The following is a 115343-nucleotide window of genomic DNA, read 5'->3' on the forward strand; positions in this document are numbered from 1 at the left end:
CCAAATCCCGAGTGCCGCATCTTATTGCTTTCTCAACTGTTTCTTTTATGTCTTCACGGTATGACTCCGAAAAAAGATCTGAGTGCATCTTCCAATAACCATCAAAATGATCTTTTAATATACGTTTTATAATTCCGCTGTTAGCCTGACTCATATGACATCTCCATTAATATATATATACGAACATTTTACAGAACAGTTATCCACACGTCTAGAATTTTATAATTTCCTAAACGACGAGAAACCAGATCCCTTTACGTTTGATTTTTAAAAATTCCAGGCTGATTAAAGTCCCCATTTAGGAAGCCTCCTCTGCCGTCATTTCGAGGAATAAATCTTCCAGTGATTTTTTCTCTTCATGAACCCGATAGATGGGTATTCCGTTTTTCACTAAAGCTTCAATAGCATAGGCAACTTTTTCATCCGATACATGATCTAGATAGACATCAGCCCCGTCATGTTCCGCATGGATGCCATTAGCAAGTAAAACCCTTACTCCCATATTGGCTGATCCCACTTTTATTCGTATTTTTCCTCTTGATTGCTGCCGCAGCTTTTCGATGGGTCCCTGATACAAAAGATTACCCTTTGTTATAATGCCTACTTGGGTAGCTACATGGTCAATCTCATTTAATAAGTGACTTGAAATTAAAATACTCATATCTTTTTTCTTCGGAAGACTTTTAATCAGCTCTCTCATTTCCAAGATTCCCGCTGGGTCCAGCCCGTTTGTAGGTTCATCCAAAATCAATAATTTTGGATTACCAAGAAGAGCTGTTGCAATCCCAAGTCTTTGTTTCATTCCAAGCGAGAAATTTTTAACCGGTTTTTTTGCATCTTTCGTCAGTCTGACTAACGCAAGAACTTCCTCAATGTTTGATTTGGGGGCTCCTAAAATTTTTCTCGCACACTCTAGATTTTCATATGCGGTTAAATGGCCGTAATAAGAAGGAGTTTCCACGAGGGAGCCGACATGCTGCAGGATTGAAAGCCGATTCTGATTTAAATCCTGACCAAAAATCGATACCTTTCCGCTAGTCGGTTTCATCAAACCTAAAAGCATTCTTATCGTGGTCGTCTTCCCTGCGCCATTTGGCCCTAAAAAGCCATATACTTCCCCTTTGCCAATTTTTATGTCCACATTATGAACAAGTGTTTTTCCTTTAATCTTTTTTGTAAGACCATACGTTTCTACTATCATTTCCATTATTTTTTCACCTCGTCTACCATTGTAGAAGGGCAAGTTAAAGCTAAAAGAAGGGTCTAGTTTAAGTTTTGTTTAAATTTACCTATTCCTTCCGCTTAACCAACAGGACTCATGATATAGTGATAGTAATGAAGTTAAAAGGATGACAGGTATGATAAAGATTTTATATATAGAAGATGATCAAGAAATTGGAGCTTGGTTACATAGAGAGCTTACAGATGCAAAATTTGAGTTGAAGTGGTTACAGTCTGGGGATCAGGCAATTTCCCACTTAGATGATGTGGATATTGTGATTCTTGATATAATGCTTCCCGGACTGGATGGTTTTACTGTTGGTCAGCGGATTAAGCGTGCTGACCCCGAAATTCCCATTCTTTTATTATCAGCACGTTCGAATGTAGATGATAAGCTGCAAGGCCTGGAATTTGCAGATGATTACGTTACAAAGCCCTTTCACCCTGAAGAAATTATCGCTAGAATCGATGTTTTATTGAGACGCTACAACAAACAATCCGAGAAGAAAATTCAGCTGCAGCATTTAACGATCTATTTGGATCAAAACCAGATTATAAATGAACAGGGTGAAGAGATTATTTTAACCGGAAAACAATTTTATATATTTCAATACCTGCTGCGCCATCCGAATCAGATTTTAACAAAGGAACAAATTTACGAAGCAGTGTGGGGCGAACCCTTTATTGAGGGAGATAAAGCCTTAATGGTCCATATTCGTCACCTGCGCGAAAAAATTGAACAGGATCCTAGTAAGCCTACTATTATTGAAACGATCCGCGGGATTGGCTACCGGGTGAAACTATGAAACGGAAAGTGAAATTTCACCAATCTTTATTGTCTAAATACATTCTAATCATCGGTTTGGGTCTTACGATTTTCCCGCTCTCTTTTCCCTTTGTGTCGTTATTAGTCTTTTTTCCTCTCAACCAAATTGAGTCAAATGAAAATCCTTATGCAAACCATCAAGATTTAGAAAAGATGTGGCATGAAACCGCCCAAAGCTTACATGATGCGACCGATGAAGAAATCAATGATTCCCTGATGAGGATCAAAAAAGAGTATTCTAAAGCTAGTATATTTTGGGTCAACGAAAACAATGAGCTTATGCTTCAATTACCAGAGAATCCGGATTTGCCTCAAACGTGGTCAGCAAATTATAGTATCTCATTTATGAAGCAAAGCTTTGGCGGAGACCCTTTCACGGTTGTAGCTTTTATTGGCGAAACCCAAGATCAGGGCTTTATGGTATTTCAAGTCCCGCGGGAAGTCATGAAAACAAGGCTCGATACGGTCCAGGATCAGTACGACACGCTTATGTCAATTGGAATCCTCATTATCTTTGGAGCTTTTATTATTTTTTCATGGGGGTTCTTTTACAAAATCCGGAAACGATTGGTCCGGCTTGAACGTGCCATGCATGTCAATGAGGAAGCACATGAATTACCGGATCCTGTGGAAATTACGAAACAAGACGAGATTGGCGCCCTCGAACAATCTTTTAATGAAATGATCAGAAAGCTCGAACAAAGCCGGGAAAGAGAACGGAAAGAAGAAGAACTGCGACGGCAACTGATTGCCAATCTTTCTCATGATCTAAAAACTCCCCTAACCGCTATAAGAGGGTATGCCTATTCTATTAAAAAGGAACAGTTAACTGATCAGGGTCATGAAGCTATACAGCTGCTCGATTCAAAAATTTCTTATATGGGAAGGTTAATCGATAATCTTCTCTCCTATTCCTTATTAACTTCGGGAAAATATCCCTATAGGCCGAAGAAACAGGATTTAGTCCGCTCGATTAAAGCATGTCTTGCTTCCTGGTACCCTGCGTTTGAAAAGGAAGGGTTGGTCATTGAAATAAACCTCCCAGATCACAGTATGCTATATGAATTCGATGAACACTGGCTGCAAAGAATGCTAGATAATCTCTTTCAAAATGTCATTCGCCATGCTAAATCAGGAAAGTATATTTCTGTGTCTTTACTTGATGTAAGCCCCGGATTCAGACTGACCATTGCGGATCATGGACCAGGGATGGATTCGATGTCTGCTGAAAAAGGTGTGGGAGTAGGGTTATCCATTGTTTCTATTATGGCTAAAGGACTAGGCTGGAAATGGAATATAGAAACCGGCAAAAATGGCACAAAGATGATGTTTGAAAATTCCACAAAATGATAGAAGGAAAACTTTGTATTCAAAAACAATATTGACTATAATGATGATTGTAATCATTTATAGCTATACAGATTGCTTTGATAAGCTATTGGATAAATGGGGGTATCTTCATGAAAAAGGTATTTACACTTGCCGGTTCAGATACAAGCGGCGGTGCGGGGCTGCAAGCTGACTTAAAAACATTTCAGGAGCTTGGCGTATACGGTATGACAGCTCTTACTGTCATAGCCACAATGGATCCTAAAAATCAATGGAGCCATAATGTGTTTCCGATCGATTTAAAAACGGTTGAAATTCAGCTTGAAACCATCCTCTCTGTTGGTATTGATGCCATGAAAACGGGAATGTTAGGATCAGCTGATATTATCGAGCTAGGGGCAAAAACGATTGCTGAGAATGGAATCGAGAAAGCCGTAATCGACCCGGTATTAGTATGTAAAGGGGAAAATGAAGTCCTTCATCCTGAAACGGCAGTCGCTCTTCGTGACGTATTAGTTCCAAAAGCACTAGTGACGACTCCGAACCTTTTTGAAGCTAGCCAATTAGCCCAAATGGGACCGCTGAAATCAGTTGATGATATGAAAGAGGCGGCTGGACGCATTCATGAGCTTGGAGTTAAATACGTTGTTGTTAAAGGCGGTAAAGGTGTAGATGGTGATACAGCTGTGGATGTGCTGTATGACGGAAAAACCTTCACTTTACTTGAATCGGAAAAGCTAGAAACTACTTATACACACGGAGCTGGATGTACCTTTGCAGCAGCCATTACGGCTGAATTAGCGAAAGGTGCCGAACCTGTTGAAGCCATTAAATTTGCGAAAAAATTTGTTACTGCTGCAATCAAACATGGATTCAAATTAAACCAATGGGTCGGTCCGGTTATGCACGGTGCTTTTAATCGGTTTGGCGAAGAGAAATAATAGATTTTGCATGCGGAAGAGCCTTTTTGAAAGAAAGGGCTCTTTTTTATTGGGGTTTGGGGCGGGGAGAGCGGGTCTTAAGGGTTTCGTCTTCATTATCGTCTGTGTGACAAAGTCTTCATAGATTTTAAGCTAATTTTAACCGAATTCATTATTTTTTACAGAACTAAGACTCTTTTTAGCGAACTCATACCCGTTTTTCCGGCGCTACCCTTTTTCGGGCTCTGAGACTGCCTGTCAGTGACCATTTTTTGCGCGACTATCCATTTTCGGGCTCTGAGACTGCCTGTCAGTGACCATTTTTTGCGCGACTATCCATTTTCGGACACTGAGACTGTCTGTCAGCACCCGTTTTTCCCACTCTACATCCCTATTATTCATTGCGAACCAACTTTTCCTCCACTCCAAAAACTATTATTTCGCATTTCCCCTCATTTTTTAGTAATATGAGGAATAGAAATGGCAGTTTAGGATGGAGGGATTGTGTGTGAAACCAATCGTAGTAGCAGAAGTTCAGGGGCTGCTTGAAAAATTCAAACAACAAGATGTATATATTCATTTAGAAACCACTAACGGTGCGTATGCTTCCCATCAAAATGAAAAGTTCTTCTCGGCAGGTGCCTATATTCGCAACGCAAAGATTCAATATGAATATGGAAAAATCACCGGAGATGGCCCGTATCGCATCGGCTTAAAGCTTCCATTTGGATGGGTATATGCAGAAGGACTCACCGATTTTGAAGTAGATGAAAAAGACCGGCTTTTAATAGCTGGCCATGATTTTGAAGGAAAGCTTGCGGTTGCTCTGGAAATTAGCAGAACACCATTTGAATAATGGCTGGAAAGGGGTAAGAAGAGCCATGGAAAAAGAACGCCATGTTTTAGTTGTATTTCCGCATCCGGACGATGAAGCTTTTGGAGTGTCTGGAACGATTCATAAGCACGTTCTTAATGGAACTGGGGTTACATATGCATGTTTGACATTAGGGGAAATGGGTCGAAATATGGGGACTCCGCCGTTTGCAACAAGAGAATCTCTCCCATTCATCCGTAAAGAGGAATTAAAGGCTGCTGCCAAGGTAATGGGGATTCAGGATTTACGCATGCTGGGATACCGGGATAAAACGGTTGAGTTCGAGGATGATGAACTGATAGCCAAGCGGATTTATAGTATCATTGAAGAAGTAAAGCCATCACTTATTATTACTTTCTATCCGGGCTACTCCGTTCATCCGGATCATGATGCAACAGGACGCGCTGTCGTCAAGGCTGTGTCTCTGATTCCTGAAAATGAGCGTCCGAAACTGCATTGTATTGCCTTCTCCAAAGACTGTTATGAAAAATTAGGCGAACCGGATATTCATCATGATGTAAAAGATGTGTTAGATGTAAAAATAGCCACTCTCAAATCCCATAAGTCACAGATTCAATTAGTGGCTAAAGAATGGGAGGAGCGGATTAAAAATAATGATCCCGAGGTTATAAAAAGGTTCGGTGAGGAACATTTTTGGACCTTCCAATGGTAAAGAAAACTCGCCTATGGCCAGCATTAATTCGAAGAAAGGCGTAGTTGCACTTATCACACTCGAAACACCACGTCCTAATGTATCGCTTGACTCATGTCTCTTGCCCGTCGTACTTTGGACCTAAAAATTTTGACTACGTCGATTCTACTTCATCGCTAAAATTTTATACTGTCCAAAAGTACAAAACCATGCCCCCGCTCAATGAACGGGGGCTACATTTTTATTAAGATTTCTTGCGCTTAATTTGAATTGAAATTTTGTAGCGGTCACCGCGATACACGGTCCTTACATATTCAAAAGGGGGCCCTTTCGTGGTAAAGGTCTTTCTTTTAATCACGAGAACGGGGTCCTTTTCTTTAATCTCAAGATATTTCGCTTCTTTTTTGGTCGCTGATGACGATTCAATCGTTTGGAAGGCATCATCTATACCGATTCCTGCTTGAGATTCCACATATTCATAAAGCGACCGGTTCATGATTTCCTCTGTTAAACTTTTCATCATGTTCGCTGGGATATAGGTTGTTTCAAACGCCATCGGCAGCCCATCTGCTAAACGTATCCGTTCAATCTTATAAACGGGATCATACTGCTTTAATTGAAGATGGCCTGCGATCTTTTCATCTGAGGGGATAATTTGAAAGCTGATTGGCTTATTACTTGGGGTTAGCCCCCTCGCTCTCATTTCCTCCGAGAAGCTTGTGACTCCGTGCAGCGTTTGTTCTACCTTCCGCTCAGTCACATATGTACCGCTCCCTCTTTTCCTTATAAGGAATCCATCATCAACTAGACCATTAATCGCCTGCCTCACCGTCATTCGGCTTACTTGAAACTGTTCCGACAGCTCCCGCTCGGATGGAATCACATCTCCCGGCTGCCACTCTTCTTCTATTTTCCTTTTTAAAGATTGCTGGATTCGATAATACAAAGGGAATTGCTGATCCTCTCTCTCCATTAGAAACTCCTTTTATCACGAATAGACTTTGGAATAATCTTATCGGATGGAGAAAAAGTTGTCTAGACCAAAAAAATAAATTGACTGAACCTGAAATGAGGCCCCCCTTCGCAGAAGGAACAGCCTCATTGGTTTGATTAGCATCCGTGCCTAAATCGTGTATTTCTTTTGGCCTTACCTAATATTCGCTGTATAGACCGGTGCTTTTCTCATAACTGCCCAGTTCACAACCAAGATTAGGAGGGAGATCACAATTAACCAAATATAATGCATAACTGCCTCCACTGAAGCAAAACCAAAAATAAAATCGAGTACCTGAGTGCTAACACCAGGGATAAAGAAGAAGAGTACTATGATACCGATAACACTATAGCCTCCTATTAACCCAAAGCGGTAGAACATAATCCCTACAAAAAATAATAGATTCAGCAAGAAAAAAGCAATCACACTATCTATAAAAAATCGTAATATCCAAGTATCCTCTAACCCCGTTATCATTGAAAAATGAAATGTGAAGATCTGAAGATTTAGGACATCGAGAAACTTTTCATAAGCTGTTAAAAACACATTGTGTATGAGTGACATCAAAAGGGATAAAAGAGTAAAAAACAGGCACATAGAGACAAAGTAATTTTTTCTTGTTCCTCCCATTTTAATAGAGAATGGAAAGGACTCCTTTACGGTCTGGAAGCCTGTGATTGCGCAGAAAATATACATCGCAATTCCACTCCCTGCAAAACTTAGAGAGTTATTGAACGACATAGTGATTCCTACACCTAAGAGCATAAAGCCTATCAAGATTGCCCAAAACACTTGTACCGCATAGCGAACATCCAGGATTGAAAAAGTTACAATTGCTTTTATTTGACGACTCATACCGCTTTTCCCCCTTTTTGAGAAGAAGTTAAATGAATCATGAGTTCTTGGACAGGCAGAGTCTCTATCTTTAATCCAAGGGTTTCAGCCGTTTTTCTGCCCCCAGTTTTGCTGAATATAACGGCTGTTTCCTGGCCGGCAAATGACTTACGGTGAATGACATTATGGTCTTTTGCCAACAGATCAATTGAATCCGGGCTCCCTTGTACGACAAACCCGTAATCCCTTAGTTTTTCTGCGTCTTCTTTCAGAACAAGCTTACCCCTTTGAAAAATGAGGACTTCCTCAAATAATCTGCTTACCTCATCCACTAGGTGTGTTGATAAAATGATAGTTCTTGGGTGATTTTCATATTCTTCGAGCAATAATTCATAGAATCTTTTTCTATGGGCAGCATCTAAACCAATATACGGTTCGTCAAAGATTGTAATTGGTGCTTTTGCGGCAAGCCCTACAATAATCCCGAGGGCAGACTCCATTCCCTTTGAAAGGGCTTTGACTTTCAGATTTTCTTCAAGGCTGAATTCTTCAAGAAGTCTTTCAGCCACTTTCCAGTCCCAGTTAGGATAAAACAAAGAACAAACCTTAAGCGTCTCTTTTACTTTAAGTCCTTTTTTAAAATTTCCGCTTTCGTTAATCAGACAAATCGATTCTGTTATGAATTGGTTTTCAAATGGCCTCTGATTGTCTATGAAAACATCTCCGCTCGTAGACATGATATGTCCGGCTATGGTTTGCATTAATGTTGTTTTTCCTGCTCCATTCCTGCCTAAGAGCCCATAAATTTTCCCTTGTTCCAATACAAAGCTGACTTGATCGAGTGCTTTTTTCTTCCCATAAGACTTCGTGACATTTTTCACTTCAATCTTCATGTACATCCCTCTCCCTATCGATCATTGCCTTTAATTCCTGAATACTAATATTTAATTTTTCTGCTTCGGATTTTAGGGGAATTATAAAGCTTTGATAAAATTGATTCCGCCGCTGCTGAATTAATTGATGTTTTGCTCCCTCAGCTACAAACATGCCAATTCCTCTTTTCTTATATAAAATTCCTTGTTCCACCAATTGATTGATCCCCTTAGCTGCTGTTGCTGGATTGATCTGAAAATGGGCTGCAAATTCATTGGTGGATGGAACGCGTTCACCTTCCTGGATAGAGCCATTTATGATACTGTCTTCTATTTGTTCAGCTATCTGCTGAAAAATGGGCCGATTCGTATCTAATGAGGAACTCATAAAGGCCTCCTTCCTTTTTCATCCTAAACTGGTTATTAGGTTCATTAGTTATGTAATTAACCATAAAACCATATAACTAAATTGTCAATAGCTGGTATGGAAAAAAATAAAAAAGCAAAATAGACCTCCCATATCCACAATGTAGGGAGAGGTCTATTTTTTGTAGGGTGCTTTGAAAATACCCAGTCAAAATGACCGTGTCAGACCCAAAAATTTATACTTGTCTTTTAAAAAAGGGCTTAACCCATTTCAATGATCCCTTTTCTTTTAGGTATCAGTCTAAATTGGGTTAAACCCTTCGATTGATGTATTTATCTAGGTAACGGAATAGCAACGAGTTTATCATCTGCTAAATCTGGATTACCTCTTCCATCCGTGTTATTCGTAACAAAATAAAGTGTGGCGTCGTCAATCCAAACATCACGAATCCGGCCATATCCTTGCACTACTTTATCTACTTGGTTAGAATCAATATTATACCGATATACTCCTTCTCCTCTTAAAGCTGCAAAGTAAATCGTACGATCCGCAATATCCATTCCAGACGGTGCCCAGGTTGTATTCCCTGAGTGGATTAGAGGCGGCTCCATCCCGCTTTGCTGCTGATTTCCAGAAATCACTGGCCATCCGTAATTTTTCCCTGCTTGTATCCGATTGATTTCGTCAAGTGCTGTTTGTCCATGGTCAGTACTATACATAAATCCTTGTGAATCCCAAGCAATTCCCTGGGGATTACGGAGTCCGTAACTATAGACATAAGAATTTTGAAACGGATTATCTGGGGGTATGCTTCCATCTAAATCCATTCTCAAAATTTTTCCATTAATTGAGTTAATATCTTGCGGGGCATCCGGGTTAAGCCCGTCACCTACTGTTACATACAGTTTCTGATCAGGCCCAATTTTAATGCGGCCGCCATGGTGAAAAGTATCAGCCGGAATTTGGTCCAGGAGAGGCGTTTGTTCCTGCCATTGGTTATCTACTTGTTTAATAACAGTTAAGCGGTTAAATAACCTGTCTCCTTCTTGGTATGTATAGTATGCAAAGGCTTCTCTTGAATCCTCAAAGTTTGGCTTCAGATAAAACCCTAACAGCCCTGCTTCTGGTGTTTGGGCTAGCTGCTTTTGCAGCTGCACACTCTGTCTGTTCCCACTTTCCCCGTCATAAACATAAATATATCCAGTCCGTTCTGAGATGTAAAAAGTATCCCGATGCTTTTGGATTGACCAAGGGGTTTGAAGGTTCTGAATTAATATCGTTCCTTCTCTCCCGTTTGTTACGATGGCCTTATCATCATCCTTTTCGCTTTGGCTGCTCTCTTCATTTTTACAGGCTGTTAAAGCCACCATTGAGCAAAGCATGATGAGCAGTATACTTTTTACGTATTTCACTCCATCCACTCCTACATCAGATTCATATACTTTGTGATCGCAAGGGCCACTCCATTCTCATTATTAGTTGCGGTAATATAATGAGCAATCTGTTTAATCTCTTCTGCAGCATTTCCCATAGCAACAGCCGTTCCCACAATTTCAAGCATGGAAAGATCATTTAATTGATCACCAATTGCTAAAGTTTCCGCTAGTGAGATTCCTCTTTCTTGAACAAAAGCTTCCAATGCCACACCTTTTTGAGCAGTCTTGTAGTTAATTTCAATGTTGCCAAAGGCGGATGAAGTGATTGCTAAATCTGGATCTTCCAGTTCGATTCCTGCTTTTTGGAGAGCTTCGTGATCCTTGCTAAACACTAAAATTTTATATAGTTCGAAGGATTTATCATCCACTAACAATCCATAATCATCGACGATCTTAACGCCTTCTTCAAATCGTTTCCTTGCTTGTTCTTCCATTTTAATCCACGGAACCGCCTCATGACGATTGGCTGATTGAAATAAATCCATGAGGACAGCCAAACCTAACTTAGAATCTCTCGTATAGGTTCCTGAATTCGAATAGAGTTCGTAATAATAACCCATTTCATCTAATTGTTTCATAACCCTTTTAGCGAGCTGAGCAGGGATTGGATTTGTGAAAATCTTTTCCCCTTCACTATTTCTGATTTCGGCTCCATTTACGCAAATAATCGGACAAACGATTTTTGCTTCTTCTAATACAGAAGCAGCTTCATAATAGGAACGGCCAGTAGCTACCACTACTTCTATCCCTTTCTCTTGGGCCAGCTTAAGTGCCGTTTCATTTTCTTTACTGATTTTTTGATTTGAATTTAATAAAGTTCCATCCATATCAGTCGCTATGCAACGTAACATTTCTTATCAACCTGCCTTTAATATCCTTTGTTGTATATCTCTATGTTTTCATAAATCGTTCATAATAATCAAGGAGGTTGATTTAAATCATTTGTAAAACTTTTATATTATATGGATTCCCTATACAAGTGAACTCGTGTTTAAGCTTGAGTTCCACTTTTCCAACAATGCTTTTTCTTTATCTTGCTTTAATCCGGCTCTTTCTAATTTTCGATCTGTTTGAACGACCCAATCATAGGTGTCCTTAATAGTTTCTTTTGGAGCCCGGAAGGACAATCCCTGGTTTAGGGCACGGTCGATGTTAACCCCATTATCCTGTATATTCGTTTCATTCTCGGGAGTCGTCTCAGGTATCCATAAAGGAAGTTCAATCCATGGCTGTACATTTTCTTTTAATAAAAAGGTTTCACTCACCCACGTTGCTTTTGCCTTATTTTGAAAAATTTCTTTTCCATCGTTAATAAGGTTCTGCATCGTGTATAAATCCTTCGGTCCAGTTGCATTATATACACCTGTAATCCGGCCTTCCGTCATTTTCACAATCCAGGCAGCCAAATCGCGAACATCAATAAATTGAATCTTTTTATTTTGGCGGCCAGGAGCTAAAATTTCTCTATCTTCATGGAGCCGAGTTGCCCAATATGTAAAACGATCTGTTGGGTCATAAGGCCCGACAATCAATCCTGGTCTTACAATCAGGCTTTTATCCGGAATTTCCCGAAGCACCTCTTGTTCACACAAATATTTCAGATGACCGTAGTATTGCCCTACATTTTGGTTATCGAGATTTAATTGAGCCAGCTCTTCCTCTGTAAGAGACAAGACCTCGTCCTCTTCTTTAATATCATCCTCCTGAGGAAACTTAGCATAAACCGATATGGTCGATACAAACGCATAAAAGGATGCATTTGCTTTGAAAGCCTTTACAGACTTTCTGACCGTATGAGGATGAAACCCGCATGTATCGATAACGGCATCCCAGTTTTCTCCTTCAAGTTTCATTAAATCTTCTTCACGGTCCCCCATGATGGTTCGGACATTTGGAAAAACATCCGCATGATTCCCCCGATTAAAGAGAGTAACCTCCCAGCCTCTTGCTAAAGCTTCTTCTACAATCCATCTTCCTAAAAATCTGGTTCCGCCTATCATTAATAATTTCATGGATCCAACCCCTTTCTATTTATAGTTAGTTCGAGATTCAGCTTTCCTTTTCCTTTTTTAAAAGAAAAATGCCGTTTGTTTGCACTAGGATGAGGGAGTATCATATAGGGTAGAAGATAAATACTTTAGGGGGAAGATGGAGAATGAGTAAAGAATTGGGGATATTGTTTGATTTAGATGGTGTGATTACAGATACCGCAGAGCTTCATTACAAAGCATGGAAAAAATTGGCCGATTCCTTGCAAATCCCTTTTGATCACAAAGTTAATGAAAGTCTGAAGGGATTGAGCCGGATGGACTCGCTTGAAGCGCTGCTTGGCTCGCAAAGTGATTTTTTCGCAAAAGAGGAAAAGGAAAAACTGGCTGCCCAAAAAAATCAGGATTACCGAAATCTTTTAGAGGGATTAACAGCTGAAGATGTGTTACCGGGGATTAAACCATTTTTGATAGATTTAAAGAAAAGAGAAATTCCCATCGGATTAGCGTCTGCTTCTAAAAATGCCCCGTATGTGCTAGAGAAACTCGAAATTTCTTCATTTTTTGATCAGATTGTCGACCCAAGCGAGGTGGCGCATGGAAAACCCGCTCCTGATATATACGTAAAAGGAGCTGAACAGCTAGGAATATCACCAAGTCATTGTATTGGAATTGAGGATGCCGTTTCAGGCATTCAGGCAATCAAAGGGGCCGGAATGTTAGCAATTGGTATCGGGAAAGCAGCGATTCTAAAAGACGCTGGAGCCGATCTTGTCCTAGCTGATACCCGTGAGCTCTCATGGTCAGTGATAGAATCTTTAATCGGGAAGCATAAATAGTGTAAAAAAACAGCATTGGTTTGTTGTAACCAATGCTTTATCATTTAGGCAACGGGCTCAAATGTTCATGGATCATTTTCCATTTCCCGTCTTCTTTAACCATGATATTGGTTCCTCTTCCGCGACCTTCTCTTTCTTCTCCTTTAAAGTAGCCCCGCCAGTAATAATGATAAATACAAGTAGCCATCGTATCGGAATAACTCAGCCATTCTACATCTGTAATCCGGTACGTTTCATCTTGTATCGTATTCCAATTCCTATTAAAAACGGCTTCTATTTCTTCAATCCCGCGAAATGCCCCATCTGAAAAGAAATACACGGCATCCCATTTGATTAAAGGGCGGACCTGATTAAAATCATGGGTATTCGTCGCTCGTTCATATTCCTGGATAAAGAGATTCAAACTCCTAAGCACGCTGTTACACCCCTTTTTCGTACACTGTTGGTTGAATGTTTCGACAAAAATGCCGAAAACCCTTTCTTTCGGCTGAAAATTTTAGCAAATAGGAGGGGGCTGGGGTTTCTGAATTTCGCAATCTGGTGCTTCAGTTCGATTTTTTGCTTCAGGTGTTCAGTTATTTGCTTCTGTGTTCGGTTATTTACTTCTGTGTTCGGCATTTGTTTCTGCGTTCGGTTATTACTTCTGTGTTCGGCATTTGCTTCTGCGTTCGGTTTTGCTTCTGCGTTCGGTTATTTACTTCTGTGTTCGGCATTTGCTTCTGCGTTCGGTTTTGCTTCTGCGTTCGGTTATTTACTTCTGTGTTCGGTTTTGTAGCATTATTTTCGGTTATTGGCCGCCTAAGTTCGGTAATCAGTTACTGAGTCCGGTTATCTTCCTTCTGAGTTCTGTTACCCGTACTTGAGTTCGGTAAATTTCTTCCTGAGTTCGGTTAACAACCCCTTGAGTTCGGTTTTCTTTCCCTAAGTTTGTTTATCCGCATCTAAGTTTGGTTATTTGAGTATTATCGATGTAAAATACAGCCATAAAACATAAAATACGACATATTTGTCTTAAAAAATTTTAAAAAACCGCCAGCAGCCTCGACTTGCCAGCGGTTTTTACATGCTTTTATTGCAAACTGATATAGATCGGTTCTGAAGTACAATAATCTTCTCCATATATTTTAATAGAAACATCCGCTCCTGTAAGCTTCCTTAGCCGAACACCCTGTTGCTCCACTTTCACCTCTAATGTTGAACCTTCTGTTTGGAAGCGGAATGTGTAGCCTGTCCAGTGCTTTGGCAATCTTGGCGCTAAAGAGACCCCGGTTTCTTTAATTCGCAGACCGGCAAATCCATACACAATCGCCATCCACGTACCGCCCATATTGGCCATATGGAGGCCGTCTTTTGTATTGCCATGGGTATTATCTAAGTCTAAGCGGGCCGTTTCCATAAAGTAATTGTAGGCTTTTTCCATATCACCCAGTTTAGCAGCCATAATGCTAAAAATACAGCTTGATAAAGACGAATCATGTGTTGTTACTTTTTCATAGTATTCATAGGATGCTTTAATTGTCTCGAAATCCTGCTCATCCTCCAATAAGAAATGGGCCAGTACCGTATCAGCTTGTTTGCACACCTGATAGCGGTATAAGGTTAAAGGATGATAGTGGAGCAGCAATGGATAATGTTCCTTTGGCGTCTCAGTAAAGTTCCAAATTTCCTTCTGCAAAAACGAGTCATCTTGCGGATTGATCTTGCGCTGCGAATCATAGGGCAAATACATATGATCAGCTGCCCAAGTCCAAGCATCCACTTCGGTTTCCTCTAGACAAATCCGCTGTTTAATCTCCTTAAATGCCGAAGGGTCCGTCGCCTTTAAATACTGATACACTTTTGCTGCCCAATGCAGATTATATTTAGCCATCACATTGGTATAGTAATTGTTATTGACTATACATGTATATTCATCCGGTCCCGTTACCGCGTCAACCCGGAATGTTCCTTCCACGGAGTGACCGACTTCCAGCCATAAGCGGGCGGTTTCAAACAGCACCTCTGCCCCAAACTCACTCCAAAACCCGGAATCCTTTGTTGCTAAATAGTATTGAATGTAGCTGTAGGCGACATCTGCGGAAATATGGTACTGGGCAGTACCAGCCGGAAAATAGCCGGAACATTCTTTCCCCGCAATCGTTCGCCAAGGATAGAGGGCTCCTTTTTTATGCCCCATTTCCCTAGCCCGTTCTCTTGCGCCTTCTAAAATTGAATACCGATAGCGCAATAATGATTTAGCCAGAGAAGGTTCTGTTAAAGTGAAAAATGGGAGCATGTAAATTTCTGTGTCCCAGAAATAATGACCTTCATACCCTTCACCAGAAAGTCCTTTTGCCGCAATATTGGAAACATCGTCTCTGCCGGCTGATTGAAAGAGATGAAACATATTGAAGCGGATTCCTTCTTGAAGACGCTGATCTCCTTCTATTTCAATATCGGATGCCTGCCAAAACGAATGGAGAATTGATTGCTGTTTTTCTGCAAGCGCATCGAATCGGAACGGGCTGACAGCTAGAAGGAGATTTTCTCCCTTTTTAATTAAATCGGAACCATGCCTTCTTGTATCGGTAAAGATGCTTTGTTTTTCAAACACTAACGACTGCTCAAGATTTGTTTCATATACTGCTATTGTTTGGTCCAGATGAACTTTTGAAACAACTGTTGCATGCTTGGAAATCCAATGTTTGGTGGAACAGGCAACTTGCAGCCTGGAAGCTGAAGTCTCACACAACACGGTTTGTAAATCCTTCTTAACCTTAACATCTAACACCTTTAACAGCTTTGCGTGACCGGAACCGACTCTAGGATCATTGGGATTTGTATAATTTGCTACATCTCCATTTAGGGAAGATACTATTTTTACAGGACCATTGAAATTGATTCCCTCTACAGCTACCTGCTGTACAAAGAGTTCCCGGTAAGTAAACGATACTAGCCGCTTAAAGGTTATGACTACCTCTTTTCCGAGTGGAGAGCGCCAGTGTATCGTTCGTTCTGAATATCCCTTATCAAAATGAAGCTTTCGTTGGAATTCAATAACTTCTCCGTTATATAACGAAAACCTCTCCTCTTCAGCACCGAAGAAAAGTTCAATCGTTTGGGCGTCGATAATATTGACTAGCTTTTCTTGAATTTCGGGAAATGCAAATAGTTTTTCACCATAATGTAATTCTGTTTCGTCATAAAAAGCATTTATATAACTTCCGCGAATCGAAAGCCCATGATTCTCTGAACCTTCTTCTAAGTTGCCTCTTACGCCTAAATAGCCGTTAGCCAAAGCAAACAAGCTTTCCTGCAGAAGAAGAGATTCCGGATTCAATTCACTCGTTTTATATGTCCAAGTCATGTAAGACACTCCTGCTAATTATTCTTTTACCCCGCCAGTTGTCAGTCCTGAAACGATTTGTTTTTGGAAGAACAGGACAATGATTAATGTAGGGATCGTAACAATTGTTGTAGCCGCCGCTACCTCACCCCAAAGAATCTCAAATTGAGTCCGCAAAAAGGAGATTGCTACAGGAACTGTGTGATATTCGGATTCGGCATTTAACGTGATGGTTAATAAAAATTCGTTCCACGCTGCGATAAAGGTGATGATCGCTGTTGTAAAGACACCAGGTGCTGCTAACGGAAATACAATTTTAAACAAGGTCTGCAAAGAAGTAGCCCCATCCATTTTCGCTGACTCTTCCAAGGAGAGCGGTATTTGATTAAAATGGGTCACTAAAATCCAAACTGCGACTGGCAGAGTAATCGTGGAGTAGGGCAAAATAATCCAATAGCTATTTAACCATTCAAGATCGTAAAACATGTTGTAGACAGGTCCCGTTACAATCATTTGCGGGAACATAGACACAGCTAAAATCAGGCCCATTAATACATTTTTTCCGCGAAAATCAAATCGTGAAATGACATAAGCTGTGAAGGAAGCTACCAATACGATGTAAATCGTTGTTGTCGTTGCAACGATAAAGCTATTTTTAATGGCATTTAAAATTCCTTTTTCAAAAAGAATTGTAGAAAAGTTTCCTAGCGTTGGATTTTCTGCAATGATTCGAAACGCGCCATCGCCAAAAATTTCTCCTGAGGTTTTAAAGGAGGTTAGAAAAATCCAAAGGAAGGGAAACATCATCCCAAAAAGATACACAATGATAACGAGGATTCCTGCCCATTTTACTTTGCGGTTTGAGGTAACCATAGATGACCCCCCTTACTGTTTCTCCATTAGATTTGTGCCAAGGAAGCGGACAAAAATAATTGCAATAATGGCGACACAGATGAACATAAGCATTATAATGACAGAACCATAGCCAAAGTTCGTCTGACTGAACATCAGCTTATAGCCGTAGATAGATAAAGTTTCGGTTGATCCGCCAGTACCTCCACCCGTTAATACGTAGATGAGGTCAAAGACACGGAATGCATCTAGCGTACGGAATAATAAGGCAACAAGGATTGCTGGCTTCAACAGCGGCAATGTAACCCGGAAAAAGGTTTGGATTTTTCCTGCTCCATCGATTGAGGCCGCTTCGTAAAGTGAATGCGGAATCGTTTGAAGTCCTGCCAATAACAAAAGGGCCATATACGGAGTGGTTTTCCAAACGTCCGCCACAATGGTCGAGATCATAGCTCCTGTGCCTGTTAATAAAAGATCGCGAGGGGATTCAATTAAGTGTAAGCCTGCAAAAATATGGGCGACAATCCCGCTTCCCCCGTCATATAAATAACTCCACATTAAAGCAGCTACTGCAGTTGGAATGGCCCATGGAATAAGTGACGATGTCCGAATCAATCCCCTGCCTTTAATGGCTTTATTTAAAATGAGTGCAAGAATCAAACCTAAGATAAACTCAAAAAATACCGAAACGACAGTAAAGAGGAGCGTGTTTTTTAAAGCAATTCCTACTCGTTCGTCCTGTAAAGCCTGCTTATAGCCATCTAATCCGACAAAGTTTGAAGGAACAATACTATTTTTCAGCTCCTCCACTTGTAACTGGAGATTTTCAGCATTGGTTAAGGTGTAGGTTTCATTTAATTCCTTCACTAACTGATTCGTATCTTCATACAAGTCGGTTACCTCGTCACCAACGGTATCCGATAGCTCAATTACTCCGCTGTTGCCTTCAAACTGTGCCCCCGTACTTCTTAGCCTTTCCAGGACTTCCTCAACCTTTTGCTTGTCTTCTGGATTGGTGATATTCTCCTGATCCTGCTCAAGGAAACGGCCAATATAGAATTGAGAGGTTTGAAACAAGTCGACGTTAAATCGTTCATTTGTATAGAGTCCTGCTTTTTGCTGATCATTCAGCTGATAATCAAAAAACGTGTAGGCTAACGATTGAACGACCGGCCATAATGAAAAAACACCGATGAGGATGAATGCCGGCAATAAAAAGAGGAATTCCTTGAAACCCAGCTTTCTCAATTGTACTCACCTCTTCTCCTTCTTTCTGTAAAAAAGGGGCCCGATAAATGAGCCCCTAATCAACTATCTTTCTAGATTAAAAGAATAAATAAATTTATTATTCTGCTGCTAAAGCATCCTCAATCGCTTGAACGGCTTCTTCGAGTCCCTCACCGGAACTTAAATATTTGTGGACGTTTACTTGAATCGTATCCGATACTTTCGCGTAATCTGGTGAAACCGGTCTTGCAATTGTAGTAGCGAGTGCATTTTTGAAGCCTGGGTTGCTTAATAGCTCATTGGAAGCTACCACTTCTTCATCCTCTAAGAGAGCATTATATCCTGGCAAATAGCCGCCTTGAGTTGACATAATTTTTTGTCCCTCTGGACCCGCAAGGAATTTAATAAATTCCCATGCTCCCTCTTTATTTTCAGAGCTTTTATTGATCGCTAATAACCAGCCGCCAACAGATCCTCCATTTGGAAGCGGTGCAATTCCTACTTGTTCCGGAGTAACCGTTACCCCATCCTCTTGGCCTTTGATTCTTCCATATTGATATGGCCAGTTCCGCGAAAAGACTGCATTCCCCTGTTCAAAATTAGTGTGTGTCTCACCCTCTTGGAAATTGAGGATGTCTGTCGGTACAAATGAAGAGGTAACAAAAGAATACATCGTTTCTAAACCGGCACTTAAATCCTTATATTCACTTGTAAACTCCGTAGCATTTACAGTAAGACCTTCATATTGAGCAGACTGGAACACAAATCCATAGGACGTGCCGCTTTCAGTCATATATTTTTCAGCCATCTGCCCTAGTTCTTCATACGTATATTCACCGCTTTCAAGCTTAGCGGCGTCCTCTTCACTGACAATGTCAGAGCGGTAATAAAGCAATCCTAAATCCGGGAAGAATGGAAGTGTATATTGAATTCCTTTATAATTACCAGATGTCATGGAACCTGCGTTAAAATCATCTATGCTATAGCCCGCCTCATCCATCATGACATCAATTGGTTCAAGATAGCCGGCACCAGCAAATTCTCCAGCCCACACAACATCTAAGCTAAGTACATCATATTCACTAGATCCGCTAGATAAAGAGTTTAATAGCTGATCATGCATCTGCCCGGAATCATTCGTCATTTCGACCCACTCAACCACATATTGATCCTGGCTTTCATTAAAAGCATCGATTGCAGCTTGTGTAGCAGGTGTATTATCGTTTTGTGCTGCAAATTTAATCGTTACTGGTTCTGCTGGTTCCTCTGTTGTTCCATTATTATCATCAGTTGTTTCTCCACTATCCGGTTCATTGGTATTGCCTTGACCTTCATCAGCATCCTGGCTGCATCCGGCAACGAGTAACATCATAATTAAAAGCAGTGCAAATCCCTTGATTAACCAGTTCTTTTTCACCTTTTTTCCCCCTTTTTCCTTATTACCTTGAATTTTAAAAGCGCTTTCATTACAATTATATTAAAATTTTTGGATAAATAGTAAAATTTTACGATGTTGCAGGAGGTCTATATGACTACATCCATTTTTCAAATACACGAAAAGGTCATTAAACAGTTCTTTCAAGAACGCCTTGAGAACCAGCAAAACTTTTACGTGCATCCCTCTTATAATCTGGAACAGCAGCTCCTTTCTGCGGTTCAGCAGGGAAACTATGAAGAAGCCAAACAGGTTCTTACGCAAATTAATCAGCTGGAACGGGCAAAGTTAGCTGAAAACGAGCTAAGGTCTTTAAAGAATTCCCTTATCTGTACCTGCACCCTTTTTACGAGAGCGATTATTAATGGAGGAGTTCATCCCGAAATTGCGTTTAACCTAAGTGATGTTTATATCCGGGAAATCGAGAGAATTTCAAATACGGAAAAACTAAAAAGTTTAGAGTATGAAATGCTGTATTCCTTTGTCAAAACATTAGTTGAGGAAAAACAGAATTCTTACAGTTCGTTGGTCAATCAAGTCATCTCGTTCATTCATCATCATATTCTCCATGATTTATCCCTAGACCAGATTGCCCGCCATGTCTATGTTTCGCCAAGTTATTTATCCAGTAAATTTAAAGAAGAGGTGGGAAGTTCGCTTTCGGAGTATATGAATCAAAAGCGAATTGAAGAATCCAAATATTTTCTACTTCATTCACGGATGAGTATATCTGAAATTGCCCATCTGTTTCGCTTTTGTAATCAGAGCTATTACACGGCTCTTTTTAAAAAAATTAACGGCATTACGCCGAAAAAATATCGAATGACCTATATCAATGAAGCCCTCTATACAAAGACTATCGGTTAGATAATGTAAGGTAAAAATGGCTGTGGAATAACGAATCTGGTGCCCTTTTCCATCAGTGGTTTGATCGCTTCTTGGGTTCTTACGGACATTGATTTCGCTTCTGCCCCTGAAGTGCAGGTTTTCATTCTAATAACGGAATGAGGATCCGCCATACTTATTTAATGGATCCTCATTCCGCTATTTATTGAAAAATCTTTGTTTGGAGCCTGGTTTCGGATCCTGGTTCCGTTATTTGCCTTTTTTCCGTCAAATTTGATTGATTTTGTACGAATAGCGGAATCAGAATCCGCTTCAGCCCCTGAAGTGCATATTTTCATTCTAATAACGGAATGAGGATCCGCCAATCTTATTTAATGGATCCTCATTCCGCTATTTGTTCAAAAATCTTTGTTTGGAGCATGGTTTCGGTTCCTGGTTCCGTTATTTGCCCTTTTTTCCGTCAAATTTGATTGATTTTGTACGAATAGCGGAATCAGAATCCGCTTCAGCCCCTGAAGTGCATATTTTCATTCTAATAACGGAATGAGGATCCGCCAAACTCATTTAATGGATCCTCATTCCGCTATTTATTCAAAAATCTTGGTTTGGAGCCTGGTTTCGGATCCTGGTTCCGTTATTTCCACTTTTTTCCGTCAAATTTGATTGATTTTGTACGAATAGCGGAATGAGAATCCGCTTCAGCCCCTGAAGTGCATATTTTCATTCTAATAACGGAATGAGGATCCGTGAATCTTATTTAATGGATCCTCATTCCGCTATTTATTGAAAAATCTTGGTTTGTAGCCTGGTTTCGGTTCCTGGTTCCGTTATTTGCCTTTTTTCCGTCAAATTTGTTTGATTTTGTACGAATAGCGGAACGAGAATCCGCTTCAGCCCCTGAAGTGCAGGTTTTCATTCTAATAACGGAATGAGGATCCGCCATACTTATTTAATGGATCCTCATTCCGCTATTTATTGAAAAATCCTTGTTTGGAGCTTGGTTTCGGATCCTGGTTCCGTTATTTGCCCTTTTTTCCGTCAAATTTGATTGATTTTGTACGAATAGCGGAACGAGAATCCGCTTCTGCCCCTGAAGTGCATATTTTCATTCTAATAACGGAATGAGGATCCGCCAATCTTATTTAATGGATCCTCATTCCGCTACGGCTACTATTGTACGAACTGGTGCAACAATCGGATCTTATGTCCGATAGGGTCGTCAGAATAGGGGTTTTTCGGGAAATAGCGGAACGTATGTCCTCTACTCAAGACTCAAGTGATGTGATCGCTGCCAAGAGTAGTAAAGACACTCGTTCCCCTATTTATGAAAATAGCCTCAAGGTTTAAAAGAAGTCAATCACTGCTGCTAGATTTTCAGATAAAGCAGCTTCCAACCGCTTCGTCTCTTCTAGGATTCCTTTGATTTTTCCATGTCTATAGAAAAATGTTGGGGAGCGGTAGTTTACCATTACTGCACTTAATGTCCCGATTTCCATCCATACCCCTTTTTCCAGCGGCAATTGCTCAGAGTCCAATGGCGAAAAGATAACGGAGTCTGAAGTAAATGTATACGCTCCTGTATTCCATTCACAAAATGAATCGTCAACCAGTAAGGTCAGACCTTCCAGCTGACCCTGAAAAGGAAAGGATTTTAAAAATTCAAGAACATCGACAATCCGTACCATTCCATATGGGTTTACTTCTGCTGTTTTCGCAATCGGCAGAAAAACTTCGATTGGGTCGTCCAAAAACGTCCAGATTTTCACCTTTTCCACCATTGAGTCATGCTGGCAAATAAAGTTCCAAAGCTGCGTTCTCGCCTCTTCATTTATAAACATGAGCTCTCTTATCTGACATTCGCTCTCTTTGATTGAATATAAAACATAGCCGCATGCCTGATTATTATCGTCAAAGCAGACAGCGGTAAATGGCTGCTGCGGGTGCACCCTCTTTTCCCACCATTCATCTGTTCTTTCAAGCAGGCCATTATAACGTTTTTTTACTTGATCATACACCTCGCGAAGAAAAGGAATACTCTCTTTCCTATTAAAACGCACTATCTTTCCTTGATTCGGATGTAGATCTTTTACTGGCTTTAGATTCTGCTTCTCTAAAGTGATCATTTTAAATTCAGACGCATTTTCCCACCCAAATCTCCGATAAAAACCAATATTAAAAGGATGTAGATAGCTGACTATTTGTCCTTTTTGCTTCATTTCTTTTAATGCTGCCTGCAAAAGGCGGGTTACGCTCCCATTTCTTCTTTTTTCGGGGTAGGTTGCTACACCTGCAACGCCGCCCATTGAAAATGCCTTATTTGCAATCATAGTTGTAAAAGGAATAATATTGACTTTGGAAATTAGAGAACCGTCTTCAAACTCTCCCCAAATCTCGTATTGTTCCATGTCTTTTATTCTCTCATCCCGCTCATTCTCAGGCAGAGTATATTGAAATGCATATTCTGAAAGTCTTAAACATTGCTCAAATTCTTCTTGTTTTACTTTCCGTATTTCCATGGGAATCCCTCTTTTCTTTATGTACTAGTAAATAGTTGTATGTTGTTCCTTTCATTGACCTCCTCACTATATCTTCCATCAGTAAATTCATGAATGACTTTTCGCCAGAATGTTTGAGCCGGTTGATTGGCTAAGATTTGCGTAACCCTCCAATCTCCTTTAAACTGCACAAACAATTTTTTTGCGGCTACCGCACCGACCCCATTTCTTCTAAACTTCTTTAAAACAAAAAACTCTGACATAGAATAATAGATTTGTTCACCCTCATGAATCCTGATTACTAAAGCAAAACCAGACAGTTTTCCCTTAACATAAATAAAAAAAGGGTAGCGATTTTTCTCTACCCAATAATGATCCAGATACGGATAGCTACCATAAAGTCCGGTTTCGGTAACGTCCGCTTCGTTGAACTCTGAAAAATCGTAGAAATACAATTGCATTAAATTCTCTAAAATAGATTTTTGGTTTTCATTTATGGGATTAATCATAATTTCATTTAATGTTTGCAAAAAACTATTCCTCTTTCCTGTCAGTTTTTCTTCCTTATTTATATACGCCATTGGGTTATAGTAATCCTTTATTTACCCTCATTACAATCAAAGCATACAACCGTTCCATCCTGCTGAATAACCCCATTTAAAAATCCGTCAAGGCAGTAAATATCTTTTCCGCAAACCGTACAAGGACCAATCAGTTCTTTCATGATTTTGCTCTCCTTTCCTATTCACTTAATCAAGTATTCATTGTTTCTTTGCTTAAATCCTTCTTAATAGCAAGAAACCACCATTTTTTAAAAATGGCGGTTTTAATACGGACTCTATAGAAATTTACCCTCTATCTTGTCAATTTCTTCTATAATTTTTCCATTGATGCGATCAACGATCGAGAAGTCCATCGCATCTATATAGTATTTTTCAAGCTCATCGTGTACGGATTTCGCTTGCGAGAGACAAGAAATTCCTTCTGTCATCTTATTTTTATATTGCGTCGATAAATTTTCGATTTCGTCTGCGTATTTTTCATCAGTCCCTGGAGTGACAAGGAGGTCATACATATCAATAATTTCATCACCCGTTCTTTCCGGGAAGTACTCATGAGGAGCTGTACTGTCGAAAATGGCAATCCCTATTTCGCGAAAGATCAGCATATCTAAACTATTCGGATCAAAGCCACAATGATAGACCTCTACATCTAATCCTTTAGCCTCTGCACTTTGAGCCAATTTTTTTAATAGAGTTGATTTTCCTGTTCCCGCTCTCCCTTTAATAAAATACCTTTTTCCAAGTTCGCCCGTTAAATTTGGAACAAAATCAACAGCTCCCTTTGGCGTGGCTGCCCCTAAATATCTGTGCACAACTGTTGATGTTTTATTTAAAGATAACGAACCAAAAAATTGCTCGATTAAATTTTCGGCTAATTCATCCGCTTTTGCAAAATCCATATTCTCTATATAGATTTTTTCTAAAGAATCATGAATCCTTAAAGCATCCCCAAAACAGCTGTATGCTGAATGAAAGGCTTCATTAATTTTTGCATTCAATGAAAGAATCGCATCTTTTTTCTGAGATAGTAGGTTCGAATCCCATGCTTCCCCTAAGTTGACGTAGTCTTCAATGGCTCCTGGAGCTTTCGGTTCGATGACATGTGGGGCCGTTCCATCTACCACTCCTACCTTAAGCTTTGGAATGATGACCCCGTCAATGGAATCGTTATCAGATGAGCAGTGAAGGTATTCCGTATCAAACCCTCTCAGATTCCAAATCTGTCCGATTTTTTTCATAAAGGTAGATTTCCCTGTTCCTGGTCCTCCTTTTAAAATAAAAAGCCGATCTAAATGTTGAAAGTTTGAATCATATAAACTATAAAAACCTTTTGCTGTATTTCCGCCTGCAAAGTAATGTAACACTTTTCCCTCCATACTTTACGCACTCCTTTATGGATCATTTTCATCCATCATTCAGTTCTACTGTATGCATCAATTCTTGTTTAGGTGAATGCCTAGCTTATATTCCTCTAAATTCCAATTAGATAAGCTTTTATTTTTATGAAAATACTCCCGAGCTAGTTGTAAAGTCACAACACCAACGTAATATCAAATGGGGTGTATTCTTAGAATCAGGGAGGAATAAAGATGAGGAAAAATTGTTTTATTGTTTTACTTGCGATTTTTGTTTTAGCCTTAGCCGTTGTAACACCAGTGCTTGGCGTCGACAATTGAAACTGGAACCGGATTATTGATGAAGAATTTGTGGAATTCGGTCACTGAGACTGCCTGTCTGTGACCGTTTTTTCCTTACACCCTAAATTCTGTCCTTGAGACCATCGTTTTCTCCAGTCCTTTTTTTATGGTCCTGTATTTTTGCAAAAAAAACCTTATTGGAGAAAAGGGATCTCCAATAAGGCTTTGTTATCTGCCTTTATTATAATTCTTTTGAAACTTCGATATGTTTTTCCACTTTTTCTTATCTTCGAGCCGAACCTTTTGATTCGTCTTACGTTCGATATACGCCAATTCCCTTTGCAATTTAAGGTAGCTTTCATATCTTTTTAGGTCCAATTCTCCTGAAGCAATTGCTTCTTGTACCGCACATTTCGGTTCGGTTTGGTGTCTGCAGTCCCGGAAAAGGCATTGCTCGGCCAATGATTCAATGTCCTGAAAGCTGTGCTCTAAACCTTCGTTTGCTTCCCATAATTGAAATTCCCTCATTCCAGGCGTATCAATCAAAATTCCTCCAGTAGGCAGCAATACCATTTCCCGATGCGTCGTCGTATGCCTGCCTTTATCATCATCTTCTCTGATGTCCTGGACCTTTTGAATCTCTTCTCCTGCTAACGTATTGATAAGCGTCGACTTTCCCACACCTGATGAGCCAAGCAGGGCCATTGTCTGACCAGGCTGGATAAAGTCTGCTACTTTTTCTACGCCCATATTTTCTTTGGCACTAATCACGATTATCGGAACGCCAAAAGCAACAGATTCCATTTCACTGACTTTTTCATCCGGATTTTCACACAGATCGGCCTTGCTTAAGACAATCACAGGATTCGCTCCGCTTTCCCAAGCCATAATCATGTATCGTTCTACCCGCCGCGGGTTAAAATCTTGGTTAAGAGCTGTCACGATGAACAAAGTATCCACATTGGCTGCAATAATTTGTTCTTCCGTAGTAAGTCCGGCTGTCTTACGGGAAAACTTACTTTTCCTTGGTAAAACAGCATGAATGGTGGCACGTTTTTCTTCTGGTCTAGCCTGAATCACAACCCAATCTCCAACAGCAGGAAAGTCCTCGCGTTGAGTGGATTCAAATCTCATCTTCCCGGAGATTTCCCCAAGCAGAACCCCTGCTTCTGTAAAAATCCGATAACTCCCCTTATGCTCAAGTCCAACTCTTCCAACTGTAAAGTGTGTTTCTTTATATGGTAAAAATGCCTCTTCTAAGTGATTGTTCCATCCTAATTCATGTAATTTCAACGTTATTTCCTCCATTTGAAAATATTTTATAAATGAAAAAAGACCGTTCTCACGGTCCAATTAAAAACCACGAGCTTATCTTACAGCCCGCGGAAAATTTCCATTTTCAAATAGAAGACATAACGTATGCAATATAGCTAGTCTTTCTTAACGGGCTGTACTATGAAATTCATTACAATAGGCGTCATTATATTTTTCTTTGTCATAGCACATCACCCTTTCTTGTGTAGTTGATTGTATTATATGCAATTCAGAGTGGATTGTAAACCAATTTTTTCTAGATACATGCTTTTTGAATCCCCTAACCCCGTCCATTCGTCCAAGCAGTAGTTGTCCTTACTTCATATTCTAATAATATAAGGAATTGCAAAAGGGAGGGTAAAGAGATGGAGCTTCTCTTTTACCTGCTAGTAGGCGGTATCATTGGATGGATGGCCAGTGAGGTTAGCGGAACAAGTGTACCTGGCGGTGTCGTTGGTCACTTTACTGCCGGTATCGCGGGCTCGTGGATTGGTGCGCAGCTTTTTGGAGCCTTTGGTCCTATCATTGGCGGGATTGCGGTTTTCCCTGCATTAATAGGAGCTATTATTTTTGTTGTTATTTTTGGTTTGATTGCCAAAGCACTTAAGTAAAACAGGTAAAGCCACTCTTGGAGGAGTGGCCAACTTTTTTAACCTAACACATACTCAGCCAAAACTTTTTGCACTTCGTATATGTTCAAAGACTTATTAAATTGTTTTACGATAGGTGTCTCATTGCTGGATATCCAAATTTTCAGTTCGGCATCGAGATCAAAATTCCCTGCTGTTTCAATACTGAAGTGAGAAATGCTTTTATACGGAATTGAATGAAATTCTACTTTTTTGCCTGTCACCCCTTGTTTATCAATAAGGATTAAGCGTTTATTTGTAAAAATGAAAAGATCTCGGATCAGTTTATATGCTTTCTCAATGCTCTCTGCACTGGCAAGCAAATTTCCATAGTCCTTTTGAACATCTTCCAGCTTCATTTCTGAAGCATTTCCCATCAGTCCATCTAAAAAGCCCACTTACATCACCCCTAAGACTATTTTCTTTATTATCTTACGTTCTCCCTTTTGCTGCTAGATATGAATGAGTGAATGTTCTATTATAAAATCACTCCGCTAAAAACCATTAGGAAATTAAGGACTATATGCCAGATCCAAGCTGGAAGGATACTCCTTGATTTGACGGTTATCCCTCCATAAAACAGCCCCCCAACGGCAAAACCGATACAGACCAGCCACGAAAACCCCAGGGAATAATGCTGTAAACCGAAGCCTAAACTGGTTACTAACACTGCTCCTTTTTCTCCGATATGCTCTGAAAATCGAGTCAAAAGCACCCCTCTCCAGATCAGTTCTTCAAATGTTGCGTTAGTGACCGCAAAGATTACCGCCAGAATCCAAATTTCCTGAATATATAGCCATCCCATACTAACCATAAACGGCATCATGACGACCACATTAATGATTAATGCAATCGGAAGAAAAAATTTAATTTTAGCTTTGTGGAAACCTGACCAAATAAAAGGAAAATGTATAAACTCATTCCACATGGGCCTGTTCCATAATTTCATTAATGGAGCTTTGTTTAGTACAGATATTAATAAGAAAGGAATTATGATTAAACCTAAAGATAGCCGGTTTAGAAATAGATGCAATTCTGGAGATTCTATGTTTGCCAGACCTCGGGTGATAACGTACAGATACATCGAAAATCCGATTCCAAATAATAGATTCGTTATAATAAATGATTTAACCGTTTTTCCGAATTTTACATAAGACAAAATCGCGAAAATACCCCAGACCCCTAACAGGGGATAATGGTAGGTTTGGATGAAGATCAAAAGTGATCCAAACATAATGATAAGAAAAATAGTTCTAGATTCTATTTGATGGTTCATAGACCCTCCAGATTACTATGTCCCGTAAATTCTCTGCTAATCTATTTTGAAAATACGAAATCGTGTAAGTTTCTTTTATTTTAGTACAACCTCTGCGTAACGAGGAGACTTTTTTCATAAAAAAATCTCCTGTTTCCTACAGGAGATTTAGACCTTACCTTTTTACTGCTACTAATGTAAATGTCTTGGGCAGACCAATGTCATGGCTTTTATGATTGGGTTCTTCTTCAAGAATTTCAATGGTTAATCCTGCCCTTACTGCAGTTGTAATAACCTCGCCAAGGGTCCATTTTCGCTGCAGTACTGTAGTAAGTGCCGGTTTCTGATCTGCCTCCACATGCTTCGAAAAAGCTACTTGATTCTCTACAATAGAAGGATCGAAATAATTGCCGGTGACCTTATGTTTTTTCCCTGTAGACGTAATGAGCTTAGTCGAAATCGGATGAAATTCATGTAAAACAAATTTCCCGCCCGGGCGCAGCAGCTTTGCTACCGTTTCAAAAAGAGGTTTTAGATCCAAAAAATAGTGAAGCACACCGAGCTCCATTAAAACCACATCAAAATCCTGCTGCATCTCCTCTTTCATTGTTACAGCCAAAATATCTGAAACGACATATTGAATGGATGCATTAGCATATTTGGCTAATTCTAAGGCATACCGTTCGTTTTCTTTTGAAAAATCCACAACCGTCACATGTGCTCCCAACAAAGACATGGCAACAGCCTTAATTCCATTAGACCCCATTAAATGTGCTACTTTTTGCTTTTTTAAGTTCCCCAAATATTTTCTAAAGGGGTATAAACGCCAATCAGGGTTTCTCGAGATTTTCACAGCTAGTTCTTCTGGTTCTCCGTAGCGGTTAACTAGGGCCATATACTGATTTTGATTCCAGGCCTCTTCATTTTTCGTCGTAACAGATTGCTGTTTTTCCAATAGATATGTATGGATGGCCTTTTCAGTCTCTTTAGGGATTTCACAATAGAGATACGTATATAATGACAAGCACCAAAACTCAGCTCCATCGTGTACCACTTTGATTCGATAAGGGTTGGTTCGAACTGTTATATTAAACAGGCATTCCATTGTAACGGGAATTCCATTCCAATCAAAATGAAAGCTTCCTCGGGTTATATCCTGTTCAAGAGGTGAAGGCTGGTGTTCCGAAAACCTTTGATATACTGTATCCAATCCATCCCATTGAAATTGGAGCTTAACTTCAAAGGGTTCTTCCAGCTCCACGCCTTGAATCCATAGAGCCGCAGATTCAATAAAAGAATAAGAAACATCAATTTCCTCAAATGCGGCCACAATATAATGCATAAGTGAATGAATATTTGTTTTTCCTTTTTTCATATGGCCTCCATGCTAAGCTGTACAATCACTTCTGATTCGTAAATCGTTACTGGCTCTTTCTGCGTTTTTAAAGCCGCTGCAACCATGGCCTTTGCCACATCAGAAGCATGTATTCCACGATATCTTCTTAGTTTTCCTGCTAAAAGGAATTTCATAAGGGACACAGCAATAATTCCGAGCCTTTCTCCAAGCCGGAATTCCTCCCGTTTCCCCAGTAAAATGATGGTCTAAAAATAGACAGTCTCGGCAAGCTCAAGGCTTGAAGGTCCCTCTCTAATTTACCTTTTACTTTATTGTAGAAAACAGGGGATTCGGGATTTGCTCCTATTGCAGAAACAACCAGGAAGTGGTCTGTAGCATTATTTTTTGCTAATCTCGCCAATTCCAGAGGATACTGTAAATCGACTTTTTTGAATTGGTCTTTTGTCCTTGCCTTTTTAATCGTTGTACCCAGGCAACAAAACACATCGTTAAAAGGTGCTTCTATTTTGATATCTTGTAAAGTATCAAAGTTTATTATTCGTTCCCTAAGCTTTTGGTGCTCAATCCTGCTGGACGTGCGAACCCAAATTTCAACGTGTTCATATTGGGGACAATCTACCAATAGCTTGACCAATTCCTTTCCAATCAATCCAGTAGCACCAACAACTAATGCTTTTCTTTTCGTCAACTAAATCTCCCCCATTAAAGAAGGCCTGACCCAATGTCAGACCTCTTTATATCACTCAACCGAATGACCTAAAAGCTTTTCTAATACATACTGCACCTCTACACCGCGATCAAAGTTTACTAGTCTAGCTGGCTCGCCTTTTAACGCCTTAACCAATTCATCAATTAATCCAAGCAATGAATCTTTTCTTTCTGTTGGAATAATAGTATTCGGAGTTTCAAGCGTTTCTTCTACTAATTGGCTCCAGTTCACTAAAGACAGAACGCCCTTATCCCCATATATTTTAAAAGCCAGATGCTCTTTTTGACCGACTCCGCTTAAGCCATTAATCAAAATTGGGGTCCCGTCCTGCAACTCAGCATGAGCGATAATGCCTGTCTCACAAAGAGTGGGGTCTTCTGGAAAGGTTAGCTGAGAGTACACGTTTTGTACAGGACCGAGCAAGTCAATGATGACCTGGAGGAAGTGTGGTGAAACTTCTCGTACAAATCCCCCCTGCTCTCTTTTGGCAATCCACGGATTATGCTGCCATTCCCTAGGCCACTCCTGAAAATACATATGTAATTCGAGACGCTTGATTTGTCCAATAGAGCCGCTTTCTAGTTTATCTTTTAATATCGGATATACACTGCTGTATGGTGTTGGGAAATTGATTGCATGAACCACCCCAGCCTTTTTAGCAGCTTCCGCCATCTCAACAGCTTCCTGATAAGAATTAGCCAACGGTTTTTCACATAAGATCGGCTTCCCTGCTCTAATTACTTCTAACGCAATCTGATGATGAAACTTTGGAGGAACCGCAACATACACTAAATCTATTTTTGCATCCGCTAAAATAGATTTATAGTCGGTATAGAATTGTACATCCGGCAGCTTTTCCTGAAAGGTTTTGAGCCGTTCACCATTGGCATCACAAATAGCTGCCACTTCAGTTTCCGGATGCTCCAAAAATTTATGCAAAAGCCTTTCTCCCACTGCTCCTAAACCAATAATTCCCACCTGAATTCCCACAACGTCCACACCCTTTTCTTAAGTCTATTCCCATCATAATGGGGGGATTGGTTTTTAGCAATATAAAAGAGGTTACCTCAGTGAAGTACGGGACCCCAACTGAGACAACCTCCTATTTAAAGGTTTGAATAAATTGAATGATTGCTGGACCCAATAAGACAACAAATAGACTTGGGAAGATAAATAGTACAAGTGGGAAAAGCATTTTAATCGGAGCCTTCATCGCCGCTTCCTCTGCCCGCTGTTTCCGCTGTTCTCTCACCTCATTGGATTGGACTCTAAGTACTTGTACCATCCCAATTCCTAGTTTTTCTGCTTGGACAATACTACTGATTAATGTTCTGACCTCGTCAACGAGAAGACGATCCCGTATCCCGATTAATGCTTCTCTTCTCGTTTTTCCGAGACGAATTTCTTCAAGTGCGCGATGGAATTCACTTGGCAGTACTCCTTGCTTTTTTGCAACTACTTTACTGATAGCTCCGTCGAAGCCAAGCCCTGCTTCCAAACTTACGGTTAAAAGGTCCAAAAAATCTGGGAGTTCTCGTAGTGCCAGTTGACTACGAATTTTTATTTTTTGTTTAATGTAGTAATTAGGTAAATAGATTCCCATTATTATACCGACAAGTGCTAAAAGAAAAAATCCGCCTAAAGAGATTTTTATTAAATAACCATACCCCACACAAGCTAGCGGAAAAAGAATGAGGAGGGTTAGCTGGACAAGCCGAAATTCTGCTGTTCTCATTCCAAACGGATTTCCTGCCTGCAGCAGCTTTAGTTCTAGCTTTTCCTCCTTTTCATTAGTCCGTTTTCTTTGAAATAGCTTACGGAGATGTTTCCATGCAAATTGAAAGAGAGGCTTAAGTGAATATCTATTCTGTTTCTCCTCAATTAGAGGATCCTGCTTTATTCCATCTTCTTTCTCAAAAACGGAAGTCAATCTGGCTTTCACGCGCTTTTTCTTATCCGCCCTTAAGGTATATAGCCCGTATAGGAATAATGTTATAGTAATAAAAAAGGTTAAATACATCATTTTCCTACACCTCGATCGTGGTTATTTTACGAATTAAGAAAAAGCCGATGCTTCCTGAGATAGCTGCCCCTATCACCAAAATCAGTCCAATTGTATCAGAAAATAAAGTACCTATATAATCCGGTTCAATTAAATAGAGAACGAAACCTAGAATAATTGGTAAGAGCCCAATGACAATCCCTGATAACCTTCCTTGGGCAGTTAAAGTCTTAATTTGCCGCTGGATTTTCGTTCTGTCCATAATCGTTTCAATTATTTTTTCTAGTACTGTTGCAAGGTTTCCGCCTACTTGGCGCTGAATCAGTATCGCTTGAATCATCAAGTCTAAATCCTCACTCGGCACTCTTTCTTTCAATCCATTTAACGCTTCCTCAATGCTTGAGCCATACTGCATTTCTCGTAATACCGTTTCCATTTCATCCTTCATTGGGGAAGTAGATTCATCAACAACCGTTTTTAGTGCCTGAGGGAAGCTGAAGCCCGCACGCATCGCACCAACTGCTGTGGTAAGCATATCTGGTAATTGTTCATTAAACTTGGTCAAACGATCGCGTTGTTTTTTGATAACAATTAACTTTGGCAAAGTGAATCCAATAATCGCTCCAATTGGAAAAAACAAAATGTTCCCTGCAAACAGGACGAAAAAGCCTCCCACAAGAGCTGTGGCCAGCCATTGGAACAGGATGTATTCCTCAGGTTTAAGCGATACACCTGCCCTGCTTAGAAATACTTGAAGCCGGGAATTTTTCTCCTTTGTCAGGACCTGCTGCTGAATTCCTTTCGTGGCAAGTCGAATTTGCACAAGCGCATTAAACTTTTTAGGAGATAGCTTCTTTTTGGCACTCTGTTCTAAATACTTTTTCATCCGCTTTTGCAGTCTTTTATCGGATAAAAAGATCATTTGGAATAGTGCCGTAAAAAGTAAGAAGGACGAAAATAACACTAGACCTAATATAAGCCACATCATACAGTCCAGCTCTCCTCTTCAACAAATACACTTACCGGAATATGAATACCTGACGTTTCAAGCTGTTCATAAAACTTAGGACGAACTCCAGTCGGAATCAGTCTGCCAAGAATTTTTCCGTTTTCATCGACCCCGTCCTGCTGGAAGGTGAAAATATCTTGAAGAACAATGACATCTCCTTCTAAACCTTGAACTTCTGTCACTTTCACAATCTTTCTTGTACCATCTTTTAAACGGGATTGCTGAATGATTAAGTCAATCGCTCCCGCAATTTGTTCACGAATCGCTTTAACAGGAAGTTCTACCCCAGCTAGCAATACCATCGTCTCTAGCCTAGAAATCATATCACGCGGACTGTTTGAGTGACCTGTTGCCAGCGAGCCATCGTGACCCGTGTTCATCGCTTGTAGCATATCTAATGCTTCCGAACCACGGACCTCCCCGATAATAATTCGGTCTGGCCGCATCCGCAGCGAGTTTCTGACCAGATCACGAATCGTAATGGCACCTTTACCCTCGATATTTGGCGGTCTTGATTCTAGTGAAACTACGTGCTCTTGTCCAAGCTGAAGTTCGGCCGCATCCTCAATCGTTACAATCCGTTCATCATTCGGAATGAAATTGGAAAGAACGTTTAAGGTAGTTGTTTTTCCAGATCCAGTTCCACCACTAACAAATACATTCAATCTCGCTTTTACACAAGCTTCTAAAAAGAGAGCCATTTCATAGGTCAGAGTACCAAAATCAATTAAATCATCAATCGTATAAGGATCCTTAGAAAACTTCCGGATTGTAAGTGTCGGTCCATTAAGTGCTAATGGAGGAATAATCGCATTAACACGGGAGCCATCAGGTAAGCGGGCATCTACCATTGGACTGCTTTCATCGATTCTTCTGCCAATTGGTGCCACAATTTTCTCAATTACACTCATGACATGTTCATGGTCGCGAAAGGTAATATCGGTTAATTCGATCTTTCCTTTTCTTTCGCAATAAACCTGACTTGGACCATTTACCATAACCTCAGTTACCTCTTCATCTAAAAGAAGCGGATTAATCGGTCCAAATCCTGTCAAATCATTGATTAATTCCTCAACAACACGCTTACGGTCTACTTTTCCCCGAAACGATTCGTCCTCTTTGATAATTTCGATTGCCATCGCATCAATCTTAGGAATAATGGCTTCGACATCTTCGTCTTCTTTCATTTCTTGTAAGATTTGCTTGTGCAGAAGATTTTTTAATTCCTGATGCTTGTTAACCTTTATCGGAGCTGACTTCTTTTTAGGGCTCTCTGATTTTCTCGTTTCCCGGAATACCGAAATTAAATCTTTTTTCGATGCCCCTTCATCCTCAATCAATTCCGTATCTTGAGCTTCATTTTCTAAATCTGGTTTCTTTTCCTGTATTTTCTTTAAAAGACTCATTCAACCATTCCCTCCTTTACTTTTTTTCGACCGAAAAATTTCGATAATAGGGAAGGGCCTTTACTGGCTGGAAGAGGAGCAATTTCACGGCGTGATGTTAATAGCTCTGCCATTCTAAAGTAGGCCTTGGCCATATCAGATTTTCCCTGACTAATGACAAAGGGAATTCCAATATTCAAAGCTTGTGAGGCCATTTGAAAATCATTAGGTACTAAAATCGGGTCTTCTACATTTAAAATGTCTGGGATATCGGCGGCAGAAATTACGCTTTCCATCGTTGCCCGGTTGACGACTAATTGAACTTTATCGTCTAGCTCCAACATTTTAATTGTGTCTAACATTAATTTTGTATTCTTTAGGGTTGCCATTTCTAAATTAGTAACTACGACAATTTGGTCTGCTTTCTCCAAAAATTGAAGTGTTTTTTCATTTAAGCCTGCCGCTGTATCGACGATTACATAATCATGGTCCTGAACAAGAAAATCACAAATGGTTGTAATTGCAGCATCAGTAACTAAGTCTGCATACTCTGGCCGTTCCGGAGCCGGAAGGACCCTTACCCCTGAATCATGATTGCATAGATAGCTTAAAAGGGTAGGAGAATCAAGGCGCTCTATCTCTTCAATGACATCCTTGATTGTAAATGTTGTTTGCAAATCCAACGCTAAACTAACATCGCCAAACTGGAAATCCCCGTCTAACACATTAATCTTGATGTTCTTTTTATGGAGTGCAACAGCAAGGTTTACGGTTAACGTTGTCTTTCCGACTCCACCCTTTGCGCTGCAGACAACAATCATCTCACCTCTTTTTTTCTTCTTTGTTTGAACTTCCTCTGTCATGACTGCCACCTCCGTTCCAAGCCATTTTGATTATTCATCCGTGTCATTCGTGACATCAGCTACAATTCTTGAGTGAATCGCTAAATGAACTGAACCACTTTCATAAGCATTGACTAGCTTCACTGAATCTTCAGGACTCAACTCTAATGTAACTGAACTATATTCAGTATGAGGTTCTGCTTCGTCTTTTGTCTCTATCATTCTGCGGTCCACAGCTAAAACTCTAACTTCTCTAAGTAAAGTTGTGGTTTCAACGATATCTTGTTGCGGCTCAGGCATTTCGATTACTTCAGTAAAGATTACATCCACTCGATCTTCTGGTTCAACTAAGTTGGCAACAGATTGGACAAAGTTCACACCAATTGAAACCGCTCTTTTTCCCTCTCCCACTTTCTTTGAAACAAAAATGGTTTCTTCTTTTTCGTCCTGTACACGGTGATTTAATAAAACTTCACCTGCTTCAATGTCTGCGGTTGCATATTGACCAGCAAGCCCGTCCATACTCAGGATTGCCTGTTCATGCAATCCTTCTGATGGAACCTCTATAGTCATAAGTTTTTCTGCAGTTATTAATTCGTTTTTGGAGATTTTATCCTTTGCCGCGACAACCGTTGTCATATTTTGATTGGCAACAGTTTCTGAATCGAATTGTTTCATATAGTTAAAGAACAAGAATGTTGTCACAACCCCCATAACTAATGCTAATAATAAAATAATTTTTGAACGCATCGTATCCCCACCTATTATTCTGTTAATCTAATGCTGAAAGCACCACGCTCGAGTGCTCCTGGCTCCTCATAGCCCGTCCCAGCCCGTTCAATAAACATTCCTCTAATCGATGTGTCATTTTCGTCCATCGGATCTGTAATATAAAAATAGGCAAAGCCTACAATCCTTACTTGTTTCAATTGATTACCCTGATAATCTATTGGTTCATAAACAGGAATTAAAATAACTCGAGAGCATTCTCTGACGTTGACATCACGTGGGTTTTCTTCGCAGCCGTTTACCCGTTCCCGGACAACTGTCCGAGTCTTACCAGCAATGTTACCCGTTTGCGTCTCTAATATATCTCCAACCCGTATCTCTTGCTGGTATCCGTGCCTCAAGTTATATTCGTATGTATCGGCACCCGTTCCGCCTAGAGCAAGCACCCCAAAGTTTCCTGTATCGTTATCATGCTGATCTACCTTTAACTCATATTCCTTGTAATACTCAAGTGGTATCGATTTATCAATCCCAAGAGGTGCAGCACCAGCAGCTCTTCCCATCGTTCTCAGCTCTGCAGCGGCATGAGCTTTGACCATAACCTGATCCATACCGAATAACTTTGAAAAAGCTAATGATACGGGAACCTCTAGATCAACCGCAACTTTCTCTTCCATAGTAATATCAAGGTTTTTCAAGACTGCCGATTGATCGTTTTTAGCTAGAGTCTCATACACAACCTCTTCTACTTTCTCCTGATTATTTGTTAACTCTTGTGCGCCTGAAAGAGCAGCAGCATTGGCAACCTTTTGCAGGTGACTTTTTGTTTGGTACACCATACCTCCATCTATGACCAAGCCTGTCATTGCGAGGAGAGCCATTAATGATAATGACACCAAAACAAGGACATTTCCTGACTCATTCTCCCATAATTCTCGTAATCTATTCATGATTCACCTCATTCTACCCGTATTGTTGAATCCGCATGGATTGTAACAGGGTTTGGAATCACTTTGTTCAGAATAGGAGTAATCATCTCTAGTGGGTAGTCAATGGACACTTTGACATACTCCCCCGATTTTCGTACATCATCGGTTGGGGTAATCTCAATTTGTAACAGGGCTGAGTCACCTAGCTGAAAGTGATTCTTCGTAAATTGCTGAATCTCTTCATCGGTTTTTCCTAAACCGCCAAGCCGGACTGCTTCTTGTGATGTTTGGTGCAGGTGTGACGTTGTATATAAAACTCTTCCTAAATCAATAATTCCAGCCAACAGCAGCAAAAGTAAAGGTAATATAAGTGCCATTTCAACCATTGACTGTCCTTTCTCATCCCGAATCAAAACAGACTCACCCCACTTAACATAAAGCTTAATGCAGCCCCTCCAGCAATTGCGAGACCATAAGGATACGTTGCCTTATAATCATCTTTTGCAATCGCTAAGGGGATTTTTACTCCCGATCTTAAACCGCCTAAAGAATAAAATATGTTTTTCAATCTTACCAGTACTCCTCTTCTAAACAAGAGCACTCCAAGTGCTAACACTCCTCCGATCAAAGCCATATAAACTGCAGTTATAAGAACAAACATCGTTCCCTTTACTGCTCCTATTAAAGCGAGTAATTTTACATCCCCCGCTCCTATCCCCCCAAGCAAGTAAGGTATTAATAAAAGCGCCATTCCTATTGCAAAGCCTTGAACACTCATAAGCAATCCATAAAAGCCTGAATCTATTAGATGTAAGGTAATCGTTATTACCAGGGCTGGATAAATCACTTTATTATATATTCTTCTTTCTCTTAGATCGGTGATGACACAAACAATCAAAACACCCCATAATAAAAGGTCAATCATAATACTCACAAGATCTCACCCCCATTTTTGAAGAGGCCAAATTTGTTATCATGCAAAAATAGTCTCACGTTACACGTAAGACTATTTTTACATTATTAAAAAAGATTGTTTCCGATCTTCAAGGAGCTATCTTGATGCCACTACTTGATAGGCTTGCTCAAACATTTCTACAATTTCTCCTCGAAGAGTAAAGATAGATAGGAATGCAGCGATTGTAATCAGACCAAGGAGCAACCCATACTCTGTCATTGCTTGGCCTGTTTCATCCATCCACATTTTTTTCATATCATTATGATCCAGAAGTTCCATCGCCAGTAGGACGGTTTTCTACAGCAGCCTTGACATTATTAAACATTTCAACAATTTCTCCACGCAATGCTACTAGCGCCCCAACAGCAGCTACCGCAATAATCCCTAAAACTAACCCATACTCAGTCATACCTTGTCCTTCTTCTTCAACGAATAAAGCTTTCATTTTTTCTACCATTTTTAAATTCCTCCAATTTAAATGTTTTTTATTTTAATAATTTTGCAGGAGCTTCCGACTCATGCTGTTTGAAAAAGCAGCTCATCTCCTACCTTAATTCCAGTCTCTTGGACTGTTCCGCTTGGAAGCTCTACAACTGAATGTGCGTCTGAATAAAGCTTCCCAACCTTCCCTGGTTCAAGCGATTCGTCAATGGCTACAACGACATTTGATTCATTTAAATACAAAACATCAATGGTGTAGTTCATGAAGAATGTGTGAATTGATCGGCAGGGTTTGATATGCAAGCCAACTCCTACGTCGAGTTTTTTCGTAAACATTAATCCCTGCAGCCTTTTGAAAAATTGATAGGCAGGATTAATTTGTTCGGCAATGATCGAATCATTGCGTAAGTTGACCAGCTTCACTTATTCACCTCCGCTCCCATAAAAAATAACCCCGCCTTTACCGAAAGGGAGGTTACTAAACCATTGTCGTTTCCATTTCTATCAGAGATTAGATCGTTAGCAAATAATAGATAATTACAGTAAAAGTATCTCTAATTTAAATGGTCACACGACACCCTGCATCTTTCGGTAACTGGCTGGCTTAGTGTATCAACACCGTAGCCCCTGTAGTTTTGCGTCGCTGGCTTTCACCAACTTTGCCTTTTCGAGATTCAGCTGTATCTAATTCCGACTGATCTCTTGATTTCATCATATATTCGACAAAATCGAAAAGAAATCAACCATTTTTCACAATTTTTTCAATATTCTTGTGGCCCAGCTTCCCCTGTTGAGTAGGGCTTTTTATCCTAATTTCCTTTTTTTAGAAATACAAGGAAAATTACGTAATTTCTTAATAGGTATTTCTAATCATTTTTATAAACCGCTTTTTACCAAATAACGGAAATGTTTTAGGCAAGAAAACCCGGACATTTCTACCCGATTTTTCGAAAAAATCCAACAAAAAACCCCCTTTTCTCGACAAAATAGGAGGTTTTTAAACAATTTTCTAATTTTACCAATATTCAAGGGTGGCTTTAGTCCTGTTCTGAGTCTAGTCCGATTCGCCTGATTTTTGATAAATACATACCAAATTGGCTATTTTTTAACTGATGTCCTGAAATAATTCAATGATTTCTTGATCCGGTCCCTGATAGAATACTGCCCTCCACCCATTCCGCAAGGAGATGGGACCATCGATTGGATGAATTTTCAATTGATCCATCCATATATCCAAATCGTTAACCTGCCAAGAAAAATGAATCATTTCCGTCTTTTGAACATCGATTTCACTCTGTATCAATTCAATCCGAACCGGTCCTCTTGTCAGAAAGACAATTTGTTCTTCCTCATACTGAAATCTAATTTCCTCTTTAAACCCAAAGTGTGTTTGATAAAAAGAACTGGATCGTTCTAACTCACTTACGTGTAAACCAATATGATGCCACTTCATCTCAGGCACTTCCCAGGGAGGATCAAGTTTACGTCACCAAATTCATGCCACAAATAGCTTTCTTCAATGGCGGCATGATAAGCGTTCATTAATTTCTCTTCTTCAATAAAAGCAGTAAGCATATCTAAATGACTTGCTTCGGGCTCATGAAAGCCTGTAAGCAGACCATCAGCCACCTTTAATTCATAATCTTTATTGATATATAGTCTTGTTACACCCTTTGTTCCTAAAACTTCTCCTCGTTCTGATGCCGCCGTTTCAAGAGCACGGACTACTGTAGTTCCGACCGCAATGACTTGCCCGCCGGATGCTTTTGTTTCATTTACCAATTCTGCGGTACTAGATGGAATATGAAAAGCTTCCGGATGCTGATCGGGAATTGGCCATGTATCGTTCTCATAATAGCTGAGTCCCGCATGAAGCTGAAGAAATGCTACTCGAATTCCGTTCGCCTTTAAATCCTGTAACATTTGCCATGTGAAAGCCCGTCCGGCAGAGGGCATTTCAACAGAACCCGGGATTGACGCATATACGGTCTGATACGCCTCAAGCGACCATGGCTGATTAATATATTCATAACGAATCGGTTCACCTAGCTTGTAAAAATCATTCAGTAAAGCGATGCCTTTTTTTGAAAAGGACAGTCGAACTAAAGGCCCCGCACTTCTTTTTACTTTTACAAAAAGGTCTTCTGACAGTTCTATCGGCCGGTTTTGATCATAATCTCCTAAGACTATGCCTTCCCATTGTGTATCGGAAATTTGTCTTGAAAGTCTGATTTCAATGTCTTCACCTTGTTTTTGTGAACCTTTTAATTTAGCTGGAATGGTTCGGCTATTATTGAAAACAAGGAGATCCCCTGGTGACAGATAATGCAGAATATCATTAAAGGAAGCATGTTCGACATGGCCGGTTTCCCGGTCTAACACCATCATCCTTATCTGATTTCTCCGTAAACCGCGATATTCTGCTGGCGCGATTGCATGTAAATAGGCTGGGATTTGAAAGGAACCATGGATTGACATTGCCATTATTGTACCCTCCCAAATTTAAACTCCTGCGCTTTCAGTCTTTGCCCATTTACGCTTGCAGACTCCTCAGAAGCCAAGTATAAAAACACATCTACTATTTCTTCCGGTCTCGCTAATTCATAGTCACAGTCAGGTACAGCTGTTTGATGCATCTCTGTATCCATTTCACCAGGATCCACCAAGTTAATCCGGACACCTGAATCTTGCAATTCATCTGCCCATGTTTGGGTCAGACCTTCTACTCCAAATTTTGAGATTCCGTAAGCACCCCACTCGGCAAAACCTGTTTGCCCAGCTTCTGATGTGACATTGATGATTGAACCCTTTCCATTAGCAAGCATCCCTGGCAAAACCCTTTTTGTTACTAAAAATGGATTAAGAATATTAACACGAATAACTTCAGCAAAATCTTCGTCTGGATAATCAGCTAGAAATAAAGGGCCAGGTCCAAAAATGGAAGCATTATTAATTAATACATCAATTTTTCCAAATTGAATTTCTGCTAAAGAAACAAATCTCTCTACATCCTTTGCATCAGATATATCTGCGGCAACAGCCAATACCTCTGCACCAACGGCTTCTGCCTCTTGTTTTACTTGCATTAACTTCTCCTCACCTCTGGCACAAATTACAAGCTTAGCGCCAGTCTCTGCAAACGCCAGAGTAAGAGCCCTCCCCAATCCTTTTGAAGCACCTGTAATCATAACCACTCGATTTGTCAGTTTCATTACTTGCACATCCCCTTTTGTTATCTTTGTTTTTATCGTATAGAAAAAAACAAAAGGAAACCTCGTCAATCCGGGTGATGTTTCTCTACAAAAATCGAAGTAGTCTGTTCTACAACTTTTGGAGTATGAAAAAGGAATAGAATTGATAATAAATTCATGGTTACAGTTAAAATAAAGATCTGATTGAATTGCATCTACAATTTATTTCACCATTTCAGCAACAGAAACTAGGCCGCCGCCAGCGATGATTGATTTATGAATGCTTTGGCAGAGGTTATTTTTACAGGAACTATCATTTTCACACTAAACTTTATATTGCTAATTTTGCAAACATAAGTTACTATGTCTATTATCTATTAGTGATGATAGATTAACCCTTCTCTACTGCCATTCTGCAATTGCCTCACTTTTTACTTCAGAAACATTAAAAACCCAATTAATCAAATTTATACGCAAAAGGATGGTGCTTAATAGTGCTACCATTTGAGCAAGCATTGAACGACTGGCTCAATAAAAATATTTCCGAAGAAAAAAATCACAGGAGACGAGAATTATTGAAAAAAGGATTGGGACATGGAACCGTTGAATTCCTTCGTCAGATATGGTATCCCACTATCGGTAACTTTGATCACTTGTATCCAGAATGGGAAGTGCGCGACTTTAACAATGGATACCGTTATCTTGATCTCGCCTATATGCCTGGAGATGCTAAAGGCGGAATAGAAATTCAAGGATTCGGGCCCCATGCCAGAGATCTAGATGTTAGAAGATTTAAAGACCTATGTTGGAGACATTCCCTGTTAACTCTTGACGGTTGGACTTTTTTACCCATTGCTTACTTATCCATAAAGGACGAACCCAAACAATGTCAGCAGCTCATCCTCGCCTTTATCGGCAAATTCATTTCAACGGAAGTACCTTCACATTTATCTTGGTTAGAAGCGGAGGCTGTGCGCTTTTCCCGCCGCATGCTAAAACCGATTACTCCACTTGAACTTGCAAAACACCTTCACATCAGTGATCGCCATGCCCGTAAAATCTTACACAGACTGGTAGAACAACAAATACTAATTGTTGTCAGTGGTGAAGAGCGAGCGCGAACGTATAAGCTTAGTTTCAATTAAATAGAGGAACCAGGATCCGGGTTGCTAAATATAATGAATCCTCATTCCGCTATTCATTATAAATTCCTCATTTGGAGCTTAATTTCGGTTCCTGGTTCCGCTATTTGCCTTTTCACCTTCATATTTGATTGATTTTGACCCTTTAACGGAACCAGGATCCGTTTCAGCCCTTGGAGTACGGTTTTTCATCAAAATAACGGAACCAGGATCCGGGTTGCTAAATATAATGAATCCTCATTCCGCTATTCATTATAAATTCCTCATTTGGAGCTTAATTTCGGTTCCTGGTTCCCCTATTTGCCATTTCACCTTTATATTTGATTGATTTTCCCCCTTTAACGGAACCAGGATCCGTTTCAGCCCTTGGTATACGGTTTTTCCTCAAAATAGCGGAACCAGGATCCAGGCCCTGCTAATATAATGAATCCTCATTCCGCTATTCATTATAAATTCCTCATTTGGAACTTAATTTCGGTTCCTGGTTCCGCTATTGGCCTTTTTCACCTTCATATTTGATTGATTTTGTCCCTTTAACGGAACCAGGATCCGTTTCAGCCCTTGGAATACGGTTTTTCCTCAAAATAGCGGAACCAGGATCCGGCTTCAAAAAAAGGCATATAAAGTACGAAAAAAGAGAGCTCGCTATTCAGCGAACTCTCTGCCCGAAGTCTTATGACAAATCTCGTTTTTTCCTTTTCAATTTACTTAATGCTTCATAAACCACTGGCACGATAATCAATGTTAATAGGGTTGAGCTTGCTAATCCGCCAATAACGGTTACGCCTAGACCTTTTGAAATCAATCCGCTGCCTTCTGCACCAATTGCTAACGGGATTAAGGCTCCAATCGTGGCTAGGGCAGTCATTAAAATAGGTCTTAAACGTGTAGTACCGGTTTCTAATAAGGCTTCTCTCGTTGAAAGACCTTCATTTTCCTTATGAATGACCCGGTCAATTAATACAATGGCATTCGTTACTACGATACCGATTAACATTAACGCTCCGATCATCGCCGAAATACTTAATGTCTCTCCAGAAATTAAGAGGGCTACGACTCCGCCAATTACCGCAAACGGTAAGGAGAATAGAACAGCAAATGGTGCCAAGGCGCCGCCAAAGGTAATGACGAGAACCAAATACACAATTGCAATCGCCGCTAGCATTGCTAACCCTAATTGAGTAAAGGATTCTTCAATATCTTCTGTTACACCGCCCATGGAAACTTCGATACCAGAAGGCAAATCCATGTCATCGATAATCGTCTGAACCTCAGCAGAAACCTCTGCTACGTTATCTGTGCCAATATCAGCACTAACCTGTGCGTAATTGCGGCCATCCATTCTTGTGATCGTATCAGATGTTTCCCCTTCCTGGACTTCCACAACGTCTCGAACAGTTACTGGTAATCCCAGTGGGGATTGAAGCGGCATATCCAGTATATCGTTAATGTTCTCGTAATCTTGCTGACTCACTTGAAGATAAACATTGAGTTCCTTTCCGTCCTTCTCAACAGTCGTCAAAACTGGTCTTTCTGAAGTTGGATTTAATACCATTCCAACCTGACCTGCCGTTAATCCATATTGACTTAATTTTTCCTGATTAACTGCTAGTGTGTATTCCTCAAATGTTTCGGAAACACTTGATTCTACATTTTCTAGATTTTCAATCTTGCCTATATCATCCTGAAGGTCCTCTATGACAGGCTTAATTTCATCGATGCTGTCACCATAAACGTTTACTTGAATTTGGTTGCTAGACATGCCCATCATTTCTTCCATAGAACCCCATTCACCAGCATCCGTCATGCTTTGTAAATCCTCGATTACTTTCTGTGATTCGTCACTGAAATTCTCAGTATCCGGATCATATAAAACAAAGAATAACGCTTGGTTAGATGCACCAGGGTTCATCGGATTCTCTCCGCCAAGTGAAAACTGAACCGTATCCACATCCTCTTTTGCGAGAAAATATTCCTCTGCCTCAGCTGCCATTTCCTTTACCTCATCAATCGTTTGGCCTGGTTCAGGATTAAAAGTTGCGATCACCATTTTTTCTTCTTGCTCAGGCAGGAAACTTACTCCCACTAACGGAAGCAGTGCAAGACTTCCGACCAGTAAGAGCACAGCAATTCCTGATGTGATCCATTTATGATTAAGGGACCATTGCAGAACTTTTTTATAGGCAGCAGCTAACTTGCCAGGTCCTTTTTCAGCTTTGCCTTCCTTTATTTTGACTCCTTTTTTAAAGAGCGAATGTGCCATCATTGGAACAATTGTAATCGCCACAAGTAATGAGGCAAGTAAAGCAAATACAATGGTTAAGGCAAACGGCAAGAATAATTCTCCTACCATTCCCTGCACTAATCCTAAAGGCAGAAATACAGCAATCGTTACAATCGTCGAGGACATAATCGGCATGAACATCTCTTTGGTTGCTTCCCGAATCAGATCTTTGCCTTTAAGCTTTTCATTATGGGAAGCCATTCGCCGGAATATGTTTTCTATCACGACGATTGAATCATCGACAACCCGGCCAATCGCAACTGTCATAGCCCCTAGAGTCATCATATTTAATGTAATATCTAACTGCTGCAGGACTAAAATTGCAATAAGTAAGGATAACGGGATTGAGATTACAGATATCAAGGTTGTTCTGATATTTTTCAAGAAAAGAAAAATCACCAAAACAGCAAAAAGAGCACCGAAGATAGCTTTACTTAACATGGTATTAACTGATTCTTCAATTGGTTTTCCCTGATCCAGCGTCACGACTACTTCGGTACCGTCAAACCTGCTTTCTAAATCTTCCATTTCTGCCTTTACTGCATTTACAACATCGACCGTGTTGGCATCTTGGGCTTTTACAATATTAATACCAATAGCCTCTTTGCCGTTCGTTCTGGAAATAGACTCCGCCTGCCCTACCACTTCAATATTGGCGATTTCCCCTAATTCGACGGTCGGAAGCTGGGTCGGCTGGAAATTGCCTGTTCCTGCCTCAGTGCTTCCAGGCTGCGGCTCACCCATCTGCGGGACAGCTTGTGAACTTGGGATAATAGGGATTTCAAGTGTTTTCAATTCTTCTACTGATGTAAAATCCCCATCTAATACGACAGACTTCTCTTTCCCTTCGAGAACAAACATGCCAAGCGGAAATCTAATGTCAGAGCCCGTAATGATTCCTCTCACCGTTTCCTCATCTAATCCTAACTCCGCAAGCTTCTGCTGATCAAAGGTAAGCTGAACTTCTTCGATTTGCTGACCAGAAACCTGTACGGATGCAACTCCATCTAATCCTTCAAGAGCTGGCACGATAGATTCTTCGACCTGTGCCGTAAGCTCAGAGAGCTCTAATTCATCGTTCATCACACTTAAGCCCAACACTGGAAAAGCATTAAAACTTAACTGAGATACAGAAGGCTCTTGCACTCCTTCAGGAAATGTAAGCGAGGAAAGAGCCTCTTTTATTTCATCTTCTGCTTCATCTATATCTTTATCGAAGTTATACATAATTTGGATACTAGAAGCATTTGTAAGAGAGGAGGATGTTACGTAATCTACTCCATTCAAGCTGCTGATTCGCTGCTCAATTGGTTCTGTTACATTTTCTACAACCTCCTCAGGAGATGCACCGGGATATATCGTTGTTACCGTTACAAACGGCGTATTTATATTTGGAATTGTTTCGAGCTTCATATTCATGCCGGAATATAGACCTGCTATTACAACTATGATCGTGAGCAGCCATACGGCAAATTTATTCTTCAATACAAAATTGATGATCGATTTCATGTTAGAACCCCTCTTTCACTGGATTGACTGACCAGTCATAACAGTATAAACTATAACTGACCAGTCAGTTCTGTGTCAATTCTTATAATAATTGATAAAGGAAGAAAAAAGTTAACTTTTCGGTTTAGATTTGTGAAAAAAGTGTGACATAATGAAGATGTGAATCTCGAAGTTTAGGAGAGAGAACATGAAGGAAAAAGAAAAACGAATTGTCGAAGAAGCCATGAAATTGTTTGCGAAAAAAGGGTTCTCGTCCACTTCAGTTCAGGAAATTGCAGATGAAGCGGGGATCTCTAAAGGGGCATTTTATCTTTATTTCAAATCAAAAGAGGAATTAATGATTTCAATCTTCAAATATTATTACGAACGGATTAACCGAAAAGTTAGAGCGATTGAAGAAGAAGGGTTAGATCCAAAGGAAAAATTCATTAAACAGCTATATGTGCAATTGGAGGAAATCAAAAAACATAAAGATTTTATTTTAATGCATACAAGGGAACAGACAGTCCCTTTTAATAAGGATATTGAAATGATTATTCTTAAAATGCGGGCCGAGTCATTCCTTTTATATAAAAAAGCACTAACGGATATTTATGGAGAGCGGGTCTCCCCTTTTATTTGGGATTTAATCATTTCAATTCAGGGAATTTTTCAGTCTTATCTAGGCGTAATGCTTTTTGATACAGAAAAACTGGATACAAAACAAATTGCAGCCTTTATCTTTAACAGGACTGAAGATATTGTGCATGGCTTGGAAAAATCCCAGGAGCCAGCTATCATTGAATCTGACAAAATGGAACGGTTGTTGAACCTGTACCATAAAGAGAAGATTTCAGATCAACAAGATCTTATTAAAATGATTCATGAAACGAAGAACTCTTTTATGAACCACCCCGATCAGGAACGCATCCAGGTTACATTAGATGTAATAGTAGAAGAGATACAAAATGACTCTCCGCGGATTCCCGTTATTCAAGGGATGCTAGCTAATCTCTCTGGCTATTCTGTACTAGAGCCGCTAAAGCAGCAAATTGAATCCTATTTCCAAATTTAAGAGTAGAGTAAACACTTTGAATTTTAGTGTTTGCTCTTTTTTATTGTCTCGCGGATACATACTTTCCTAAATTTAGAAAAAAATACAACTATCACATATTTGTTAGGAGGTACACCTCTCATGACTGATCAAAGAAAAAACCAGTCACCCGAACCCTTTTGGAGATCTTCGGCTGATATCCCCTCCTTTCCGAAATTAGAGGAAAATAAATTCTTTGATGTAACCATTGTAGGCGGCGGAATTTCTGGTATTACCCTCGCTTATTTATTGACAAAGGAAGGATTTAAAGTCGCCATTTTAGAGGCGAATCAAATTTTAAATGGCACCACCGGTCATACCACTGCTAAAATCACAGCTCAACACGACATGATTTACGACGAATTCATTAGTCACTTTGGCAAAGATCGTACCCGTGCCTATTATGAAGCAAACACACAAGCTATCCAATTTATTAGAGAAACCGTTCAAAGCCACCAGATTGATTGTGACTTTAGTGAAGAGGATGCCTATTTATACGCCACCACTGACCAATATGCCAAAAAGCTCGATACAGAATATGAGGCTTATCAAAAGCTTGGTATTCCAGGAGCAATGGTTGACATACTTCCATTCGATCTTTCCATTAAGACAGCATTAATTATGAAAAACCAAGCTCAATTTCACCCGCTTAAATACTTATCCAGGCTTGTTGCGATTGTCCGGGAACAAGGCGGGGAAATTTATGAAAATACGGTAGCCGTTGATATGGAAAAGGGTAAGCATCCAAAAGTTATTACCCGTGATGGACATGAAGTATTAAGTAAATATCTGATTATGTGCTCTCATTTCCCTTTTCACGAAGATAAAAAAAGTCTATATTTTTCGAGAATGTATGCGGACCGCTCGTATGTTGTCAGTATTCGGGCGGAAAAGGAGTTTCCAGGGGGAATGTATTTAAGTGTAGATAAACCGATCCGTTCCGTGCGCTATACCCCGCTCGAAAATGGCGAAAAGCTTTTAATAATCGGGGGAGGGACCCATAAAACTGGTCAGGGTCCTGATACACTTTCCATTTATAAGGATCTTGAACAATTCGCCAACGATGTATTTGGCATTAAAGAAATCACCCATAAATGGTCGGCCCAGGATCTCTATACGTTAGATAAAATTCCGTATATCGGTCATTTTGCGGAGGACACTCCCAATATATTTGTAGCAACCGGATATAAAAAATGGGGGATGACCTCCAGTACTGTGGCTGCCTTACTGATTAGAGATCTGATTAAAGAGGTTGATAATCCATATGCAGATCTTTTTACACCATCCCGATTCTATGCGGATCCGAGTATAAAGGAATTTATCAAGACTAATGCAGATGTAGCCGGACACCTTCTTGCAGGAAAGCTTGAATATGCTGGTAAAAAATTAGAGGATATTCAATTGAATGAGGGTGCCGTTATTAATTTGAATGGAAAACGGACAGGAGTATACAAAGATCAGGACGGCAAAGTCCATATGGTCGATACCACATGTACACATATGGGGTGTGAGGTGGAATGGAACCACGGGGAACGCACCTGGGATTGCCCATGTCACGGGTCTCGTTTTTCCATTGATGGAGAAGTTATTGAAGGACCTACTAATAAACCTCTGAAAAAGGTGGAGTAAATATAAAAGTGCCAAGTATTTTCTAAAATGCTGGCACTTTTTCTTTTACCTAGGCCTCTAAAAATTTCTTGATGTTGGATAAGTGAGTTTCATTCTCTTTTTTTAGAATGTTCACAATGATGGGCCTTGTTAGCAGATTTCGGATCCCTTTTGTTTGAATCTTCATTTTGAACTCAATTTTCGTTCCCTGTTCTGTAGGCGTAAAGGTATATTCATTCCATACAATGAGTCCATTTGGTTCACTTTTTACCTTGTATTGTTTATTTGTGACATAATCCGCTACTTCAAGAATAGCTTCAGCTTTGTAGCTGCGGATCTGCTTGGTTTCTTTGTATTTGGTTCCGATTTGAATCGGCCCATCCGTAATCTTTTCCACTTTTTCAACATTATCAAAAAAGTGAGGACCATTTTCAGCATTACTTACAGCTGCAAAGACCTCTTTCAGCGGTTTATTTACTTCAATTGTATCGGTATAAGACATTTGAACCGTCCCCTTCACTTTTAATCGAGAACCTTTTTATTTATATATACCTTATTTGGCACTAAATTTCGATAACGAGACGACAACTATTTTTTAGAATATTTTAATTGAAAAAGAAGATACTAACATTGTCTCAAATTGCATGAAAGAGGAGACTAAAATGAACCTTAAAAAAATAGGGAGGGTTATAATGGGAGTTTTAAGCGGAAGTCCACAAAATGAACCTTTACATTACGGTGAGGTTTTTGCTATTTTTTCATTTTTAGCAGCAGCCAAAGGTAAGATTGCCGGATACCAAACGCTCATCAATCACACCGGAGACGAAGACCTTAAAAAGTTATTAACCGATTCTATTCAAGATATGAAGCGCGAAGAAGAAAAGCTTGAAGAAATTTTGAAGGTAAATGGGATTGCCCTGCCTCCTGCACCGCCAGAGCGCCCCTTTGCAACAGTTGAAAGTATTCCGCCGGGTGCGCGCATCAATGACCCGGAAGTAAGTGCAATGGTTAGTGCAGACATTGCTGCGGGTCTCATCGCTTGCAGTCAGGCAATCGCTCAATCTGTGCGCGAAGATATTGCGATGATGTTCGGTCAATTTCATATGACCAAGGCGCAATACGGGGCAAAATTATTGCGTCTAAACAAAGAAAAAGGATGGTTAATTCCGCCGCCACTTCATTTAAATACACCTGAAGATTGTTAAATAAAAGGGTCTGCCATAGGGTCAGACCCTAAATTTGTTATAGTTACCCAGACCAATTATAAAAGACCTTGTAGGTTTCTTCTTTTGGACGATCGATTTCGCTATAAATCTTTTTAAAATTCCTTTCTTCATTTAATGGCTCGACTACTGATTCGGTCCAGGGTCCATCCTCTTTAATTTCAACCTTTGTATACAGCGGAACCTTTGCATATAATTCAGCAATTTCTTGATTATTCATCCGAATACAGCCATTTGAAACATTTTGACCAATGGATTCTGGGTTATTGGTTCCATGAATCGCAAAGTTCGAAGCAAATACTAATGCTCTTTTTCCGTATGGGTTATTTTCAACAGGCGTAAAAGCGCGATTGGGATTCATCATTTTTATTTCTATTTGAAAAGTTCCTTCCGGTGTCTTTCCGTTCTTACCTAGTCCAACTGGGTACTTTTGAAGCAGAGTTTTACCTGACATCAGCCATAGTTCATTGTTGCCTTTATTGACGGTGATTTCTAAAGGTTCAAAATCAGGAAACTCTACTCTGTCCAATTCTAAATTTGGGTATAGGATAACTTCAATCATTTGCTTAAGCATGGCTTCATCTTCTATATCAAACGCTACCGGCTGATATACCCATCCTCCTGAGCCTGTATAGGTATCTGCGACAACATCCGAAAAGGTAAGCGGTTCTTTGGGAATGGCTGACAGATAATTGGATGGGAATGGCTGCACTAATACAGATAAGTCTCCGGGGAACTTGTTCGTTTGTTTAACGTATTGATATAAAGCACTTCTTAGGACGGTCGCCGCTTCCCACAACTGATATTCTTGCTCTTTTAAAATTTCTCTTTCCTTCTCTGAAGGATTACTGCTAATAACAATATCCTCAATATATAATTCTCTATATTGATCTGGCTGTTCAGCTTTTGCTTCTGTACTCAACGAAAAAAACATATAAACCAGAATGGCAGTTACAATTCCTAATAAATAAAAAATACTGGCCAACAAGATGATATCCTTTTTCCCTAATGCTGGCCTTAGTCTTTCCTTCTCCCCCACATAAATCCCCCTACAAAAGGAATGAAAATGCCTAATCTAGTCTATTTTTCTGCTGCTAGATTTATTAATAAAATATCTAGATTTTCTTTGGGGATCATGAATAAAATTAATTAAACGGATATACTCATTTGTATTGCCAATATCATATCGGTCACCTTCGATAATTCTTCCAAAAACATCGTTTTCCTCAGTTAATTGTTGAATCGCATCTGTCAGCTGATACTCGCCATCTTTTCCCGGTTTCAGTTCCTCGAGGTATTGAAAAATATCAGGTGTAAAGACGTATCGGCCTACCACAGCCAAATCAGATGGAGGGTTTTCAAGAGGCTTTTCAACAAGACTCTCAATCTTGACCCTATCCGGCTGAATAAGCTGTCCTTTTACAACCCCGTAATTTTTTAACAATTCTCTTTGTACTTTTTTTAGTCCAATCACACTACTGCCAGTTTCATTAAAAACCGTAATTAACTGCTGCAGAGCCGGATCGCCAGGGGAAATCACGATGTCATCAGGAAGAAGGACGGCAAATGGTTCATTGTGAGCAAAGCTAGACCCAAGCCGAATTGCATCTCCGAGTCCTCTTGCATAGGGCTGTCTCGTATAATGAATTTGGATATTAGGAATCTCCATTTCCTTTAATAAATGATCCTTGTTTTTCCTTTCTAAAAAAGCCTCTAGCTCTAATGAGTGATCAAAATAATCCACTATTAGGTTTTTCGCACGAGAAACAATGATTAAAATCTCCTGAATTCCAGAAGCTATTGCTTCTTCTACAATGTATTGAATCGCTGGTTTTTCACCAATAGGAAACATTTCTTTTGGGATTACTTTTGTTATAGGTAGGCTTCTTGTTCCATAGCCAGCTGCTGGAATAACTGCTTTTTTTATCACAACGACTCTCCCCTTCAGCCTGTTTGGAATATTCTATTCATTTACATATCGGATAGATAGTCATCCGCACAAAAAAGGGCTCTTTCTTGAGAAAGAAAAATATAACAATAATGGATCATGAAACGATCAAAGACTGCTACATGATAAGGTTATTTAGGCAAAGTTATTTTGATTGAGGAGGTTCTATTTTGCTTATAATCATGATGCAAACAGTCACAAGCCAAGCATCCCTTCTAATACTATGTAAAAGCTAGGTCTTGTGGAAGGTGATATGAAGTGGATATTTGTGTGATTGGAGCCGGTTATGTTGGACTAACATCTTCTGCTGTTTTAGCGGACTTGGGCCATCATGTAACCTGTGTGGATAAAAATAAAGAGAGAATTCAGGCATTGAACTCGGGAGAGTCCCCTATTTTTGAACCGGGGCTTTCTGAGCTTATTCAAAAGAATCAAAATCGGCTTACCTTTACTGATGATGTGGGAGAAGCCATTCAAAAAAACTCTTGTATCTTTATATGTGTGGGAACCCCCCCTTTACCGGATGGAAGCACGGATTTATCTTATGTGATGTCGGTTGTAGATGATTTAGCAGCTAATATCACCTCTAAAAAGACAGTCATAACCAAAAGTACGGTTCCTTTAGGCACGAATGAAATGATTCACAGACTTTTACTCAAAAAAGGGGTATCACCTGGTCTATTTAGAATCGTCTCAAACCCTGAATTTTTGCGGGAAGGGTCAGCGGTTCATGATATGTTTCACCCAGATAAAACGGTCATAGGTTTGCAGCACGGCGATACGACATCTTTAGAGATTATGAAACAAATTTACAAAGGGATTCAGGCCCCTATGATTGTCACCACCTTAAATGATGCAGAAGTTATAAAGTTTACCTCCAATGCCTTTTTAGCCACTAAAATATCCTTTATTAATGAAGTGGCACGTATTTGTGACCGCTATCAGGCTGACGTTACATCCGTAGCTGCAGCGATTGGGTTAGATCCGCGTATTGGTAAACATTTTCTTCAGGCTGGCGTAGGATATGGAGGCTCCTGCTTTCCGAAAGATGTAAGCTCCTTTATCCACTCAGCTAAACAAAGAGGGGTTGAAACACCAATTTTAGAGGCAGTCCAGTCTGTAAATGAAACCCAGCTTGATGTATATATTGATAAGATCCATTCGTATATTGGTGACTCGCTGACCAAAAAAGTGGCTGTTCTAGGAATTGCCTTTAAACCTAATACTGACGATACACGATCTTCACGCGCAGTTGCTCTTATTCAAAAGCTGGATGCTCTTAAGTTTAATGTAATGGCTTATGATCCAAAGGCTATCCTTCCGACTGAAGGCCTCAAGACAGCCAAGCAGGCTGAAACAATCGCTGACGCGATACTAGATGCCGATTGCCTTTTTATCGCAACCGATTGGCCATCCTTTAAAACATTAGACTGGAAAAAGGTCAAAACCTGGATGAAGGGTGACCTAGTTATAGATGGAAGAAACTGTATAGATCCTAAAGAAATCAGAAAACATGGTTTACGCTATATTGGAGTCGGGAGGGTATGAATAGACTTATTCATAAGAGCCGTTCATTTTATGTGGTTCCCATTATCAATAACAAAGGCATTAAATCAGTTTCACCGGCCTTAATAGGAGTGAAAAAAGTCCATGAATATTGCCTTTATATGTACTGAAAAATTGCCCTCTCCCGCTGTAAAAGGGGGGGCTATTCAAATGATGATTGATGGGATTGTCCCCTATTTAAAGGAACAGCATGATATTACAATTTTTTCCATAACAGACCCTGCATTACCGGACTTTGAACAAAAAGAGGGGGTCACCTATTACCGGTTTCCCCGAAGCAGCTATCGTTTTTCTGTAGCAGAGGAACTTAAGAATCATACCTTTGATATTATTCACGTATGCAATCGGCCGAGGCACATTCCTCTTTACAAGGAGGCTAGCCCTTCCAGCCAATTCATCTTAAGTGTTCATAATGAAATGTTTGCTGAGAATAAGATATCCGATGAGGAAGGTAAAAAGACAATTGAACAAGTAACAGCCATCACGACAGTCAGTCAATTTATTAAAGATACCATTATCGCAAGGTTTCCAGAAGCAGAGGAAAAGACGTCTGTTGTGTATTCCGGAGTTGATTTAAATGAATTTAAGCCGGTCTGGACCAAGGAGGGGCAAAGAATCCGAAACGAAATGAGAAAAAAATACGGAATTTCAAAAAGGAGCAAGGTTATTCTTTTTATTGGCCGCCTAAGCCCTTCCAAAGGGCCCCATATCCTGATCGAGGCTATGAAATACATCCTGCCCAAACATGAAGATGCGGTACTAGTCATTGTAGGAGGAAAATGGTTTAGTGATAATCGGGTCAATAAATATGTGCGTTATTTGCATACACTTGCCTCTCCTTATGAAAATCATGTTATATTTACTAAATTTGTTCCAGCCAACGAGATTTATCATATGTATGTAATGGGAGATTTATTTGTCTGCAGTTCTCAGTGGAATGAGCCGCTCGCCCGTGTACACTATGAAGCAATGGCAGCCGGAGTTCCGATTATGACTACAGATCGCGGCGGCAATGCAGAAGTCATCGAGGATGAAGAAAATGGTCTATTGATAAAAGATTATAAAAATCCGTTTGAGTATGCCCGTGTCATTAATGAAATGCTGGACCTTCCGGGGTTTGGCAGGTGGCTCGCTCAAAATGGAAGAAAAGCCGCAGAAGAACAATTTGATTTTAAGCATGTAGCGAGCCGATATCAATCTGTTTATTTTCAGGCTATCGATGCTCTTGCTGATACTACCCCCTTCTAAATCAGTTAAAAACCCTTTTGAAGACCTCAAAAGGGTTTTGTTATGATATTCATTTTATGACTCATCTTCAGACTCGTCTTCTGATTCCTCTCCTGATTCATCAGATGATTCGTCTTCAGATTCTTCACCTGACTCTTCACCTGATTCATCAGATGATTCATCTCCTGATTCGTCTCCTGATTCTTCCCCGGATTCATCAGATGACTCGTCATCATCAGAAAGCAAAAATTCTTCCATAATATCCTCTTCAGATAGAAGTTGTGAAAATAAGCCATTATCAAACTCTAAATTTGTGTTTAGCTCGCTCATTACTTGCATGGGTATGACTCCCTCCTATTTCCTAATTTTCATCAACAGTATATGACATGTGCCCTGATTAGGTCTGGTTAAGTGCCTATTTTTTAATTATTTTCGCTCTTTTCAGGTTATTGGCGATCCATGGCGGCTTTGGCGGTTCCATTGTAACAACGATAATTTGTTTTTTCTCCTTTGCCACCGTTTCTTCTGCTGATTCCTCGATTTCCTCGATTTCCTCAGCTTCATCCCAATCTTCTGCTGATTCAACCTCCGCCTGTTTCACATAATCGTATGATTCTAAAGATTCTACTGATTCATCGTACTGTTCATTAAAACTAGCGGCAAAATCATCATTCCATATCTCTTCAGCTGACTCAACTTCCAACTTTATAGCCGCACTTGCTGTTTCCATCTCTTCTTCCCAGTTAAATTCCGTGTTAAGACCAAAGGGAAATTCCATTAATTCGGCGGTTAGCTCAACTTGATTTTCTTTACGATCCGATTCTTTTAGGGTCTTTTCTGGGTTATCCATCATGCTTTCGTATTCAGAATAACTCCAACCCATTCGTCCAGGTGGAGAGAATGTAAATTTTTCAATTTCGAGCTTCGGAATTTTAGCTTTTTTCTTTTTTTCCACCGCTCTTCCCTCCATTTTTATTTTTAATTTCACTGACTACATTGGAAAATTCCTTAAGGAAAGCGTCTTTCGATTCTTCCACTGCAATAATATTTTGCAAGGCCCAGATATATTTTTCATCTGACCACGACCGTTTTTGCCCTAAATAATACTTATGGGCAATCGAGCAGAATAGGTGCGGAAAAGCTAGATCTGTCCATAGTACCCGATATTGTTCCTTTGTTAAAGGATTAACCTGATCATAAGACCGAAGCATATGAATGGCGAGATCCTTATCCCAGATGGACATTTTTTTCATCACTTTATTTAAAATAATGCGGAGGTCCCTGGCTGGCAAATCATACGTAATGGAATGAAGTTCCCTCATAAAAGTCTTCTGATTAATGTCAACTAATCTTGCAAATGTAAAATCTTGCTGACAAAAGCTTTTGTCATCAATCGTTTGCTTTACCCATTGGTCATATTCTGGCCGATCCAAATCTGCTAATGCCTTCCTGCCTCTCTCAAGCATTTTGTCCACGTGCTCTAAGAACATGATAGAAAAGGGATCATTTGGAAAGGAGAGGGCAATCTGTTTATTTCCTTCTAACTCCTGTAGCTTCCATCTGTACAATTTATGCCATTTCCCTAATCGCCCACGGGTTTTTGCTCCTTCAGCTGCATCAAAGCCCTTTGACGCAATATGAAACTTTCCGGCAAAATCTAACGCGCGGGAAAGCTGGTCTTTGTTGTAATAGATCATTTCAGTGCCCGTCACCTTATCATACATGACAAACGCCGTTTCCTTTGTTCCAATACAATACCCGCCATTCTTAGTCCGATAAAGAGGTGCGATTGGCAGGCCATTTTTTTGTAGATGAAGGTGAGCATCCGCGATGAACAGCATCCGATTTGCTTTCATCTCAGCCTGCTTTAAAATTTTTGGTCCCTGATCTGTTTCAACTTCCCATGTCGTTCGGCCGCTCCTCGAGCCCAAGAGCTTGATATCATTTACTTCAAACGGATAGTAACTTAAAACCTTGCTCAAGTATCCTTTTGTTAGTGTGCTTCCCTTTTTCTTGACTTTGGCGTCCTCTTCATTTTCACTATTAGTCTGCCATTCTTGCCTTTCTTCCATGGTATCTCCCCCTTCCTCAAGAATCATTTCTCGCTTCTTCATAGACTTTTAGGAGATTGACGGCAACGTGCTCCCAGCTAAAACGTTTTTCAACGAATGACCTTCCATTTTTCCCCATTTTAATTCTCTTACTCTCATTTTTGATCAGAGAAACAATCGGTTCTACGTAGGCATCTGGATTTTCAAACTCATAAATGATGGATCCGTTTTCTCCCTCAACGATCACTTCAGGATTGCCTCCCCTGTTACTAGTTATAACCGGAAGACCCGCAGCCATCGCTTCATAGTGAACACGTGCCAATGGTTCTTGCCATTGGGAAGAGCATACCAGTAAATCAGACATGGCGTATAAAGCCGGAATATCATGCGGTCTTACGAACTTTATAAATGTTACATGGTCCTTGTACATAGCACCAAGCGTATATAAATGCTTAACATAATTATTCACTTCATCGTCTCCAAACCACTTGGATCCTACTACCACTAACATTGCATTAGGTTCTTTCTCCACAATTTTTGGCAGAGCCTGCAGCAAAATATGCGGTCCTTTCACCTTGCTTAAGCGGCCTACAAACAAGATGATTTTTTTATTTTCTAGCTTTAATTCCTTTCTTGCTTCCGCACGCAGTTTTTTCCCCTCTTCCGTCCATGCCGGCTGATATTGATTAAGGTCAACTCCAGAGTACACAGTCCTCGTTTTACTTTTGGCCGATGCGAACCTTGATGTAATAGTCTCGCCAATGTAATCACTGACCGTAACAATTTTGGAGACAGCCTCAATACATTTCTTTCCCTCTGTATCACTGATTTTTTCAGGTGCAAACATTTCATTATGAACACTTAAAATAAATTTAGTTTGAGGCGCAACTTGAACTAGAGGTAAAATCCAGTTCGGCCGATTGCATAAATGGACAATCTCGTACTGATGAGTTTTCATATGTTCAATGATTGATTGTATATACTGATCTTCAGGAAAACGGACATATGTTACACCATTTATCTTTTCATTGTCTGGTAAGCTAGGATCCGTAATTGAAATGACAGTAACATCATGATTAGCAGCCATAACAGAGGCGACTGAGTCTAAATATATTTGAATCGCTCCTCCCCTTACGGCAGGGACCGGCAGCTTCTCTGTTGCTATTAAGGCAATCTTCATACCCAACCTCCATTCTCTAGAACATGTTATTCTAGGAGTTTGTACCCCCTAAACTATCGTACGAAGTGGACAAAGACATTGTGCCTTCATATTAAAACTTTTAGACGTTTGCACGAAAAATGAGAAAAACCCCCAATTTTTTATTTTTAGCCTAATTGGAAAAGCAGAAAATGGACTTTTACCATACATTATCAAGAGAAGGAAATTAGGAAGGTGATTTCATTGAAGGATAAACCCTTATTAATGGCAAAACCGATATTGAAGGATACATTCGTAATGGCTGCCATAGAAACCAATAGGGATAAAGAAATAAATGGAGCTAAAAAGGGTAAAGCGAAAATAGAGTCCACAGAGGCAATTGAAACAAAGCATAAAAAATCAAAAAAAGCGAAAGCGCTGCAAATGGATATAGAGTCTCCAGATAACGAAGAGGACACTGCTGAATTAACCCTTACCCCTGAAGAGGAACAGAGGCTTATTTCTTTAGCTGAAACGCTTCTAAATTCATGGGATGTCGATGTCAAGGGAATTGAAGTGATCCAGGGCAATCAAATGGCACTTGTCTGGAAGGTTCAAACAAGCAAAGGTCCCATCTGCTTAAAAAGAATCCATCGTCCTGAAAAGAAGGCCCTCTTCTCTATTTACGCCCAAGACTATCTTGCCAAAAAAGGAGCACGTGTCCCAGGGATTATTCCAAATAAGAAGAATCAGCTCTATACAAAATTTGGGCCGTTCTTATTTGTTGTATACGAATGGATCGAAGGAAGACCATTCGAGTTAACCAATACAGAAGACCTTCAAATGATTATGAAAGGTTTGGCTCAGTTTCACAAGGCTTCAATTGGATATCGCCCGCCTGCAGGCGTTCCTGTTTTTACAAAACTCGGACGCTGGCCAAACCATATGATTAAAAGGACCCAACAAATGGAAACTTGGAAGAAGATAGCCCAACAATACCCTGATGATCCTTTTTCAACCGCTTATTTAGAACAAATTGATCCAATTATTAAAGAAGCAAAAAGTACTTTAAAACGACTCTTGGATTCTCCATATAACTCATGGGTTAGAGCTGTTAAAAAGCAGCCAAACCTTTGCCATCAAGACTATGGTACTGGAAACTCATTGCTTGGACCCGACGGGAAAATTTGGGTTATTGACTTGGATACAGTCTCATTTGATTTGCCAATACGCGATTTGCGCAAAATGATTGTGCCCCTTCTGGATACAAATGGAACATGGGATCATGAGAAGTTTGACATCATGCTCTCTGCGTACGAATCAGTAACCCCGCTAACAAATGAACAAAAGAAAATCATGTTTATTGATATGTTATTCCCTTATGAGCTCTATGATATTATTCGCGAAAGATATGTACGGAAGTCCCCTCTGCTGGTTACCGAACTGGAAGAGGCGTTTGAGTATGAAAGAATTAAATCAAGAGCTCTAAATGAGCTGATTGCTCAATATAAATAGTTAAACTGAAAAGGATTGCGGATGTATATAAGTCATCCCGCAGTCCTTTTCAGATTTTGAGGTATCTTCGCTGTTATTTTCCCTGTATAATTCATTTGTGGAGCTTCTGCAAATAATTGCTAAAGCCAAATAACTGTTTTTATCGTACAATCATAGAAGTTACTTTATTACGAATTAGAAGAAAAGGTGTATCAATCATGAGTATTTTACACGTTAAAAATTTAAGTCATGGCTTTGGCGACCGGGCCATTTTTAATAATGTGTCCTTTCGTCTGCTAAAAGGAGAGCATATCGGTTTAATCGGCGCTAATGGTGAGGGTAAATCCACCTTTATGAATATCATTACCGGTAAGCTAGAACCCGACGAAGGGAAAGTAGAATGGTCTAAAAACGCACGGGTTGGCTATTTGGACCAGCATACGGTCCTCCAGCAAGGACTAACGATTCGCGAGGTTTTGAAAAGTGCTTTTCAATATTTGTTTAGCTTAGAAGCAGAAATGAATGAGATGTATGAAAAAATCGGAAGTGCTACTCCTGAAGAGTTAGAAAAACTAATGGAGGAAGTCGGTACCATCCAGGATATGCTGACTAATAACGATTTCTATGTAATTGATGCTAAGGTTGAAGAGATTGCCAGAGGGCTTGGTTTAGATGACATTGGATTGGACCGGGATGTACATGACCTGAGCGGAGGGCAGCGAACCAAGGTCTTACTTGCCAAGCTTCTTTTAGAGAAGCCTGAGATTCTTCTGTTAGACGAGCCGACTAACTACTTAGATGAGAAACATATTGAGTGGCTTAAGCGTTATCTTCAAGACTATGAGAATGCATTTATCTTAATCTCACACGATATTCCGTTCTTAAATAGTGTCGTGAATCTCATTTACCATATGGAAAATCAGGAGTTGAACCGCTATGTAGGAGACTACGACCATTTCTTGGAAGTATATGAGGTGAAAAAACAGCAGCTTGAAGCTGCCTACAAGCGACAGCAGCAAGAAATCTCAGAGCTTAAGGATTTTGTTGCCCGTAATAAAGCCCGCGTTTCAACCAGAAACATGGCGATGTCTCGCCAGAAAAAGCTAGACAAAATGGAAATCATTGAATTAGCACCAGAACGGCCAAAACCAGAGTTTAACTTTAAAGAATCGCGTACCTCCGGAAAATTAATTTTTGAGGCAAAAGACCTTGTGATCGGCTACGATTCCCCGCTTTCCAGACCGCTCAACCTGCGGATGGAAAGAGGTCAGAAAATTGCTCTCATGGGAGCTAACGGAATCGGCAAAACCACCTTGCTCCGAAGTATCCTAGGTGAAATTAAACCTATTTCGGGTCAAGTTGAACTGGGAGAATATTTAAATATAGGCTATTTTGAACAAGAAATAAAAAAAGCTAATTACAACACTTGTATTGATGAAGTGTGGAATGAGTTCCCGCATTTTACACAATATGAGGTTCGGGCTGCTCTTGCCAAATGCGGCCTTACAACGAAACATATTGAAAGTAAAGTTGAAGTTCTAAGCGGCGGAGAAAAAGCAAAAGTTCGTTTATGTAAGCTGATTAATCAAGAAACCAATCTATTGGTTTTAGATGAACCGACCAACCATTTGGATGTCGATGCCAAGGATGAGCTGAAACGTGCTTTAAAGGCGTACAAAGGCAGCGTTTTGATTATCTGCCATGAGCCTGAGTTTTATCAGGATATTGCAACCGATGTGTGGAACTGTGAAACTTGGACGACAAAGGTGTTTTAATCATAGGAGCCTCTAAACTTTGTGTTTAGGGGCTTATTTTTCTGCGGAAAGCCCTTATTTCCATTGCCCTTCTAAGAGTGTTACAATAATAGTGTAATTAAAATCCAATGTAAATGGGGGATTTCTATGTCCGCAAAACAAATGGTGACGATCCAAACTAAAAAGAAAACCAAATATGTATCGATTCAGCGAATGGCTGCTTATCACGCTATAAAAGTGGTTGAAGCCTATGATGATCATAATGAATGTTATCTGCTGTTTTTCTATAAAAATCAGTATTTAACTTATCGAAAAGTGACGTCACTTGGCACTGACTCGCGACTCAAAGCTTTGTTTTCCGATGGTATCATAATCGATGCCCCCCATCCATTAATTGAACATCTGATTGCCAGAACACAAACTTTCACCTTTCAAAGCTTTAATCAGCTTCTTCACAAAGCGGAACAGCATTTTTCCGATCAAGAAACCTCGCTCATCTTTTCGTTTTTCGATTCCTTTATCCCTAAAGATAAAATTATAAATTTAATGAGAAACAAATATAACCAATTCCGACGAAATGGACAATTTTTTAAAGCCTATCAAATTCTTCAAATTTGTTTGGACTATGCTCCTAACAATAATTGGGCCCGTGATATGTCACATAACCTTCAATACCATCGCTTTGAAATGCTTTATGATGAAGTCGGCCCTGCTCTTTTCAATAAAGATCCCCTTTATGTTGAAATTCATTCTTTTCAGAATCGCCCGGATGATAAACTGTTCTCTCAGCTTCAAGAAAAACTTTCTCAAGAAGACAGATGGATTGATCAAATTATCCTTTATAGAGACCGGATGCTGACTTCAGAAGGGGCTGGCAGTTTTGCAAACCTATACTCCCTTCTTATTTCACACCTGCAGGATGAGGATATCATCTATTTGTTAAACGAGCTACTAGAAAAAGGGAGAAACCAAAAGGAGCTGCGACAGGCATTAATTAATCTCCTTATAAAAAACAGACATTATGAAGATGCCATCAACGTCATTTCCAATCGCTATTCTACAGTCTCAAACGATGAGTATCTTCAAGTCCAATACTTACTTGAACATAAACCATTAGACTCAAGCAAGCTGCAGATTGAAAATATGAACCATATCCTCGTTCACGAGACAGAACCCCACAAGTTAGAAAAATTACTCCGTCTATGTATTCCTATTTTACTGAATAAATATGATTTTACCTTTACTCATCAATGGCTTCGTCCATTCTATGAATTAGAGGTCTCCCTCCCTATACTGCAAAAATTGAATACGATGGCAGCCATTAAAGATGATCCAGAGCATCAGCTTCAGTTAGGAGAGCTTTATTATGAATTTCAACAATTTGACAGGGCTATTGACTGCTTTAGCTTTGAGATGGAGCTAAATCCTCATGATATCAAACCGATTCAATGGTTAGCCAAAGCTTATAGAGAATTAGGGAAAAAAGAAGAATCTCTCGCTTATCAAAATATCGTTGCTTCTATGCAGAAACGGGCTTAGACAGATTTTCACCCTATTCTTGTGTAAAATGAAAGGCCATTTCCTCTGATTGGAAATGGCCTTCATTATTTACTTAATTGCTAATTTGTTCTTTAATTTTTCAAGCATATCTGTTGTCATCAGCTCCAGATTGTACTCTGCCTTAAATCCCCACTCCTCTTTAGCTGCGGTAGGGTCGATTGAATTGGGCCAGCTATCCGCAATTTTTTGTCTGACCGGGTCGACCTGATACTCCATCTTAAAAGAAGGAATATGTTTGCGAATTTCTGCAGCGATCTGTTCCGGTTCAACACTCATAGCTGTAACATTGAAGGAGTTTCGATGAATCAGCTTGGATGCATCTGCTTCCATCAATGAAATAATAGCCTGCAATGCATCAGGCATGTACATCATATCCATATAGGTTCCGGCTTTTATATACGATGTATATGTTCCGGATTTTAGTGCTTCATAATAGATTTCAACCGCATAATCCGTCGTTCCGCCACCCGGGGGAGCGACATACGAAATTAAACCAGGAAACCTGAGACCGCGTGTATCTACACCAAATTTTTGAAAATAGTAGTCGCAAAGAAGTTCGCCTGAAACCTTGTTCACGCCATACATAGTCGTGGGACGCTGAATCGTATCCTGAGGCGTATTTTCCTTTGGTGTCGATGGACCAAATGCACCAATCGAGCTCGGCGTAAAAAATTGACACCCTTCTGCCCGGGCTACCTCTAAAGCATTTACAAGCCCGCCCATATTAATATTCCATGCCAACAAAGGCTTAGCTTCGGCTGTTGCGGATAATAAAGCAGCCAGGTGAATGATAGTGTCCACCTTATATTTAGCAGCAATTTCATGCATTGTTTTTCCATCTGTGACATCGAGAATTTCAAAAGGCCCTGACTGTACAATTTCATTGTCAAGCGAGCGGATATCTGTAGCAATTACGTTACTTGCTCCATACACCTCTCTCAATTTCATCGTTAGCTCTGCACCAATTTGACCTAAAGCACCAGTTAGCAATATTTTTTTCATTGGTTTTCCCCCGTGGTAATGATACTGTTTATTCTTGCGATGTTTCAAACAAAAGTATTGTTAGTCCTTTCGTTTTTAAACGGAGATGAGTTAAATAACACCCATTTCTTTGCCTACCTTTTCATAAATAGCTAATGCCTGATCAAGCATTTCCTTCGTATGCGCCGCAGTTGGCATATTTCGTACTCGTCCTGTGCCGCGCGGTACGGTCGGGAAGACGATTGATTTTGCATATACTCCTTCTTCAAATAACCTTTTACTAAACTGTTGGGTTGTTTTTTCTTCCCCTATGATACATGGTGTAATGGGTGTTTCACTATGTCCGATATTAAAACCTAACTCTTTAAGTCCCTTTTTCAAATAGCGGCTGTTTTCCCAAAGCTTTTCCTGTAATTCTGTACTATTTAATAAGATATCAATTGCTTGAATCGATGCCGCCACATCAGCAGGTGTTAGAGATGTAGAAAAGAGAAACGGACGGCTTCTTACTTTCAGCCAATCTATTAAAGCCTGTTTCCCGGCAACATATCCGCCAACTACTCCAATCGCTTTCGATAGTGTCCCAATTTGGAAATCGACACGATCTGACAGACCAAAATGCTTCACTGTTCCGGCGCCATTTCCTAATACTCCGCTCCCATGGGCGTCGTCAACATATGTCATCATATCATATTCCTCGGCAATCTCAACGATTTCTGGAAGCTTGGCGACATCCCCGTCCATAGAGAACACCCCGTCCGTGATCACCATTAACTTTTTATATTGTCCCGACTCCTTAGCCTCTTTTGCTTTTGCACGAAGATCATCCATATCAGAGTGATTGTATCGGATGATTTTAGCTTTGGATAAACGGCAGCCATCAATGATCGATGCATGATTCAGCTCATCTGACAGAATGGCATCGTTTTTATCCATAACAGCCGAAATCGCGGCCATATTACAATTAAAACCGGATTGATAGGCAATCGCAGCCTCTGTATGTTTAAATTCGGCCAGCTTTTGTTCAAGCTCTACATGAATTTTAAGAGTTCCATTAATCGTTCTCACAGCACCGGCACCGACTCCATATTGGTCAATAGCCTGTTTCGCAGCTTTCTTTAAACGTTCATCCGTTGCTAAGCCTAAATAATTATTTGAAGATAAATTGATTAACTCTTTTCCGTCGATTTGGATGATCGGACCGTTCGGACTTTCAAGAGGATCGATGACATTATATAAACCACGGCTTTTTAAATCCTCTAAATTTTCATTTAAAAAGTTATTTAATGTTTGACTTGTCATGTTAAAACCTCCAATTAATTTAGTTATCCTTTTTGAAAGCGCTTAAATTTACTTTTGCTTAACAAATTTTTAAAAAAATAACTATTCAGTTTATAATTTTTCAAATACAATTAAAACACATTTATTTTAAAAGCAACTTTCCTTAGCAGTTAAGTGCTTATCTACCAAAAAACATCCTGAAAATTAAACCTTTTTTACTTTTAAATACTAGGGGTTTTATAGTTCCGAAAATAAGCCTATATACATATGTACGAAATTTCTCTACTATAATTATTAGTATGCACTTTTTTACAAGAATCCTTATTTTTCATTTTAAACGGGTTTTGGAAGGTGATGTAGATGTGGGACGTTATCCAGGATATATTAATTAATGTTTTATTGATCCTCTTCCCCGTTCTCTTTTACCTCGTTTTTTTACGAGAAAGTGTTTCAATCCGGCAAAATCAATGGGTTTCTAAATTTACAATCATATTGTTCGTATCCTTATTGCTTACAATGCTCTTTCCGGCTTCTTATACGGAAGGATTTTCATATGACTTAAGGATTATTCCCATTATAGTCGCCTTTCTATACGGTGGTGCATTACCAGGTTTTATACTCGTGTGCAGTATGCTTTGCTTTAGTTTGGTGATAGATCCTGACAGTTTTTTATCAAACCTTGGAAATTACCTCTTTATCTCTATTATTTTAACGAAATTTAAAAATTTCTACCACCGCCAAACTATTTATTTTAAAGCTTTTCTAATTAGTTTATTTTACATGAGCATTGGGGTTACACGATTGATTTATGTAGTAAAAATTCAATCAACTGTAGAACTATCCTTTATTTTCTATTTAACGCTCATCACATGGGTTACCTTGCTGGCCGTTATCTTTATCATTGAAAACATGGAAAACCAGCTGATTATGCAGCGAGAACTGGAGCATGTAGAAAAAATGAATACCATTAGTCAGCTTGCGGCAGCCGTTGCACATGAAATTAGAAACCCGATGACGACGGTGAGAGGATTTTTGCAAATGCTTAATTCTAGCGGGACTGTATCCGACCATGACAAATCCTATATAAAAATATCAATTGAAGAATTAGATCGGGCTCAGGCTATCATTAATGACTACCTTTCGATATCGAAACCGTCAAAAGGCGGCATCGAACAATTCGATTTAACAAAGGTTTTACATGATTCCATTCAAATCATAACAGCCTATGCAGCCGTTAACAACATCCATATTACATCCGATATTGCCCCTTCCTTAAAATTATTTGGATTTAAACACGAAATTCAGCAGGTTCTTATGAATATTATGAAAAATGGAATTGAAGCGATGAAAGCAGGTCAAACGCTAGATGTTTCAGCTTGTGAAAAACAGAATATGATTGAAATAGTTATAAAAGATCACGGATGCGGCATTCCAAAGGATGAATTGAAATGGCTGGGAACGGCTTACTTTACGAATAAAGAAAATGGAACCGGGCTAGGATTAGCTGTAAGCTACGAAATTATTAAAAGAATGCAAGGCAAAATTGATGTACAAAGCCAGGTGAATGTTGGAACTACGTTTACAATCCATGTTCCTTCCCATCCCAAACAAGCGGAGCCTGTGAACGAAAAAGCTTATTCAGAAAGCTCGCCGACTGGGAGCCTAAAGGCTTAGCGTGATGCGTAGTTGCACTTTATCTCGCTCGAAACGGCCACGACCTGTGGCATCGCTCGACTCATGTCCTGCCCACGGTATTTTATGCCAAAAAATATTAGATTTACTACATTGCTAAAATTTTTTCACCTTGGAGTATAAGATAAAAAGTGTAGAGACCAAGTTTCTCTACACTTTTTTCAATCAGAATTACTACTTTATTGAAGTTGCAGCTTAGATTCTACTTGGCGGCAAACCTCTTCTGCCGATAATCCATGTGCATTAATAACCGACCCTTGACTTACCACATTTTGAATCCCCATTACATTTTCATCTTGGCCTGTAACGACACAGCAGTCACAGCCCTGTGCGTCACTCTCTTGCTTTAATTCAGTCACTTCATATCCCTGTGCTCTTAACGCCTCTTGAACTTGTGTTAATGACTGTTCTACACCAATTCTAGCCATTCAATCAACACCTCCTCCTCCTTAAGATTCTTCATTTTTTCATAAAATATTCCTATCGGTACATCCTAATGAACGAATCCTCTAACTGAAAGGAGAAGAAGCATGAAAGAGGCAAAAAAAGACGCTTCCAAAATTGGCATGAGCTCACCAAATGTTGAGGGACAAGGAACGACTACGACTGAGACTGGCAGTACAAAGGTTGATTCTTCAAGAAAGAAGCATAAAAGGTCCTAGCTTTTAGGATAAAGATAAAATGCCAGGTACGTTTTTGTACCTGGCAAAAATCATTTCTACTCCCAGCTATTAAGAACTAATTTGATCACGGTCATGTTTAAGGTACTCACCATTTTGAGTAACGGCCTATTCGGACTGGTTTATTAATTTCAATGCTAGTCGTGTCCGAATCAGGGGTGGATTCGGACAGCTTTGATGAATTCTTCGCACATCCTGTCCAAATCAGGGGTGGATTCGGACAACTTTGATGAATTCTACGCACTTTGTGTCCGAATAAAGGGCCTATTCGGACAACTTTGAAGAATTCTACGCACTTTGTGTCCGAATAAAGGGCCTATTCGGACAACTTTGAAGAATTCTACGCACTCTGTGTCCGAATTAGGGGCCAATTCGGACAGCTTTGATGAATTCTTCGCACTTTGTGTCCGAATTAGGGGCCAATTCGGACAGCTTTGACGAATTCAACTCCAATCGTGTCCGAATAAAGGGCTTTTTCGGACAGCTTTGAAGAATTCTTCGCACATCCTGTCCAAATCAGGGGTGGATTCGGACAACTTTGAAGAATTCTACGCACTTTGTGTCCGAATCGGGGGCCAATTCGGACAGCTTTGATGAATTCTTCGCATATCCTGTCCAAATCAGAAGTTCTTAGTAAAAATTTAATATTATTAACAACAACTTTTGTGAAACCAGCCTTGTTATAATAATAAAGCAAAAAAACATCCCCACCCTTCGATAACTTCGAAAGTGAGGGATGCACAATAGGTTCCTAATTTAAGCCCGGCTATTTATTGCCCTTTTAGCCATTCATTCACACTCTCAATATCCTTTGCAAATATCCGGTCAGCTGTAATAGACGGTGTAATTTCTCTTGCTTTTTCGAAAAAGGCACGAGTTACTGTTGCCATATACTCTGCTCCTCTATACTCTGCGGCCTGCATCGCACAAATGGCCTCAATCGCAAGAACTCTTCTAGTATTTGAAATGACCTGATAAGCATGTCTTGATGCAATGGTACCCATACTTACATGATCCTCTTGATTAGCTGAGGAAGGAATGGAATCGACACTTGCCGGATGTGCTAATGTTTTATTTTCAGACACTAATGAAGCAGCGGCATACTGCATGATCATGGCACCAGATTGTAAACCGGGTTCTGGGCTTAGAAAAGCCGGTAAATCATTGAGCTGAGGATTGACTAACCTTTCAATTCTCCGCTCCGAAATATTGGCCAATTCAGCGATGGCAATCGCCATAAAGTCCATTGCCAGTGCAATCGGCTGACCATGAAAGTTTCCTCCGGAAATCACCTTTTTTCCCTCATCAAAGATAAGGGGATTATCTGTGGCAGCATTCATTTCAATCTCAAGCTTTTCCTTTACATAGTTCAGTGTTTGCCAGGTGGCTCCGTGAACCTGTGGAATACAGCGGATTGAATAAGCATCTTGAACACGAATTTCCCCTTGCTTTGTCACAAGCTTACTATCTGATAAATACTCCCGAATTCTTCTGGCCACATCGACTTGCTCTTGATACCCGCGGGCTAAATGAATGTCTTCGTCGAATGCATCAATGATACCGCGTAACCCCTCTATCGTAATCGAGGCAATCAGTTCAGATTGAAAGGCAAGTTTTTCAGCTTCAAGATAGGCAACTACCCCCATCGCTGTCATAGCCTGCGTCCCATTAATTAAAGCTAGCCCTTCTTTAGCCGTTAACGTTATCGGAGTTATGCCTTCATTAGTGAGAGCTTCTATCGCAGGGATCCTTTTGTTTTGATAAAATACCTCGCCTTCCCCCAGTAATACAAGGGCAAGATGGGATAATGGCGCTAAATCGCCGCTTGCACCTAAAGAACCCTGCTGCGGAATAACCGGATGAATGTTTTTATTGACCAAGTCTAAAAGACGTTCAATGATCAGGGGTCTGACCCCTGAATAGCCCTTAAGCAAGGCATTTGCCCGCAGTAAAACCATAGCTCTTGAAACAATCTCCGGAAAAGGCTCTCCTACTCCACATGCATGAGAGTGAATTAAATTATGCTGCAGCGCTTCGACATTGTCTCTATGAATCAGTACATCACTAAATTTTCCAAAACCTGTTGTGATTCCGTAAATTACTTTTTCTTCATGTACAATTCTTTCAACAGACCTTCTTGCTTCTTCCACTTTTTTAAGAGCTTCATCAGAAGCCATCACCTTTTCATTCTGATATAAAATCCTGCTTATTTCTGTGAAGGTTAGTGTATTCCCTGTTAAAGTAATCATTTTTATTCCTCCATATCTCTTTACTAAACTAAAGGAACAATAAAAAAAGGAACTATCTCAAGAAATTGGTTAATTTCTTGAATAGTTCCTTAGTTCCCTTTGTTGTTGGAAATGACATTTCCGTTTTATTTGATTTGACCTGAGCAGTTTCATCGAAAGCCCAACTCTTTTCATTTTATTTTACTATGTTCATTTTATGTTGAGACATCTGTAAAAGTCAATGGAAATAAACCTATAGATTGGCCCAGTCGATTCCCTTCCGCAGCATACTGAGAGTAAATTCCTCCTCACTATTGGGCTGTGGCTGGTAATTATAAAGCCATTTCACTTGAGGCGGCAGGCTCATAAAGATTGATTCAATGCGGCCATTCGTATCTAATCCAAATTTTGTCCCACGATCATAAACAAGGTTAAATTCCACGTATCTTCCCCTGCGAATCAGCTGCCACCTTTTTTCTGCTTCCCCATAAGGCTTTGTCCTATTTTCATTTACAAGCTTTTTATAAATCTGAGTAAATGATTCACCCACATCTTTTACAAATGCATATCTATCCTCTAATGTAAACTCAGGGTTGACTGTTAACCGGTCAAAGAAGATTCCGCCAATCCCCCTAGTTTCATTTCGGTGTTTAATATAAAAATAATTATCTGCCCAGGCTTTAAATTCCGGATAGTAGGAAGGATCGTGGCGATTGCAAAGGTCCTTTAGGCTTTGATGAAAATATTTTGCCTGATTCACATCAATGTAAATTGGGGTCAGATCAATTCCTCCGCCAAACCATTTATCCCCGTTAGACATTTCAAAATAACGGACATTCATATGGATGATTGGCACGAATGGATTTGACGGATGCAGAATAATCGATACTCCGGTAGCGAGAAATTCATGACCAGGAGATAATCCAAGTCCCTCAGACAGCTGATCAGGAAGCAGTCCATGCACATTGGAAAAGTTAACCCCGCCTTTTTCAAATATATTACCGTTTTCGATGACCCTTGCTCTTCCGCCACCGCCGCCCGGGCGATCCCATTTCTCTTCTTGAAACACGGCTTTCCCATCTAATATTTCTAATTCTTGACAGATTGCTTCTTGGAGATTTTCAAAGGATTGACTTATGAATGTTTTGTCTATTTTTGACGATTTGACTAATTTCGACATTACCATGCACTCCTCTCCAATTATAAAATTACATTTCTGTACCTTTCATACTAATAGATGGGACTTTATGATTATAATTTTCAAAACTTTCTTACAACAAGCATACACATTTTGGCACATTTTGTAAACATTTGTCCTGTAAAGTTTCTTTTAAAATAAAATACCCTTTCTTCCCTATTAGAAGAAAGGGTCCAAAGACTCTTGAAAAATTACCCGCGCTTGACAAAGTTGTCTTTCTTTTTTGTTTTTATAATCAGCTGATTTAAAACCTCTGAAAATACGAGTCCCATTGCAATGGCTCCAGAGATTAGAAACACTCTAACCGATAGCTCAATCGCAAACGGATAATTGTTTTCAACAAAATTCCGCATCGCATCGTAGGCTAACCCGCCCGGCACTAAAGGAATAATTCCAGAGACACTAAAGATCGTAACGGGCTTTTTATAGTATTTAGCAAAAGATAAACTGATAATGCCAGTAAAAAAAGCGGCAACAAAGGATGCCAGAACCGAATCAATTCCGTCATTAACCATTACAATATAAACGAACCAGCCTGCCATACCAACCAATCCGCTTTTGACAACAGAATCTTTAGGAACGTTAAAAATAATACCGAACGCCGCCGATGCAATAAAACTAGTTATTAATTGTTCAATCATGTATTTCCCTCACTGCTTTTAATAAATAACAAATACCGCAGCAACTCCTGTACCTATAGCAAAAGCCGTTAATAAAGCCTCGGCTCCTTTCGATAACCCTGACACGAGATGACCGGCAATTAAATCCCTGATTGCATTTGTAATAACTAATCCGGGAACCAGCGGCATGACTGAACCGATAATAATTTTATCTACTTCATGTCCAATTCCTAAAGATACAAAGAAAAGGGCTGCAAGTCCAATGACAAGGGATGCCATCAATTCAGAGAAAAACTTAATCCTGATCAGCTGATGCAGATAAAGAAAACAGGTAAAACCAACACCGCCCGTGACAATAGCAGGCAGAAAATCATTCCAGTTTCCATTAAACATGATTAAAAAGCAGCCGCTTGAAACCGCAGCAGCCAATATTTGAAACCAAATCGGGTAAAATAAATTCGCTTTTTCAATTTCCTTTAATTGAGTAAATGCTTCTTTTATCGAGATTTCACCACTGCTGATTTTTCGCGAAATACTATTTACCAATGTGACTTTTTCAAGATCCGTAGATCGTTCTGAAATTCGAATCAGCTTTGATGGTTCCATGCCATCAATTGAAAAAATAATACCGGTTGGAACTACATAGCTATGGGAATGATGAATTCCGAAAGCTGCTGCAATCCGACTCATCGTATCCTCAACGCGATACGTTTCAGCTCCATTTTGGAGCATAATTTTACCGGCCAGTAAACATAATTCAATTACTTCATACGTGGGAGTTAGTTGATCCTTCATTAGCCTCTCCCCATCTACTTTATTTTTAAAATCTGCAGTATTAACTTTAGCCTATAATTTTGAGCTTAATCAAATAATTTATCCAATTTGTTTAAAAATCTTTTTCGTTCGCCAGGAATCCCGCTACTTTCGGTTAGCTGATTTGATTCCAGCAAGGAAAGTATCAATCATAAAACGTAAACTGACATCAAGATCAATAGACAAACCAAAACCGCCTTTTTGCTCAAGTGTTGTATACCCGTGCAATATACTTCTAATTCCTCTTACAGCATGAATCGCAGCTTCGTCGTTGAGGTGATAGGCACGGAAAATGCCAAAAAGAAGTTCAACTAATTCGTTTGCAACAGCATGATAGTCAGTATCCTCTTCTTTAGGTGCTTTTAGGGTTAACTGATACAGGCCTGGCTGTTTTCTTGCAAATGAAACATAGGCTTCTGCTAATGACTGAACTGCCTCATCTCCTGCCCGGCCAACAGAAGCTTTTGTTAACTCTTTTAACAGCTGCTCGAGTCCAAAGACCGCTAATTTACTTTGTAATCCGGAAAGTCCATCTATATGGTTATAAAGGGAAGGCGGTTTTATATGAAGTTTTTTGGCTAAAGCAGCAAGTGTAATAGCTTCTACTCCTTCCGTATTGGCTATTTCAGCAGCTGTTTCTAAAATTACTTTTAAATCTAATCCCCTTCTTGGTGACATTTAGCTAACTCCTTTTACTTTAGTTGAAGATTTTTTTCCGCATTTCTGATGGCATGGATAATCGCTTCTTCAGGCTGAATAAGCATTGTTCCATGACCGACTGCAAGTAATGAAGGCTTGTGGTTTGCAATTTTTTGGGCACTCTTAAGAGCTAAATCTTTGTTCCAGGTCCCCCAAGCGGGAAAAGGAAACGTCGGGCGTATTTGTCCGGCAACGGCTATGCCTCCTCTTGTTTGAAAAGCATCTCCCGCAATAATCGAATGGGTTCGCTGATCGATAAATGACATGGACCCTGGTGTATGGCCAGGTGTAGAAATACCTAAAAGCGAGCCGACTGTTTCTCCTTCTTGCAGCAAAACATTTGCATGAGTCTTCAGCTTATTAGGGATATCTCCGCGGATAGGTTCCTGTGGTTCAGTGGAATCTAGCGATTTGTCTCCCCTCATTAATCTTGCGTCACGTTCTGAGATGTAAACAGAAACGTCAGGAAGCTGTGATTTTAAAGCGTCAAGCGCTCCAAGATGATCTCCGTGCGCATGTGTCAAAACAATTCTTTTAATCGGTTTTCCGATTTGTTCAGCTGCCTTTAAAATTCCTTTCCAGCTGTAAGGTAACGCAGCATCGACTAAGGTTAAGCTATCGGTTTCTTCTACTAAGTAACAATTAACCGGAAAGGCCCTTGGCAAAAAAGTCAATTGATATAGGTACTTTGCTTTTGTAATCCTCATATTTATAATCCCCATTCTATAAACTAATTATATTAGTTTTATAATAACTAATGTTATTAGTTTATTCAAGCCTATTTTCTGCAAAATTTACCCAGTAAAGAAATTTCTCCTTATTAAAGAAAAGCGATGAATTCCGATTTGGAAATCATCGCTTTTTTCTATAGGCTGTTTCGCATACTTTATTGTTTTTTAATGGAGGCAAACATGTCCGCTCCATTCCACTACAGTTAAAAAAATATATTCAGCCAGCCATAATCTTTGTGAAAACAGCCTTTCTACACTTGCACCTGATTTGCATACTGAACATGATGAAGCTTAGCAAATACTCCGCCTTTTTCAACAAGCTCATAGTATGTTCCTTGTTCTGCAATTCCATCTTCTGTCACTACAATAATTCGATCAGCATTTCTAATAGTTGCAAGACGATGTGCAATTACTAAGGTCGTTCTATTTTGGGAGAGTTCCGTTAAGGCCTGCTGAATAATCATTTCTGTTTCTGTATCCAGTGCAGAGGTAGCCTCATCTAATATTAAAATCGGCGGGTTTTTCAAAAACATCCGTGCGATGGCAATTCTCTGCTTTTGCCCTCCAGACAGCTTTAAACCTCTTTCCCCAACAGGTGTTTCATATCCTAATGGCAGAGATTCAATAAATTCTTCTAGATGGGCACGTCTTGCAGCTTCTGTGATTTCTTCATCCGTTGCATCCAGCTTCCCATAGGCAATATTCTCTCTTAGAGTGCCGGTAAATAGAAACACATCCTGCTGGACAATCCCAATATGAGACCGAAGCGATTGCTTTTTCATTTTTCGGATGTCGATTCCATCAATTGAAATGGACCCTTCATCAACATCATAAAACCGGGGAATCAATGAACAGATTGTTGTTTTTCCTGCACCCGACGGCCCTACAAATGCAACCGTTTCACCTGCACGAATATGCAAATCAATCCCTTTCAAGACTGGTTTATGCTTGTCATAGCGAAAACTGACGTGATCAAATGTTATGTTCCCCTGCAGGCTGCACACTTCGATTGCATCCTTTGCATCTACTATCTCCGGCTCAGTATCGATTAATTCGGTAAAACGTTTAAAACCAGCCATCCCTTTAGGATAGAGCTCCATCAATGCGCTGATCTTATCAATTGGCTTGAAAAGCACATTTATATACAAAACAAATCCGACAAGCTCTCCATAAGATAATTGACCATTAAAACTTAACCAGGCTCCTACAACCAAAACAACAAGAACAATTAAACGTGTCATCATATAGGTCCCGGAAGAAGTGTATGACATTACGCGATAGGCAATAAGCTTCGCCTTTCTGAATTTCCCGTTATCGTCTCTAAATCTGGAAATCTCATAATCTTCGTTTGTAAATGATTGAACCACCCTCGCACCCGAAACACTATCTTCAACACGGGCATTGACATCTGCAATGTTACTATACATCTTTTTCCATGCCCGATTCATACTTAAGTTACAATAAATAATTAGCCAGATTAAAAATGGAACAATGAACATCGCAATGAGTGCAAGTTTTACATTAATGGTAAACATAATCCAAAAGGCTCCTACGAATGTCATAACCGCAATAAATAAATCCTCCGGACCGTGATGAGCAAGCTCCCCAATATCAAACAAATCATTAGTAATCCGACTCATAATATGACCAGTTTTGGTATTGTCAAAAAAACGAAATGACTGCTTTTGCACATGCTGGAACAGTTGCTGGCGCATATCGGTTTCAATATTGATTCCTAGCTTATGTCCCCAGTAGTTAACTATGAACTGCAGGAATGTGCTTAAAATATACAGGGCAAACAACCCGCAGCTTACCCATACGATTGCGGGCCAATCATTGCTTGGCAGAAGCTTGTCAATAAACCATTGCACTGCAAGAGGAAAAGCAAGCTCTAAGACCGCCACTACCACAGCACAGCTAAAATCAATGATAAACAGCTTCTTATGGGGCTTATAATAACTGAAAAAACGGCGAATCATCCCTCTAAAGCCTCCCTATCTTTGGTGTTGAATCCTTTATAAAGACTGTAAGCTTAATCATATACAATTATTTTTCTTTTTTATATATTTTTATAGATTTTCAGACAAGACTATCTAGTCATGATTTGATACTTCTTTATTATAACGGTTTTTTCTTCCCGTTTCCTTGCCTCTTTTTAGCCAACAACTTGGCATTCCCAATTTAAGGCTTGAATATATATTAAAAAAAATGGGGGTGATTGTTCAAAAAATAGTACAGCAAAACTGATTTGATTCTAATGTAATAAGGGGAGATGAAATGAAAAAGAATTTTGTTTGGCAAATTGTTGGAGCATTTGTCCTGGCAGTCATTGTCGGGGCTATCCTAGGGGAGCGCGCTTCCTTCTTCCAGCCGTTGGGTGATTTATTCCTGAGACTTATTAAATTTATTATCGTTCCACTGATTCTTTCTACAATCATTGTCGGTGTTACCGGTGCGGGGAACATCAAAAAACTGGGCAGGCTAGGCGGAAAAACGATCATCTACTATTTAGCTACCTCCTTTATAGCTATTGTCATTGGCATTTCAGCTGGATATGTGTTTTCTCCGGGAACCGGACTTTCCGTATCAGCAGAGGATGCTGCTGCTCCAGAAACCAGCTCTGATGGAATCATTACTACTTTGTTAAATATTATCCCTACCAATCCAGTTGAAGCCTTGACAAATGGTGCCGTTTTACAAATTATCTTCCTTGCCATCTTTCTTGGAATTGCGATTACGCTTGTCGGTGAAAAAGCCTCACCGGTTCTTCAGTTTTTTGAAGGTCTTGCAGAAATTATGTACAAAATTACGGCAATCGTAATGGTTTTAGTTCCAATTGGTATTTTTGGGCTATTGGCTCCGGTTGTCGGACAATATGGTCTTAGTGTTTTAATGCCTTTAATGAAGCTTATTATTGCTATGATTATAGCGGCCATTGTTCATGGTGCTGTTATCTATTCTATAGCCGTAAAAACACTAGGCAAAATGAGCCCCTTGCATTTTTTTAAAGGTATTTTCCCGGCAGCAACAGTAGCATTCAGTACCTGTTCAAGCTCTGGGACTCTACCGATAACTATGAAAAATACGGAAGAAAATTTGGGAGTCTCAAAAGAAACCTGCAGCTTTGTCCTTCCGCTTGGGGCTACTATTAATATGGATGGAACAGCCATCTATCAAGGACTGTGTGCCGTATTTGTTGCCCAGTATTTTGATGCCAGTTTGTCCGTAACTCAGCTTCTGACAATTGCACTAGTCGGAACCTTAGCCTCCATCGGTGCTGCAGGTGTCCCGGGTGCTGGCTTGGTCATGCTTACTATGACTTTGTCTGCAGTAGGATTACCTTTAGAAGGTATTGCATTAGTTGCTGGAATCGATCGATTCCTTGATATGTTCAGAACTGCTTTAAATGTAATGGGAGATGCATCAGCCTGTGTAGTGGTCGAGACCTCAGAGCGAAAAAGGGATCAGTTAGCCCCTACTCCATAACCGTGAATATAGTTTGCCTTTAGGATTTGTCCTTCACTGTCTATGTGAAGGACTTTTCTTTTGAAGGCAGCTGCTTTGGCCTTTACATCCCACAAAATAGAAATTCCCCACAGAATAAGGACACCTGCATATGAAACAGATGTCCTCACTCATAAACCCTTCTATTCTACAATGTATTCATTAATATACTTGCAATCACAATGGATGCAGTTGTAACAGTTGTAAATCCGCCTATTAACATCGGTGTTACAATTTCATTAAAGATTGCCTTTCTTTCTTCGTCTGTTTCTCCAACACTGCGGCTCACTTCTTCACAAAGAATATAGTCTGCCGGGAAACCTAATAAGGCTGTTAGGGCAACGGCGATCCCTTTATTTGGGTCCCATTTAAAGAACTTAGAAGCGATAAATCCTCCTCCAATTAAGCCGACAATACCAATAGCCATAATTGCCAAGACAATTAACAGTGACTGTGCAAACATTGATGGTGTCACACTATTCATTGGCGCCAGAATAAAGAAGATAAGTCCTACCATAGCAATTCCAAATGAATTAGAACGTTCAAGCATATTTTGCTGATAAAACCCGAAATAGGCTCCAATAAACCCGATTGCTAATGCCCATATACTAAAGTTAATCCCTGTAATATTTCCTAAAAAGAGTGCCAAAGCCCCGCCAAGAAACAATTGGAAAACCAGAACCATGTTTGTCTGATATTTTTTCGGAATCCATGATTTTGTTTCGTCTGATGCAGATCCATGTATTTCTACTGCCGCAGCAACTTCCTCATAACCAGCTTCATTCATTTTTCCTTTTACACTTCTGGCAAATCTTCGTAAAAAGAATGTCGCAATCGGCATCCCGACCAAGCCTTGGATTGCCACAATAAGAGCGGGAATGGCAACTAAATGAGTCGCACCAATCTCTGTTAGTTTCTCAGTCGTAATTAAAAAGGCAATGGTTCCGCCTGCAATTGGCCCAGCCGCTGAAACCGCTATTTCATATCCGAAAATAGGAGCCGCAATTGCAAGAAGTAATAATGTTGCTGCAATCATACCCGTTAATGCAATTAAAATCGTTTTCCCTTGCCCTTTTAATACTTTAAAAGGGATAATCGTTCCTAAATGAATAATGAGCGGGGCTACCATTAAGGACCCAAAAATAGCGAGAGTGGACGTATCCAGAATATCCTTAGGAAATACTCCCGCCCATATTAGCAGCATATACCCCAACATTGCCACAAGCAGCATCGGAACCCGTGCTCTTGTTACAATTGAAATAATTTCTCCTATAACCATAACTCCCAAAACAAGGAGTACCGCAAGAGTAGGATCAGTGATTGTCATTGTAAAGCCCTCCTAAAAAATTCATGTGCTGCTTTTTAAACTACTAAGAAGTATTTGGAGTTATATTTCAACACTTTAAAGCATGTCAGTGAATGGTTAAAAGTTTAGCTGCCCGGAACGGACAGCTTTGTTCAACCGGTTCACTTAACCTTGTGTTACAGCTACCTTCTTAAGTGCATTCTTAATTAATTCGCCGTCTTTAACAACAGCTACAATATTGTCATTATTTTCAAGGGAGCGAATATCTGCAATCGGATCTGTTTGAGAGATGACTATATCAGCTAACTTACCGACCTCAATGGTTCCTACTTTGTCTTCCCAGCCCATGCATTCAGCTGCTGTTTTAGTTGTAGCCACAATCGACTCCATTGGAGACATTCCAATGTCACACATTAAACCAAGCTCACGTAGGTTCGTTCCATGTGCCATAACACCTGCGTCCGTCCCCATCGCAATTTTCACTCCAGCCCTGTAGGCTTTAGCGATACTTTGCTTATGGAATTCAATCACTTCTCTGCATTTTTGAACCCCGTATTCAGGCATTGATCCATCACGCTCAGCTGCTTCTAAAACGGAAACCGGTGCTAATAACGTCGGAACTAAATAAGTCCCATTTTTAATCATTAATTCAATGGCTTCGTCATCCAAGAAGATACCATGCTCAATTGAATGAATCCCTGCTCTGACTGCGTTTTTAATTCCCTCGGCTCCTTGGGCATGGGCCATAACCTTAACACCGCGTCTAAATTTGGCTTCTTGAACAATCACTTCTAATTCTTCCTGGCTAAATTGAGTAAATTCAGGATGGTCCGTTGGACTTAAAACTCCTCCAGTTGCATGGACCTTAATAATATCAGCTCCTGCACGCAATACCTCACGAGCTCTTTGACGAACTTGTTCGACCCCGTCACAAATACCGTCAGGAACTCCCGGATATCCATGATTCGTAATATCCACCCCTGAACGCATCCATTGGTCACCATGGCCTCCTGTTGTAGTTAGCGGAGTTATACTGATTTGCATCCTTGGACCGACTACAATTTTATCCTCAACTGCCTTTTTGACACCTGCATCTGTAAAGCCTGCATCGCGCACAGTCGTTACCCCAGCATTAATAGTCCTTTGCATGAATTGAATTGCTTTATAAAATTGGTAGGAGAATGGAGTAGTTAATCTTTCTTCTAATTTGCCAACTTCCATCATTAAATGAACATGTGTATCAATGAAACCTGGCAGGATAAAACCGCCCTGGGCATCTATAACGGTTGCATCTGCTGGTGCTGCGACCTCTGAGGCTTTCCCGACAGCCTCAATTTTATTTCCGTTCAGTAGAACCGCAGCATCCTTAACCGGCTCTCCTCCATTTCCATCAATTAAGGTTCCATTTGTAATTAAGGTATAGGCCATGGTAAAACTCTCCCCCTGTAAAATTATTCTAAAATATTTCGAAAACTTAAATAATTACTTATCGTTATAGGATTCTATCACACTATTTTTCTTTTGAACAGGGTATTTTTAAGAGTTTTTTTAATTGATTGAAAATTTAAATTGGTTTGTAAGCGCAACCATGCCTTTAATGTTGGGGAATTCAAAGTATTAAAATTATTATAAAAAAATTATTCTCTGGGCCTATTATTTACGAGTTTCATAAATACTATGGACCTAGTTTAAACCCGGATGATAGGAAAACAAAAAAAAGTAAGCATCGGTTCTATTACCTTGCTTACCTTATGAGAACTAGGAACTATACTGTCTCATTTAATATTTTTGATTCTCTAGTTAATTTAAACTCGGCTTTTATGACACCAATTTGATCTTTTCTTGCATTTAGTACCGGTGCTTCCCAATAATGTTCCAGTTCGGCATAAATGCGATCGTCCCCAATACCCAGCTGCTTTAATACTTCCATCGCAGCTACACTGGTTGCTCTGGCATTTCCATCCTCTACTTTTATAGCAATACCGAGGCCAGTTTCCGAATCTCCAAGGCATTGGACTCCTTCTGCACCTGCTTTTGCAACAATTCTTCCTCCAAAGACTCTCATTAAATCCGTATCAAAGCGGTCCTTCCCTCCGACCATCTCAGGAGCAGATGTCATTGCTTTTCTGATTCTTTCAAGCGTCACTGCACGCTCTTTGTTTTCCATGGCAGAGGAATTCGCTAATCTGGCATAGCCTAATGCCGTATTCTTAAGAGGAACACGATGGACAGGGACTCCGCATCCGTCTACGCTTATTTCAATACTTTCTTTTGGAAATTGACAAACTTCTTCGATTGCCTGAAGTATCCGCTGCTGGTGCGGATGGTCAATTTCCCGGTAAGTATGGATATCCTCTCCCATATGAACGACTGCTGTGAGCATTCCAGAATGTTTTCCTGAACAGTTACTGAAAACCGCTGTGAGCTCCCCCCCATTTTTAATCAATTCTTTATAGCTATCCATATCTCTCGGGATATGGGTGCCGCACTGAAGAGCATTTTCTTCCAGTTTCAGTCTGCCGAGAATGTCCATGACCCGATTGCGATGAATCGGTTCACCGCTGTGGGAGGCACAAATAAGGGAAAGATCCGCCTCATCAAATCGGAAAGCATCTGCTGCCCCTGTCTCAACAACAGGAATCGCTTGAAATGGCTTCATTGATGAGCGAGGGAATGTTAATCGATTAGGGTCTCCATAAGAATAAACAAGCTCCCCTTCTGTATTTACAACGGCAATATGGATATCATGTGTACTTTCTAAATATGGTCCTCGATACACCTGGATTGCTTTTTCCATAGGTACAGCCTTCTTTCTGAATTGTCATTATCTTTCTATTACTTTTATTCTATCAATTTTTTATGTTTGTACAATCTTAATTCGTTTTGTATTAAGAAAAACCGGGCAAAAACTGCCCGGTCTTTTTTGCTGGCTAGAAAGCTGTTCTAAGAGGATATTTGTTCCGCTACTCTGAAAATGAATCCTCTTTTTTAACCAACAAACTTTTTTATGGATCCTCATTCCGCTATTTAATCAAAAATCCTTATTTGGAGCATGGTTTCGGTTCCTGGTTCCGTTATTCGCCCTTTTTTCCGTCAAAATTGAATGATTTTGTGCGAATAGCGGAATCAGAATCCGCTTCAGCCCCTGAAGTGCAGGTTTTTATTGAAATAACGGAATAAGGATCCGCCTAACTTTTTTAATGGATCCTCATTCCGCTATTTTTTCAAAAACCCTTGTTTGGAGCATGGTTTCGGTTCCTGGTTCCGTTATTTGCCTTTTTTCCGTCAAAATTGAATGATTTTGTACGAATAGCGGATTCAGAATCCGCTTCAGCCTCTGAAGTACACGTTTTTATTGAAATAACGGAATAAGGATCCGCCTAACTTTTTTAATGGATCCTCATTCCGCTTTTTCAAAAACCTTGGTTTGGAGCATAGTTTGCGGTTCCTGGTTCCGTTATTCGCCCTTTTTTCCGTCAAAATTGAATGATTTTGTACGAATAGCGGATTCAGAATCCGCTTCAGCCTCTGAAGTACACGTTTTTATTGAAATAACGGAATAAGGATCCGCCTAACTTTTTTAATGGATCCTCATTCCGCTATTTTTTCAAAAACCCTTGTTTGGAGCATGGTTTCGGTTCCTGGTTCCGTTATTCGCCCTTTTTTCCGTCAAAATTGAATGATTTTGTACGAATAGCGGAATCAGAATCCGCTTCAGCCTCTAAAGTGCAGGTTTTTATTGAAATAACGGAATAAGGATCCGCCTAACTTTTTTAATGGATCCTCATTCCGCTAGGATACGATACTATTTACGCTGGTGCAACAATGCTTACTTCGCCTGCCAACAACCTCAAAATTTTATACTTCCCCATCGCTCAGTCTAGCAGGCCCGTTTTGTTTTTCGAATCTGTTTATGGAATTGATTTTTCTGCATTAATATACCCGGCTCCATAAACGTTAGGATCGCGATCAGTCCACAAATCAGCTCCTCTTTTCAATAAATCTTTCACCTGCTGTGGCGTATAGCTTGGATTGGATTGAAGCATTAAGGCAACAATTCCTGCGCAAATTGGCGTGGCCATCGAGGTTCCTGACATAATGAAATAGTCTGTTCCGACCCTATTTCCCTTTTGTAATTTATCAATAAACGAATTAGGCGAGCGAAGCGACACAATATTAACGCCAGGAGCTAGAATATCCGGTTTTGTTTCACCGTAAATTGTTGGACCTCTGCTAGAGAAGCTTGCTACATCATCGTCTTCCCTTGCCGGTGTGTCACGGTCATCTAAGGCTCCGACTGTAATGACTTTATCGCTAATTCCCGGACTTGCAATGGTTCTCGCATCTGGTCCCTCATTACCTGCGGCAACACATACCACAATACCTTCAGCCCATGCTCTTTCTACAATTTGCACCATAGGGTCATCATTTTCATTTTCGAAAGCTTGAGCTGTACTGCCTAATGACATACTGATCACATTAATTTTATTTTGCGGGTTATTCTGATTATAGAGAATACACCATTCGACTCCTTGCATCACCGTATCTAATGATCCAGAGCCCATGCTATCCAAAACCTTAACCCCGATTATATTAGCCTCTGGTGCCGGACCTCTATATTGTCCAGAAGAAGCAGCGCCATTTCCTGCGACATCTCCGGCACAATGGGTTCCATGCCCATTATCATCATATGGTGCAGTTCTTTGGTTAACAAAATCTACAAAGTCTACAATTCTTCCTTCTAAGTCGGTATGCGGGTATACGCCTGTATCGATTACTGCCACCGTTACTCCTCTGCCAGTAAGAGTAGTACCGTTTCTAACGATATTTTGGGCATTTGCTGCTACTACGGCATTGTCTAAGAAAGCTTTTACTTCCCGATTTAAGTAAATTTTACGAACATGATTACAGTTTGTTAGAACCTTCTCTAAAGCATCCGGTGTAATATCTGCACTGAGACATGTGACCACTTGAAATTGGTTCTTTAGTTGACATCTCGTCCCATATTCAATAACTTGTCCAACTTGCTGACAGCCTTCCTCAAAATAATCTTTCTCAAACTCTATAATGACAGATAGTTTGCGTGTCTTTTTCAAAAAACTTTCAAACATATTATGCAGAAAGCAAGGAGTAAACTTAAATGGTTTATACATATTTAACACTTTTTCGCGTAAAGGACGGTCTAGCTTATGAGCATTTGAACGGACCATTTGAACCATCGAATATCCAAACATATTTCATCCTCCTTTAAGATTCGGTTCACTATAAGGTATGAAATATGGCAGAATACGAAGGTGTGATTGTCCACAATTTTTAAAAAATGGACGTAAAAAGAATAAAAACGAAAGGCTACCCGCTGAAGGATAGCCTTTCGTTTTTCCTAAGAATTTCTCCAAAATAAATTACAGCCAGCACGCTTAGACAATCTGCTGCCAGATAATAAAACCAATCCCAAGGCACATGAGCGATAATCAATCCTACTCTTTTACATCCAATATCTATCACTGAAGAGAAAGCAATGCCGAATAAAAGCCAGGTTTTACTTTTTCTAAAGAAAATTAAACAAGACAGAAATATACTGATAAGCAATAATTCCATCGAATTAAGTGCGACGCTTTCTTGTCCGATCCTTTCAAGCCATTCAACGTGAAAAGATCTGATCTCCATTATCCCGTATTGGAAAAAAGAAAGAATGGAGTGGATTGCATAATAACAACTAATCATAGTCAGTAATGAGATAACATTCCGATGGGTCTTGCCTAAATAATTCCACCATGCCTTCATAATCGGAAAATGAAGGAGCAGCAAGGTAAATGTATATCCCGTCTTCCACCAATACTGTTCATAAACCCCTAATCTCATAAAAAGAAGCTCAATCATGGAAAAAAGGATGGCCAATCCGATGCTCCAAATTAACCTCGCCTGAAGGATCGAAAAAATAGTAGCGGCAGATGCTATAATTACCGCATTTATGTAACCGCCCAGTTTTGAATCATACTCGTTCTTTATAAGATTTGGATAATATTCATAGGCATCTCCCCAAACGTAAATAATATAATCAAAAAGAAGAATTAACCCAAAAACTGCTAAAAAGAAATAAAAGATTCTTCTAGATTTTGTTTTCCGATAGGAAATGATTAGAATTACTATACCTATAATAAGTAAAGATGTATATGCCCAAGCTCCTGCGTTCAAAAAAACCACTCCATAATGGATTTACTAATCAGTATTGCCAATTACGGAATGGTGTAACATGATCTCTTTTCATTAACAAAAAAATGTTCTATTTTATCTTTTTTTATCATCCTTAAAAAATTCAAACCAGCTCCAATGACTTCTCCGGCAGAAGTGCTTCGTAAAGCTGCTTATATTCAAGCGCTGACGACTGCCAGCTAAAATCCAGTTCCATTGCCCGATAAACCAGCTTCTTCCAGGTGTTAGGCTGAAACCGGTAAAACATAAGTGCCCGCTCAATGGTATATAGCATGTCGTGAGCATTATAATTTGCAAAACTAAAAGCAGTACCGTGATCTTTTAACTCATCATATGGAACTACTGTATCTTTCAATCCCCCGGTTTCCCTTACAAGAGGGAGAGACCCATATCGTAAGGCGAGCAGCTGACCAATCCCGCACGGCTCAAATTGAGATGGCATCAGAAAAAGATCAGAACCAGCATATATCTTCCTTGCCAAGCTTTCATCGAAATATATATGCGCCGACACTTGTTCCGGGAACTCTTGCGCTAACGCCCGAAAAGCATTTTCATAGCGTTCTTCGCCTGTCCCTAAGACAATAAATTGTACTTTTTGACTCATAATTTCCTTGAATACATGGAGGACCAGATCGATCCCTTTTTGATCTACCAGCCGTGATATCATTGCAATGATCGGAACATCCTGGTTAACAGGAAGTTTTAAGTCTTGCTGAAGCATAGCCTTATTCTTCACTTTACCTTCATAATTAAAGTATGGTGTATAGATTTCAGTATCTGTTCTCGGGTTATACGCTTCATTATCAATCCCATTGATAATCCCTCGTAAAACTTGACTTCGCTTTCTTAAAAAACCATCCAAATTTTCTCCATAATATGGGATTTGAATTTCTTCTGCATATGATGGACTCACTGTTGTTATATAATCAGCAAACGCAAGTCCCGCTTTCATATAACTAACTTGACCATGGAATTCTAACGCGTCCATATGAAAATAAAGCTCACTTAAATCCAGCAGCTCCCACAGAACGGATTTAGGGTACACTCCCTGATAACGGAGATTATGAATTGTAAAAATTGTTTTTATTTCAGAATATAAGGGGTGTTTTTTAAAGTGAGCTTTTAACAGGACTGGAACGGGTCCGGTTTGCCAATCATGACAGTGGATGATATCTGGTTTATATTCAAGATAAGGAATAGCTTCAAAGATGGCCCTTGAGAAAAAGGCAAAACGTTCCCCATCATCAAAAAAGCCATAGCTGCCATGTCTTTTAAAATAGTATTCGTTATCTAAAAAATAGTAGGTAATTCCTTCCCTCTTATATGTTTCGATCCCACAATATTGCATCCTCCAGCCTACAGGGACTTCGATACTTGTGACAAAATCCATTTGCTCTTTAAACCAGAAGGGAAGATCACCGTATTTAGGCAATATAACAGATACATTTACTCCAAGTTTCTGAAGCTCTTTTGGCAAGGACCCAATCACATCGCCGAGACCGCCTGTTTTGATAAAAGGAGCGCATTCGGATGCAGCAAAAAGAACGTTCATCATCGAACCTCCATTTTAGACCTTCTCTGCCTTTTTAATGACTCTCGGTCCTTTTATAACCTTTTCCTTTGTAATTTTGGCCTGCTTATCAGTAATTACATTTTCAACGTAGGCCCCTTCTTCAATCACACTTTTTTGCATAATAATACTATTTTTAACGACAGCTCCTTTTTGAACGGTTACACCGCGAAAGAGAATGCTATTTTCTACCACCCCCTGAATATCACAGCCATTTGCAATTAATGAGTGCGATACTTTTGAGCAATGCCCGTATCTGGTTGGAGCCTCATGCTTGATCTTCGTAAATACGTCCCGTTTATCATTAAAAAAAGCTTGCATCACCTTTTGATTCAAAAAGGCCATATTGCTTTCAAAAAAACTCTCAATCGAATGAATAAACAGCATTTCGCCGGGCAAGCGATAACCCTTCACCCGAAAGTGATGCAGGTTTGCTTTAATAGCATCCTTTAACAAATCGTATTCATCATTTTCAACACATTTATATATAAGATCTACCAAAAGATTTTTATTAATGACATAAGTATCTAGACATACAAGGTCCCCTAATTGAGGGATTGTATATAATTGAATATCAGTTATATTTTCATCTTTGTCGATTGAACATTGATGATAAACCGGCTTATAGACCGGTGTTCCTTTGTAATCCTTATATACAACCGTAATATCGGCATTATTTTCGTTATGAAAGTCAATAAGATCGTTATAATCCATTTCACAAACATGATGACCCGGAGAAATTATAACGGTATCTGCCGGCGATCTTTGAAAAAACATAATATGATCGAAAAACTGCTGCAGATCCCCCTTCATCCTTTCTCCAGGATGAAGCGGCGGCAAAATATATAATCCCCCTGTGTGACGGTCTAAGTCCCATTCTTTCCCCGAACCCAGGTGATCCATAAGGGACCGGTATTTTTCTTTAGCAAACACCGCCACTTGGGTAATATCAGCATGAATATAATCAGATAAAGTAAAATCTATTAATCGATAGCGTCCCCCAAAAGGAACAGATGCTAAACATCGAGAAGAGGTCAAAGCTTTTAAAAACTGATTTTCATTCATCAAGTTGATTACACCTAATACTTCTCTCATCTACCCGTCTCCTTGTTAGTAATCTTTGCAGATCATGCTTACAATGCTTTCTTTTGAATATTGTTCGATATTCGCTGATTTTCCCCGATTAATATAATTTCATCATTTGGGTTGGCAGAACCGATTCTGACTCCATCCTCAATCACGGTTCCGCCGGCAATAATCGCCCTTTCAATCATGACGTTGTTTCCAATCGTCACATCAGGCATAATCACCGAATCTTTTATCCATGTATCAGATCCTACCGTGACATTTTGAGACAAGACAGAACGGAGCACACGGCCGTGTATTCTGCACCCTTCATTAATCAATGATTGCTTGATCTCTGCCCCAGGGGCAATATAATGAGGCGGAAGATTGGCGTTTACTGAATAAATTTTCCAGTCCATATCGTATAAGTCCAATTCAGGATTTTCTTCTAATAAATCCATATGAGCCTCCCATAGACTTTGAACTGTTCCGACGTCCTTCCAATAGCCTCTAAATTTGTAAGCAAAGAGATTGATCTGGTCAGTAAGCATTTTAGGGATTACATCTTTGCCAAAGTCATGAGAGGAGAGCGGATCTCTTTCATCAGCAATTAAGTAACGTTTTAACAGCTTCCAATTAAAGATATAAATCCCCATCGAAGCGAGATTGCTTTTGGGATGCGCTGGCTTTTCGTTAAATTCTGTTATGCGGTTATCTTCATTTGTCGTTAAAATTCCAAACCGGCTTGCCTCCTGCCATGGAACCTCTATGACGGCAATCGTTGCATCGGCACCCTTTTCTAAATGAAACTGCAGCAGGCGATTATAATCCATTTTATAGATGTGATCCCCAGATATAACAAGAACATACTCTGGGTTCTTTTGTTCAATGTAATGAATGTTTTGGAACACGGCATTGGCTGTCCCCAGATACCACTGACCTCCGTCATACCCCTTATAAGGCGGCAGCACATCGACACCGCCAAACTTCCGGTCTAAATCCCAGGTTGCGCCATTTCCAACATACCCATTTAAAAGATGAGGCTGGTATTGCGTTAAAACTCCTACTGATCGAATCCCTGAATTACTGCAATTGCTTAAGGCAAAATCTATAATTCTATACTTTCCCCCAAATGGAACAGCAGGTTTGGCCAGTCCTTTCGTTAATTCTCCCAGTCTTGTTCCTTGCCCCCCTGCTAAAAGCATGGCTACACATTTTTTAATGGCCTGCATTCACCTTTCCCCCTCTTTTTTTCGTCTGTTTCATAAAAATCGTAACCCCTAATGGAGGAACCGTGATTTCCATACTATATGGCTGATTGTTATAAGGCTGATTGTCTACTGCGATTGGAAGTGAATTACATTGTCCTGATCCTCCAAATGCAGGCGAATCGCTATTGAACATTTCCAAATAGCTACCGAGCGCCGGTACGCCAAGGCGATAGTTGTGATACACCCGAGATGAAAAATTACAAATAACGATACAGTAATCCCCTTTTCGTTTCCCCTTTCTCATAAATGATATGACACATTGACCGGAATCATGTGGATTGATCCATTCAAATCCCTCCTGGTCATGATCAAGCCTCCACAAACAACTTGTTTTCCTATAAAACTGGTGGAGATTTTTGATATAATCATAGAATTGCCGATGCGGTTCATACTCAAACAAGTTCCAATCCAGCTCTGCTTCATCCTTCCATTCATCAAACTGAGCAAATTCACTGCCCATGAATAAAAGCTTCTTGCCCGGATGTGTCATGAAATAGCCGTACAATAATCGTAAATTAGCGAATTTTTTCCAATAGTCTCCTGGCATTTTATTAAGCAAGGATCTCTTCCCATACACGACTTCATCGTGTGAAAGCGGAAGGATAAAGTTTTCAGAGAAGGCATAAAAAAATGAAAAAGTTAATAGATTATGATGGTTAGGCCGTTCATGTTCTTCGAGACACATATAGCGGAGAACATCATTCACCCAGCCCATATTCCATTTATAATTAAACCCCAGTCCCCCTGAATAAGTAGGAGCAGTTACAAGCGGCCAAGCCGTTGCTTCCTCTGCAATCATCAAACATTCTGGATAGTCCCTGAACACAACTTCATTTAATTTTTTCGTAAATGCTACGGCTTCTAAATTTTCCTCTCCGCCATTCTTGTTTTTTAAAGGTTCATGGTGATTACGGTCATGATTTAAATAAATCATGGATGATACAGCATCCACCCGAAATCCGTCCAGATGGAAAACGTCTAGCCAGAATATCGCATTAGATATAAGAAAGCTAATCACCTCAGGCTTTTTATAATCGAAACTGTAGGTCCCCCAAAGAGCCCTTTCTGCTTCACGCGGATCGATAGGTTCATAGAGCGGGGTTCCATCAAAACGGCCTAGACCATGAGCATCCTTACAAAAATGGACAGGGACCCAATCTAAAATTACTCCAACCCCTTTTTGATGGCATTGATCGACAAAATACATAAAATCTTCAGGGGATCCAAACCTGCTTGTGACTGAATAATAACCCGTAATTTGGTAACCCCAAGATCGGTCATACGGATGTTCCATAATAGGCATCAGTTCGATATGTGTAAAACCTGAAGAAACGACATAATCAATCAGCTCATCGGCCAGTTCACGGTATGAATAAAGCTCGCCATCCGCCTTCTTTTTCCATGTTCCGAGGTGAAGTTCATAAATAATCATCGGCTTTTTAAAATGGTCTATTTTTTTTCTTGTTTGCATCCATTTTTGATCCCGCCATTTATATGTACCCAGCCGATGAATTTTAGAAGCCGTATTTGGCCGGACCTCAGAGGAAAATGCAAATGGGTCTGCCTTTAGTACTTTTGTATTTTCAGGAGTGACGATTTCATATTTATAGAGTTCTCCTTCCTGTAGCCCTGGGACAAACAGCACCCATATCCCTGACTGAGGGATTCGTTCCATCTGATGATGTGACCCATCCCAGCGGTTAAAATCTCCTACCACCGCAACCCTTCTGGCATTCGGTGCCCACACTGCAAAACGAACCCCTTCCACCTCTTCATAGGTGATGAAGTGAGCTCCAAGCATGTTATATGCCTGATAAAGGGTTCCTTCATGAAAAAGGTATACGTCTAAATCACTTACAAGTTTGTTTTGAGCCTTGACGATGGTCCCTTCCATCTTTTTTACACCTCCGTCTCGTTTCTTTCCTCATGATTTATAGTGATAAAGAAACATTCGATGCGAAAAATGCGAACCCTTCAGTGAAAAATGTCTTTTATTGTTGAAAAATAAGCAATTTTGGGGAGTAATCGTTATAAAAAAAGATGTCCCAAAAGAGATCAGCTCTTTTGAGACATCTTTGAGTATCTATACTTATTAATGAACTTTTTCACCAATCATTTTTAAAGATTCCATTTGGGTTAAAAATAAATACGCCATCGCAACCGCCCAAGCTAGCGGAGTATTGACATTTGGTTTGAACGTACCGCCTATATACAATTCTGGAATCTCCCAGTTTTCCGGGATAATCCGCATGGTTTTTTTTAGGTATTCCGCTGCTTTTTCAAACATGCCCAGCTCTAAATAACATAGACCTAACCAAGGAAAACCGAAGCACCATTCTGCTTCACTGCCTTCGTTATAATACCGATCATTAGAGTAACGAATACAGCCGTAGGTTCTTTCTAAATGTGTAGTGACATTTTCCAGGATTATTAAAGCCATTTGCCGGTCTACCACGCGATAGGGGTAAATAAGGGATAGAAGAGCCAAATCCGTTTCTTTTGTGATACTTTCACGCGGCAGAAGCTTTTGTAATGCGATTTCCCCATTTGTGATCAGCTCATCCTTAACTTCTACCAGCATTTTTATAGCTTTTAATCCGGCTACGCATGCACCAATGCTAGAGGCATGGACCTCCATATTTTCTTCCCACATGCCATTGTCTTCATCTTCCCAGTAGCGGATACACTCTAAATAGTCGACCAATTTTTGCAGAATGACGATATCGCTTTCATCGCGAATAACTCGCTGTCCGTGACTAAAGCCTTCACCAACTCCCCAGAGAAATGCACCAATCGCATCATTTTGAGCATGCCCCCATTCTTGGTGAAGCTCCTTTAAATCCGTTGAATAGCGAGAATGAATATACTCATATAAATAAACGGGCTTTTTGGTGCGATGAATATCAATTTTCCATTCATAGCTTTTGAATAAATCAAATAAGGCATGATAGGCTTTTTCAAACCGTTCATCTGGTCTCTTTAAAAAAGGCAGAACCGTATAACAAACGTCCCGAATCCACACGTAATAATAATCCTGGGAAAGGCTCGCTGTATAAGTTCCGTTCGGCAGTCGCATGGAATCGAGCACCTGTAACGCTCTATCAATATTCATTTGACTTGCACTCCTTTAGAACTTTATTGAGCTTACTTTTTATTCTGCAAAACAGGTACTTACCTCTAATCAAAGGTAAATCCAGCTTCTATCTATTGTTAGTATTCACAAAAATCAGTCATTTCTAAACATCAAAATACCTTTGGACAGCTTGAACTTTTTGGCAAACGCTTTCATTTCTTCTGTTCATACACTATAAGGGGGTATACTTTATCCTATGATACTCGGACGAATTTTGATAATGGGGATATTTGGTTGTATCCTTGATTTTTTCACTAAAATTCCAACTGCAGTTGTGTTACAATACTTGCTAACGGACATACTGTCTAAAGTATATAAAGATCGATTTATTTTCACAAAATAAATAATTAGTTACAACTTCATTTATAAGGAAGGTTGAGAGCTGTGGAACATAACACCTCAAATTTTATACGGGATATTATTATTGAAGATTTAAAGACCGGTAAACGGGATAAGGTGATCACTCGTTTCCCTCCGGAACCAAATGGTTATTTACATATCGGACATGCCAAATCGATTATCATTAATTTTGATTTAGCAGATGAATTTAACGGGAAAACGAATCTCCGCTTTGACGACACCAATCCATTAAAGGAAGATACGGAATTTGTTGAATCCATTAAAGAGGATGTCAAATGGCTTGGCTATGAATGGGATGGTCTGTTTTTTGCTTCCGATTATTTTGAGGAAATGTATAATCGGGCCGTCCTTCTGATTAAAAAAGGGAAAGCCTATGTCGATGACCTGACGGCTGATGAAATTCGGGAATACCGCGGTACTTTAACAGAGCCGGGCAAAGAGAGTCCTTACCGTAATCGTTCAGTTGAGGAAAATCTTGATTTATTTGAACGGATGCGTAAAGGAGAATTTGGAAACGGTGAGAAAGTCCTAAGGGCGAAAATCGATATGAGCTCGCCAAATATTAATTTGCGGGACCCTGTGCTTTACCGGATTTCTCATGCAACCCACCACAATACTGGGGATAAATGGTGTATTTACCCGATGTATTCCTTCGCACACCCAATTGAGGATGCCATTGAAGATGTAACTCACTCTATTTGTACACTAGAGTTTGAAGATCAGCGTCCTCTATACAATTGGGTGATTGAAGAATGTGAAATGGAGAGCAAACCGCAGCAAATCGAGTTTGGCCGATTGAATTTAACCAATACGGTTATGAGCAAGCGCAAATTAAAGCAATTAGTAGCGGAAGGATATGTAGATGGCTGGGACGACCCGCGCATGCCTACCATTTCAGGACTAAGAAGACGAGGATTTACTCCAGAAGCGATCCGGGCATTTGTCCGTGAATTAGGAGTATCCAAGGGTGACGGGGCAGTCGATTCCCGCATGCTCGACCACTTTGTCAGAGAGGATTTAAAACTAAAAGTCCCTCGGACAATGGGTGTCTTGCGCCCGCTTAAAGTAGTCATCACCAATTATCCTGAAGGCCAGGTTGAAATGCTTGAAGCAGAAATTAATCCGGAAGCTCCAGAAATGGGAACAAGACAAATTCCGTTTTCCCGTGAAATTTATATTGAACAAGAAGACTTCATGGAAAATCCGCCAAGTAAGTACTTCCGTTTGTTCCCTGGCAATGAAGTGAGACTAAAGCATGCCTACTTTATTAAATGCGAAGATGTCATTAAGGACGCGGATGGAAATGTGGTTGAGATCCATTGTACCTATGACCCGGAAACAAAAAGCGGTACTGGGTTTACAGGACGAAAAGTTAAAGGCACGATTCACTGGGTGGAAGCCACGCAAGCAGTTCCTGCCGAATTCCGCCTTTATGAGCCATTGATTATAGATGAAGATGGAGAGGAAAAAGAGGATGAGGACAGCAAGAATTTCTTAGATTATGTGAATCCAAATTCTCTGCAAATTTTAAATGGGTTTGTCGAACCAAATATGAAGGATGTCAAACCTTATGATAAATTCCAATTCTTTAGACATGGCTATTTTAGTGTCGATCCAAAGCTCTCGACTGGAGAAAAAGCCGTTTATAACTTAATTGTGGAGCTGAAGAGTTCGTTTAAATTATAATGTTTGATTAAGAAGCCCTGAACCTAATGTAAGGTTCAGGGCTTTTGGATTGATGAAATGATTAAAGTTTGCATTACGCCAGATTTGGCTGCACTTGCGCGGAATCCTTATTTTCTGCCAAAATCCGCTTTAATTTCGCCCCATTCTTTTGTTTCCCATTTATAAATCTTATTGGTATATGTATTCTCTTCCAGCCATTTTTCCGCACGTTTTATTAATGACCAAATATATTGAGTTTTTTCCGAGTACTCCAGCTGGGTGTTCGCTTTTTTTCTTTTTACCCAAGAGATAGCGGTAGCAGAGTCAGAATAGATTGTTTTGCTGCTGTTCTGTTTTTTGAGCAGTGCCAGCGCATGAACAATTGCTAGAAACTCACCAATGTTATTAGTGCCATTTTCTATTGGACCCACATGGAAAATTTGCTCTCCCGTTTTTGTATCAACCCCCTGGTACTCGAGATCGCCAGGATTTCCGCTGCAAGCCGCATCGACGGAAATACTATCGTAAATAATGTTTGCTGGAACCTGAGGATTTTTTGAGTTCGAGCTTTTTGAGGTTTTCGTTGCATATGAATTGGCCTCCCCGGCAGTAAATGCAGCTTTCGCTTCCTGTTCGGTAGAAAAGGATTTGTATTTTGCCCCTTGATAACCGTTCACTTGCTCTTTGCACTCGTCCCAGCTTGTATAAATCCCAGGATTTCTCCCAATCCAAACAACATAATATTTTTTTGGTTTTGCCATATTGCTTGCCCCTCTATCAAAAAATTGTATTTGTATCAGACCATTCAATTTTTTACATATTCATGAATTTCCAGAAGGATTTAATACTCACATTATCCCACACCTTTGACAATCTAAAACTAGTAAAATAGTTTATTGTTTATTTTAGTGAAAAAATTATGAAACATGAGTTTAACCCCTGCACAACAAAGCAGGGGTTTTTACATTGAAATGGTGCAGTTTTAAATACGTTTTAAACTCATCACGATTTCCTTCAAAAATTCAACATAATGTTCATCTCTGGCTAGCCATGCTGAGTGATTTCTTTTAACATGTCTCTCGGCAGCTTCAAAGCTCGGGAAAGTCTCTGTCAAGGGGTCCCCATTCAGTTCAACGACCCACTCTGACTCATTTATGGAATAGATAAAGATCTGGTCTTCATTGCGATTTTCATATAAGCTGCCTTGCGGAATATTTTTGAGGTTATATTGATTCTTGAAAGCATCCTGTCTCATCGGTTCAATCGTAAAGGCAGCCTTTACGTAAAGCTCATAAGATTCTTCGTTCATCGAGCAGCCGGCTGCTTTAGCGTGCCCGCCTCCTCCAAATCGTCCGGCAACAGCTGAGACATCCACATCATCATGGATCGTTCTAAAGCTAATTTTTCTTCCGCCCATATTTAAAATGGTGATGTAATCCAAATGACTATTTTCCTTTCCCAGCTCACTTCCGAGCTCGGAATGATAAGATTCAGCATGAACAATACCTGTACAATACTCTCCGACAAATGTTTGAACCATTTCCCTTCTTTTTCTTCGGATATAGCGTTCAATTTTTTCCTCTTCCATATCGAGCAGCTTTTGTTCAAATTCATCATACTCAAAATGTTCACTTTCTAAGAGCCTAGATACCATTTTTTCTTCAAATTCGTCGATGGAAACCATAAAGAATAAATCATTCAAATGCTTGGCTTTGATATTGTCGTATTTTTCCCATTCCCACGTGTCATATTGCCGCACTAATTCTACAAATTCTTCCACTGCTGCGGAAGGCTGGATTAATTCATGTTCAACCAGATATTCATACAGCAGTGAGGTGGCAGAGGTTAAACGTCCATCCTCGTATTCCACTTTCACTAATCCCCAGCTATAGTCGTTAAAATGAAGGGCCGTTTTATGGTGATCAATCAGCCTTGCCATTCCGCCTTCCGAAACATATTCATCAAGTGCCTTTGTGTTTTCTTCATTAATTGATAAATCTGTAATAATTAAGAAATCCTCTTTCTGCTTTTTGTCGTTTTTCTTTTCAAGGAATCTCTCCACCTGAAAATCCAAACCCATCACAGAATTGTAGCGGACATCGACCTGGTCACCGAACGCAATTTTTGCGACAATTCCACATCCAACCCCATCTAAATCGTTATGTGTGAATAATTTGTACATAGAAATCTCCTCAAAAAATGTGAATGTATAACTGCTATTTTAGTGTGTTTCATCATTTATAAACTATACAAAACAATATAAATTCGACAAACTTCGCGGCTTGACAATCACCTGTCGGAATTTGACAAAAAAGTGAAGGGGTATTATCTTAGAATAATATAAAGGGAGGTTTAATGTAATGTCTGATTATAATAAACAGAAAATTGTGGCTAGTGTGCCGCAAACAGGATTTTTCGGGCATCCGAAGGGTCTGTTTACTCTTTTCTTTACAGAATTTTGGGAGAGATTCTCCTATTATGGAATGAAAGCAATCCTCGTTTATTATCTGTACTATGAGCTTTCAAAAGGCGGATTAGGTCTTGATGAGCCGATTGCACTTGCAATAATGTCTATTTATGGATCATTAGTATATATGTCAGGGATTATTGGCGGTTGGCTCGCTGATCGGGTGATTGGAACGTCAAAAGCTGTTTTCTACGGTGGAATTCTGATTATGCTTGGTCATATTGCATTATCAGTTCCTGGCAGTCTCGCTTTATTTTTCGTTTCAATGGTTTTAATTGTACTAGGTACGGGATTACTTAAACCGAATGTTTCCAGCGTTGTCGGTGAAATGTATAGTGAAGAAGATGACCGGCGCGACTCAGGTTTTAGCATCTTTTACATGGGAATTAATCTTGGAGCCTTTCTTTCACCGTTAATTGTCGGAAAAGTTGGAATGGATATTAATTTCCACCTAGGTTTTGCAATCGCAGCCGTCGGTATGCTTATCGGGCTTGTTATTTTTGCAGTAACAAAGAAAAAAAATCTTGGGCTTGCTGGTACATTTGTAGCGAATCCGCTTACGCCTGCTGAACGAAAAAAGTATGGAATAATCATTGTATTAGTTATTGCGATTATTGCCATTTTATGTGCGGTAACAATACCAACTGGTATTTTAAATTTTGACAGTTTTATCACTCTTGTCGGAATTTTAGGAATTGTAATACCTACCATCTACTTTATTGTGATGTATCGCAGTCCTAAAACCACTGCTGTTGAACGCTCTCGTATTATTGCTTATATCCCGCTCTTTATCGCATCTGTTATGTTCTGGGCAATTCAGGAACAAGGTTCAACGATTTTAGCTTTATATGCAGACAAACGGACCCAATTGGAGTTTGCTGGGTTTACTATTAATCCTGCCTGGTTCCAATCATTGAACCCATTATTTATTATTATTTTAGCCCCTGTATTTGCATCGTTGTGGATTAAGCTCGGGAAACGTCAGCCGACGATACCGCAAAAATTTGCGTTCGGCCTATTGTTTGGCGGTCTTTCCTTCCTAGTCATTTTACTGCCAGCCTACTTTGTCGGTGCGGATTCATTAGTTAGTCCATTATGGCTTGTACTTAGCTACTTCATCGTAGTATTGGGTGAGCTTTGCTTATCGCCGGTAGGACTTTCAGCTACTACTAAGCTTGCGCCTGCAGCCTTTTCAGCGCAAACGATGAGTCTTTGGTTCTTATCCAGTGCTGCTGCACAAGCTATTAACGCACAACTCGTTAATTTCTACTCAGCAGAAAATGAAATGCTGTACTTCGGAATCATTGGAGGCGTATCCATCGTTCTAAGTTTCATTCTGTTCGCATTTGCGCCTAAGATCCAAACCTTTATGAAGGGTGTACGGTAAAAAATTAAGGTGTAGCTATACACGATATGGAAATTGTCGACAAGAATTGTTTTTGATGATAAACGGATAAAATTCGTTGATAAATCTTCAAATTTGTTGATATACGGTCAAAATTCGTTGATAAACTTCAAATTTGTTGATATACGGTCAAAATTCGTTGATAAATCTTCAAATTTGTTGATATGCAATCAAAATCCGTTGATAAATCTTCGAGATCTCCAATACTGCCTTTAAAAAAGAGGTGTCCTTTTAGTTGGACACCTCTTTTGCTTGTATCGGTAAGACTTTCGTGCTGCATATCAAAGCTTTATTAAAACTTACAATCCGATTTCTGTTTCTATCAGCTGAAATTGGGTAACGTCAGCAATACCCCGATTTGTTATACGAATTTCAGGAATCACAGCTAAAGCAATTAAAGAGAAGGTCATAAATGGTGCATTGATTGGACAGCCTAATTCCTTCCAAGCTTTTTCTAGCAGCTGCACCTCTTGAACAACTGTCTCTAAAGGCTGGTCAGACATGAGACCTGCAATGGGCATCGCAACTCTGGCCAATACCTTCCCATTCTCGACTGCAATCATTCCGCCGCCGCATTTTATTAATTCATTTGCTGCAAAAGCCATATCTTCAGGATTCGTACCCATCACTAACAGATTGTGGCTATCGTGAGCCACAGTTGATGCTACCGCTCCTTTCTTTAATTGGAAGCCATGAGTATACCCAAGGGAGACTTGTCCGCTTCCATGGTGGCGGTCAATACAAGCAAGCTGAATAATATCCTCTTCGATATCCGGCTGAATAACACCGTCCTGTACTCTTAAGACAGCTGTCATTTTTTCCGTGCGTGCACTATTTTCTATAATTTTTATCACATGTACCTTAGTTTCCGATTTTCCGGTTTTACTTTTTAGTAAAAAGTCGGCTGTGGTGAGTTCTGCTTTTACGTTCATTGAATTTCTCACATATTCAGGATACGTGTAGCTCGGGAAAGCAGCAACCATTTTCCCATTTTCAAAAATCACTTCTCCATCTGCTAAAACGGTCATGGGCTCCACTTTTTGAAGATCTTCGATGATTAATATATCGGCACATTTTCCTGGTGCGATTGCTCCTATATCTTGTTCCAATTTAAAATAACGTGCCACATTTATGGTGGCCATCTGAATTGCTGTAATCGGATCGACTCCTTCTTCTATCGCACGGCGAACAACGTGATTTAAGTGCCCTTTCTCTACTAGAGTCTGCGGGTACACATCATCCGTTACTAAACTAATATTAGCCGTATTAACTTTATCTTCAGTTACTACCTTGATTACTTCTTTTACATCATGCCACGCTGAACCTTCGCGAATCATTAAATGCATGCCTAGACGCACCTTTTCAAGCCCTTGCTCTCTTGTTACAGTTTCATGATCAGAGGTGACACCGGATGCTAGATAAGCTTGGAGCATATAAGGATCTTCTGCAGGAAAATGCCCGGTTACGGTCTTATTTGCTTTGATAGTCGCTTCAATTTCCCCAAGCATCAGAGAGTCACCAGATACGACCCCCGGGAAATTCATAACTTCGCCCAATCCCGCAACATGATCCCATTGTAAACCAGCCTGTACATCCTCTACTTGAATAGACGCCCCTGCATCTTCTAGGTCCGCCGTGGCCGGAACACAGGACGGAAAGGTTGTAAAAACTTTTAGCGGGAGCTGCTGCCCCTCTTCATGCATCAGGCGTACTCCTTCGATCCCAAACACATTAGCAATTTCGTGCGGGTCCATAAAAATGGCTGTTGTTCCTTTTGTCAAAGCTGCTTTGGCAAATTCAGTTACGGAAAGCATGGTGCTCTCCACATGCATATGCCCATCTATAAAACCGGGCACCAGAAAACGATTGTTTGCTTCGATGATTTTCGTGTTTTCCCCGATGGTATGGTCAGCCTTTCCTACAAAGGCAATTCGCCCTTCACTGATAGCAATGTCCATATTTTCTAATAATTCACCTGAATAAACATTGACTACTGTTCCATTTTTAATAACGGTGTCAGCTTTTTCAATTCCGCGCGCAACCTTTGACAGCTGCTGACTGACTTCATGCAGTTTCTTCCTCATTGTACGATTCTCCATGGAGGACATCTCCTTTCAAATAAAAAAAACTGGGCATGTAATATACCCAGGCTTTTCTACAATCGTGAGAAAATGACAAATATCAGTCATATGTTCATATCTGTATATGTCACGTTCACCCTTCATGTAGTCCGGTAATTTACGGTTACCTGGTAGAAACGCTTGAGCCCTATCCCCAAGCTTATACATTTTGCTGAACTATTTTTCCTATTATGGCACATTCGCACATCACCTGTCACTCCCAAAGTTCATAGGGTACGCCCTGTGATTGATCGAGAGTTTTATTGGATTTTCCTGAGTACTAGATTTTCCCAGATTCTCCACGGGAGGATTGTCTTAAGGGCAAGCATCAATTTTACTCCTTTTCCAATGGAATAGCGTAGTGCAGGGTTCCGTTTCTCGGCAATATCAGCAATTAACCTGGCGACTTCAGCAGGGTCTCCGTATCGAGGAGAGGATTGTTCCAGATGATTTTCGATTGTTTTCAACATTTGATAATAAGGAGAGTCGGGATCTAATGATCGTTCTGAGATTCGTTTTCCTGTTGTCCAAATACTGGTTTGAAAAGAACCTGGCTCCACTAAAACAACATCAATGCCAAATGGCCTTAGTTCGAGTCTCAAGGATTCACTGAAACCCTCCAAAGCATACTTAGAAGCATTGTAAGGAGATAGACCCGGAAAACCGATTTTCCCGCTAATACTGCTTACATTTATAATCTTCCCAGCCCTTTGTTTGCGCATCATCGGAAGAATGGACTGGCTAACCGCTATAACTCCAAAAAAATTCGTTTCAAATTGCTTTCGATATTCAGCGACAGAAATTTCTTCGGCAAACCCCGCTCCTGCATACCCTGCATTATTAACCAGCACATCAACAGAATCGAATGTTTCCTGTAAAAAACGTTGGCATGCAGAAATTGATTGCTCTGAGGTTACATCTAGTTCAAATAATTGAATCCGATGTGCAACACCATGCTCCCTCGCTCTACTGAGCAATGTTTCGCCTTTGTCCAAATTTCTCATCGTAGCTGCAACTTGAAACCCTCGCTTTGCCATCTCTAATGAGGTAAGCAGTCCAAAGCCGCTGGATGATCCTGTGACAACCGCTACTTTATTTTTCATATCGTTACTCCTTTATCTAGTCCTGTATAGTCAATCATAAGCTCCATCAACCGTCTATATTCTTTCTATTCTATATTAGTAAATAATTTATTAAATGCTTTTTATATAAAAAACCAGCGACAAAAATTTTATTTCTAGGTCTTAGGTTGACAAACTTCTACATAATCTTACAATAAAAGATAGATAATTATGGTAAATTTTACGTATTTTTAGTAAAAATATAGGAATATACTAGTAGAATTCTATTTTTTCAAAAGGTCATTTGTAATACAAGACTTCAGGCTTATTAATGAGGGTGGGGATGAAAACATGACGAAGGAGACCAAAAGCAAGACTCTGGGCTGGTGGAAAGGTGTGAAGTCCAGTCAGCCATCTTTTGAAGAAGAGATCATTACTGAAGATGTTGAACTGGAGGAGTTTCATATCATGTCCGATGCAGAAGAGAAAGTGAATCCATATTCAATATTCTCAAAGGATAATCAGGATAAAATTACACTGGATATGATTGTTGCTTTAGAAAATATGTTAAAGGACCGTCAATTAATTCTTTATAAAAATAAAGGTCTTGAAGAGCAGCTTTTAAATGAGAGGGAAATAACACAGCGTCTCAAACAGGATATTTTAAAGAAAGAAAAGACCATTCAAGAAAAAAATCAGGAGATTCATAGTTTAGAAATAAACCTGACCAATAAGCAAATGAGCTATGATCAGCTTCTTGAGGATTATAAGGATTATCAGAATACATCGAACCAAGAATTTGAAAAAATCTCACATCAGCTTGAAAAAGAAATTCAAAAATATAACAAGCTTAGCGAAGAGTCTACGAGTACACAGTATCAAAATCTGCTTCGCATCAATCAGCTTGAAGAAAAAATCAGAGAACTTGAAGTTGAGAATCAAAAGTACTTTGAGCAGTATGAAAAGATTCTTGAAGAAAAAAATCAATTGCTGCAAACTATCAAAGATTTTACAGAACGGATGTCTTTTTCCTTAGCGCCAAAAACAGCTTCTTCCCAATCGGAGTAAACAGACTTTTTCAGCCTATTTAGAACGGAATAGAAGGGGAGGTACCTATGTCTGTTTACAACGGTAAATTGCTCGAGCTTTTATCGGTCGAGCAAAGAGCGGAAAAATATGTATTGCGCGTCAGATTATTTTTCCAAAGGCCATTCGAATTTTTTTGGGAAATTGACGATGACACAGCGGCCCATATTCAAAAAATAGTAGAAAATAAAGAACCGTTTAAATATAGAATTTCTTTTCAAAGCACTTGGGACCATTATAAAAGTCAGTATGTAAGCTTTATAACTAGAACATACAGAGATCAGAGTGACCGAATCTTTTTCCCTTGCTCAGAAGAGTTTGCTAAAGGGCTAGGCATCTTAAAAAAAATGGAACCTCTACAAGAAATCAACGAATTTCCATTTTTATTTCGGGAAGAAACAATAATTGAAACCGAAAAAACAGAAAAACCAGAGGAACCTCCATCCCAAAGCAATCATAGATATACCTGGATTACGGCGACTGTCATTGCCTGTTTATTCATAGGCTCTTTTTTCATTGTTTATTTAAAGGATTCATTTAAAAATGAATCTCCTTATACATCGGTGGTAGAGGCTAAGACGGTTGAACAAGAGGAGTATGCCGTTTCAATGGATGGGAAGGAGAAGATAGCGGAAACCGGAGACCCTTCAACTCAAACATATGAATCTAGTATTCCGGAAAACTATCAATCTAGTAATCAAGCAAACACAAATGAAGAGCCCGCTATCCCTTTTATTGAGGTAGACGAGGTTTTAACCTATAGTATCCCCGAGGGAAGGGTTGCACTGACTTTTGACGATGGCCCTTCAAGGTATTCACAAGAAATCATTGATATCCTGAAACAATACCAGGCTGGAGGAACGTTCTTTTTTACCGGTTTAAATGTTAAAAAGTACCCGGACTATGTTCAATATGTATATGACAATGGGTATTCCATTGGCAGCCATTCGATGTCCCATGCGAACTTCACAACGCTTTCGTATGAGGAACAGGAAAGAGAATTGCTGCAATCGGCGGGATTAATAGAAAGTATAATCCATGACGATGTCGTGCTCTTTAGACCTCCATATGGAGCAAAAAATGAAACCACCCTAAAAATAGCAGAGCGCACCAATCATAAACTAGTTCTATGGAATAAGGATACCGAAGACTGGAAGCATCAAAACGCAGAGGAAATTTTTCAATATGTTGCCGAGTCTGATACTTCTGGAGCCATTATCCTTCTCCATGAATCGCAGGCTGTAATTGATGCTTTGCCGAGAATTATTGAGTACTTACAGAAACAAGGTTTAGACATCGTAGGTCTTAAATAATACATGTCCTCAGTTAAACCGATTTTTATCTTCCGACATAATAAGCCATTATTGTAAAAAAACATTTACTAGCTATTAACTAGTAAATGTTTTTTTGGCATTTATCTTAGATTCAACGGTAACACCGACCGTGTCAATCGAAAGAGTTACTATATTTGCATTTACCCCATGCTTATGTAAAACATGATGAATGTGATCAGTAAGTTGTTTATCATCTTTATCTGTTAAAGCAATCATGGTTGGACCTGCCCCGCTTAAAGCCACCCCGATGGCTCCATACTGTTGGCCAGTTGCTAACAATTCCTCAAGCCCTGGAATAAGAGCTGCACGGTATGGCTGATGAATTCGATCTGACATCGCTTCATATAAGACAGAAAGTTCTCCTCGCGCTAGAGCACCCGCCAACAAAGCTGAATGACCAATGGCATATACTGTATCTTCCCGAGAATAAGAAGAGGGTAAAACATCTCTGGCAGCGGCTGTGGATAAGGAATATTCCGGAATAGCCACTACTGCCCGAATACCCTCAGGCGGAGGAAAGTGAATATAGGAAACCTTTCCATCGTTTTTGGCTGCAACCACAATACCGCCGAATAAAGATGCCCCTACATTATCAGGGTGACCTTCCATTTGAGTTGCTAAATAAAAGATTTCATTCTTCTCTAAAGGTTCATCAAGCATGATATTCGCCGCAACCATACCTCCTACAATCGCGGCTGCACTGCTTCCTAAACCTCTTGTTAATGGTATTTCGCTCTCTACTTCCATCTCAAGCTCTGGAATAGGAAAGCCTGCACGCTTAAAAACCGCTATAGCCGCTTGATATATTAAATTATCTTTACCGGAAGAAAGTCCCTCTAAATTGTTCCCTCTAAACGCAATCCGAGTGTTTGAAGCTCGGCGCATTTTAATCGTAGTATATAAATTCAGAGCCATTCCGATGGCATCAAAGCCAGAGCCGAGATTGGCCGTACTTGCAGGAACTCTAACCGTCACTTCAAACTGTTCCATTGTGTTCACCGGCATATTCATGCAAAACCTTTAATACAGAATCATAACTGCTATCAACTTTAACTGGCTGGATTTTGGCATATTGAATCGATGTATCCGGGTCTTTTAATCCATTTCCTGTTAAAACACAAACGACTTTTTTGCCTGCTTCTAACTGGCCAGATTGTCGTTGTTTGATAATTCCTGCTAACGAAGCGGCTGAAGCCGGTTCAGCAAATATTCCTTCAGAACGGGCTAAGGTTTGATAGGCTTCTACAATTTGTTCATCGGTAACTTCATCAATCAGGCCATTTGATTCCTGTAAAGCATTTGTTGCTTTCTCCCAGCTTGCCGGGTTTCCGATACGGATTGCAGTGGCAAGCGTTTCAGGATTCTCAACAACTTTACCTTTTACAATTGGCGCTGCACCTGCTGCTTGAAAACCATACATTTGTGGCAGCTTCTCAGTTTGGCCGTTCTGATAATATTCTGTAAATCCCTTCCAATAGGCTGAGATATTTCCAGCATTTCCAACCGGTATTGCCAAAATATCCGGGGCATCCTGGAGTTCGTCACAGATTTCAAACGCAGCCGTCTTTTGTCCTTCCAAACGATACGGATTAATGGAATTGACAAGAGTAATCGGTTCTTTAGCCGTAATGTCTTTGACAATGGAAAGAGCATCATCGAAATTCCCATTAATTTCAATAATTTTAGCCCCGTACGCGATCGCTTGGGCTAACTTCCCAAGGGCAATCTTTCCCTCTGGTATTAAAACAAAACAATTAAGGTTAGCTCTCGCTGCATAGGCTGCTGCTGAAGCAGAGGTATTGCCGGTTGAAGCGCACATAATGGTTCGGCTGCCCTCCTCGATTGCTTTAGCAACAGCCATAACCATTCCCCGATCTTTAAATGAACCTGTTGGATTCAATCCCTCATACTTAAAATAAAGCTCAAGCCCTAATTTTTCAGATAAATTAGGTGCAAATAATAACGGGGTATTCCCTTCATGTAAGGTAAGAGATGGGGTCTTTGCTGTAATTGGTAAATAAGGTGCATATTTTGCCAGAATTCCGCTCATGTTATTCACTGCCTTCCACTCGATAAACGCTTTTAATTTCATTCACAAATTCCAATTGTTTCAGTTCATTTAAAATATGACTAATACTCTTTTTAGATGATAAATGTGTAATCATGATGAGTTCCGCCGTGTTTTTACCGTCTTTAGTCGGATGCTGGATCACCTGTTCTAAACTTACATTTTCATCTGCCATTTTAGTTGTGAGTTGAGCTAATACACCGCTTTTATCTTCGACAATGAGACGTAAGAAATATTTCGCCCATATTTGTTCATCTGTTTTTAGTTTCTTTTCTTTATAGGGAGCTACCATACCGCGCCCATTGACACCTAGCTTCATATTCTTTACAACGGTAACTAAATCGGAAACAACGGCGGTTGCAGTTGGAAGTTCACCTGCTCCTGGTCCGTAAAACATCGTCTCCCCGACAGCTTCTCCATACACATATACGGCATTAAAGACACCATTAACCGAAGCAAGCGGATGGGAGTTTTTGAGCATAGTAGGCTGCACACTGACTTCGATTAAATCATCATCTCGTTTCGCAATTCCTATGAGCTTCAGTGTATACCCCAATCTTTGGCCATAGAGGATGTCTTCCTGTGTTACTTGTGAAATCCCTTTGCAAGAAACCTCATCTAGGTTCATGCCAACATGGAAGCCAAGTGTGCTTAAGATTGCCATTTTTCTGGCTGCATCTAATCCCTCCACATCTGACGTAGGGTCAGCTTCTGCATACCCTAAGCTTTGCGCCTCTTGTAAAACTTCCTGATATGAGGCACCCTCTTGACTCATTTTTGTCAGAATATAATTGGTTGTTCCATTTACTATACCCATAATTTTGGTGATTCGGTCTGAAGAAAATCCCTCTACTAATGCTCTTAAAATTGGAATCCCTCCAGCTACACTTGCCTCATAAAATAGGTCACAGTTTTTCTCTGCAGCTTTCTTTAATAATTCGGCTCCATGTAATGCCATTAAATCTTTATTGGCTGTTACTACATGCTTGCCTTGCTCTAATGCTTCCAATATGTATGACCTGGTGGGTTCTATCCCGCCCATTACTTCTACAATGACATCAATTTCTGGATCATGGAGCAGGCGGTATGGATCATCTGTAATCAGATCAGACGCTACCGAAATCATTCTTTCCTTGTTTAAATCTTGTACGAGAATGCGTCCGATTTCCACTTCCATTCCCGTTTGTTTAAATAACTCTTCCTGGTGTCCCTCAACTAAGCGAATGACTCCGGTACCCACTGTCCCCATACCCATCAAACCTAGCTTTATCTTATGGTTTTTCACAATGCCACCCTCTTTTCCTCTCAATTTATCTAGCCTTGACCCACTATAACAACCTTCCTTACTCCATCTACCTGGCTAAGCTCATCTATAAACTCTGAAGTAGGTAGATTAAGAGAAGCTGTGTCTACAGAAAGAACGACATTGGCGATTCCTTGCAAAGGAATACTTTGATTGATTGTTAAGATATTACCTGATTTTTCGGCAACAAATCTTAACACGTTGGATAGGATACCGGACCGATGCTCTAAAATAAGGGAAAACGTGACTATTTGCTTATAAGTCGCTGCATTAAAGGGAAAAATTTTATCTTTGTACTTATAATAAGCACTTCGACTTAACCCCACTCTTTCAACTGCTTGATGAACGGTCTCGACTTCTCCTGTTTCAACAAGTTTTTTTGCTTCTACCGTCTTATAAATAGACTCCGGCAAAATATCGCTATGAATTAAATAAAACTTTTCCTTATTACGAGTCAAAACAAGTCCTCCCTAAACGGACATTTGTATATATATAGTGGACATTATATGCCTAAATTTGATCTATTTCAAGTCTATTTTTTAGCGAATTGCAGATTCATGGCAAAGCAAAGTTTCCATGGGAACACGCAAATAGCAATGTCCTTATCATCAGCGGAGAGACGGTGAGCATAGATATTAGGTATCTGACAACGTCAGATACAGAAGAAGCGATTTATGAGGAAAATCAAAATGCTTTTACATATAATACTGTCCAGTCTTATATGATATTAATAAGAAGTATATTACAGTCCAGGAGCGATCCCGGGATCGAGCATCAGTTTATTTCCTTGCATAAAATTTGAGCATAAAAAAACGAAAGGGTAAAATATTAAACAAATACCTATTCATCCATATTTTGGTTCCAGCTATGATTTGATCATTATATTAGAAAAAGTTACATAGTACCCTATCATTCTTTCTCAAAGAGATTTAATAGATTATTTACTTTCACTCCCATACAAAAAGTTTACTGGCAGCCCGCAACCTAAAGGATTTTCTTGCTTCGCGCTTTCGTGAAATAAAAACAGGCATGGGTACTTTAACTTATGGGCATGGAGAGGAGAATTGATTCATGAGGAATTATGTGATTATTATCCCCGCCCTTAACCCGACAGAAAGCTTGATTGATTATGTAAAAGCGCTTTTAGCAAAAGGGGCGAAACATGTCATTGTCGTAAATGATGGGAGTCATGAAGAGTGTGACAATATTTTTCAAGAAATTAGTTTAATAGAAAGATGCACAGTAGTAACACATCATGAAAACAAAGGAAAGGGCAGGGCCCTTAAAACTGCTTTCGCTTACTTTTTAGAACATTTTCAAGGTATGGACGGTGTTATAACCGCAGATGCGGATGGACAACACTCGGTTGAAGATGTTTTCAAGGTAGCAAATGCCATTACTCCTGGGTACCGAGAGATCGTATTAGGAGTTAGAGATTTTCGCAAAACGTATGTCCCAGGAAGGAGTCAGTTAGGAAATAGAATAACTAGTTTCCTATTCTATTTATTATTTCACTATAAACTCGAAGATACACAAACCGGTTTGCGTGGGATTCCTGTTTCACAGCTCCCCTGGTTGCTTGAATTAAAAGGGGAACGTTATGAATACGAAATAAATATGCTTATTCATGCGCGATTAAGAGATATCCATTTTCGTAAAGTCCCGATTCAGACCTTATATTTTAATAGAAATGAAAGTTCCCATTACCATCCATTATTTGATTCATTCAAAATTTTTTCTAAGTTAGTAAGGGGTTATTTTCATGATGCAAGCCATTGGAGAAAAAAATGAATAGCCATTTTTACGGTAAATTATTTAGATTTGTCCGCTTTGTAACAAGAACAGTGTATCCCAAATATAAAATTATATTATCAGGTACTCCTGCAGGTCCGGCAGTATATGTTTCCCACCATCAAAATTTTTATGGGCCATTTGTGACATACCTTTGGCTGCCAATCCCTGTTCGGGTATGGGTACTCCATGTATTTTTTGATAAAACTAGCTGTTATCGGCAATTTGTGGACTATACATTTACTGTCCGCTTAAAAATGAAAAAGAAATTTGCGGCTTTTATAGCCTTTCTGTTATCCTCCCTTATTTCAAAATTTTTTCAATCAGCAAACGCTATCCCTGTTTTCAGAGGAACAAAAAAGATCGTAGATACTTTTAATGATAGTGTGCAGACCTTAAAGCGGGGGGAACCAATTCTGATTTTTCCTGATATTGAATATGCCAATTCCTCCTCTGTTATGCAGGGAATGTATGAAGGCTTTCTCTACCTGGAAAGATATTTTCATAGAGAAACAGGAAATCACATACACTTTATCCCTTTATACGTAAGTAAAAAAACACATACCGTTATTACAGGAGAACCCATTTCCTTTAGAGACGGTGAGCCATTTAAATCTGAACTGAAAATCGTTTCTCAAAAATTACGTGATTCCATCAACCAATTAGCTCAAAAATGTGGAGATGTATAAGAAAAAAGGGTTCACCCTTACCACAATATCCAGTGGGGGGAAACCCTTTTTTATTTATTTCAAAAATCATTGCAAATCCTTTACAAACAATTTGTATTTTCTAAATATTAATTCTTTAAAATCTTTAGTAAGAGGTCTTTTTCAGTTGGGAGGTGACTGTATTGGTCAGGTATATGGAACGCTTTTATGCATTGGAATGTAAATTGTTTCGGAAGATCAACCGCTATTTTGAAAGAAGACTGCTTAATCGCTTCTTTCGTACGGTCACACATATAGGCGGGGCGACTTTTACGATTTCGCTTGTTTTAGGAATTATTCTTTTATCATCTGAATCCGTTCAATACACGGCAATTGCCAGTGCTATTGCTTTAACCATAAGTCATATTCCCGTTGCCCTTATTAAAAAAATGTATCCCCGCTCAAGGCCGTATATAGTCCTTGAATACATCCATGTAACAGACAATCCATTAAAGGACCATTCTTTTCCTTCTGGTCATACAACAGCCATCTTTGCGATTCTTACTCCATTTGTTCTTTTGAACCCTGTACTTTCACTTATTTTAGTTCCCGTCGGTCTGATCGTTGGCTTTTCCCGAATTTATTTAGGGCTGCATTATCCATCTGACGTTTTGGCCGGTTGTATACTAGGCTGTGTATCAGGGTTTTTGTCTTTTATGTGGGTGAAGCATTTCTTTCTGTATGGATTTATGTAGACATTTCTCATCTGACATCCATGCAGAACATACATTTTACAAATTGAATTAAATAATGGAGGGCTCCCATGAAAATCGCCATTTTTACGGATACTTTTGCACCGGATATCAATGGGGTGGCAAGAACATTAAAACGGTTTACCGATTATTTAGCGGACAATGATATTGAGTTTCGCGTATTTGCACCGGAAAGCTCAGGCAGTATATATTCTGACAATATCCATCGGTTTAAAAGCCTAAAGTTATTTTTTTACCCTGACTGCAAACTTGCATTCCCTAAAATGCCACAAGTAAAAGCTGAGCTGCAAAGCTTTCAACCAGACATTATTCATGTAGCAACTCCTTTTAATATGGGGCTTTGCGGATTATACTACGCAAAAAAATTAAATATTCCAATCGTTGGTTCCTATCACACGGATTTCGATAAGTATTTAGCCTTCTATGAGCTGCAATTTTTAAAGAAATTCCTTTGGAAATATATGCATTGGTTTCACCGTCCGCTTCGAAGAATCTTTGTGCCATCGCTTGATACAAAGGAAAACCTGCAGAAACATGGGTTTACCAACCTGTCGATTTGGACACATGGCGTCGATCACTCTGTTTTTCATCCTAATGTTAACTGCCAAGAGGTTAGAAAAAAATACAATATTCAAGAGAAATACATCTTACTATATGTCGGCCGGATTGCCCCAGAAAAAGATGTGAGACTCCTGCCTGAAATTGCGGAAATATTGCCACAGGAAGTGAAAAACAATGTTCATTGGCTGGTGGTAGGGGATGGGCCGATTAAGCAAGAATTAGAAGAAAAAGCTCCATCCAACATGACATTTACAGGCTTTTTAACAGGTAAGGACCTGGTTCAGGCTTATACGGCTTCTGATTTATTTGTATTTCCTTCCACAACTGAAACTTTTGGAAACGTTGTGTTAGAGTCTTTAGCATGTGGCACTCCAGTTATTGCAGCGAATGCAGGCGGGGTAAGAACCATTATACAGCATGGTGTTACTGGCCTGTTGTGTGAAGAGAAGGACGTAGAAGGGTTCGCTGAGTCGATTACAAGTTTAATAAAAAATGAGGATCAGCGATTAAAAATGGCCGACAACGGTAAAAAATATGCACTTACTCAAACATGGGACGCTATATTTGAAAACCTTTTATACGAATATGAAGAAGCATTAAAACCGGATACGTATGTGAATCCAGCCTAATACTCAAATTCAAATGAAGGGAAAGGGCTTTGTCGCCATTTATTGGCTTGGCCTTTTCCCTCTATCTTTTTATTTACTTACTGCTCCTAAAACATCGTAATCTGCGAGATTAAGGTCTGTCGGTTTTCCGAGGGCTAATTTTGCAAGCTCTAAGCCCAGGAAGGGACCGCTTGTTAAACCTGATGCACCCAATCCATTTGCAACGAAAATGCCATCAAAAGCAGGCAATGCCCCAAACACAGGGAGAAAATCAGGAGTAAACGGCCGAAAACCGACTCTGACCTCGGTGAAAGTACTTGATGCTAAACCAGGGGCAACCTGCAGGGCCTTTCCTAAAACCTCCCGTATACCGCCCGCAGTAACACGGCCATCAAGTCCTGCCTCATCTTCATGAGTTGCACCGACCACGATCTTGCCGTTTTCAAAAGTCAGTATATACTGGTCATTCGGAGGCATGACCACTGGCCACTCACTTGTATCGGCTTCAGAAACCTGCAAGTGAACAATTTGAGCTTTTTGAGGGCTGACCAAAAATTCAACGCCTAAGGGTTTAAGTAAATCCTTCGCCCACACTCCGGCCGTGACAATGACAGAATCAGCCGCTAATTCCTGTTCTTTTAACTTAATACCCGTTACCTGCTTACCCTGAAAGACTAAATCTGCATCTTCTTTTATAAAATGGGCCCCCAATTGTACCGCTGCTAGAATCAGCGCATTACGCAATGCCCGCCCATTTACGCGGGCCGCACCACTTACAAAAACAGAACTATATTCCTCCGATACAAGAGGGAAATATCTTTTCGTTTCTGTCGGCGATAGGATTTTTATATCTCCCATTTCAGGAGCATCTTCTCTTCTCTTGATTGTACGCTCAGCCAGCTTTTCCAGTTTCTCCGAATCACTATGAAGACTTAGAGCACCTACTTGTTTATAGCCCGTATTAGATTGTCCAAGCCTTTCAAGCTGTCGGATCAAGTCTGGGTAGTAACAGGCTCCTGCTTTAACCATGTTATACCATGCTTTATTTCGCCGCTGGGAAAGCCAGGGACAAACAATTCCTGCTGCGGCATCAGTTGCTTGTCCGGAATCAAAGCGATCTACAATGGTTACCCCAGCTCCCATCTTAGCGAGATGATAAGCAGCTGATGCTCCGAGGATCCCAGCTCCTACTACAATTACTTTTTTCATTGCTAACACCTTCTGAATTACATTCTTTCTACCATAGTACTTTTTTGGAAAGTGTTTCTCAACCTTCCTTGAAGTAAGAAGAGCCCCTTTTCGAACCATTTCCATTCAAAATGGAGGGTTATTGCTTTGTTTTTCTGTTTTTTATCGGTATAATTTTGATATATGACCTATCTTGAGCCGAAAGGAGTGTTCGAATGAATCATTCGGTAGAAACATTGATTTTTTTATTATCTGGAATGTTACTTGTCGGCGTTTTAGCCACTAAGTTCTCCTCTCGTTTAGGTTTACCCTCGCTTGTTCTATTCCTTTTAGTTGGAATGCTGCTCAATCAGTTTATTTTCTTTGATGATGTTGAACTCACACAGTTTATTGGTATTTTAGCTCTCATTATTATTTTATTTGAAGGCGGAACCCAGACTAAGTGGCGCCACATTCGCCCGATTATTGGACCAGCCAGCAGCCTTGCTACACTTGGAGTCTTCTTAACAACTGTGATAACAGGCTTTGCGGCTATGTACATCCTTGATTTGTCCTTACTTGAAGGGATGCTCTTTGGTGCAATTGTAGGATCTACAGATGCTGCTGCCGTGTTCTCTGTTTTAGGAAATAAAAATATTAAACGGCGCTTAACTTCTACATTAGAAGCCGAATCAGGTTCCAATGACCCAATGGCTGTTTTTTTAACCATCATCTTTATTGAATTAATCCAGTATCCCGAAACCTCGATTTGGAGTGCTGTTGGGAGCTTCTTTATTCAAATGGGGCTGGGCTTGCTCTTAGGCTTTTTATTTGGAAAGTTAACTGTTCTCGTAATCAACCATATAAAGCTTGAAACGTCAGGATTATATCCCGTTCTCGCAATGGCGAGTGCCATCTTTACTTATGCATTTACTGATTTTCTCAATGGCAGCGGCTTGCTCGCTGTATATGTAATGGCTGTGTTTGTCGGCAATCATGATTTAACCTATCGTTTTTCGATTCTAAGGTTTAATGAGGGCTTTGCCTGGATGTCACAGATTCTCATGTTCACCTTGTTAGGACTGCTAGTGTTTCCTAATCAATTATTAGATGTCATCTGGGAAGGAATCTTATTAGCCCTTATTTTAATGTTTATCGCAAGACCTGTAGCTGTTTTTCTCAGCATGCTCTTTATGAAATTTAACATTAAGGAGAAACTGTTTATTTCATGGGCGGGGCTGAAAGGAGCAGTACCGATTGTCCTTGCAACATATCCGATTGTTGCGGGGATTGAAAACAGCAATCTTATTTTTAATGCTGTCTTTTTCGTGGTGCTGTTCTCAGCTTTATTCCAGGGCAGTACATTAGCGCGGCTTGCAACCAAATTAGGTCTTACCGGTGGAAAAGAAGAATTAGATCATCCGATTATGGAGCTCATTACTCTCGGACAATCTGATTCGGAAATAATGGAGGTACATTTACCCGAAACTTCTCCTGTGATAGGAAGTTCCTTAACTAATATAAAACTGCCTGAAGAGACTTTAATTATAGGTATTATCCGGGAGAAAAATATCATTACCCCTACAGGAAAAACAACGATTGAAAATGGCGACAGTTTATACGTAATCAGTCACAAGAAGAACCGTGAAGAAGTCAAAACTACTTTAATGGGGAAAAAGAAGGAAGAAGCTGTATAAATTATTTAACACGAAGCTCAGATTAGACGGAAAAGCAGGGATCTAAGAAGGTCCCTGCTTTTTTGTTATATAAATATAATTTTCTTTTCGTTTTATACAATTTACCAACTTAAATATATCTATCTCTCCATCATACTTCATTTTTATAAAGACAGCTAAGTTTAATCGGCGATTACCATTAATTAACGGCGATTTTATGAACTTTTTTGTCATACTTTAGCCATTTCTTCATGAACTTTTTGTGACATCCATCACTTTCAATTGTATTTTTTCGTATACCTTACTATGATAAAGATATGAATTTGTGAAAAAATTAACATTCTTTTTGAATACTATTTAATCTTTGTTTTAACCATACCAGAAAGGGGATTCGTATGAAATTGAAATGGG

General features: G+C 39.8%; 106 protein-coding genes and 2 riboswitches (1 of these 108 running past the window's edge). Of the genes, 30 read left to right on the plus strand and 76 right to left on the minus strand.

Features of this window, described 5'->3' with window-relative positions:
- Positions 1-298 precede the first annotated feature (298 nt).
- A complete protein-coding gene (locus MLE14_RS03670; RefSeq protein WP_243296957.1) occupies positions 299-1207 on the minus strand; it encodes an ABC transporter ATP-binding protein in 909 nt (302 codons plus the stop codon).
- A gap of 151 nt (positions 1208-1358) precedes the next feature.
- Between MLE14_RS03670 and MLE14_RS03675 the strand changes: the two genes are divergently transcribed.
- The 5 genes from MLE14_RS03675 to bshB2 all read left to right on the plus strand — a co-directional run bounded on the left by MLE14_RS03675 (position 1359) and on the right by bshB2 (position 5843).
- A complete protein-coding gene (locus MLE14_RS03675) occupies positions 1359-2027 on the plus strand; it encodes a response regulator transcription factor (RefSeq protein ID WP_243296958.1) in 669 nt (222 codons plus the stop codon).
- Positions 2024-3397 (plus strand): HAMP domain-containing sensor histidine kinase, encoded by a 1374-nt coding sequence (locus MLE14_RS03680; RefSeq protein WP_243296959.1) that lies wholly within the window; start codon positions 2024-2026, stop codon positions 3395-3397. The genes MLE14_RS03675 and MLE14_RS03680 overlap by 4 nt, the downstream gene beginning before the upstream one ends.
- Before the next feature lie 104 nt (positions 3398-3501).
- The gene (pdxK, locus tag MLE14_RS03685; protein WP_243297119.1) at positions 3502-4317 is read left to right on the plus strand and encodes a pyridoxine/pyridoxal/pyridoxamine kinase; all 816 of its coding nucleotides are present in this window, start codon (positions 3502-3504) and stop codon (positions 4315-4317) included.
- A gap of 487 nt (positions 4318-4804) precedes the next feature.
- Positions 4805-5152 carry a YojF family protein gene (locus MLE14_RS03690; RefSeq protein WP_243296960.1) on the plus strand — a complete coding sequence of 116 codons (348 nt, stop codon included), beginning with the start codon at positions 4805-4807 and terminating at the stop codon, positions 5150-5152.
- A 25-nt stretch (positions 5153-5177) separates the two neighbouring features.
- Positions 5178-5843 carry a bacillithiol biosynthesis deacetylase BshB2 gene (gene bshB2, locus MLE14_RS03695; RefSeq protein WP_243296961.1) on the plus strand — a complete coding sequence of 222 codons (666 nt, stop codon included), beginning with the start codon at positions 5178-5180 and terminating at the stop codon, positions 5841-5843.
- Positions 5844-6066: 223 nt separating this feature from the next.
- On the opposite strand, the gene MLE14_RS03700 is transcribed toward bshB2, so the two are convergent.
- The 7 genes from MLE14_RS03700 to MLE14_RS03730 form a co-directional block, all read right to left on the minus strand.
- Positions 6067-6795, minus strand: coding sequence for a GntR family transcriptional regulator (locus tag MLE14_RS03700; protein WP_243296962.1), 729 nt, complete (start codon positions 6793-6795; stop codon positions 6067-6069).
- Positions 6796-6969: 174 nt separating this feature from the next.
- Positions 6970-7671: a hypothetical protein gene (locus tag MLE14_RS03705; RefSeq protein WP_243296963.1), complete on the minus strand. Its 702-nt coding sequence runs from the start codon at positions 7669-7671 to the stop codon at positions 6970-6972.
- The gene (locus MLE14_RS03710; protein WP_243296964.1) at positions 7668-8543 is read right to left on the minus strand and encodes an ABC transporter ATP-binding protein; all 876 of its coding nucleotides are present in this window, start codon (positions 8541-8543) and stop codon (positions 7668-7670) included. The genes MLE14_RS03705 and MLE14_RS03710 overlap by 4 nt, the downstream gene beginning before the upstream one ends.
- Positions 8533-8910 (minus strand): GntR family transcriptional regulator, encoded by a 378-nt coding sequence (locus tag MLE14_RS03715; RefSeq protein WP_243296965.1) that lies wholly within the window; start codon positions 8908-8910, stop codon positions 8533-8535. The genes MLE14_RS03710 and MLE14_RS03715 overlap by 11 nt, the downstream gene beginning before the upstream one ends.
- Positions 8911-9221: 311 nt before the next feature.
- Positions 9222-10301, minus strand: a complete 1080-nt coding sequence (locus tag MLE14_RS03720; protein WP_243296966.1) for a PQQ-dependent sugar dehydrogenase — start codon at positions 10299-10301, stop codon at positions 9222-9224.
- Between the two features lie 11 nt (positions 10302-10312).
- Entirely contained in the window at positions 10313-11176 is an 864-nt protein-coding gene (locus MLE14_RS03725) for a Cof-type HAD-IIB family hydrolase (RefSeq protein WP_243296967.1), read from the minus strand.
- Between the two features lie 120 nt (positions 11177-11296).
- Positions 11297-12337 (minus strand): NAD-dependent epimerase/dehydratase family protein, encoded by a 1041-nt coding sequence (locus tag MLE14_RS03730; protein ID WP_243296968.1) that lies wholly within the window; start codon positions 12335-12337, stop codon positions 11297-11299.
- Between the two features lie 143 nt (positions 12338-12480).
- On the opposite strand from MLE14_RS03730, the gene pgmB reads away from it, so the two are divergent.
- Positions 12481-13152 (plus strand): beta-phosphoglucomutase, encoded by a 672-nt coding sequence (gene pgmB / locus MLE14_RS03735; RefSeq protein ID WP_243296969.1) that lies wholly within the window; start codon positions 12481-12483, stop codon positions 13150-13152.
- 40 nt (positions 13153-13192) lie between these two features.
- Here pgmB and MLE14_RS03740 read toward each other — a convergent pair whose 3' ends face one another.
- The 5 genes from MLE14_RS03740 to MLE14_RS03760 all read right to left on the minus strand — a co-directional run bounded on the left by MLE14_RS03740 (position 13193) and on the right by MLE14_RS03760 (position 19973).
- On the minus strand, positions 13193-13567 hold the full coding sequence (locus tag MLE14_RS03740) for a YybH family protein (protein WP_243296970.1): 375 nt from the start codon (positions 13565-13567) through the stop codon (positions 13193-13195).
- A gap of 654 nt (positions 13568-14221) precedes the next feature.
- Positions 14222-16498 carry a glycoside hydrolase family 65 protein gene (locus MLE14_RS03745; protein ID WP_243296971.1) on the minus strand — a complete coding sequence of 759 codons (2277 nt, stop codon included), beginning with the start codon at positions 16496-16498 and terminating at the stop codon, positions 14222-14224.
- An 18-nt stretch (positions 16499-16516) separates the two neighbouring features.
- Positions 16517-17350 carry a carbohydrate ABC transporter permease gene (locus MLE14_RS03750; RefSeq protein ID WP_243296972.1) on the minus strand — a complete coding sequence of 278 codons (834 nt, stop codon included), beginning with the start codon at positions 17348-17350 and terminating at the stop codon, positions 16517-16519.
- Between the two features lie 12 nt (positions 17351-17362).
- On the minus strand, positions 17363-18577 hold the full coding sequence (locus tag MLE14_RS03755) for a carbohydrate ABC transporter permease (RefSeq protein ID WP_243296973.1): 1215 nt from the start codon (positions 18575-18577) through the stop codon (positions 17363-17365).
- Between the two features lie 97 nt (positions 18578-18674).
- Entirely contained in the window at positions 18675-19973 is a 1299-nt protein-coding gene (locus tag MLE14_RS03760) for an extracellular solute-binding protein (protein ID WP_390628145.1), read from the minus strand.
- Positions 19974-20084: 111 nt separating this feature from the next.
- Here MLE14_RS03760 and MLE14_RS03765 point away from each other — a divergent pair, with 111 nt between their 5' ends.
- Complete coding sequence (locus tag MLE14_RS03765) at positions 20085-20858, plus strand: AraC family transcriptional regulator (protein WP_243296974.1); 774 nt, start codon at positions 20085-20087, stop codon at positions 20856-20858.
- A 1322-nt stretch (positions 20859-22180) separates the two neighbouring features.
- Here the strand turns inward: MLE14_RS03765 and MLE14_RS03770 are convergent.
- The 5 genes from MLE14_RS03770 to rsgA form a co-directional block, all read right to left on the minus strand.
- Positions 22181-23353, minus strand: a complete 1173-nt coding sequence (locus MLE14_RS03770) for a GNAT family N-acetyltransferase (RefSeq protein ID WP_243296975.1) — start codon at positions 23351-23353, stop codon at positions 22181-22183.
- A 17-nt stretch (positions 23354-23370) separates the two neighbouring features.
- Positions 23371-23862 (minus strand): GNAT family N-acetyltransferase, encoded by a 492-nt coding sequence (locus MLE14_RS03775; protein WP_243296976.1) that lies wholly within the window; start codon positions 23860-23862, stop codon positions 23371-23373.
- A 68-nt stretch (positions 23863-23930) separates the two neighbouring features.
- Positions 23931-24056 carry a hypothetical protein gene (locus tag MLE14_RS22390; protein WP_279326763.1) on the minus strand — a complete coding sequence of 42 codons (126 nt, stop codon included), beginning with the start codon at positions 24054-24056 and terminating at the stop codon, positions 23931-23933.
- A 114-nt stretch (positions 24057-24170) separates the two neighbouring features.
- Positions 24171-25271 carry a PRK06851 family protein gene (locus MLE14_RS03780; protein ID WP_243296977.1) on the minus strand — a complete coding sequence of 367 codons (1101 nt, stop codon included), beginning with the start codon at positions 25269-25271 and terminating at the stop codon, positions 24171-24173.
- A 489-nt stretch (positions 25272-25760) separates the two neighbouring features.
- Positions 25761-26825, minus strand: coding sequence for a ribosome small subunit-dependent GTPase A (gene rsgA / locus MLE14_RS03785; RefSeq protein ID WP_390628149.1), 1065 nt, complete (start codon positions 26823-26825; stop codon positions 25761-25763).
- A gap of 386 nt (positions 26826-27211) precedes the next feature.
- Between rsgA and MLE14_RS03790 the strand changes: the two genes are divergently transcribed.
- Positions 27212-27457, plus strand: a complete 246-nt coding sequence (locus MLE14_RS03790; protein ID WP_243296978.1) for a GlsB/YeaQ/YmgE family stress response membrane protein — start codon at positions 27212-27214, stop codon at positions 27455-27457.
- A 38-nt stretch (positions 27458-27495) separates the two neighbouring features.
- Here MLE14_RS03790 and MLE14_RS03795 read toward each other — a convergent pair whose 3' ends face one another.
- The 20 genes from MLE14_RS03795 to MLE14_RS03890 form a co-directional block, all read right to left on the minus strand.
- Positions 27496-27873, minus strand: coding sequence for a PH domain-containing protein (locus MLE14_RS03795; protein WP_243296979.1), 378 nt, complete (start codon positions 27871-27873; stop codon positions 27496-27498).
- 80 nt (positions 27874-27953) lie between these two features.
- Positions 27954-28751: a CPBP family intramembrane glutamic endopeptidase gene (locus tag MLE14_RS03800; RefSeq protein ID WP_243296980.1), complete on the minus strand. Its 798-nt coding sequence runs from the start codon at positions 28749-28751 to the stop codon at positions 27954-27956.
- Between the two features lie 154 nt (positions 28752-28905).
- Positions 28906-30105 (minus strand): class I SAM-dependent methyltransferase, encoded by a 1200-nt coding sequence (locus tag MLE14_RS03805; RefSeq protein ID WP_243296981.1) that lies wholly within the window; start codon positions 30103-30105, stop codon positions 28906-28908.
- Positions 30102-30260, minus strand: a complete 159-nt coding sequence (locus MLE14_RS03810) for a hypothetical protein (protein WP_243296982.1) — start codon at positions 30258-30260, stop codon at positions 30102-30104. The genes MLE14_RS03805 and MLE14_RS03810 overlap by 4 nt, the downstream gene beginning before the upstream one ends.
- Entirely contained in the window at positions 30257-30775 is a 519-nt protein-coding gene (locus MLE14_RS03815) for an NAD(P)H-binding protein (RefSeq protein WP_243296983.1), read from the minus strand. Before MLE14_RS03815 ends, MLE14_RS03810 begins: the two co-directional genes overlap by 4 nt.
- A 51-nt stretch (positions 30776-30826) precedes the next feature.
- Positions 30827-31786, minus strand: a complete 960-nt coding sequence (locus tag MLE14_RS03820) for a Gfo/Idh/MocA family protein (RefSeq protein WP_243296984.1) — start codon at positions 31784-31786, stop codon at positions 30827-30829.
- 112 nt (positions 31787-31898) lie between these two features.
- Positions 31899-32816: a type II secretion system F family protein gene (locus MLE14_RS03825; protein WP_243296985.1), complete on the minus strand. Its 918-nt coding sequence runs from the start codon at positions 32814-32816 to the stop codon at positions 31899-31901.
- A 7-nt stretch (positions 32817-32823) separates the two neighbouring features.
- Positions 32824-33786: a type II secretion system F family protein gene (locus tag MLE14_RS03830; protein ID WP_243296986.1), complete on the minus strand. Its 963-nt coding sequence runs from the start codon at positions 33784-33786 to the stop codon at positions 32824-32826.
- Positions 33783-35213 carry a CpaF family protein gene (locus MLE14_RS03835; protein WP_243296987.1) on the minus strand — a complete coding sequence of 477 codons (1431 nt, stop codon included), beginning with the start codon at positions 35211-35213 and terminating at the stop codon, positions 33783-33785. The genes MLE14_RS03830 and MLE14_RS03835 overlap by 4 nt, the downstream gene beginning before the upstream one ends.
- A complete protein-coding gene (locus MLE14_RS03840) occupies positions 35210-36055 on the minus strand; it encodes an AAA family ATPase (RefSeq protein ID WP_243296988.1) in 846 nt (281 codons plus the stop codon). Before MLE14_RS03840 ends, MLE14_RS03835 begins: the two co-directional genes overlap by 4 nt.
- Positions 36056-36085: 30 nt before the next feature.
- Positions 36086-36784: a Flp pilus assembly protein CpaB gene (gene cpaB / locus MLE14_RS03845; protein WP_243296989.1), complete on the minus strand. Its 699-nt coding sequence runs from the start codon at positions 36782-36784 to the stop codon at positions 36086-36088.
- Positions 36785-36798: 14 nt separating this feature from the next.
- Entirely contained in the window at positions 36799-37713 is a 915-nt protein-coding gene (locus MLE14_RS03850; protein ID WP_243296990.1) for a pilus assembly protein TadG-related protein, read from the minus strand.
- 8 nt (positions 37714-37721) lie between these two features.
- Positions 37722-38105 (minus strand): TadE/TadG family type IV pilus assembly protein, encoded by a 384-nt coding sequence (locus MLE14_RS03855; RefSeq protein WP_243296991.1) that lies wholly within the window; start codon positions 38103-38105, stop codon positions 37722-37724.
- The gene (locus tag MLE14_RS03860) at positions 38102-38617 is read right to left on the minus strand and encodes an A24 family peptidase (RefSeq protein ID WP_243297122.1); all 516 of its coding nucleotides are present in this window, start codon (positions 38615-38617) and stop codon (positions 38102-38104) included. The genes MLE14_RS03855 and MLE14_RS03860 overlap by 4 nt, the downstream gene beginning before the upstream one ends.
- Positions 38618-38743: 126 nt before the next feature.
- Positions 38744-38902: a Flp family type IVb pilin gene (locus MLE14_RS03865; protein WP_243296992.1), complete on the minus strand. Its 159-nt coding sequence runs from the start codon at positions 38900-38902 to the stop codon at positions 38744-38746.
- Positions 38903-38906: 4 nt separating this feature from the next.
- Positions 38907-39104, minus strand: coding sequence for a Flp family type IVb pilin (locus tag MLE14_RS03870; protein ID WP_243296993.1), 198 nt, complete (start codon positions 39102-39104; stop codon positions 38907-38909).
- Positions 39105-39163: 59 nt separating this feature from the next.
- Positions 39164-39511: a DUF192 domain-containing protein gene (locus MLE14_RS03875; protein WP_243296994.1), complete on the minus strand. Its 348-nt coding sequence runs from the start codon at positions 39509-39511 to the stop codon at positions 39164-39166.
- Positions 39512-39675: 164 nt separating this feature from the next.
- A riboswitch (cyclic di-GMP riboswitch) is annotated at positions 39676-39762 on the minus strand.
- 431 nt (positions 39763-40193) lie between these two features.
- Positions 40194-40541, minus strand: coding sequence for a VOC family protein (locus MLE14_RS03880; RefSeq protein ID WP_243296995.1), 348 nt, complete (start codon positions 40539-40541; stop codon positions 40194-40196).
- The gene (locus MLE14_RS03885) at positions 40538-41572 is read right to left on the minus strand and encodes an S-adenosylmethionine:tRNA ribosyltransferase-isomerase (protein WP_243296996.1); all 1035 of its coding nucleotides are present in this window, start codon (positions 41570-41572) and stop codon (positions 40538-40540) included. The genes MLE14_RS03880 and MLE14_RS03885 overlap by 4 nt, the downstream gene beginning before the upstream one ends.
- A complete protein-coding gene (locus MLE14_RS03890; protein WP_243296997.1) occupies positions 41572-42300 on the minus strand; it encodes an SDR family NAD(P)-dependent oxidoreductase in 729 nt (242 codons plus the stop codon). Before MLE14_RS03890 ends, MLE14_RS03885 begins: the two co-directional genes overlap by 1 nt.
- A gap of 473 nt (positions 42301-42773) precedes the next feature.
- Between MLE14_RS03890 and MLE14_RS03895 the strand changes: the two genes are divergently transcribed.
- On the plus strand, positions 42774-43424 hold the full coding sequence (locus tag MLE14_RS03895; protein ID WP_243296998.1) for a transcriptional regulator: 651 nt from the start codon (positions 42774-42776) through the stop codon (positions 43422-43424).
- Positions 43425-44094: 670 nt separating this feature from the next.
- On the opposite strand, the gene MLE14_RS03900 is transcribed toward MLE14_RS03895, so the two are convergent.
- Positions 44095-47214 (minus strand): efflux RND transporter permease subunit, encoded by a 3120-nt coding sequence (locus MLE14_RS03900; protein WP_243296999.1) that lies wholly within the window; start codon positions 47212-47214, stop codon positions 44095-44097.
- Positions 47215-47401: 187 nt separating this feature from the next.
- Here MLE14_RS03900 and MLE14_RS03905 point away from each other — a divergent pair, with 187 nt between their 5' ends.
- Complete coding sequence (locus tag MLE14_RS03905; protein ID WP_243297000.1) at positions 47402-48268, plus strand: TetR/AcrR family transcriptional regulator; 867 nt, start codon at positions 47402-47404, stop codon at positions 48266-48268.
- Between the two features lie 120 nt (positions 48269-48388).
- Positions 48389-49915: an FAD-dependent oxidoreductase gene (locus MLE14_RS03910; protein ID WP_243297001.1), complete on the plus strand. Its 1527-nt coding sequence runs from the start codon at positions 48389-48391 to the stop codon at positions 49913-49915.
- Positions 49916-49964: 49 nt separating this feature from the next.
- Here MLE14_RS03910 and MLE14_RS03915 read toward each other — a convergent pair whose 3' ends face one another.
- Entirely contained in the window at positions 49965-50396 is a 432-nt protein-coding gene (locus MLE14_RS03915) for an SRPBCC family protein (RefSeq protein WP_243297002.1), read from the minus strand.
- 190 nt (positions 50397-50586) lie between these two features.
- Between MLE14_RS03915 and MLE14_RS03920 the strand changes: the two genes are divergently transcribed.
- On the plus strand, positions 50587-51099 hold the full coding sequence (locus MLE14_RS03920) for a DUF3231 family protein (RefSeq protein ID WP_243297003.1): 513 nt from the start codon (positions 50587-50589) through the stop codon (positions 51097-51099).
- 43 nt (positions 51100-51142) lie between these two features.
- Here the strand turns inward: MLE14_RS03920 and MLE14_RS22565 are convergent, their stop codons facing one another.
- Together MLE14_RS22565 and MLE14_RS03930 are read right to left on the minus strand one after the other, a co-directional pair.
- Positions 51143-52156, minus strand: a complete 1014-nt coding sequence (locus tag MLE14_RS22565; protein ID WP_243297004.1) for a L,D-transpeptidase — start codon at positions 52154-52156, stop codon at positions 51143-51145.
- Positions 52157-52192: 36 nt separating this feature from the next.
- Positions 52193-53047 carry a UTP--glucose-1-phosphate uridylyltransferase gene (locus tag MLE14_RS03930; RefSeq protein WP_243297006.1) on the minus strand — a complete coding sequence of 285 codons (855 nt, stop codon included), beginning with the start codon at positions 53045-53047 and terminating at the stop codon, positions 52193-52195.
- 276 nt (positions 53048-53323) lie between these two features.
- On the opposite strand from MLE14_RS03930, the gene MLE14_RS03935 reads away from it, so the two are divergent.
- Positions 53324-54613, plus strand: coding sequence for a UDP-glucose dehydrogenase family protein (locus MLE14_RS03935; protein ID WP_243297007.1), 1290 nt, complete (start codon positions 53324-53326; stop codon positions 54611-54613).
- Between the two features lie 102 nt (positions 54614-54715).
- Complete coding sequence (locus MLE14_RS03940) at positions 54716-55879, plus strand: glycosyltransferase family 4 protein (protein WP_243297009.1); 1164 nt, start codon at positions 54716-54718, stop codon at positions 55877-55879.
- Positions 55880-55933: 54 nt separating this feature from the next.
- On the opposite strand, the gene MLE14_RS03945 is transcribed toward MLE14_RS03940, so the two are convergent.
- The 4 genes from MLE14_RS03945 to MLE14_RS03960 form a co-directional block, all read right to left on the minus strand.
- Positions 55934-56197, minus strand: coding sequence for a hypothetical protein (locus MLE14_RS03945; RefSeq protein ID WP_243297011.1), 264 nt, complete (start codon positions 56195-56197; stop codon positions 55934-55936).
- A 76-nt stretch (positions 56198-56273) separates the two neighbouring features.
- Positions 56274-56813 carry a hypothetical protein gene (locus MLE14_RS03950; RefSeq protein ID WP_243297012.1) on the minus strand — a complete coding sequence of 180 codons (540 nt, stop codon included), beginning with the start codon at positions 56811-56813 and terminating at the stop codon, positions 56274-56276.
- Complete coding sequence (locus tag MLE14_RS03955) at positions 56791-57930, minus strand: CotS family spore coat protein (protein ID WP_243297013.1); 1140 nt, start codon at positions 57928-57930, stop codon at positions 56791-56793. Before MLE14_RS03955 ends, MLE14_RS03950 begins: the two co-directional genes overlap by 23 nt.
- A gap of 16 nt (positions 57931-57946) precedes the next feature.
- A complete protein-coding gene (locus tag MLE14_RS03960) occupies positions 57947-59089 on the minus strand; it encodes a glycosyltransferase family 4 protein (RefSeq protein ID WP_243297014.1) in 1143 nt (380 codons plus the stop codon).
- Positions 59090-59491: 402 nt separating this feature from the next.
- Here MLE14_RS03960 and MLE14_RS03965 point away from each other — a divergent pair, with 402 nt between their 5' ends.
- The 3 genes from MLE14_RS03965 (at position 59492) to MLE14_RS03975 (ending at position 63834) form a co-directional block, all read left to right on the plus strand.
- Positions 59492-60562 (plus strand): CotS family spore coat protein, encoded by a 1071-nt coding sequence (locus MLE14_RS03965; RefSeq protein WP_243297123.1) that lies wholly within the window; start codon positions 59492-59494, stop codon positions 60560-60562.
- 197 nt (positions 60563-60759) lie between these two features.
- Positions 60760-62316 (plus strand): ABC-F family ATP-binding cassette domain-containing protein, encoded by a 1557-nt coding sequence (locus MLE14_RS03970; RefSeq protein WP_243297015.1) that lies wholly within the window; start codon positions 60760-60762, stop codon positions 62314-62316.
- Positions 62317-62442: 126 nt separating this feature from the next.
- Entirely contained in the window at positions 62443-63834 is a 1392-nt protein-coding gene (locus tag MLE14_RS03975) for a hypothetical protein (protein WP_243297017.1), read from the plus strand.
- 69 nt (positions 63835-63903) lie between these two features.
- Here MLE14_RS03975 and MLE14_RS03980 read toward each other — a convergent pair whose 3' ends face one another.
- Positions 63904-64857, minus strand: a complete 954-nt coding sequence (locus tag MLE14_RS03980) for an L-threonine 3-dehydrogenase (protein ID WP_243297019.1) — start codon at positions 64855-64857, stop codon at positions 63904-63906.
- A 90-nt stretch (positions 64858-64947) separates the two neighbouring features.
- Complete coding sequence (locus tag MLE14_RS03985; protein ID WP_243297020.1) at positions 64948-66138, minus strand: glycine C-acetyltransferase; 1191 nt, start codon at positions 66136-66138, stop codon at positions 64948-64950.
- A 339-nt stretch (positions 66139-66477) separates the two neighbouring features.
- On the opposite strand from MLE14_RS03985, the gene MLE14_RS03990 reads away from it, so the two are divergent.
- Positions 66478-67791, plus strand: a complete 1314-nt coding sequence (locus MLE14_RS03990) for an ATP-binding protein (RefSeq protein WP_243297022.1) — start codon at positions 66478-66480, stop codon at positions 67789-67791.
- Between the two features lie 197 nt (positions 67792-67988).
- Here the strand turns inward: MLE14_RS03990 and MLE14_RS03995 are convergent, their stop codons facing one another.
- On the minus strand, positions 67989-68237 hold the full coding sequence (locus MLE14_RS03995) for a YkuS family protein (protein ID WP_243297023.1): 249 nt from the start codon (positions 68235-68237) through the stop codon (positions 67989-67991).
- Between the two features lie 102 nt (positions 68238-68339).
- On the opposite strand from MLE14_RS03995, the gene MLE14_RS04000 reads away from it, so the two are divergent.
- Positions 68340-68471: a YuzL family protein gene (locus MLE14_RS04000; RefSeq protein ID WP_243297024.1), complete on the plus strand. Its 132-nt coding sequence runs from the start codon at positions 68340-68342 to the stop codon at positions 68469-68471.
- 788 nt (positions 68472-69259) lie between these two features.
- Here MLE14_RS04000 and hutH read toward each other — a convergent pair.
- From hutH to MLE14_RS04035, 7 genes are all read right to left on the minus strand, one after another.
- The gene (hutH, locus tag MLE14_RS04005) at positions 69260-70738 is read right to left on the minus strand and encodes a histidine ammonia-lyase (protein ID WP_243297026.1); all 1479 of its coding nucleotides are present in this window, start codon (positions 70736-70738) and stop codon (positions 69260-69262) included.
- A 232-nt stretch (positions 70739-70970) separates the two neighbouring features.
- On the minus strand, positions 70971-71897 hold the full coding sequence (gene hemF, locus MLE14_RS04010) for an oxygen-dependent coproporphyrinogen oxidase (RefSeq protein WP_243297027.1): 927 nt from the start codon (positions 71895-71897) through the stop codon (positions 70971-70973).
- A gap of 209 nt (positions 71898-72106) precedes the next feature.
- Positions 72107-72556 (minus strand): threonine/serine exporter family protein, encoded by a 450-nt coding sequence (locus MLE14_RS04015; protein ID WP_243297032.1) that lies wholly within the window; start codon positions 72554-72556, stop codon positions 72107-72109.
- 18 nt (positions 72557-72574) lie between these two features.
- Complete coding sequence (locus MLE14_RS04020) at positions 72575-73330, minus strand: threonine/serine exporter family protein (protein WP_243297034.1); 756 nt, start codon at positions 73328-73330, stop codon at positions 72575-72577.
- 123 nt (positions 73331-73453) lie between these two features.
- Positions 73454-74026: a TetR/AcrR family transcriptional regulator gene (locus MLE14_RS04025; protein ID WP_243297037.1), complete on the minus strand. Its 573-nt coding sequence runs from the start codon at positions 74024-74026 to the stop codon at positions 73454-73456.
- A 14-nt stretch (positions 74027-74040) separates the two neighbouring features.
- Complete coding sequence (locus MLE14_RS04030) at positions 74041-74754, minus strand: MBL fold metallo-hydrolase (RefSeq protein WP_243297039.1); 714 nt, start codon at positions 74752-74754, stop codon at positions 74041-74043.
- A gap of 275 nt (positions 74755-75029) precedes the next feature.
- Positions 75030-76757: an ABC transporter ATP-binding protein gene (locus tag MLE14_RS04035; RefSeq protein WP_243297041.1), complete on the minus strand. Its 1728-nt coding sequence runs from the start codon at positions 76755-76757 to the stop codon at positions 75030-75032.
- A gap of 298 nt (positions 76758-77055) precedes the next feature.
- Here MLE14_RS04035 and MLE14_RS04040 point away from each other — a divergent pair, with 298 nt between their 5' ends.
- On the plus strand, positions 77056-78264 hold the full coding sequence (locus MLE14_RS04040; protein WP_243297043.1) for a dicarboxylate/amino acid:cation symporter: 1209 nt from the start codon (positions 77056-77058) through the stop codon (positions 78262-78264).
- Here MLE14_RS04040 and MLE14_RS04045 read toward each other — a convergent pair.
- The 11 genes from MLE14_RS04045 to MLE14_RS04095 all read right to left on the minus strand — a co-directional run bounded on the left by MLE14_RS04045 (position 78243) and on the right by MLE14_RS04095 (position 92819).
- Positions 78243-78413, minus strand: coding sequence for a hypothetical protein (locus MLE14_RS04045; protein ID WP_243297046.1), 171 nt, complete (start codon positions 78411-78413; stop codon positions 78243-78245). The two genes, MLE14_RS04040 and MLE14_RS04045, sit on opposite strands and share 22 nt — an antisense overlap.
- A 17-nt stretch (positions 78414-78430) precedes the next feature.
- Positions 78431-79609: a hypothetical protein gene (locus MLE14_RS04050; RefSeq protein ID WP_243297047.1), complete on the minus strand. Its 1179-nt coding sequence runs from the start codon at positions 79607-79609 to the stop codon at positions 78431-78433.
- A 144-nt stretch (positions 79610-79753) separates the two neighbouring features.
- Positions 79754-81016 carry a metal-dependent hydrolase family protein gene (locus MLE14_RS04055; RefSeq protein WP_243297048.1) on the minus strand — a complete coding sequence of 421 codons (1263 nt, stop codon included), beginning with the start codon at positions 81014-81016 and terminating at the stop codon, positions 79754-79756.
- A 337-nt stretch (positions 81017-81353) separates the two neighbouring features.
- Positions 81354-82385 (minus strand): asparaginase, encoded by a 1032-nt coding sequence (locus tag MLE14_RS04060; protein WP_243297049.1) that lies wholly within the window; start codon positions 82383-82385, stop codon positions 81354-81356.
- Between the two features lie 1114 nt (positions 82386-83499).
- Positions 83500-84822, minus strand: a complete 1323-nt coding sequence (locus MLE14_RS04065) for a S8 family peptidase (RefSeq protein WP_243297050.1) — start codon at positions 84820-84822, stop codon at positions 83500-83502.
- Positions 84823-84937: 115 nt separating this feature from the next.
- On the minus strand, positions 84938-85783 hold the full coding sequence (locus MLE14_RS04070; protein WP_243297051.1) for a hypothetical protein: 846 nt from the start codon (positions 85781-85783) through the stop codon (positions 84938-84940).
- A 121-nt stretch (positions 85784-85904) separates the two neighbouring features.
- Positions 85905-87353 (minus strand): glycogen synthase GlgA, encoded by a 1449-nt coding sequence (gene glgA, locus MLE14_RS04075; RefSeq protein ID WP_243297052.1) that lies wholly within the window; start codon positions 87351-87353, stop codon positions 85905-85907.
- Positions 87354-87368: 15 nt separating this feature from the next.
- Positions 87369-88466: a glucose-1-phosphate adenylyltransferase subunit GlgD gene (gene glgD, locus MLE14_RS04080; RefSeq protein ID WP_243297053.1), complete on the minus strand. Its 1098-nt coding sequence runs from the start codon at positions 88464-88466 to the stop codon at positions 87369-87371.
- Between the two features lie 38 nt (positions 88467-88504).
- Positions 88505-89668, minus strand: a complete 1164-nt coding sequence (locus MLE14_RS04085; RefSeq protein WP_243297054.1) for a glucose-1-phosphate adenylyltransferase — start codon at positions 89666-89668, stop codon at positions 88505-88507.
- Entirely contained in the window at positions 89655-91601 is a 1947-nt protein-coding gene (glgB, locus tag MLE14_RS04090; protein ID WP_243297055.1) for a 1,4-alpha-glucan branching protein GlgB, read from the minus strand. The genes MLE14_RS04085 and glgB overlap by 14 nt, the downstream gene beginning before the upstream one ends.
- Before the next feature lie 198 nt (positions 91602-91799).
- Entirely contained in the window at positions 91800-92819 is a 1020-nt protein-coding gene (locus tag MLE14_RS04095; protein WP_243297056.1) for a glycoside hydrolase family 15 protein, read from the minus strand.
- Between the two features lie 405 nt (positions 92820-93224).
- On the opposite strand from MLE14_RS04095, the gene MLE14_RS04100 reads away from it, so the two are divergent.
- Positions 93225-94886 (plus strand): glutamine--tRNA ligase/YqeY domain fusion protein, encoded by a 1662-nt coding sequence (locus tag MLE14_RS04100; protein WP_243297057.1) that lies wholly within the window; start codon positions 93225-93227, stop codon positions 94884-94886.
- Between the two features lie 107 nt (positions 94887-94993).
- Here MLE14_RS04100 and MLE14_RS04105 read toward each other — a convergent pair whose 3' ends face one another.
- Positions 94994-95626, minus strand: a complete 633-nt coding sequence (locus MLE14_RS04105) for a ribonuclease H1 domain-containing protein (protein ID WP_243297058.1) — start codon at positions 95624-95626, stop codon at positions 94994-94996.
- Between the two features lie 221 nt (positions 95627-95847).
- On the minus strand, positions 95848-97047 hold the full coding sequence (locus tag MLE14_RS04110) for a DHH family phosphoesterase (protein ID WP_243297059.1): 1200 nt from the start codon (positions 97045-97047) through the stop codon (positions 95848-95850).
- Between the two features lie 178 nt (positions 97048-97225).
- Here MLE14_RS04110 and MLE14_RS04115 point away from each other — a divergent pair, with 178 nt between their 5' ends.
- On the plus strand, positions 97226-98719 hold the full coding sequence (locus MLE14_RS04115; RefSeq protein WP_243297060.1) for a peptide MFS transporter: 1494 nt from the start codon (positions 97226-97228) through the stop codon (positions 98717-98719).
- A gap of 317 nt (positions 98720-99036) precedes the next feature.
- Here MLE14_RS04115 and ade read toward each other — a convergent pair whose 3' ends face one another.
- On the minus strand, positions 99037-100845 hold the full coding sequence (ade, locus tag MLE14_RS04120; protein WP_243297061.1) for an adenine deaminase: 1809 nt from the start codon (positions 100843-100845) through the stop codon (positions 99037-99039).
- A gap of 98 nt (positions 100846-100943) precedes the next feature.
- A riboswitch (purine riboswitch) is annotated at positions 100944-101045 on the minus strand.
- Between the two features lie 72 nt (positions 101046-101117).
- Entirely contained in the window at positions 101118-101960 is an 843-nt protein-coding gene (locus MLE14_RS04125; protein WP_243297062.1) for an oxidoreductase, read from the minus strand.
- Positions 101961-102269: 309 nt separating this feature from the next.
- Here MLE14_RS04125 and MLE14_RS04130 point away from each other — a divergent pair, with 309 nt between their 5' ends.
- Complete coding sequence (locus tag MLE14_RS04130; protein WP_243297063.1) at positions 102270-102986, plus strand: hypothetical protein; 717 nt, start codon at positions 102270-102272, stop codon at positions 102984-102986.
- A 47-nt stretch (positions 102987-103033) separates the two neighbouring features.
- Positions 103034-104317, plus strand: a complete 1284-nt coding sequence (locus MLE14_RS04135) for a polysaccharide deacetylase family protein (protein ID WP_243297064.1) — start codon at positions 103034-103036, stop codon at positions 104315-104317.
- A gap of 75 nt (positions 104318-104392) precedes the next feature.
- Here MLE14_RS04135 and thrB read toward each other — a convergent pair whose 3' ends face one another.
- The 4 genes from thrB to MLE14_RS04155 are packed head-to-tail and all read right to left on the minus strand — an operon-like array spanning position 104393 to position 108167.
- Complete coding sequence (thrB, locus tag MLE14_RS04140) at positions 104393-105328, minus strand: homoserine kinase (RefSeq protein WP_243297065.1); 936 nt, start codon at positions 105326-105328, stop codon at positions 104393-104395.
- A complete protein-coding gene (gene thrC, locus MLE14_RS04145) occupies positions 105315-106388 on the minus strand; it encodes a threonine synthase (RefSeq protein WP_390628192.1) in 1074 nt (357 codons plus the stop codon). Before thrC ends, thrB begins: the two co-directional genes overlap by 14 nt.
- Before the next feature lies 1 nt (position 106389).
- Positions 106390-107661 (minus strand): homoserine dehydrogenase, encoded by a 1272-nt coding sequence (locus tag MLE14_RS04150; RefSeq protein ID WP_243297124.1) that lies wholly within the window; start codon positions 107659-107661, stop codon positions 106390-106392.
- Positions 107662-107720: 59 nt separating this feature from the next.
- A complete protein-coding gene (locus MLE14_RS04155; protein WP_243297067.1) occupies positions 107721-108167 on the minus strand; it encodes an ACT domain-containing protein in 447 nt (148 codons plus the stop codon).
- A 613-nt stretch (positions 108168-108780) separates the two neighbouring features.
- Here MLE14_RS04155 and MLE14_RS04160 point away from each other — a divergent pair.
- From MLE14_RS04160 to MLE14_RS04175, 4 genes are all read left to right on the plus strand, one after another.
- Positions 108781-109500: a glycosyltransferase family 2 protein gene (locus MLE14_RS04160; protein WP_243297068.1), complete on the plus strand. Its 720-nt coding sequence runs from the start codon at positions 108781-108783 to the stop codon at positions 109498-109500.
- Positions 109497-110189 (plus strand): glycerol acyltransferase, encoded by a 693-nt coding sequence (locus MLE14_RS04165; RefSeq protein WP_243297069.1) that lies wholly within the window; start codon positions 109497-109499, stop codon positions 110187-110189. Before MLE14_RS04160 ends, MLE14_RS04165 begins: the two co-directional genes overlap by 4 nt.
- A gap of 173 nt (positions 110190-110362) precedes the next feature.
- Complete coding sequence (locus MLE14_RS04170) at positions 110363-110902, plus strand: phosphatase PAP2 family protein (protein ID WP_243297125.1); 540 nt, start codon at positions 110363-110365, stop codon at positions 110900-110902.
- Between the two features lie 68 nt (positions 110903-110970).
- The gene (locus tag MLE14_RS04175) at positions 110971-112110 is read left to right on the plus strand and encodes a glycosyltransferase family 4 protein (RefSeq protein ID WP_243297070.1); all 1140 of its coding nucleotides are present in this window, start codon (positions 110971-110973) and stop codon (positions 112108-112110) included.
- Positions 112111-112179: 69 nt separating this feature from the next.
- On the opposite strand, the gene MLE14_RS04180 is transcribed toward MLE14_RS04175, so the two are convergent.
- Positions 112180-113298, minus strand: a complete 1119-nt coding sequence (locus MLE14_RS04180; protein ID WP_243297071.1) for an NAD(P)/FAD-dependent oxidoreductase — start codon at positions 113296-113298, stop codon at positions 112180-112182.
- A gap of 194 nt (positions 113299-113492) precedes the next feature.
- On the opposite strand from MLE14_RS04180, the gene MLE14_RS04185 reads away from it, so the two are divergent.
- Positions 113493-114953, plus strand: a complete 1461-nt coding sequence (locus MLE14_RS04185) for a potassium/proton antiporter (protein ID WP_243297072.1) — start codon at positions 113493-113495, stop codon at positions 114951-114953.
- Positions 114954-115327: 374 nt separating this feature from the next.
- Positions 115328-115343, plus strand: the 5' end (the start) of a protein-coding gene (qoxA, locus tag MLE14_RS04190; RefSeq protein WP_243297073.1) for a cytochrome aa3 quinol oxidase subunit II. The gene runs 914 nt beyond the window's last position; the window shows 16 of its 930 coding nt (coding positions 1-16); it begins with the start codon at positions 115328-115330; the stop codon falls past the right edge of the window.

Origin of the sequence: Bacillus litorisediminis, assembly GCF_022808645.1 — a bacterium.
Classification (GTDB): Bacteria; Bacillota; Bacilli; order Bacillales; family JC228; genus Bacillus_BF; species Bacillus_BF litorisediminis.

Coding starts and splice junctions, on each gene's coding strand:
- MLE14_RS04040 (WP_243297043.1), top strand. CDS start 77,056: ATGAAAAAGAATTTTGTTTGGCAAATTGTTGGAGCATTTGTCCTGGCA.
- MLE14_RS03960 (WP_243297014.1), bottom strand. CDS start 59,089: ATGAAGATTGCCTTAATAGCAACAGAGAAGCTGCCGGTCCCTGCCGTA.
- MLE14_RS03940 (WP_243297009.1), top strand. CDS start 54,716: ATGAATATTGCCTTTATATGTACTGAAAAATTGCCCTCTCCCGCTGTA.
- MLE14_RS03670 (WP_243296957.1), bottom strand. CDS start 1,207: ATGGAAATGATAGTAGAAACGTATGGTCTTACAAAAAAGATTAAAGGA.
- MLE14_RS04105 (WP_243297058.1), bottom strand. CDS start 95,626: ATGGCAAAACCAAAAAAATATTATGTTGTTTGGATTGGGAGAAATCCT.
- MLE14_RS04180 (WP_243297071.1), bottom strand. CDS start 113,298: ATGAAAAAAGTAATTGTAGTAGGAGCTGGGATCCTCGGAGCATCAGCT.
- MLE14_RS03800 (WP_243296980.1), bottom strand. CDS start 28,751: ATGAACCATCAAATAGAATCTAGAACTATTTTTCTTATCATTATGTTT.
- MLE14_RS03920 (WP_243297003.1), top strand. CDS start 50,587: ATGGGAGTTTTAAGCGGAAGTCCACAAAATGAACCTTTACATTACGGT.
- MLE14_RS04085 (WP_243297054.1), bottom strand. CDS start 89,668: ATGCAGGCCATTAAAAAATGTGTAGCCATGCTTTTAGCAGGGGGGCAA.
- MLE14_RS04135 (WP_243297064.1), top strand. CDS start 103,034: ATGTCTGTTTACAACGGTAAATTGCTCGAGCTTTTATCGGTCGAGCAA.
- MLE14_RS03710 (WP_243296964.1), bottom strand. CDS start 8,543: ATGAAGATTGAAGTGAAAAATGTCACGAAGTCTTATGGGAAGAAAAAA.
- MLE14_RS03860 (WP_243297122.1), bottom strand. CDS start 38,617: ATGATTGACCTTTTATTATGGGGTGTTTTGATTGTTTGTGTCATCACC.
- MLE14_RS03715 (WP_243296965.1), bottom strand. CDS start 8,910: ATGAGTTCCTCATTAGATACGAATCGGCCCATTTTTCAGCAGATAGCT.
- MLE14_RS04035 (WP_243297041.1), bottom strand. CDS start 76,757: ATGATTCGCCGTTTTTTCAGTTATTATAAGCCCCATAAGAAGCTGTTT.
- MLE14_RS03750 (WP_243296972.1), bottom strand. CDS start 17,350: ATGGTTACCTCAAACCGCAAAGTAAAATGGGCAGGAATCCTCGTTATC.
- MLE14_RS03830 (WP_243296986.1), bottom strand. CDS start 33,786: ATGATGTGGCTTATATTAGGTCTAGTGTTATTTTCGTCCTTCTTACTT.
- MLE14_RS04055 (WP_243297048.1), bottom strand. CDS start 81,016: ATGGCCTATACCTTAATTACAAATGGAACCTTAATTGATGGAAATGGA.
- MLE14_RS03805 (WP_243296981.1), bottom strand. CDS start 30,105: ATGAAAAAAGGAAAAACAAATATTCATTCACTTATGCATTATATTGTG.
- MLE14_RS03725 (WP_243296967.1), bottom strand. CDS start 11,176: ATGTTACGTTGCATAGCGACTGATATGGATGGAACTTTATTAAATTCA.
- MLE14_RS03905 (WP_243297000.1), top strand. CDS start 47,402: ATGAAGGAAAAAGAAAAACGAATTGTCGAAGAAGCCATGAAATTGTTT.
- cpaB (WP_243296989.1), bottom strand. CDS start 36,784: ATGCGTTCAAAAATTATTTTATTATTAGCATTAGTTATGGGGGTTGTG.
- glgA (WP_243297052.1), bottom strand. CDS start 87,353: ATGAACGTTCTTTTTGCTGCATCCGAATGCGCTCCTTTTATCAAAACA.
- MLE14_RS03870 (WP_243296993.1), bottom strand. CDS start 39,104: ATGGTAGAAAAAATGAAAGCTTTATTCGTTGAAGAAGAAGGACAAGGT.
- MLE14_RS03680 (WP_243296959.1), top strand. CDS start 2,024: ATGAAACGGAAAGTGAAATTTCACCAATCTTTATTGTCTAAATACATT.
- MLE14_RS03975 (WP_243297017.1), top strand. CDS start 62,443: ATGTCCGCAAAACAAATGGTGACGATCCAAACTAAAAAGAAAACCAAA.
- MLE14_RS04165 (WP_243297069.1), top strand. CDS start 109,497: ATGAATAGCCATTTTTACGGTAAATTATTTAGATTTGTCCGCTTTGTA.
- MLE14_RS04025 (WP_243297037.1), bottom strand. CDS start 74,026: ATGTCACCAAGAAGGGGATTAGATTTAAAAGTAATTTTAGAAACAGCT.
- ade (WP_243297061.1), bottom strand. CDS start 100,845: ATGTCCTCCATGGAGAATCGTACAATGAGGAAGAAACTGCATGAAGTC.
- MLE14_RS04125 (WP_243297062.1), bottom strand. CDS start 101,960: ATGAAAAATAAAGTAGCGGTTGTCACAGGATCATCCAGCGGCTTTGGA.
- MLE14_RS03945 (WP_243297011.1), bottom strand. CDS start 56,197: ATGCAAGTAATGAGCGAGCTAAACACAAATTTAGAGTTTGATAATGGC.
- MLE14_RS03810 (WP_243296982.1), bottom strand. CDS start 30,260: ATGAAATTCCTTTTAGCAGGAAAACTAAGAAGATATCGTGGAATACAT.
- MLE14_RS03915 (WP_243297002.1), bottom strand. CDS start 50,396: ATGTCTTATACCGATACAATTGAAGTAAATAAACCGCTGAAAGAGGTC.
- MLE14_RS04110 (WP_243297059.1), bottom strand. CDS start 97,047: ATGTACAAATTATTCACACATAACGATTTAGATGGGGTTGGATGTGGA.
- MLE14_RS03910 (WP_243297001.1), top strand. CDS start 48,389: ATGACTGATCAAAGAAAAAACCAGTCACCCGAACCCTTTTGGAGATCT.
- MLE14_RS03790 (WP_243296978.1), top strand. CDS start 27,212: ATGGAGCTTCTCTTTTACCTGCTAGTAGGCGGTATCATTGGATGGATG.
- MLE14_RS03985 (WP_243297020.1), bottom strand. CDS start 66,138: ATGACAAGTCAAACATTAAATAACTTTTTAAATGAAAATTTAGAGGAT.
- MLE14_RS03880 (WP_243296995.1), bottom strand. CDS start 40,541: ATGAAGTGGCATCATATTGGTTTACACGTAAGTGAGTTAGAACGATCC.
- MLE14_RS04115 (WP_243297060.1), top strand. CDS start 97,226: ATGTCTGATTATAATAAACAGAAAATTGTGGCTAGTGTGCCGCAAACA.
- MLE14_RS03675 (WP_243296958.1), top strand. CDS start 1,359: ATGATAAAGATTTTATATATAGAAGATGATCAAGAAATTGGAGCTTGG.
- MLE14_RS04000 (WP_243297024.1), top strand. CDS start 68,340: ATGAAAGAGGCAAAAAAAGACGCTTCCAAAATTGGCATGAGCTCACCA.
- MLE14_RS03770 (WP_243296975.1), bottom strand. CDS start 23,353: ATGGAAATACGGAAAGTAAAACAAGAAGAATTTGAGCAATGTTTAAGA.
- MLE14_RS03990 (WP_243297022.1), top strand. CDS start 66,478: ATGTGGGACGTTATCCAGGATATATTAATTAATGTTTTATTGATCCTC.
- MLE14_RS04160 (WP_243297068.1), top strand. CDS start 108,781: ATGAGGAATTATGTGATTATTATCCCCGCCCTTAACCCGACAGAAAGC.
- MLE14_RS04065 (WP_243297050.1), bottom strand. CDS start 84,822: ATGTTTGGATATTCGATGGTTCAAATGGTCCGTTCAAATGCTCATAAG.
- MLE14_RS04095 (WP_243297056.1), bottom strand. CDS start 92,819: ATGAATATTGATAGAGCGTTACAGGTGCTCGATTCCATGCGACTGCCG.
- MLE14_RS03745 (WP_243296971.1), bottom strand. CDS start 16,498: ATGACTTGGACATATAAAACGAGTGAATTGAATCCGGAATCTCTTCTT.
- MLE14_RS03705 (WP_243296963.1), bottom strand. CDS start 7,671: ATGAGTCGTCAAATAAAAGCAATTGTAACTTTTTCAATCCTGGATGTT.
- MLE14_RS03850 (WP_243296990.1), bottom strand. CDS start 37,713: ATGAATAGATTACGAGAATTATGGGAGAATGAGTCAGGAAATGTCCTT.
- MLE14_RS03840 (WP_243296988.1), bottom strand. CDS start 36,055: ATGACAGAGGAAGTTCAAACAAAGAAGAAAAAAAGAGGTGAGATGATT.
- MLE14_RS03825 (WP_243296985.1), bottom strand. CDS start 32,816: ATGTATTTAACCTTTTTTATTACTATAACATTATTCCTATACGGGCTA.
- MLE14_RS03865 (WP_243296992.1), bottom strand. CDS start 38,902: ATGAAAAAAATGTGGATGGATGAAACAGGCCAAGCAATGACAGAGTAT.
- MLE14_RS03955 (WP_243297013.1), bottom strand. CDS start 57,930: ATGGAAGAAAGGCAAGAATGGCAGACTAATAGTGAAAATGAAGAGGAC.
- MLE14_RS03700 (WP_243296962.1), bottom strand. CDS start 6,795: ATGGAGAGAGAGGATCAGCAATTCCCTTTGTATTATCGAATCCAGCAA.
- MLE14_RS04170 (WP_243297125.1), top strand. CDS start 110,363: ATGGAACGCTTTTATGCATTGGAATGTAAATTGTTTCGGAAGATCAAC.
- MLE14_RS04050 (WP_243297047.1), bottom strand. CDS start 79,609: ATGACAATCACTGATCCTACTCTTGCGGTACTCCTTGTTTTGGGAGTT.
- glgD (WP_243297053.1), bottom strand. CDS start 88,466: ATGAGAGAAGTATTAGGTGTAATCAACTTGATGAATGAAAATCAGTTT.
- MLE14_RS04020 (WP_243297034.1), bottom strand. CDS start 73,330: ATGAAGGATCAACTAACTCCCACGTATGAAGTAATTGAATTATGTTTA.
- MLE14_RS03780 (WP_243296977.1), bottom strand. CDS start 25,271: ATGGAGGGAAAAGTGTTACATTACTTTGCAGGCGGAAATACAGCAAAA.
- MLE14_RS04030 (WP_243297039.1), bottom strand. CDS start 74,754: ATGAGGATTACAAAAGCAAAGTACCTATATCAATTGACTTTTTTGCCA.
- MLE14_RS04015 (WP_243297032.1), bottom strand. CDS start 72,556: ATGATTGAACAATTAATAACTAGTTTTATTGCATCGGCGGCGTTCGGT.
- MLE14_RS03965 (WP_243297123.1), top strand. CDS start 59,492: ATGGATATAGAGTCTCCAGATAACGAAGAGGACACTGCTGAATTAACC.
- MLE14_RS04130 (WP_243297063.1), top strand. CDS start 102,270: ATGACGAAGGAGACCAAAAGCAAGACTCTGGGCTGGTGGAAAGGTGTG.
- MLE14_RS04150 (WP_243297124.1), bottom strand. CDS start 107,661: ATGGGTATGGGGACAGTGGGTACCGGAGTCATTCGCTTAGTTGAGGGA.
- MLE14_RS03765 (WP_243296974.1), top strand. CDS start 20,085: ATGACTACATCCATTTTTCAAATACACGAAAAGGTCATTAAACAGTTC.
- thrB (WP_243297065.1), bottom strand. CDS start 105,328: ATGGAACAGTTTGAAGTGACGGTTAGAGTTCCTGCAAGTACGGCCAAT.
- MLE14_RS04185 (WP_243297072.1), top strand. CDS start 113,493: ATGAATCATTCGGTAGAAACATTGATTTTTTTATTATCTGGAATGTTA.
- MLE14_RS03970 (WP_243297015.1), top strand. CDS start 60,760: ATGAGTATTTTACACGTTAAAAATTTAAGTCATGGCTTTGGCGACCGG.
- bshB2 (WP_243296961.1), top strand. CDS start 5,178: ATGGAAAAAGAACGCCATGTTTTAGTTGTATTTCCGCATCCGGACGAT.
- hutH (WP_243297026.1), bottom strand. CDS start 70,738: ATGATTACTTTAACAGGGAATACACTAACCTTCACAGAAATAAGCAGG.
- MLE14_RS03730 (WP_243296968.1), bottom strand. CDS start 12,337: ATGAAATTATTAATGATAGGCGGAACCAGATTTTTAGGAAGATGGATT.
- MLE14_RS03995 (WP_243297023.1), bottom strand. CDS start 68,237: ATGGCTAGAATTGGTGTAGAACAGTCATTAACACAAGTTCAAGAGGCG.
- hemF (WP_243297027.1), bottom strand. CDS start 71,897: ATGTCGAAATTAGTCAAATCGTCAAAAATAGACAAAACATTCATAAGT.
- MLE14_RS03900 (WP_243296999.1), bottom strand. CDS start 47,214: ATGAAATCGATCATCAATTTTGTATTGAAGAATAAATTTGCCGTATGG.
- pgmB (WP_243296969.1), top strand. CDS start 12,481: ATGAGTAAAGAATTGGGGATATTGTTTGATTTAGATGGTGTGATTACA.
- MLE14_RS03885 (WP_243296996.1), bottom strand. CDS start 41,572: ATGGCAATGTCAATCCATGGTTCCTTTCAAATCCCAGCCTATTTACAT.
- MLE14_RS04175 (WP_243297070.1), top strand. CDS start 110,971: ATGAAAATCGCCATTTTTACGGATACTTTTGCACCGGATATCAATGGG.
- MLE14_RS03890 (WP_243296997.1), bottom strand. CDS start 42,300: ATGAAACTGACAAATCGAGTGGTTATGATTACAGGTGCTTCAAAAGGA.
- MLE14_RS03835 (WP_243296987.1), bottom strand. CDS start 35,213: ATGAGTCTTTTAAAGAAAATACAGGAAAAGAAACCAGATTTAGAAAAT.
- MLE14_RS03980 (WP_243297019.1), bottom strand. CDS start 64,857: ATGAAAAAAATATTGCTAACTGGTGCTTTAGGTCAAATTGGTGCAGAG.
- glgB (WP_243297055.1), bottom strand. CDS start 91,601: ATGGAAGGGACCATCGTCAAGGCTCAAAACAAACTTGTAAGTGATTTA.
- thrC (WP_390628192.1), bottom strand. CDS start 106,388: ATGAGCGGAATTCTGGCAAAATATGCACCTTATTTACCAATTACAGCA.
- MLE14_RS04060 (WP_243297049.1), bottom strand. CDS start 82,385: ATGGAAAAAGCAATCCAGGTGTATCGAGGACCATATTTAGAAAGTACA.
- MLE14_RS22390 (WP_279326763.1), bottom strand. CDS start 24,056: ATGAAAGAACTGATTGGTCCTTGTACGGTTTGCGGAAAAGATATTTAC.